95 protein-coding genes, 1 tRNA gene and 6 pseudogenes (1 of these 102 running past the window's edge) are annotated in these 115343 nt (G+C 54.3%); 56 read left to right on the top strand and 46 right to left on the bottom strand.

Annotated elements, in window-relative coordinates; genetic code table 11:
- A protein-coding gene (locus NR201_RS11235; RefSeq protein WP_256849784.1) for a beta-N-acetylhexosaminidase crosses the window boundary here: on the top strand, positions 1-1072 show its final stretch. The gene continues 1301 nt to the left of window position 1, outside the view; the window shows 1072 of its 2373 coding nt (coding positions 1302-2373); the start codon falls outside the window, past its left edge; its stop codon occupies positions 1070-1072.
- Positions 1073-1104: 32 nt separating this feature from the next.
- Here NR201_RS11235 and galR read toward each other — a convergent pair whose 3' ends face one another.
- Complete coding sequence (galR, locus tag NR201_RS11230; protein ID WP_010251726.1) at positions 1105-2106, bottom strand: HTH-type transcriptional regulator GalR; 1002 nt, start codon at positions 2104-2106, stop codon at positions 1105-1107.
- 190 nt (positions 2107-2296) lie between these two features.
- On the opposite strand from galR, the gene NR201_RS11225 reads away from it, so the two are divergent.
- The 8 genes from NR201_RS11225 (at position 2297) to lplT (ending at position 19362) form a co-directional block, all read left to right on the top strand.
- On the top strand, positions 2297-4570 hold the full coding sequence (locus NR201_RS11225; protein WP_033769514.1) for a molybdopterin guanine dinucleotide-containing S/N-oxide reductase: 2274 nt from the start codon (positions 2297-2299) through the stop codon (positions 4568-4570).
- 279 nt (positions 4571-4849) lie between these two features.
- Entirely contained in the window at positions 4850-6589 is a 1740-nt protein-coding gene (locus NR201_RS11220; protein WP_010251720.1) for a penicillin-binding transpeptidase domain-containing protein, read from the top strand.
- A gap of 419 nt (positions 6590-7008) precedes the next feature.
- Positions 7009-8220 (top strand): efflux RND transporter periplasmic adaptor subunit, encoded by a 1212-nt coding sequence (locus NR201_RS11215; protein ID WP_256849783.1) that lies wholly within the window; start codon positions 7009-7011, stop codon positions 8218-8220.
- Positions 8217-11444: an efflux RND transporter permease subunit gene (locus NR201_RS11210; RefSeq protein WP_182504628.1), complete on the top strand. Its 3228-nt coding sequence runs from the start codon at positions 8217-8219 to the stop codon at positions 11442-11444. The genes NR201_RS11215 and NR201_RS11210 overlap by 4 nt, the downstream gene beginning before the upstream one ends.
- Entirely contained in the window at positions 11441-14542 is a 3102-nt protein-coding gene (locus NR201_RS11205) for a multidrug efflux RND transporter permease subunit (protein WP_256849782.1), read from the top strand. The genes NR201_RS11210 and NR201_RS11205 overlap by 4 nt, the downstream gene beginning before the upstream one ends.
- A 3-nt stretch (positions 14543-14545) precedes the next feature.
- Positions 14546-15934 carry an efflux transporter outer membrane subunit gene (locus NR201_RS11200; RefSeq protein WP_256849781.1) on the top strand — a complete coding sequence of 463 codons (1389 nt, stop codon included), beginning with the start codon at positions 14546-14548 and terminating at the stop codon, positions 15932-15934.
- A 90-nt stretch (positions 15935-16024) separates the two neighbouring features.
- Entirely contained in the window at positions 16025-18175 is a 2151-nt protein-coding gene (gene aas, locus NR201_RS11195) for a bifunctional acyl-ACP--phospholipid O-acyltransferase/long-chain-fatty-acid--ACP ligase (RefSeq protein WP_256849780.1), read from the top strand.
- Positions 18172-19362, top strand: coding sequence for a lysophospholipid transporter LplT (lplT, locus tag NR201_RS11190; protein WP_163850493.1), 1191 nt, complete (start codon positions 18172-18174; stop codon positions 19360-19362). The genes aas and lplT overlap by 4 nt, the downstream gene beginning before the upstream one ends.
- Positions 19363-19438: 76 nt before the next feature.
- On the opposite strand, the gene ridA is transcribed toward lplT, so the two are convergent.
- The 4 genes from ridA to argF all read right to left on the bottom strand — a co-directional run bounded on the left by ridA (position 19439) and on the right by argF (position 22634).
- The gene (ridA, locus tag NR201_RS11185; RefSeq protein WP_010251687.1) at positions 19439-19825 is read right to left on the bottom strand and encodes a 2-iminobutanoate/2-iminopropanoate deaminase; all 387 of its coding nucleotides are present in this window, start codon (positions 19823-19825) and stop codon (positions 19439-19441) included.
- A 72-nt stretch (positions 19826-19897) separates the two neighbouring features.
- A complete protein-coding gene (gene pyrI / locus NR201_RS11180; RefSeq protein WP_010251684.1) occupies positions 19898-20362 on the bottom strand; it encodes an aspartate carbamoyltransferase regulatory subunit in 465 nt (154 codons plus the stop codon).
- Between the two features lie 12 nt (positions 20363-20374).
- Positions 20375-21310 carry an aspartate carbamoyltransferase gene (pyrB, locus tag NR201_RS11175; RefSeq protein ID WP_010251681.1) on the bottom strand — a complete coding sequence of 312 codons (936 nt, stop codon included), beginning with the start codon at positions 21308-21310 and terminating at the stop codon, positions 20375-20377.
- Between the two features lie 316 nt (positions 21311-21626).
- Complete coding sequence (argF, locus tag NR201_RS11170) at positions 21627-22634, bottom strand: ornithine carbamoyltransferase (protein ID WP_061901816.1); 1008 nt, start codon at positions 22632-22634, stop codon at positions 21627-21629.
- Positions 22635-22794: 160 nt separating this feature from the next.
- Here argF and rraB point away from each other — a divergent pair, with 160 nt between their 5' ends.
- From rraB to NR201_RS11150, 4 genes are all read left to right on the top strand, one after another.
- Positions 22795-23211 carry a ribonuclease E inhibitor RraB gene (gene rraB, locus NR201_RS11165; protein WP_010251675.1) on the top strand — a complete coding sequence of 139 codons (417 nt, stop codon included), beginning with the start codon at positions 22795-22797 and terminating at the stop codon, positions 23209-23211.
- A gap of 54 nt (positions 23212-23265) precedes the next feature.
- Positions 23266-24027 (top strand): tRNA-(ms[2]io[6]A)-hydroxylase, encoded by a 762-nt coding sequence (locus tag NR201_RS11160; RefSeq protein ID WP_033769520.1) that lies wholly within the window; start codon positions 23266-23268, stop codon positions 24025-24027.
- A gap of 370 nt (positions 24028-24397) precedes the next feature.
- Positions 24398-25726, top strand: a complete 1329-nt coding sequence (locus NR201_RS11155) for an OprD family outer membrane porin (protein ID WP_256844406.1) — start codon at positions 24398-24400, stop codon at positions 25724-25726.
- A 10-nt stretch (positions 25727-25736) separates the two neighbouring features.
- Positions 25737-26522 (top strand): histidine phosphatase family protein, encoded by a 786-nt coding sequence (locus NR201_RS11150; RefSeq protein WP_256849779.1) that lies wholly within the window; start codon positions 25737-25739, stop codon positions 26520-26522.
- On the opposite strand, the gene NR201_RS11145 is transcribed toward NR201_RS11150, so the two are convergent.
- A complete protein-coding gene (locus NR201_RS11145) occupies positions 26517-27017 on the bottom strand; it encodes a GNAT family N-acetyltransferase (RefSeq protein ID WP_256849778.1) in 501 nt (166 codons plus the stop codon). The two genes, NR201_RS11150 and NR201_RS11145, sit on opposite strands and share 6 nt — an antisense overlap.
- Positions 27018-27322: 305 nt before the next feature.
- Here NR201_RS11145 and NR201_RS11140 point away from each other — a divergent pair, with 305 nt between their 5' ends.
- The 3 genes from NR201_RS11140 to NR201_RS11130 are packed head-to-tail and all read left to right on the top strand — an operon-like array spanning position 27323 to position 28733.
- Positions 27323-27802, top strand: a complete 480-nt coding sequence (locus NR201_RS11140) for an Hcp family type VI secretion system effector (RefSeq protein ID WP_010671785.1) — start codon at positions 27323-27325, stop codon at positions 27800-27802.
- Between the two features lie 50 nt (positions 27803-27852).
- A complete protein-coding gene (locus NR201_RS11135; protein WP_010671784.1) occupies positions 27853-28215 on the top strand; it encodes a tlde1 domain-containing protein in 363 nt (120 codons plus the stop codon).
- A complete protein-coding gene (locus NR201_RS11130; protein ID WP_052061771.1) occupies positions 28212-28733 on the top strand; it encodes a hypothetical protein in 522 nt (173 codons plus the stop codon). Before NR201_RS11135 ends, NR201_RS11130 begins: the two co-directional genes overlap by 4 nt.
- 52 nt (positions 28734-28785) lie before the next feature.
- Here NR201_RS11130 and NR201_RS11125 read toward each other — a convergent pair whose 3' ends face one another.
- From NR201_RS11125 to pepA, 3 genes are all read right to left on the bottom strand, one after another.
- A complete protein-coding gene (locus NR201_RS11125; protein ID WP_010671782.1) occupies positions 28786-31641 on the bottom strand; it encodes a valine--tRNA ligase in 2856 nt (951 codons plus the stop codon).
- Positions 31642-31646: 5 nt separating this feature from the next.
- Complete coding sequence (locus NR201_RS11120) at positions 31647-32105, bottom strand: DNA polymerase III subunit chi (protein ID WP_010251657.1); 459 nt, start codon at positions 32103-32105, stop codon at positions 31647-31649.
- A 65-nt stretch (positions 32106-32170) separates the two neighbouring features.
- Positions 32171-33682 carry a leucyl aminopeptidase gene (pepA, locus tag NR201_RS11115; RefSeq protein WP_010251654.1) on the bottom strand — a complete coding sequence of 504 codons (1512 nt, stop codon included), beginning with the start codon at positions 33680-33682 and terminating at the stop codon, positions 32171-32173.
- 268 nt (positions 33683-33950) lie between these two features.
- Between pepA and lptF the strand changes: the two genes are divergently transcribed.
- On the top strand, positions 33951-35051 hold the full coding sequence (lptF, locus tag NR201_RS11110; protein ID WP_256849777.1) for an LPS export ABC transporter permease LptF: 1101 nt from the start codon (positions 33951-33953) through the stop codon (positions 35049-35051).
- On the top strand, positions 35051-36127 hold the full coding sequence (lptG, locus tag NR201_RS11105; protein ID WP_010251648.1) for an LPS export ABC transporter permease LptG: 1077 nt from the start codon (positions 35051-35053) through the stop codon (positions 36125-36127). Before lptF ends, lptG begins: the two co-directional genes overlap by 1 nt.
- Before the next feature lie 158 nt (positions 36128-36285).
- On the opposite strand, the gene NR201_RS11100 is transcribed toward lptG, so the two are convergent.
- Entirely contained in the window at positions 36286-36921 is a 636-nt protein-coding gene (locus NR201_RS11100) for an NADPH-dependent F420 reductase (protein WP_250488930.1), read from the bottom strand.
- 101 nt (positions 36922-37022) lie between these two features.
- Here NR201_RS11100 and NR201_RS11095 point away from each other — a divergent pair, with 101 nt between their 5' ends.
- Positions 37023-37931 (top strand): LysR family transcriptional regulator, encoded by a 909-nt coding sequence (locus NR201_RS11095; RefSeq protein WP_256849776.1) that lies wholly within the window; start codon positions 37023-37025, stop codon positions 37929-37931.
- Positions 37932-37939: 8 nt separating this feature from the next.
- Here the strand turns inward: NR201_RS11095 and NR201_RS11090 are convergent, their stop codons facing one another.
- The 3 genes from NR201_RS11090 to NR201_RS11080 form a co-directional block, all read right to left on the bottom strand.
- Positions 37940-39220: a DUF445 domain-containing protein gene (locus NR201_RS11090; protein WP_163637735.1), complete on the bottom strand. Its 1281-nt coding sequence runs from the start codon at positions 39218-39220 to the stop codon at positions 37940-37942.
- A 26-nt stretch (positions 39221-39246) separates the two neighbouring features.
- A complete protein-coding gene (locus NR201_RS11085) occupies positions 39247-40749 on the bottom strand; it encodes a helicase HerA-like C-terminal domain-containing protein (protein WP_256849775.1) in 1503 nt (500 codons plus the stop codon).
- 120 nt (positions 40750-40869) lie between these two features.
- Complete coding sequence (locus NR201_RS11080; RefSeq protein ID WP_010251632.1) at positions 40870-42441, bottom strand: ABC transporter substrate-binding protein; 1572 nt, start codon at positions 42439-42441, stop codon at positions 40870-40872.
- 689 nt (positions 42442-43130) lie between these two features.
- Between NR201_RS11080 and NR201_RS11075 the strand changes: the two genes are divergently transcribed.
- Genes NR201_RS11075 through NR201_RS11065 form a run of 3 tightly spaced genes read left to right on the top strand, consistent with a single transcriptional unit; the run spans position 43131 to position 46932 of the window.
- Complete coding sequence (locus NR201_RS11075; protein ID WP_010251628.1) at positions 43131-43859, top strand: gluconate 2-dehydrogenase subunit 3 family protein; 729 nt, start codon at positions 43131-43133, stop codon at positions 43857-43859.
- A gap of 36 nt (positions 43860-43895) precedes the next feature.
- Positions 43896-45665: a GMC family oxidoreductase gene (locus NR201_RS11070; RefSeq protein WP_010251625.1), complete on the top strand. Its 1770-nt coding sequence runs from the start codon at positions 43896-43898 to the stop codon at positions 45663-45665.
- Between the two features lie 4 nt (positions 45666-45669).
- Positions 45670-46932: a cytochrome c gene (locus tag NR201_RS11065; protein ID WP_256849774.1), complete on the top strand. Its 1263-nt coding sequence runs from the start codon at positions 45670-45672 to the stop codon at positions 46930-46932.
- Positions 46933-46975: 43 nt separating this feature from the next.
- Here NR201_RS11065 and NR201_RS11060 read toward each other — a convergent pair whose 3' ends face one another.
- From NR201_RS11060 to NR201_RS11050, 3 genes are all read right to left on the bottom strand, one after another.
- Positions 46976-47644 (bottom strand): MarC family NAAT transporter, encoded by a 669-nt coding sequence (locus NR201_RS11060; RefSeq protein WP_256849773.1) that lies wholly within the window; start codon positions 47642-47644, stop codon positions 46976-46978.
- Between the two features lie 24 nt (positions 47645-47668).
- The gene (locus NR201_RS11055) at positions 47669-48304 is read right to left on the bottom strand and encodes a hypothetical protein (RefSeq protein ID WP_010251615.1); all 636 of its coding nucleotides are present in this window, start codon (positions 48302-48304) and stop codon (positions 47669-47671) included.
- Between the two features lie 129 nt (positions 48305-48433).
- Complete coding sequence (locus tag NR201_RS11050; protein WP_010251612.1) at positions 48434-48943, bottom strand: DUF2501 domain-containing protein; 510 nt, start codon at positions 48941-48943, stop codon at positions 48434-48436.
- A gap of 544 nt (positions 48944-49487) precedes the next feature.
- Here NR201_RS11050 and NR201_RS11045 point away from each other — a divergent pair.
- Both NR201_RS11045 and NR201_RS11040 read left to right on the top strand, forming a co-directional pair.
- The gene (locus NR201_RS11045; protein WP_010251609.1) at positions 49488-49889 is read left to right on the top strand and encodes a DUF2382 domain-containing protein; all 402 of its coding nucleotides are present in this window, start codon (positions 49488-49490) and stop codon (positions 49887-49889) included.
- Positions 49890-49905: 16 nt separating this feature from the next.
- Positions 49906-50901 carry a YsnF/AvaK domain-containing protein gene (locus NR201_RS11040; protein WP_256849772.1) on the top strand — a complete coding sequence of 332 codons (996 nt, stop codon included), beginning with the start codon at positions 49906-49908 and terminating at the stop codon, positions 50899-50901.
- A 104-nt stretch (positions 50902-51005) separates the two neighbouring features.
- On the opposite strand, the gene NR201_RS11035 is transcribed toward NR201_RS11040, so the two are convergent.
- Together NR201_RS11035 and NR201_RS11030 are read right to left on the bottom strand one after the other, a co-directional pair.
- Entirely contained in the window at positions 51006-51674 is a 669-nt protein-coding gene (locus NR201_RS11035; protein ID WP_256849771.1) for a bifunctional 2-polyprenyl-6-hydroxyphenol methylase/3-demethylubiquinol 3-O-methyltransferase UbiG, read from the bottom strand.
- Entirely contained in the window at positions 51671-52684 is a 1014-nt protein-coding gene (locus tag NR201_RS11030) for an HNH endonuclease domain-containing protein (protein ID WP_163799088.1), read from the bottom strand. The genes NR201_RS11035 and NR201_RS11030 overlap by 4 nt, the downstream gene beginning before the upstream one ends.
- Positions 52685-53062: 378 nt before the next feature.
- Here NR201_RS11030 and NR201_RS11025 point away from each other — a divergent pair, with 378 nt between their 5' ends.
- From NR201_RS11025 to NR201_RS10980, 10 genes and pseudogenes are all read left to right on the top strand, one after another.
- Positions 53063-53524 carry a hypothetical protein gene (locus NR201_RS11025; RefSeq protein WP_256849770.1) on the top strand — a complete coding sequence of 154 codons (462 nt, stop codon included), beginning with the start codon at positions 53063-53065 and terminating at the stop codon, positions 53522-53524.
- Positions 53525-53565: 41 nt separating this feature from the next.
- Positions 53566-53940 carry a hypothetical protein gene (locus tag NR201_RS11020; RefSeq protein ID WP_069025766.1) on the top strand — a complete coding sequence of 125 codons (375 nt, stop codon included), beginning with the start codon at positions 53566-53568 and terminating at the stop codon, positions 53938-53940.
- Positions 53941-54089: 149 nt separating this feature from the next.
- A complete protein-coding gene (locus NR201_RS11015; RefSeq protein WP_256849816.1) occupies positions 54090-55121 on the top strand; it encodes a DUF1176 domain-containing protein in 1032 nt (343 codons plus the stop codon).
- 211 nt (positions 55122-55332) lie between these two features.
- Positions 55333-55417: transfer RNA gene (locus tag NR201_RS11010), tRNA-Leu, on the top strand.
- A gap of 256 nt (positions 55418-55673) precedes the next feature.
- A pseudogene (locus NR201_RS11005) lies at positions 55674-56876 on the top strand (tyrosine-type recombinase/integrase).
- Positions 56877-57430: 554 nt separating this feature from the next.
- Positions 57431-60664: a helicase-related protein gene (locus tag NR201_RS11000; RefSeq protein ID WP_033759695.1), complete on the top strand. Its 3234-nt coding sequence runs from the start codon at positions 57431-57433 to the stop codon at positions 60662-60664.
- Positions 60661-61467 carry a DUF4391 domain-containing protein gene (locus NR201_RS10995; protein ID WP_033759697.1) on the top strand — a complete coding sequence of 269 codons (807 nt, stop codon included), beginning with the start codon at positions 60661-60663 and terminating at the stop codon, positions 61465-61467. Before NR201_RS11000 ends, NR201_RS10995 begins: the two co-directional genes overlap by 4 nt.
- Before the next feature lie 10 nt (positions 61468-61477).
- Positions 61478-63601: a DUF262 domain-containing protein gene (locus NR201_RS10990; protein WP_033759699.1), complete on the top strand. Its 2124-nt coding sequence runs from the start codon at positions 61478-61480 to the stop codon at positions 63599-63601.
- Positions 63594-65645 carry a site-specific DNA-methyltransferase gene (locus tag NR201_RS10985; RefSeq protein WP_306281336.1) on the top strand — a complete coding sequence of 684 codons (2052 nt, stop codon included), beginning with the start codon at positions 63594-63596 and terminating at the stop codon, positions 65643-65645. The genes NR201_RS10990 and NR201_RS10985 overlap by 8 nt, the downstream gene beginning before the upstream one ends.
- A 10-nt stretch (positions 65646-65655) precedes the next feature.
- Positions 65656-68703: a type III restriction-modification system endonuclease gene (locus tag NR201_RS10980; RefSeq protein WP_256849769.1), complete on the top strand. Its 3048-nt coding sequence runs from the start codon at positions 65656-65658 to the stop codon at positions 68701-68703.
- A 311-nt stretch (positions 68704-69014) separates the two neighbouring features.
- Here NR201_RS10980 and NR201_RS10975 read toward each other — a convergent pair whose 3' ends face one another.
- Positions 69015-69974 (bottom strand): toll/interleukin-1 receptor domain-containing protein, encoded by a 960-nt coding sequence (locus NR201_RS10975; RefSeq protein ID WP_033759703.1) that lies wholly within the window; start codon positions 69972-69974, stop codon positions 69015-69017.
- Between the two features lie 154 nt (positions 69975-70128).
- On the opposite strand from NR201_RS10975, the pseudogene NR201_RS10970 reads away from it, so the two are divergent.
- A pseudogene (locus NR201_RS10970) lies at positions 70129-71096 on the top strand (IS3 family transposase).
- 84 nt (positions 71097-71180) lie between these two features.
- On the opposite strand, the gene NR201_RS10965 reads toward NR201_RS10970, so the two are convergent.
- From NR201_RS10965 to NR201_RS10955, 3 genes are all read right to left on the bottom strand, one after another.
- Positions 71181-71414 (bottom strand): MarR family transcriptional regulator, encoded by a 234-nt coding sequence (locus tag NR201_RS10965; RefSeq protein ID WP_191921611.1) that lies wholly within the window; start codon positions 71412-71414, stop codon positions 71181-71183.
- Positions 71415-71598: 184 nt separating this feature from the next.
- Positions 71599-71874, bottom strand: a complete 276-nt coding sequence (locus NR201_RS10960; RefSeq protein WP_033759756.1) for a hypothetical protein — start codon at positions 71872-71874, stop codon at positions 71599-71601.
- Positions 71868-72920, bottom strand: coding sequence for a hypothetical protein (locus NR201_RS10955; RefSeq protein WP_256849768.1), 1053 nt, complete (start codon positions 72918-72920; stop codon positions 71868-71870). Before NR201_RS10955 ends, NR201_RS10960 begins: the two co-directional genes overlap by 7 nt.
- A 203-nt stretch (positions 72921-73123) precedes the next feature.
- Between NR201_RS10955 and NR201_RS10950 the strand changes: the two are divergent.
- The 5 genes and pseudogenes from NR201_RS10950 to NR201_RS10935 form a co-directional block, all read left to right on the top strand.
- A pseudogene (locus NR201_RS10950) lies at positions 73124-73368 on the top strand (type II toxin-antitoxin system RelE/ParE family toxin); the annotation flags it as partial.
- Positions 73352-73675, top strand: a complete 324-nt coding sequence (locus NR201_RS10945) for a DNA-binding transcriptional regulator (protein WP_033759758.1) — start codon at positions 73352-73354, stop codon at positions 73673-73675. The pseudogene NR201_RS10950 and the gene NR201_RS10945, both read left to right, overlap by 17 nt.
- 522 nt (positions 73676-74197) lie before the next feature.
- Complete coding sequence (symE, locus tag NR201_RS10940; protein WP_031593698.1) at positions 74198-74527, top strand: endoribonuclease SymE; 330 nt, start codon at positions 74198-74200, stop codon at positions 74525-74527.
- Positions 74528-74636: 109 nt separating this feature from the next.
- Positions 74637-74729: pseudogene (locus NR201_RS22730) on the top strand (HNH endonuclease); the annotation flags it as partial.
- 402 nt (positions 74730-75131) lie between these two features.
- Positions 75132-75770 carry an acyl-homoserine-lactone synthase gene (locus NR201_RS10935; protein WP_129062757.1) on the top strand — a complete coding sequence of 213 codons (639 nt, stop codon included), beginning with the start codon at positions 75132-75134 and terminating at the stop codon, positions 75768-75770.
- A 14-nt stretch (positions 75771-75784) separates the two neighbouring features.
- Here NR201_RS10935 and NR201_RS10930 read toward each other — a convergent pair whose 3' ends face one another.
- A complete protein-coding gene (locus tag NR201_RS10930; protein WP_033780519.1) occupies positions 75785-76477 on the bottom strand; it encodes a LuxR family transcriptional regulator in 693 nt (230 codons plus the stop codon).
- 754 nt (positions 76478-77231) lie between these two features.
- Here NR201_RS10930 and NR201_RS10925 point away from each other — a divergent pair.
- The 3 genes from NR201_RS10925 (at position 77232) to NR201_RS10915 (ending at position 78941) form a co-directional block, all read left to right on the top strand.
- Positions 77232-77588, top strand: coding sequence for a putative T6SS immunity periplasmic lipoprotein (locus tag NR201_RS10925; RefSeq protein ID WP_250488918.1), 357 nt, complete (start codon positions 77232-77234; stop codon positions 77586-77588).
- A gap of 130 nt (positions 77589-77718) precedes the next feature.
- The gene (locus tag NR201_RS10920) at positions 77719-78144 is read left to right on the top strand and encodes a hypothetical protein (RefSeq protein ID WP_256849767.1); all 426 of its coding nucleotides are present in this window, start codon (positions 77719-77721) and stop codon (positions 78142-78144) included.
- Positions 78145-78164: 20 nt separating this feature from the next.
- Positions 78165-78941, top strand: coding sequence for a CDP-diacylglycerol diphosphatase (locus NR201_RS10915; RefSeq protein ID WP_256849766.1), 777 nt, complete (start codon positions 78165-78167; stop codon positions 78939-78941).
- Here the strand turns inward: NR201_RS10915 and NR201_RS10910 are convergent.
- A pseudogene (locus tag NR201_RS10910) lies at positions 78942-79226 on the bottom strand (class II fructose-bisphosphate aldolase); the annotation flags it as partial.
- A 241-nt stretch (positions 79227-79467) separates the two neighbouring features.
- Between NR201_RS10910 and NR201_RS10905 the strand changes: the two are divergent.
- From NR201_RS10905 to NR201_RS10895, 3 genes are read left to right on the top strand one after another with little or no spacing between them, the layout of a single operon-like run.
- Positions 79468-79983, top strand: a complete 516-nt coding sequence (locus tag NR201_RS10905) for a DUF2778 domain-containing protein (RefSeq protein ID WP_010671743.1) — start codon at positions 79468-79470, stop codon at positions 79981-79983.
- Positions 79964-80485 (top strand): hypothetical protein, encoded by a 522-nt coding sequence (locus NR201_RS10900; protein ID WP_256849765.1) that lies wholly within the window; start codon positions 79964-79966, stop codon positions 80483-80485. The genes NR201_RS10905 and NR201_RS10900 overlap by 20 nt, the downstream gene beginning before the upstream one ends.
- 1 nt (position 80486) lies before the next feature.
- Entirely contained in the window at positions 80487-80972 is a 486-nt protein-coding gene (locus tag NR201_RS10895) for an Hcp family type VI secretion system effector (RefSeq protein WP_010671741.1), read from the top strand.
- A 231-nt stretch (positions 80973-81203) separates the two neighbouring features.
- Here the strand turns inward: NR201_RS10895 and NR201_RS10890 are convergent, their stop codons facing one another.
- From NR201_RS10890 to NR201_RS10845, 10 genes and pseudogenes are all read right to left on the bottom strand, one after another.
- Positions 81204-82064 (bottom strand): ketose-bisphosphate aldolase, encoded by an 861-nt coding sequence (locus NR201_RS10890; RefSeq protein ID WP_033787443.1) that lies wholly within the window; start codon positions 82062-82064, stop codon positions 81204-81206.
- Between the two features lie 5 nt (positions 82065-82069).
- Positions 82070-83494, bottom strand: coding sequence for a PTS fructose transporter subunit IIC (locus tag NR201_RS10885; RefSeq protein WP_111534557.1), 1425 nt, complete (start codon positions 83492-83494; stop codon positions 82070-82072).
- A gap of 107 nt (positions 83495-83601) precedes the next feature.
- Positions 83602-84075 (bottom strand): PTS sugar transporter subunit IIA, encoded by a 474-nt coding sequence (locus NR201_RS10880; protein WP_050498581.1) that lies wholly within the window; start codon positions 84073-84075, stop codon positions 83602-83604.
- A gap of 18 nt (positions 84076-84093) precedes the next feature.
- The gene (locus tag NR201_RS10875; RefSeq protein WP_256849814.1) at positions 84094-85299 is read right to left on the bottom strand and encodes a PRD domain-containing protein; all 1206 of its coding nucleotides are present in this window, start codon (positions 85297-85299) and stop codon (positions 84094-84096) included.
- Positions 85300-85425: 126 nt separating this feature from the next.
- Positions 85426-85605 (bottom strand): annotated as a pseudogene (locus NR201_RS10870) (HTH domain-containing protein); the annotation flags it as partial.
- 282 nt (positions 85606-85887) lie between these two features.
- Positions 85888-87279 carry a hexose-6-phosphate:phosphate antiporter gene (gene uhpT, locus NR201_RS10865; protein WP_010251526.1) on the bottom strand — a complete coding sequence of 464 codons (1392 nt, stop codon included), beginning with the start codon at positions 87277-87279 and terminating at the stop codon, positions 85888-85890.
- A gap of 152 nt (positions 87280-87431) precedes the next feature.
- Positions 87432-88760 (bottom strand): MFS transporter, encoded by a 1329-nt coding sequence (locus NR201_RS10860; protein WP_010671736.1) that lies wholly within the window; start codon positions 88758-88760, stop codon positions 87432-87434.
- 9 nt (positions 88761-88769) lie between these two features.
- Positions 88770-90269 carry a signal transduction histidine-protein kinase/phosphatase UhpB gene (gene uhpB / locus NR201_RS10855; RefSeq protein WP_256849764.1) on the bottom strand — a complete coding sequence of 500 codons (1500 nt, stop codon included), beginning with the start codon at positions 90267-90269 and terminating at the stop codon, positions 88770-88772.
- Positions 90266-90859: a transcriptional regulator UhpA gene (uhpA, locus tag NR201_RS10850; RefSeq protein WP_033787435.1), complete on the bottom strand. Its 594-nt coding sequence runs from the start codon at positions 90857-90859 to the stop codon at positions 90266-90268. The genes uhpB and uhpA overlap by 4 nt, the downstream gene beginning before the upstream one ends.
- A gap of 181 nt (positions 90860-91040) precedes the next feature.
- On the bottom strand, positions 91041-91709 hold the full coding sequence (locus NR201_RS10845; RefSeq protein WP_033769584.1) for a YecA family protein: 669 nt from the start codon (positions 91707-91709) through the stop codon (positions 91041-91043).
- A gap of 240 nt (positions 91710-91949) precedes the next feature.
- Here NR201_RS10845 and NR201_RS10840 point away from each other — a divergent pair, with 240 nt between their 5' ends.
- Complete coding sequence (locus tag NR201_RS10840; protein ID WP_256849763.1) at positions 91950-93203, top strand: serine hydrolase; 1254 nt, start codon at positions 91950-91952, stop codon at positions 93201-93203.
- 132 nt (positions 93204-93335) lie between these two features.
- Positions 93336-93842, top strand: a complete 507-nt coding sequence (locus NR201_RS10835; protein ID WP_022625353.1) for an RcnB family protein — start codon at positions 93336-93338, stop codon at positions 93840-93842.
- A gap of 42 nt (positions 93843-93884) precedes the next feature.
- Here the strand turns inward: NR201_RS10835 and NR201_RS10830 are convergent, their stop codons facing one another.
- The 4 genes from NR201_RS10830 to NR201_RS10815 form a co-directional block, all read right to left on the bottom strand.
- Positions 93885-94997, bottom strand: coding sequence for an FAD-binding oxidoreductase (locus NR201_RS10830; RefSeq protein ID WP_031593263.1), 1113 nt, complete (start codon positions 94995-94997; stop codon positions 93885-93887).
- 19 nt (positions 94998-95016) lie between these two features.
- Positions 95017-95778 (bottom strand): amino acid ABC transporter ATP-binding protein, encoded by a 762-nt coding sequence (locus NR201_RS10825; RefSeq protein ID WP_010671731.1) that lies wholly within the window; start codon positions 95776-95778, stop codon positions 95017-95019.
- On the bottom strand, positions 95771-96577 hold the full coding sequence (locus NR201_RS10820; protein ID WP_129062768.1) for an amino acid ABC transporter permease: 807 nt from the start codon (positions 96575-96577) through the stop codon (positions 95771-95773). Before NR201_RS10820 ends, NR201_RS10825 begins: the two co-directional genes overlap by 8 nt.
- A 61-nt stretch (positions 96578-96638) precedes the next feature.
- Positions 96639-97451, bottom strand: coding sequence for an ABC transporter substrate-binding protein (locus tag NR201_RS10815; RefSeq protein ID WP_022625355.1), 813 nt, complete (start codon positions 97449-97451; stop codon positions 96639-96641).
- A 193-nt stretch (positions 97452-97644) separates the two neighbouring features.
- Here NR201_RS10815 and NR201_RS10810 point away from each other — a divergent pair, with 193 nt between their 5' ends.
- Entirely contained in the window at positions 97645-98730 is a 1086-nt protein-coding gene (locus NR201_RS10810; protein WP_256849762.1) for a LacI family DNA-binding transcriptional regulator, read from the top strand.
- Between the two features lie 149 nt (positions 98731-98879).
- Positions 98880-99593, top strand: a complete 714-nt coding sequence (locus NR201_RS10805; RefSeq protein ID WP_256849761.1) for a GNAT family N-acetyltransferase — start codon at positions 98880-98882, stop codon at positions 99591-99593.
- A 16-nt stretch (positions 99594-99609) separates the two neighbouring features.
- Here the strand turns inward: NR201_RS10805 and NR201_RS10800 are convergent, their stop codons facing one another.
- The 3 genes from NR201_RS10800 to NR201_RS10790 all read right to left on the bottom strand — a co-directional run bounded on the left by NR201_RS10800 (position 99610) and on the right by NR201_RS10790 (position 103697).
- Positions 99610-100575 (bottom strand): tropomyosin, encoded by a 966-nt coding sequence (locus tag NR201_RS10800; protein ID WP_256849760.1) that lies wholly within the window; start codon positions 100573-100575, stop codon positions 99610-99612.
- A gap of 219 nt (positions 100576-100794) precedes the next feature.
- On the bottom strand, positions 100795-103086 hold the full coding sequence (gene opgB / locus NR201_RS10795) for a phosphatidylglycerol--membrane-oligosaccharide glycerophosphotransferase (RefSeq protein WP_256849759.1): 2292 nt from the start codon (positions 103084-103086) through the stop codon (positions 100795-100797).
- A gap of 221 nt (positions 103087-103307) precedes the next feature.
- Complete coding sequence (locus NR201_RS10790; RefSeq protein WP_256849758.1) at positions 103308-103697, bottom strand: tautomerase family protein; 390 nt, start codon at positions 103695-103697, stop codon at positions 103308-103310.
- A 102-nt stretch (positions 103698-103799) separates the two neighbouring features.
- On the opposite strand from NR201_RS10790, the gene NR201_RS10785 reads away from it, so the two are divergent.
- Positions 103800-104717, top strand: a complete 918-nt coding sequence (locus tag NR201_RS10785; RefSeq protein WP_256849757.1) for a LysR family transcriptional regulator — start codon at positions 103800-103802, stop codon at positions 104715-104717.
- On the opposite strand, the gene NR201_RS10780 is transcribed toward NR201_RS10785, so the two are convergent.
- Positions 104694-105707 carry a glycosyltransferase family 32 protein gene (locus NR201_RS10780; RefSeq protein ID WP_033769592.1) on the bottom strand — a complete coding sequence of 338 codons (1014 nt, stop codon included), beginning with the start codon at positions 105705-105707 and terminating at the stop codon, positions 104694-104696. The genes NR201_RS10785 and NR201_RS10780 overlap by 24 nt on opposite strands.
- A gap of 504 nt (positions 105708-106211) precedes the next feature.
- Here NR201_RS10780 and NR201_RS10775 point away from each other — a divergent pair.
- Positions 106212-107177 carry a hypothetical protein gene (locus tag NR201_RS10775; protein ID WP_033759801.1) on the top strand — a complete coding sequence of 322 codons (966 nt, stop codon included), beginning with the start codon at positions 106212-106214 and terminating at the stop codon, positions 107175-107177.
- Here the strand turns inward: NR201_RS10775 and NR201_RS10770 are convergent.
- Positions 107159-107713 carry a histidine phosphatase family protein gene (locus NR201_RS10770; RefSeq protein ID WP_010671720.1) on the bottom strand — a complete coding sequence of 185 codons (555 nt, stop codon included), beginning with the start codon at positions 107711-107713 and terminating at the stop codon, positions 107159-107161. The genes NR201_RS10775 and NR201_RS10770 overlap by 19 nt on opposite strands.
- 580 nt (positions 107714-108293) lie before the next feature.
- Between NR201_RS10770 and NR201_RS10765 the strand changes: the two genes are divergently transcribed.
- The 3 genes from NR201_RS10765 to NR201_RS10755 all read left to right on the top strand — a co-directional run bounded on the left by NR201_RS10765 (position 108294) and on the right by NR201_RS10755 (position 111789).
- Complete coding sequence (locus NR201_RS10765) at positions 108294-109682, top strand: MFS transporter (protein ID WP_031593277.1); 1389 nt, start codon at positions 108294-108296, stop codon at positions 109680-109682.
- A gap of 86 nt (positions 109683-109768) precedes the next feature.
- Positions 109769-110791, top strand: a complete 1023-nt coding sequence (locus tag NR201_RS10760; RefSeq protein ID WP_029519642.1) for a LacI family DNA-binding transcriptional regulator — start codon at positions 109769-109771, stop codon at positions 110789-110791.
- 11 nt (positions 110792-110802) lie between these two features.
- Positions 110803-111789, top strand: coding sequence for a nucleoside hydrolase (locus NR201_RS10755; protein WP_010671717.1), 987 nt, complete (start codon positions 110803-110805; stop codon positions 111787-111789).
- A gap of 155 nt (positions 111790-111944) precedes the next feature.
- Here NR201_RS10755 and NR201_RS10750 read toward each other — a convergent pair whose 3' ends face one another.
- The 3 genes from NR201_RS10750 to NR201_RS10740 form a co-directional block, all read right to left on the bottom strand.
- Positions 111945-112409, bottom strand: a complete 465-nt coding sequence (locus NR201_RS10750; protein WP_256849756.1) for a YbaK/EbsC family protein — start codon at positions 112407-112409, stop codon at positions 111945-111947.
- A 94-nt stretch (positions 112410-112503) separates the two neighbouring features.
- The gene (fhuF, locus tag NR201_RS10745; protein ID WP_010251473.1) at positions 112504-113298 is read right to left on the bottom strand and encodes a siderophore-iron reductase FhuF; all 795 of its coding nucleotides are present in this window, start codon (positions 113296-113298) and stop codon (positions 112504-112506) included.
- A 193-nt stretch (positions 113299-113491) separates the two neighbouring features.
- Positions 113492-114589: a diguanylate cyclase gene (locus NR201_RS10740; protein ID WP_086905137.1), complete on the bottom strand. Its 1098-nt coding sequence runs from the start codon at positions 114587-114589 to the stop codon at positions 113492-113494.
- A 231-nt stretch (positions 114590-114820) separates the two neighbouring features.
- Here NR201_RS10740 and NR201_RS10735 point away from each other — a divergent pair, with 231 nt between their 5' ends.
- A complete protein-coding gene (locus NR201_RS10735; RefSeq protein ID WP_010251467.1) occupies positions 114821-115105 on the top strand; it encodes a DUF1435 domain-containing protein in 285 nt (94 codons plus the stop codon).
- Positions 115106-115343 lie beyond the last annotated feature (238 nt).

The following is a 115343-nucleotide window of genomic DNA, read 5'->3' as shown; positions in this document are numbered from 1 at the left end:
GAGCTGGTCATTCACCATGCCGCGGCTGAAAGGCAGCCCGGTGAAGGGCAGCTTTACGCTGATACAGGGAGAACCAGGCTGGCGCGGTTTTATCGACTTCGATGGCAAAGCCCGCCGGATGGTCGGTCAGATCAACTGGCTCTCGACTCAGCAGGTGCGGTTTAGCGTGGATAGCTGGATGGGGCCGTTCCAGCCGGTGTTCACGCTGCAACAGAACGCCCTCAAAGGTTATGCAGAGGTAGGCAACGTGCGTTATCCTACCACCGGCCAACGGCTGGCGCAGACGCCTGCGGGCATCGCGCCCGCGCTGCCCACACCTGCGCAGGTGCAGCAAAATCTGCTGGGTGGCGAGGCGGCGCTGTGGGCGGAAAACATCAACAGCCAGATTATTGATACCAAACTGTGGCCGCGCGCCTTTGTGGTGGCCGAGCGGTTATGGTCGGCACAGGATGTCACCAATACCGACTCGATGTATTCGCGGCTGGCGGCGATGGATCGCTGGAGCAGCGTGTCGGTCGGAACGCTGCAACACGCGCAGACGGAGCAGCAGATGATGCGGCTGGCCAGTGGGCATGACATCGCCCCACTGCGGGTACTGGCCGAGGTGCTGGAACCGGCGCAATACTACACGCGCCAGCATCTCAAGTTTCAGGCGGGCCATTACGACTACCATGAACCCCTGAACCGGCTGGCAGATGTACTGCCCGCTGAGAGTGAGGCGGTACGTCAGCTGGAGCAGCAGGTCGCCGTGTTAATCGCCAATCGTAATAATCCGGCTGCCGCCTCTGCGGTTCGCGCGCCGCTGCAGCGCTGGCAGGCTAACACCAGCGCGGTGCTGCCGATCATTAACGCCAGTGCAACGCTGAAGCCGCTGGCACAGAGCGTGCAGCAGATCGAGGCGCTGAGCGCCATGGGCCTCGCGCTGGTTAATGCTTACGTTCGCAATCAGGCGTTTGGTGCCAGTGAAGTGGCGGAGATGCGTGCGACACTGGATGCCGCCGCAGAGGTACAGGATGAAACAGTGATTGCGCTGGTCAGGCCGCTGGAGACGCTGCTGCGCGCCTTTCAGTAAACGCTGCGGCCGGATAAACCGGCCATAGCGTCTCAGGCCGGGCCGCTGACCGAGTGGCGGCGCACCAGGGTCGGACTGAACATGTGGGTCACTTCCGGCAGCGGCTGATTGTTGGCCAGCGCCAGCGCCAGCTGGGCCGCCTGCTGCGCCATGGTGACAATCGGATAGCGGATGGTGGTGAGGCGCGGTCGCACATAGCGCGAAACCAGCACATCATCGAAGCCGATCAGCGACATCTCTTCCGGCACCCGAACGCCGTTATCGCTCAGCACCGCCAGCGCGCCGGCGGCCATTGAGTCGTTGTAGCAGGCGACGGCGGTGAAATTCTTGCCGCGACCCAGCAGTTCCGTCATCGCCTGCTCACCGCCCACTTCATCCGGTTCACCCCAGGTGACCAGCCGATCGCTGCACGGCAGGCCATGTTCTTTCAGCGCATCGTAGTAACCCTGCAGGCGATCTTCTGCATCGGAGATAGTGTGGGTCGAGCAGATAAAGGCGATATTCTGGTGGCCAAGCTGGATCAGATGACGGGTTGCCAGCCAGGCGCCGTAGCGGTCGTCGAGCGCGATACAGCGCTTTTCAAAGCCTTTTATCAGCCGGTTCAGCAGCACCATGCCAGGCACCTGCTTCATCAGCACTTCCAGTTCTGCATCGGGGATTTTCTTGGCGTGAACCACCAGCGCCGCGCAGCGGTGACGCATCAGTTGTTCAATCGCCTGCCGCTCTTTTTGCTCATTATGGTAACCGTTACCAATCAGCAAAAAGTTACCGGTGTCACCTGCAACCTCATCCACGGCTTTAACCATTGCGCCAAAAAAGGGATCGGAGACGTCACCGACAATCAGGCCGAGCGTTTCGGTCGATTGCTGCGCCAGCGCACGTGCGTTGGCATTCGGGTGATACTGAAGCTGCTCCATCGCCTGACCTACGGCCTGTCGGGAGCTGTCGCTGGCTTTGGGAGAATTATTGATTACACGGGAGACTGTGGCGACAGAAACGCCAGCCAGTCGCGCAACATCCTTTATGGTAGCCATGCGTTGACCTGCTTTGGGGAAAACGTTTACACATCGCATCAGTGTTACGGAAAAGGGCGGACACATCAACCCGACAGAATGCCAGCGTCGTCGCAAAAAGGGGTAAAAACGGTCACTGCTGCACGTCTTCTGCTGAGGCGTCGCACCATGCTATGCTCAATCTCCCACCTGGCTACCGTGAAAAACAACGATGAAAACCAAAGTGCCACATCTGGCGCACTGGGGCGCCTTTACCGCCGTTACTGAAAACGATCGCCTGATTGGCTGCGAACCTTTCTTCGCCGATGCCGATCCGTCACCGATGATCCACACCATTCCTGAACTGGTCTATTCCGACAAACGCATTCGTCAGCCGATGGTGCGGCGCTCGTGGCTGAAGTCACGCGAAAAGAGCGACCGTACGCTGCGTGGCCGGGAGGATTTTGTTGCCGTCGACTGGGAAACCGCGCTGGATCTGGTGGCGGAGGAGAATCGCCGCATTCGCGAGCGCTATGGCGCATCGGGCATTTTCAACGGCTCCTACGGCTGGTCATCGGCCGGACGTGTTAACCACGCCCGCACCCTGGTTCGTCGCTTCTACTTTCAGGGCGGCGGCGGCGTTGATCAGCAGGGTAACTACAGCTGGGGCGCCGCGCAGTTCTTCCTGCCCTATGTGATTGGCACCTACATGCCGCTGACCGGGCGCGTCACCGAATGGCCGCAGGTGGTGGAACATGCCGAAATTTTTGTCGCCTTTGGTGGGCTGGCGCTGAAAAACGCTCAGGTCGCCTCGGGGGGCGCAGGGCAGCACAGCCTGAAACCGGCGCTGATGCAGCTGGCCGCCAAAGGCACGCCGGTGATCAACATCAGCCCGATGCGCGATGACTGCCCGGAATTTGTTAACGCCGAGTGGATTCCGATTCGCCCCAACACCGACGTGGCGCTGATGCTGGCGCTGGGTCATGAGATCACCCAGCGCGGCGCGGTTGACGAAGCGTTTCTCGCCAGCCACTGCACCGGCTGGCCGCAGCTGCGCGCCTATCTGCTGGGCGAAACCGACGGCGTGGCGAAAACCGCCGGCTGGGCCAGCCGTATCACCGGCATCCCGGCCGATCGCATTGTGCAGCTGGCGCAGCAGCTCACCGGCAAGCGCAGCTTTATTACCTGCTCCTATTCCGTTCAGCGCGCCCATCGCGGCGAGCAGCCTTACTGGATGATGATTGCGCTGTCGTCGATGCTCGGCCAGCCAGGCCTGCCGGGCGCCGGTTTCTCTTTTGGTCACGGTTCGATGAACAGCGTCGGCAACCCGCGCCAGGAAGGTCCGGCTCCGATGATGAGCACCGGCCCCAATCCTTCCGGGCTGTCGATTCCGGTGGCGCGGATCAGCGATATGCTGCTCAATCCCGGCCAGCCTTACCGCTTTCAGGGCGAAACCCTGCACTATCCCGACATTCACATGGTGCACTGGGCGGGCGGCAATCCTTTCCATCATCACCAGCAGCTCAACCGGCTGGTGGAGGGCTGGCAGCGGCCCGATACGGTCGTGGTGCAGGATATCGTCTGGACACCCGCCGCGCAGATGGCGGACATTGTGCTGCCTGCGACCACCACGCTGGAGCGCAATGACATCGGCGGCTCCTCACGCGACCGCTTTGTGCTGGCGATGCATCAGGCGATTAAACCGCAGCATCAGGCGCGCAACGACTTCGATATTTTTGCTGACCTGGCGGAGCGCCTCGGCTACCGCGATACCTTCACCGAAGGGCGCAACGAGATGCAGTGGATCGCCCATCTTTATCAGCAGTGTGCGACCGCGCATCAGCGTAAAGGCATCGATTTCCCATCGTTTGAGGAGTTCTGGCAGCGCGGCTTTGTGGAGATCCCCGAAGGGGGCAAACCCTATCAGTTTATGGATGATTTCCGTGCCGATCCGCAGGCCAATCCGATTAAAACCGCCAGCGGCAAAATCGAGCTCTTCAGCCAGACCATTGCAGACTACCAGCTGGACGATTTCGCCGGCCATCCGGAATGGCGTGAACCGCAGGAGTGGCTCGGTTCGCCGGTCAGCCGCGACTATCCGCTGCACATGATCTCGATTCAGCCTTCCGACCGGTTACACAGTCAGCTGGATGCGACAGAAACGGTGCAGGGCAATAAAACCGCCGGACACGAAACGCTCTACATGCATCCGCAGGATGCGGCCGCGCGCGGGCTGGTGGAGGGCGACGAGATAGAGGTGAGCAACGCACGCGGCGTGATGCTGGCGGGCGTGCGGATCACCGATGGCGTGACGCAGGGCGTAGTGATTATCGCCACCGGCGCCTGGTTTGATCCCGGCTTTGGCAAGGCGTGGCAGCCGCACGATCGCGCGGGTAACCCCAACGTGCTGACGCTCGACATCGGCACCTCGTCGCTGACGCAGGGGCCAAACGCCATGAGCTGCCTGGTGGAAATCAAAAAACATCAGGATTGCACAATAGCGTAAGGATCTCATGGCTGGTTACATTTTGCCGGTAACTGTTGCGTTTGAGAGATGGCAGCCGATCGATCCCTCTTGCTACATTCAGGGTCCCAGAGGTATTGATGGGTGAACATCAATAGATTTTCTTGATTACACCAACCTGCGCAGATGCGCAGGTTTTTTTTTGCCAGAAATCGGCTGCCGATAACGAACTGATACACAGTTTTCCTGTTATACGGCCAGCGCTTTCTTTATAACTGCTGGCACCAGCCCCTTTCTCTTTATTTTGCGCAGCGGAATGCCATGCCCCGGATTAAAAAACTACTGGGAAAAGACCAGATAAAAGCGCCGTTTAACCCTTTTCGTTTCCGACTGATCTGCCTGGGTGTCACGACCTGTCTGGTGGTGCTGCTGGCGCGCGTCGCGGACCTGCAGTTCCTGAATCAGCCGATGCTGGAGCACGAAGCGGATCAGCGATCGCTGCGTACCGTGACGCTGCCGACCAGTCGCGGCACGCTGCTGGATCGTAACGGTGAAGCGCTGGCGCTCAGCGTCCCGTCGCGCGACGTGATTGCCGATCCGCAGCGCGTGCTGGAGAGCAACCCCGATTTTACCAGTGCCAAATGGGCCTATCTGGCGGCGGCGCTTAACACCCGTCCCGAAGAGCTGGCGGCGCAGATCACCGCCAACCCGAAACGTCGCTTCCTCTATCTGGGGCGTAAAGTCGAGCTGGGCATCGCCAAAGATATTAAAGAGCTGAAGCTGAAAGGCATCAGCGAAGTCTATGACGACAGCCGTTTCTATCCGATGAGCGAAGCCTCTGCGCCGCTGATCGGCATCGTCGGGGCGGATAACGTCGGCCTGAATGGACTGGAAAAGGGCTTTGATAAAGTATTGCAGGGCGAGCCGGGCAAAGAGGTCTATCGGCAGGATGCCGCGGGCAATATCATCGCGATGATCAACTATCAGCCGCCGACCCAGCCGCCGACGGTACAGCTCAGCATCGACAAATATGACCAGTACACGCTCTACAGCAAACTGCGCGACGGCGTACTGATCAACAAGGCGGACTCCGGTGCGGCCGTGCTGGTGAAAATCGACACCGGCGAGATTCTGGCGATGGCCTCCTATCCGTCGTTCAACCCCAACAACTATGAAGGGGCAACGCCCGCGCAGATGCGTAACTCTGCCATCAATGACAGCTACGAACCGGGATCGACCGTCAAGCCGTTAGTGGTGATGGAAGCGCTGGAGCGCCACCTGGTGCGCCCGGATTCGGTGATCGACACCACGCCTTACAGCGTTAACGGCCACCTGATCCGCGACGTCGGCCACTGGCCGCGCCTGACCATGACCGGCATTCTGCAAAAATCGAGCGACATTGGCGTGTCACACCTCGCGCTGGCGATGCCCGCCGAAGCGCTGGTCAACACCTATCATGCGTTCGGCCTTGGCAAACCAACCGGCTTAGGGCTGACCGGCGAAAGCGTCGGCTACTTTCCGTTGCACCGCACCCGCTGGGCAGATATCGAGCGGGCCACCTTCTCCTTTGGCTATGGCCTGCGTGTGACGCCGCTGCAGATTGCCCGCGAATACGCCACGCTCGGCTCCTATGGCATTTACCGTCCGCTGTCGATCACCCGCGTTACGCCACCGGTCATGGGACGCCAGGTCGCCAACCCGGAAACGGTGAAAGAGGTGGTGCACATGCTGGAGAGTGACGTCCTGCCGGGCGGAACCGGGCTGAAAGCTGCGGTGCCGGGCTACCGTCTGGCAACCAAAACCGGTACGGCGGAAAAAATGGGCACCAGCGGCAAGTATGATGGCGGCTACGTCAACTACACCGCCGGTCTCGCTCCCGCCAGCCATCCTGAAGTGGCGCTGGTGGTGATGATCAACCATCCGACGGCGGGCGATCACTTCGGTGGCTCGGTTGCTGCGCCGGTGTTCGGCAATATCATGGGACCGGTACTGAAACACATGAATATTGCACCGGATGCCATCTACACCAAACCGGCGGCCACTCCTTCAGATAAATCTTAGACAAATCAGAGTGTAAGCGAGGCGTGAAGGATATTCACACCTCGTTGCACTTCCCCGAATTCGGTTGCGTTTTCCTGCTGTCTCCGCGCGGTCAATCAGTGCGAGGATAGCAGTCCCAGAGGTATTGATGGGTGTGAAAACAACACCGCTTCGGCAGTGAGACCCTGTTATTACACCGACCCACGCAGATGCGTGGGTTTTTTTTGCCTGCTCGCCTGAGCCTGCCGTTACCGCTGTAAAAACCCCCGCTAAATCAACATCGTTCTTAACGAAACCCTGACAGTTTGCCAATAGAAAGGCGCGTCGCCTTTCACTGATAATGGCCGCCGTGAAGCCTGGCGGTTTTTGCGCGCCGCCGCTCACTGCCGCATTCCGCACGTTCCGGGATTTCTTTTTTTGCTTATCTGAAGAGTTCGACGATGACTCACCTTTCTCGCCCCACGCGTTCCTTTGGGCTTAAATGGCTGCTCCTGTTGCTGGTGGCGGCGATTGTCGCTGGGGTTATCTGGCGTCTGCTGGCGGCGGATCACGGGCCTGGCGAGGGGATGCCGTCGGGCAGACCGGGTGCGCATGGCATGATGGGCGGAGGGGCGACGCTGGTTCACAGCGGTGTCGCCAGCACGGCGGATGTGCCGGTGTGGCTGAATGCACTCGGCACGGTCATCCCCAACGCCAGCGTCACGGTGACCAGCCGCGTTGACGGCCAGCTGGAGCAGGTTTTCTTTACTGAGGGGCAGAAAGTCAGCGTCGGGCAGCTGCTGGCGCAGATCGATCCGCGCAGCTTTCAGGCCACGCTGAACCAGTATCAGGGCGAACTCAGCGAAAACCAGGCGCTGCTGAAAAGTGCGGAGCTGACGCTGGCGCGCTACCGCAAACTGGCGGCGCAGGATGCACTGGCGCGTCAGGATCTGGACAGCCAGATTGCCACCGTCGGGCAGTATCGCGGTGCCGTCGCCGCCGATCAGGCGCAGATCGCCAGTGCGAAACTCAGCATTGAATATGCCCGGATCACCGCCCCGATCAGCGGGCGCGTCGGCCTGCGTCAGGTCGATCCCGGCAACATGGTTCAGAGTGCCAGCAGCACCGGCCTGGTGACTATTACCCAGATGCAGCCCGCCGCCGTGACCTTTAGCGTGCCACAAAGCGAAATCCCGACGCTGGTCAGCGTGCTGCATCAGGGGCAGAGCCTGCCCGCCACGCTGTATGATCAGGACAACCAGCATCAGCTCGGCAGCGGCGAGGTGAAGTTCATCAGCAACCAGATCGACACCGCCACCGGCACCGTGGCGCTGAAAGCGGTGTTCGCCAACCAGGATGAGTCGCTGTTTGCCAATCAGTTTGTGAATCTGCGGCTGCAGACCCGGGTGCTGAAAGGCGCGACGGTGATCCCGGCCCAGGCGCTGCAGCTGAGCAGTGACGGCAGTTTTGTCTTTGTGATCAATCAGGATCACAGCGTTACGCGCAAAGCGGTCACCACCGGTCCCGCTTTCGGAGACGATCAGCAGGCGATCCTCAGCGGCGTTTCGCCGGGCGATCGGCTGGTGACGGAAGGGATCGATCGTCTGACCAGCGGCAGCAAAGTGTCGCTGGCCGATGAGACGCCCGCCGCTGCGGGTGCTGTGTCGAAATGAACCCGTCGCGCCTGTTTATTCTGCGTCCGGTCGCCACCATTCTGCTGATGGTCGGCGTGCTGATCGCCGGCATTTTTGCCTGGAAATTCCTCTCAACCTCGGCACTGCCGCAGGTCGACTATCCGATCATTCAGGTCACCACGCTCTATCCGGGTGCCAGCCCGGATGTGATGGCGTCGTCGGTCACCTCACCGCTGGAGCGCCAGTTAGGGCAGATGGCGGGGCTGAGCCAGATGAGCTCCACCAGCGCCAGCGGCTCGTCGATCATTACCCTGAAGTTCAGCCTCGATCTGTCGCTGGATGTCGCCGAGCAGGAGGTGCAGGCAGCGATCAATGCGGCGAATAACCTGCTGCCCGACGACCTGCCCAATCCGCCGACCTACAAAAAGGTCAATCCGGCGGACAGCGCGGTGGTGACGCTGGCGGCGAGCTCCAGCACGCTGCCGCTGACCGCGGTGCAGGATCTGGTCAACACCCGGGTGGCACTGAAGCTGTCGCAGATCTCCGGCGTCGGGATGGTGACGCTGGCGGGCGGCCACCAGCCGGCGATTCGGGTGCAGATGAATCCTCAGGCGCTGGCGGCGCATCATCTGACGCTGGAGGCGGTAAATACGCTGATTGGTAACAGCAACGTCAATGGCTCCAAAGGTGGCTTTGACGGGAAATATCATTCGGTGACCATCGACGCCAACGACCAGCTGCGCACCGCAACCGAGTACGGGAACCTGATCCTCAGCTATGAGAATGGCGCGGCGCTGCGCCTGAAAGATATCGCCCACATTGAACAGGGTCCGGAAAACAGCTTCCAGTCGGCGTGGGCCAACAACCAGCCCGCAATTGTGATCAGCGTGCAGCGCCAGCCGGGCGCGAACGTGATCCAGGTGGTGGACAATATCAAGGCGCAGCTCCCCGCGCTGCAGGCGGCGCTGCCGGAGGGGGTGAAGATGACGATTCTCTCCGATCGCACCCAGACCATTCGCGCCTCGATCAGCGACGTTCAGTTTGAACTGATGCTGTCGATTGCGCTGGTGGTGATGGTGACTTTCCTGTTCCTGCGCAACGTGGCCGCCACGCTGATCCCGAGCGTGGCGGTGCCGCTGTCGCTGGTCGGCACCTTTGGTGTGATGTATCTGGCGGGCTTCAGCCTGAATAATCTGTCGCTGATGGCGCTGACCATCGCCACCGGTTTTGTCATTGATGACGCTATTGTGGTGGTCGAGAACATCTCCCGGCGGCTGGAGCAGGGCGAGTCACCGATGGAAGCCGCGCTGAAAGGCTCACAGCAGATTGGCTTCACCATCATCTCGCTGACCTTTTCGCTGATTGCGGTGCTGATCCCGCTGCTGTTTATGGGCGATGTGGTCGGGCGACTGTTCCGGGAGTTCGCGATTACGCTGGCGGTGGCGATTCTGGTGTCAATGCTGGTGTCGCTGACCCTGACACCGATGCTGTGTGCATATCTGCTGCGCCATATTCCGCCAGAACAGCAGTCGACGTTTGCCCGCAAGGGCGGCGAACTGTTTGATGCCCTGGTGCGCGGCTATGACCGGCTGCTGACCGTGGTACTGAACCATCAGAAACTGACGCTGCTGGTGGCGCTGGCCACCTTCGGGCTGACGGCGCTGCTCTACATGATGGTGCCGAAAGGCTTCTTCCCGACCCAGGATACCGGGCTGATTCAGGGCATTACCGTCGCCTCACAGGACGTCTCGTTTAACGCCATGGCAACGCGGCAGCAGGCGTTGTCGGCGCGGATCCTGAAAAACCCGGCGGTGGAGAGCGTCTCATCGACGATCGGCATCGACGGCACCAACACCAGCCTTAACAGCGGGCGGTTACAGATCAACCTGAAGCCGTTTGGCTCGCGTGATCTCAGCGCCAGCGAGGTGATCAGCCAGCTGAAACAGGCCACTGCCGATGTGGCGGGCATCCGGCTCTATCTGCAACCGGCGCAGGATCTCACCGTCAACGATCAGGTCTCGCCGAGTCAGTATCAGTTCACCCTCGATGATGCCGACAGTGAAAATCTGGTCAGCGAGTCGCCGAAACTGGTGGCGGCATTGCAGCAGCGGCCCGAGTTTAATGGCGTGGTGAGTAACCTGCAGGATCAGGGGCGCGTCTCTTACGTTGAGCTGAACCGCGATAAAGCGGCGCGCTTCGGCATTACTGCCTCGGACGTGGACACCGCGCTCTATAACGCCTTTGGTCAGCGGCTGGTCTCGACCATCTTCACCCAGTCGAATCAGTATCGGGTGGTGCTGGAAGTGGCTCCGGCATACCAGCAGGGTCCGGCGTCGTTTGATGATGTCTGGCTGCAATCGTCCGGCAGCAGCAGTTCGGCGTCGTCATCCACCAGCACGGCTTCATCAGCGTCAACGTCTTCGTCAACATCTTCGTCTTCGTCGACGTCCACTTCAGCCTCTGACACCAGCGCCAGCTCGACCAGCAGCGGCATGGTAAAACTCACTTCTATCGCCACCATCCACCAGCGCACCGGTTCGCTGATGCATATGCGGCTGAATCAGTTCCCGGCGGTGATGATCTCCTTCAACCTTAATCCGGGCTATTCGCTGGAGGATGGACAGCGGGCGATCGCGGACGTGCGGGAGCAGCTGCATCTGCCGGAGAGCACCACGCTGCGTTATCAGGGGGAAACCTCGGCGTTTCAGAGCGCTACCGGCAACACGCTGTGGCTGATTCTGGCGGCGCTGATCACCATGTATGTGGTGCTCGGCATCCTCTACGAAAGCTTTATCCATCCGGTGACCATCCTCTCTACGCTGCCGTCGGCGGCGGTGGGCGCGTTGCTGACGCTGCTGCTGGCGGGCACCGAATTCAGCCTGATTGCGCTGATTGGGGTGATACTGCTGATCGGCATCGTGAAAAAGAACGCCATCATGATGATCGACTTCGCGCTGGAGGCGGAACACCATCAGCAACTCAGCGCGCGCGACGCGATTCATCAGGCCTGCCTGCTGCGCTTCCGCCCGATTCTGATGACGACGATGGCGGCGCTGCTGGGTGCGCTGCCACTGATGCTGGCCTCCGGCTCCGGGGCGGAGCTGCGTCAGCCGCTGGGGCTGGTGATTGTCGGCGGGCTAATTGTCAGTCAGGTGCTGACACTCTTCTCCACGCCGGTCATTTACCTCCTGTTTGATGGGCTGGCGCAGCGCGGTAACGCCTGGGTGAAACGCCGTCAGCAGCGGGCGCGGAGCGGGCAATGAATCTGACGCGGCTGTTTATCTTTCGTCCGGTGGCGACGCTGCTGCTGACGCTGGCGATCCTGCTGCTGGGCGCGCTGGGCTACCGGCTGCTGCCGGTGGCACCGCTGCCGCAGGTCGATTTTCCTACCATCATGGTCAGCGCCAGCCTGGCAGGCGCCAGCCCGGAAACCATGGCGGCGACGGTCGCTACGCCGCTGGAACGTTCGCTGGGGCAGATTGCCGGTATCAGTGAGATGACCTCCAGCAGCTCGCAGGGCTCCAGCAGCATCATCCTGCAGTTTGAACTGGACCGCGATATCAATGGCGCGGCGCGCGACGTGCAGGCGGCAATCAACGCGGCGCGCAGCCTGCTGCCCAGCGCAATGGCCTCGCTGCCGACCTATCGCAAAGCCAACCCGTCAGACGCGCCAATAGTGATGCTGGCGCTGACCTCTGCCACCCGCACGCCAGGCGAACTCTACGATCTGGCGGAGAGCAAAATCGAACAGGTGATGGGGCAGGTACAGGGCGTCGGCGAAGTCTCGCTGATGGGCAGCGCCTTACCGGCGGTGCGGATTGATCTGCAGCCGCTGAAGCTGACCCATTACGGCATCTCGCTGGAGACGGTGCGTGCCGCCGTCGCCAACAGCACCACTAATCTGCCTAAAGGGATCTTACAGAGCAGTGACCAGTCGTGGCTGGTGGACAGCAACGGCCAGCTGGAGAAGGCGGCCAGCTACCGCGATCTGATCATCACTTATCAGCAGGGCAACGCGGTGCGACTGCGTGACGTCGCCACGGTCTATGACTCGGTGGAAGATCGCTATCAGGCGGGGTTTCTGAATGCCACACCGGCGGTGATGATCGGTATCAAACGTCAGGCGGGTGCCAACATGCTGGAAACCATCGACGCGATAAAAGCGCAGTTGCCACAGCTGGAAAAGAGTCTGCCTGCTGACAGCCAGCTGAACGTGGTGGTTGACCGTTCGCCTGGCGTGCGCGCCTCGCTGTATGACACCGAAGAGACGCTGCTGATCGCGGTGCTGCTGGTGATTGCGGTGGTGTTTATTTTTCTGCGCAATCTGCAGGCGGTGATCATTCCGGCGCTGGCACTGCCGGTGTCGCTGATCGGCACCTGCGCGGTGATGTATCTGCTGGGATACAGCCTGGATAACCTGTCGCTGATGGCGTTGATTATCGCCACCGGCTTCGTGGTGGATGATGCGATTGTGGTGCTGGAGAACATCACCCGTCACATTGAGCGCGGGCTGAGCCCGCTGCGGGCGGCGCTGCGCGGGGCGCAGGAGGTGAGCTTTACCGTGCTGTCGATGACAGTGTCGCTGATCGCGGTGTTCATCCCGATCCTGCTGATGGGCAGCATTGTCGGGCGGCTGTTCCGCGAATTCGCCGTGACGCTCACCGTGTCGCTGCTGATCTCGCTGTTTGTCTCGCTGAGCCTGACGCCGATGCTCTGCGCCCGCCTGCTGAAACCAAAGCCGCCCGTCAGTCAGCGGCCGCATCCGCTCTGGCAGTTTATTGAAAATCAGCTGAATCGCCTGCTGGCCGCCTACGGGCGCGGGCTGGCCTGGGTGATGCGCCATCAGAAACTGACGCTGCTCAGCCTGCTGCTGACCGTACTACTGAATGTTTTTCTCTTCGTCGTGGTGCAGAAGGGCTTCTTCCCCAATCAGGATACCGGGCTGCTGATGGGTGCGCTGCGCGCCGATCAGAACATCTCATTCCAGGCGATGAAGCCGAAAATGCTGATGTTCACGCAGATCATTCAGGAAGACCCGGCGGTAGAGAGTGTGATGTCGTCGATGGGCAGCGGGATGTTTGGCTCCCGTAACAGCGCCAACTTCTTTGTGCGGCTTAAAGATTTTGATCAGCGCGATGCGACCGCCACCGAGGTGGCCAACCGGCTGACGCGCAAAACCAGTCACATCGCCGGGGCGCAGATGTTCCTGATGGCAGCGCAGGACCTGCACATTGGCGGACGCAGCGCCAACGCCACGTATCAGTACAGTCTGCAGGCGGACGATCTCGATCTGCTGCGCACCTGGACGCCGAAAGTGCAGGCGGCGCTGGCGGCGATCCCCGAGCTTAACAGCGTGGACTCCGATTCGCAGACCGGCGGCCAGGAGGTGGAGCTGAACATCGATCGTGATCGCGCCACCCGGCTGGGCGTCAACGTGAACATGCTGGATACGCTGCTGAACAATGCGTTCAGCCAGCGGCAGATCGCCACGCTCTATCACACCCTGAATCAGTATCACGTGGTGATGTCACTGCAGGATAGCGACACCGCCAATCCTGAGACGCTGCAGCAGCTTTATGTGATTAACGACAGCGGTGACCGCGTGCCGCTCTCCGCCTTTGCCCGCTTCAGCGGCGGCAACGCGCCGCTGTCGGTGGCGCATCAGGGCCAGTCCGCGACCAGCACCCTGGCGTTTAATCTCAACGAGGGTGTGTCACTGGAACAGGCGCAGGAACTGATAAAACAGGCGATGGCGAAGCTGGGCCTGCCGTCGACCCTTCACGCCGGTTTTGCCGGCACCGCCGCCGCCTTTTCTCAGCTGACCGCGACCATGCCGTGGCTGATTCTGGCGGCGCTGGCGGCGGTCTATCTCGTGCTCGGCGTGCTCTATGAGAGCTACATCCATCCGCTGACCATTCTTTCGACCCTGCCGTCAGCGGGCGTCGGCGCGCTGTTACTGCTGCTGCTGACCGGCACGCAGCTCACAGTGATAGCGCTGATTGGCATCATCCTGCTGATCGGCATCGTGAAAAAGAACGCCATCATGATGATCGATTTCGCCATCGACGCGGAGCGGCGGCAGGGCATGTCGCCACAGCAGGCGATCACCCAGGCGTGCCTGATGCGCTTCCGGCCCATCATGATGACCACGCTGGCCGCCTTTTTCGGCGCGTTGCCGCTGGCGCTGGGCAGCGGCGGTGATGCCGATCTGCGCAGCCCGCTGGGCATCGCTATCGCGGGCGGACTGGCGCTCAGCCAGCTGCTGACGCTGTTTACCACGCCGGTTGTTTATCTTTGGCTCGATCGTCTGGGCCGTGCCACTCAACGTCAATGGCGTCGTCTGCGCCCTACGGAATCCTGATCCATGAAACCGCTTATTCCCTTTGTTGTGATGCTGCTGCTGGGCGGCTGTAGCGTCGGTCCCGACTATCAGCGCCCCGCGGTGTCTGTGCCGGTCCACTATAAAGAGGCCAGAGGATGGCAGCAGGCGACGCCGCTTGATGCGCAAAGCAAAGGCGAATGGTGGGCGGTTTATCACGACGCCACCCTGAGCGGCCTGCTGAACCAGGTGAGCATCTCGAACCAGAACGTGGCGAATTATGCCGCGCAGTACCGGCAGGCACAGGCGCTGGCGAGTGAGTCACGCGCGGCGCTGTTTCCCTCGCTGGGCTATGACGGCAGCGCGACGCGCAGCGGCAGCCACGCGACTGACAGCAGCGTTCGCACCACCAGCAGCAGCCATCAGGCGGAGCTGAGTGCCAGCTGGGAGCTGGATCTGTGGGGCAAACTGCGACGCACGCTGGAGGAGAACCGCGCCAGCGCCTCGGCCAGCGCGGCGGAACTGGCCAATATCACCCTGAGCGCCCAGTCTGAGCTGGCGCAGGACTATTTCCAGCTGCGCATCATGGATCAGAAAATCGCGCTCTATCAGCAGAGCGTTGATGCTTATCAGCGCTATCTGAAAGTGATTACCAGCCAGTATCAGGCGGGCACCGCGTCGCGTGCCACCCTGGCTCAGGCGCAGCTGCAGCTGGAGAGCGCCAGCGCCTCGGCGCAGGATTATCAGTGGCAGCGTGCACAGATGGAGCACGCCATTGCGCTGCTGGTCGGCAAAGCACCCGCTGAATTCAGCCTGACCGCCGCGCCGCTGACGGCCACGCTGCCCGCGATTCCGGCAGCCCTGCCGGGCGAGCTGTTGCAGCGCCGTCCCGACATTGCTTACGCCGAACGTAACATGGCCGCGGCCAATGCCGCGGTGGGCGTGGCGGTGGCCGGTTACTATCCCGACCTGACCCTGAGCGCCAGCGGTGGCGTCAGTTCTTCCGTGCTGCATTCGCTCTTCTCGCTGCCGAACCGCGTCTGGTCGCTGGGGCCGGAGCTGAGCGGCACGCTGCTGGATTTTGGTGCGACCGCAGCACAGGTCGATCAGGCACGAGCGAGCTGGGATGCCAGCGTTGCGACCTATCGTCAGACGGTGCTGACCGCAATGCAGGAGGTGGAAGATAAGCTGGTGGAGCTGAACACGTTGCAGGGTGAGATCGCCGCGCAGCAGCGCGCCACCGACGCGGCGCAGACCTCGGCGCGGGTGACGCGTTTGCAGTATGAGGCGGGCATGATTACGTATCTGGATGTGGCGACCACCGAAAACAGCCGCCTGAGTGCGCAGCAGAGTTTGCTGACGCTGCAGAGCACGCAGTGGGTCAGCAGTGTGGCGCTGATTGCGGCACTCGGCGGTGGCTGGCAGGCACCCTGAAGGCGGCGTCAGGTTACCGATAATTCTGTTGTCGAACCGCGTCAAATCCTGCATCGTGAGGGGCTATTTTCACGATGCTAAGGAGCCGGCATGGTTTTCACACTATTGCGCCTGATATTTCGCCTGTTATGGCGGGTCGAACTGCGTGGCGACGTCACCGAACTGCATAAGCAGAAGGTATTGATCACGCCGAACCATATGTCGTTTCTCGACGGCATATTGCTGGCGCTATTTTTGCCGATTAAGCCGGTCTATGCGGTCTATTCGACCATCAGCGAAAGCTGGTTTATGCGGCTGGTTAAACCCTTTATCGACTATGTGCCGCTCGATCCCACCAAACCCATGGCGCTCAAACAGCTGGTCAGGCTGATCGACAGTGGCCGTCCGGTGGTGATCTTCCCGGAAGGACGCATTACCGTCACCGGATCGCTGATGAAGATCTACAGCGGGGCGGGTTTTGTCGCGGCGCGTTCGGGCGCGAATGTGGTGCCGATGCGCATTGAAGGCGCAGAGTACACGCCGTTTGGTCGTCTGGCGGGCGTGTTTAAACGTCGCCTGTTCCCGCGCATCACCCTGACGATTTTGCCCGCCACCCGCATTCCGATGCCGGAGGCGAAACGGGCGCGCGATCGGCGCGTGCTGGCCGGTGAGCATCTGCATCATGTGATGATGGAAGCGCGCATGGCGGTGCGTCCGCGTGAAACCCTGTTTGAGGCGTTTCTGGCGGCGCGTACGCGTTATGGCGCGTTTAAGCGCTGCATCGAAGATGTCAATTTCAAACCCGACAGCTACAACGGACTGCTGAAGAAGGCGCTGGGCGTGGGCCGTATCCTGGAGCGCTACAGCCAGCCGCGCGAAGTGGTAGGACTGCTGCTGCCCAATACCACCGTCACGGCGGCGGCGATTTTCGGGGCATCCCTGCGCGGACGCGTTCCGGCGATGCTCAACTACACGGCGGGCGTAAACGGCATGCGGGCGGCACTGACCGCCGCGCAGATCAAAACGGTCTTCACGTCGCGCCAGTTCCTGGACAAAGGCAACCTGTGGCATCTGCCGCAGGGGCTCGATGATGTGCAGTGGATCTATCTGGAAGATCTGAAAGATACCGTGACCAGTAAGGACAAACTGTGGATCGTCGCCCATCTGCTGATGCCGCATCGCGCACAGCTGCCCCAGCAGCCGGAAGACGCCGCGATGGTGCTGTTTACCTCCGGCTCGGAAGGCAACCCCAAAGGGGTGGTGCATTCGCATAAAAGCCTGCTGGCGAACGTCGAACAGATCCGTACCATCGCCGACTTCACGCCGCGTGACCGCTTTATGTCGGCGCTGCCGCTGTTCCATGCGTTTGGTCTGACCGTCGGGCTGTTTACGCCGCTGATGACCGGCGCGCAGGTGTTCCTCTATCCCAGCCCGCTGCACTATCGCATCGTGCCGGAGCTGGTCTATGACCGCAACTGCACCGTGCTGTTTGGCACCTCGACCTTCCTCGGCAACTACGCGCGCTTTGCCGCGCCCTATGATTTTGCCCGCCTGCGCTATGTGGTGGCGGGGGCGGAGAAGCTGCAGGAGAACACCCGTCAGCTCTACATGGAGAAGTATGGCATTCGCATTCTTGAAGGCTACGGCGTAACCGAATGCGCGCCAGTGGTCGCGATTAACGTGCCGATGGCGGCGAAGGCGCATACCGTCGGACGCATTCTGCCGGGTATGGATTCGCGGCTGATGTCGGTGCCGGGCATTGAGCAGGGCGGACGGCTGCAGCTGCGCGGACCGAACGTGATGAAGGGCTATCTGCGCGTCGAGAATCCAGGCGTGCTGGAAGTGCCGGTCGCCGACGATGGCGAAGGCAATCAGGAAGCGGGCTGGTATGACACGGGTGATATCGTCAGCTTTGATGACGGCGGTTTCTGCCAGATTCAGGGGCGCGCCAAACGCTTCGCGAAGATTGCCGGTGAGATGGTGTCGCTGGAGATCGTCGAGCAGATCGCTCTGAAAGCGTCGCCGGACAAACAACATGCCGCCTCGCTGCGCCCGGATGGTCAGCGTGGTGAGGCGCTGGTGCTGTTCACCACCGACGCTGAACTGGCGCGCGACAGCCTGCAGAAAGCGGCCCGCGAGCTGGGGGCGCCAGAACTGGCGCTGCCGCGTGATATCCGGGTGATGAAGCAGTTGCCGCAGCTGGGCAGCGGTAAACCCGATTACGTCACGCTGAAAAAAATGGCGGAAGAGGAGCAGGCATGAGCCTTGATCGTAATGCGCCGCTGATGTCACGCGGCATGATCGCCGTGATTATCGCCCAGTTCTTTTCGGCCTTCGGCGATAACGCGCTGCTGTTTGCCACGCTGGCCGTGCTGAAAAGCCAGTTCTATCCCGACTGGAGTCAGCCGGTGCTGCAGATGCTCTTTGTCGCAGCCTACATTCTGCTGGCACCCTTTGTCGGTCAGGTCGCGGACAGCATGGCAAAAGGGCGGGTGATGATGCTCGCCAACAGCCTGAAGCTGCTGGGCGCGCTGGTGATCTGCTTCGGCTTCAACCCCTTCCTCGGATATACCCTGGTGGGCGCGGGCGCAGCCGCTTACTCTCCGGCTAAATATGGCATCCTCGGTGAGATCACTCACGGCGAGAAGCTGGTGAAAGCCAACGGGCTGATGGAGGGATCGACCATCGCCGCCATTCTGCTCGGCTCAGTGGCGGGTGGGATGCTGGCTGACTGGCATCTGCTGGCGGCGCTGGGGATCTGTGCGCTGACCTACGGCATTGCCGTGGTGGCCAACCTGTTTATCCCGAAACTGCAGGCGGCGCGTCCTGGTCAGAGCTGGCAGCTGGGTATGATGGTACGCAGTTTTTTCAGTGCTGCCGCGCTGCTATGGCGTGATGCGGAGACGCGCTTCTCGCTGCTCGGCACCAGCCTGTTCTGGGGTGCAGGCGTGACGCTGCGTTTCCTGCTGGTGCTGTGGGTGCCGGTGGCGCTGGGCATCAATGACAACACCACGCCGACCACGCTGAATGCCATGGTAGCGATTGGCATCGTGATTGGGGCGGCGGCGGCGGCGAAGCTGGTGACGCTTGAAACGGTGCGTCGCTGTATGCCAGCCGGTGTGCTGATTGGTGTGATGGTCGTCGTCTTCGCGCTGCAGCATTCTCTGCTGAATGCGTACTTAGTGCTGATGCTGATTGGTGCGCTGGGCGGTTTCTTTGTGGTGCCGCTGAATGCGCTGTTGCAGGCGCGGGGCAAAGAGAGCGTCGGTTCAGGTAATGCGATTGCGGTGCAGAATCTGGGTGAGAACAGCGCCATGCTGATCATGCTGGGGCTCTATACGCTGGCGATCAAGGCGGGTGCACCTGCGGTGGCGACGGGCGTCGGTTTTGGCGTGCTGTTTGCGCTGGCGATAGCGCTGCTGTGGCTGTGGCGTCCGGCTAAGCGTTAAGCGATTCACCGCCTCTCTCCGGGATAGCCGGAGAGAGGCGGGCGCCCTCGTTAACAATAGATGTTAACAACGTAGATTAGCGACGAAGGGCAATCGCTTCGATTTCGATCTTCACATCTTTTGGCAGACGCGCCACTTCGACACAGGAACGCGCCGGGAAGTGCGCTTCATGCTCGGTGAAAAACGCCTCATAAGCCGCATTGACCGTGGCGAAGTCATTTAAATCCTTTACGAACACCGTGGTCTTCACGATGTCGCCGACCTTCAGACCCGCTGCTTCAACAATCGCCTTCACATTTTCCAGTGACTGACGCGCCTGTGCGGCAACGTCATCCGCCACCTGGCCGGTCGCCGGATCCACCGGGATCTGGCCAGAGGTGATGATCATGCTGCCCAGATCGACACCCTGAACATAGGGGCCGATAGCGGCAGGGGCTTTTTCAGTACTGATTTCACGAGACATCATTGCTCCTTTGATTACGTCGTCAGGCGGCGATGCCGCCGGTGTTGCCCATTATAAGGTCGGGCAGGGCGATTACCAGTGACCCAGCACCACATGGCGGGCGAACTCTTTTTCGCAATATTTGCACTTCAGATGCACATCGTCGGCGCGCTGCTTCACGGCAAAGCTGGAGAAGACCGGCTCGCTGCGGCTGATGCAGTTGCTGTTGGGGCAGGTCAGCACCCGTTCAACGTGGTCCGGCAGCGTCGGGGCGATCTTCGCGACCACTTCATAGTCGTCGATGCGGTTGACCGTAGCATGGGGCGCATAGACCGCCAGCTGATTGACCTGATCGTCGGTGAGAAAGGTATTCTCAATCTTGATCAGATCTTTGCGGCCCATCTCGCCTGAGGGCAGATTCAGGCCAATAGTAATGCGCTGATCGGTTTCGGTCAGCCGGAACAGAGAGAGCAATTTAAAGCCGATCTGCGCCGGAATATGGTCGATGACCGTGCCGCGTTTGATCGCTTCGACCTGCAGTTTGTTGTCCTGCGTCATGGGGGTATCTCCTTACAGGGCGAGTTCGCTGTTTAAAACCAGTGCCAGCAGAGCCTGGCGCGCATAGATGCCGTTACCCGCCTGCTGGAAATACCAGGCATACGGGGTTTTATCGACATCGGTGGTGATTTCGTCGATGCGCGGCAGCGGGTGCAGTACCTTCATATTGTCGCGCGCCGTAGCGAGATCGGCGGCGCGCAGAATAAACTGCGCTTTGACGTTGGCATATTCTGACGGATCGAGCCGCTCTTTCTGCACCCGCGTCATATAGAGGATATCGAGCTGCGGCATCACCTCTTCAAAGCTGTCGTGACGTGACCAGCTGATATTCTTCTCATCCAGCATATCGGTGATATAGGCCGGCATCGCCAGCGCATCGGGCGCGATAAAGAAGAAGCGGTTGCCGTCAAACTTCGCCAGCGCCTGGGTCAGGGAGTGCACGGTGCGGCCATACTTCAGGTCGCCGACCATCGCCACATTCAGCTGATTAAGACGGCTCTGCGTCTCCTGAATGGTGAAGAGATCAAGCAGCGTCTGGGTCGGATGCTGGTTCGCGCCGTCACCGGCGTTGAGAATCGGGATGCCACCGGAGAATTCGGTCGCCAGCCGCGCCGCGCCTTCCTGCGGGTGACGCATCACGATCGCATCGACGTAGGTGCTAATCACTGAAATGGTGTCGGCCAGGGTTTCGCCTTTTTTGCCCAGCGACGTATTACTGCCGTCAGCAAAGCCCACCGCTGACGCGCCGAGGCGATGAATGGCGGTTTCAAACGACAGGCGGGTACGGGTCGACGCCTCAAAGAAGCAGCTGGCGATAACCTTGTGCTTCAGCAGTTCCGGCTGCGGGTGGGCTTTCAGCTTTGCGGCGGTGTGCAACGCCAGTTCCAGCTCTTCACGACTGAGGTCGTTGATTGAAATAATGTGCTTGCGATATAGCGGGTTAGCCATAGCTGTCTCCTCTGCGCGGCCGGATTGCGGACAAAAAAAAGCCCCTGCTTAAGGGGCTTTTTTAAGATCGGGTCGATGACCGAAAGAAACAGTAGCACCGCCTGCGGTCAGGCGTGATTGAGCGTCAAGTTGTCCGCTGTGCTGTAGCATATTTCCTCCGGCAAATTGGGCCGCATTATACCCGTTCGCGGTGGGGCAGCAAGAGGAAAACGTTTGCGCCTGCCTGGCCGATCGGTGTCGAGGCCAGATCAGGCGGATGAATAGGCCGGTATGAGCAGACGCAACTCAGCGTCCTCAGCCGCACGATGCTGGTCGGTCAGCGCTGGCCCAGCGTGGCCACCATTACCGCTTTAATCGTGTGCATCCGGTTCTCGGCCTGGTCGAACACAATGCTGTGTGGTGACTCAAATACCTCGTTACTCACTTCCATACCGTTGGGCAGATCGTACTGCTCTGCCATCTGCTGGCCCAGCGTGGTCTGATCGTCGTGGAAGGCGGGCAGACAGTGCAGGAATTTAACCTGCGGGTTGCCGGTCAGATCGAGCATCGCGCGGTTCACCTGATAGTCACGCAGCAGCGCGATACGCTCGGCCCACACCGCTTTGGCTTCGCCCATCGACACCCAGACATCGGTGTAGATAAAGTCAGCGCCTTTCACGCCGTCGGCAATATGTTCGGTGAGAGTAATTTTCCCGCCGGTCTGCTGCGCGGCTTCACGGCACTGCGCCACCAGTTGCTCCTCTGGCCAGCAGCTCTTCGGTGCCACCAGACGCAGATCCAGCCCCACCTGTGCGGCGGCTTCCAGCATGGTGTTGCCCATGTTGTTGCGCGCATCACCTACATAAACCAGCGTCATCTCGCTGAGTTTTTTGCCCGGCAGATGCTCCTGCATGGTCAGCAGGTCGGCCAGCAGCTGGGTCGGATGAAACTCGGTGGTCAGGCCGTTCCACACCGGCACACCGGCATGTTCCGCCAGTGTTTCCACCAGTTCCTGTCCGTAACCGCGATACTGAATGCCATCGTACATCCGGCCCAGCACCCGCGCGGTGTCGCGCATCGACTCTTTATGGCCGATCTGGCTGCCACTCGGGCCAAGATAGGTGACGTTTGCACCCTGATCGTAAGCGGCAACTTCGAAAGAGCATCGGGTACGGGTCGAGTCTTTTTCGAAGATGAGCGCGATGTTTTTACCTTTCAGATGCTGCACTTCCTGGGCACTTTTTTTCGCCCGTTTCAATTCAGCGGAAAGGGTAAGCAGGTGATCAATCTCGGCGGGCGTAAAATCCAGAAGTCTGAGGAAATGGCGCTGATACAGCTGACTCATACAACACTCCGGTAATCATTAAAGTGAATTAAAATTCAATCTAACCGTATGAATATGCATTTTCAAGTGCGGGGCTAATAAACTTTTCGTTTTGTGTAGTGGCGCGACGGGCAGTATGGGAAAATAATTGATTATTGCCGAACTCAGAGAGGATATCGTCATGGCATATGAAGCATTACTGGAAGAGCAGCAGGAAGAGACGCGGCAGATTATTGAAGAGCTGCTGGAGGATGGCAGCGATCCTGATGCGCTCTATACCATCGAGCACCATCTCTCATGCAATAATTTTGATTCGCTGGAAAAAGCGGCCGTTGATGCGTTCAAGCTGGGTTATGAAGTGACCGAGCCGGAAGAGCTGGAGCTGGAAGATGGCACCACCGTGATGTGCGTCGACATCATCAGCGAATCCGCCCTGAAGCCTGAACTGATCGATGTGCAGGTTGAGCAGCTGGTGAACCTGATTGGTAAGTACAACGTCGATTACGACGGCTGGGGCACCTATTTTGAAGATCCCGATGCCGAAGATGAAGATGACGACGCCATCGAAGATGAAGATGATGATGGTATTCGCCACTAAGTAGCCGGGGCGGAGAGTTCTCCGCCTGTCACCCCTGCCACCTGTTTTAACATCATGAACTACGCACCCTTACTTGAACCGATCTATCAGTTTCTGCACTGCCGCACGCCACAGGCCTGGATTGATGAGGCGCGCAAGCCGGAAAATCTGACCCTGCTGTTAACCGACCATCTGGTGTGCGAACTGAAAGCCGCGCAGACCGCGGTGTGGTTGATCCGCAAATATGTTGCCGACAAACCCAGCGGCGACGCCATTCTGGCGTGGCTGAAACCTTATGAAGATTTTATCTTCCGCGAAGATGGCGACAGCGACTTTATCAACGCCCATAAGAACCTGACAAAACGTATCATCGTGCGCAATGCGCTGCCGTGGGCGGATGAGCTGGTGGAGAAGATGGTGCTGCTGATTAAAGAGGAGCTGCATCACTTCTATCAGGTGTGGGAAATTATGCAGTCGCGCGGGCTGGTCTATCAGAAGATCACCTCCAGCCGCTATGCCAAATCGCTGCTGCGCGAAGTCACCACCCATGAACCGGAAACGCTGGTGGATAAGCTGATATGCGGCGCTTACATCGAGGCGCGCTCCTGCGAACGTTTCGCCAGTCTGGCACCTTATCTTGATGACGAACTGGCGAAGTTCTATCTGTCGCTGCTGCGCTCAGAGGCGCGACATTATCAGGACTATTTAACCCTGGCGGCGCAGATTGCCACCAGAGACATCACGCCGCGGGTGCAGGCGATTGGGGCAACAGAAGGGCGGTTAATTAGCGAACCCGACAACGAATTACGCTTTCACAGCGGCGTACCGGCGTTCTGATTAGAGTAAACGGCGCTCTTACGATGGCCGTTTATTTTTTATATTGAACCGGGTTGATTTTATTAATAATAAAAAGATAAGTATTAACTGTTAATCTAATATGAACGCGTTACCTCCGAAAAATATAATTTGAGTGACCCCTCACAAAATATTTTATCTCTTCTGTTTTTTCTTTGCGGAATAACTATAGTGCTCTTGCCGGATTAGGATTGTTATTTTTCAAGCAAAACCTGATTCATAACGCCTCTTTGCCAGAGAGGGTTGTGAATCAGGTTTTTTTTTGCACCGGCTATAGCCGGGGAAAAGAATCAGCGACTTTTTTCGCCCGGCCAGTTTTGCTAATAAGCATTTAATGGAAGGAGTCATTAACATGAGGGGAAAGCGCGGTATTCCGTTATTTATTTTACTGTTTTTGCAGCCATCTGGCGCATGGGCTGACTTTTCCGACGCATTATCGTTCTCTGACAATGCTTTCCTGCGTGATTCGCAACTCGATCTCAGACTGCGTAATCACTGGAAGTATCTCAAGGAAAATGAAGCGCAGCCTACCGCTGTTCATAATGCCTGGGGACAGGCGGCAAGCCTGAATTTTCGTTCCGGCTATCAGTGGGACTGGCTGGGTTTCGATGCAACTTATACCCGAACGATCAGGCTGGGAGCCAGCGACTACTTTGCCACGCGCGGCCTGCTTTACGACAGCGGCGGTCATCAGCAAAAAGCTGACGCGCACGGCTTCAGCAAGTTTGGTGAACGCTATCTGAAAGTGAAGCTGGGGGACGCGAATGCGGGATTTAAAGGAAAAGCGGGCTGGCAGGAGTTAAAAAACATCGGCGTGCTGACCACCACGGACCGCTTGTCACGCAACAGTTACTCAGGCTATAGCGGCGCGCTGAACGTGCAGAAGATTCGGCTGGATTTGGCTTACGTGACCAAAACGCTTCGCCACGACTCGCCGGAGAGTCTTGCCCTGCAAACCCAGGACCGACGAAAAATTAATGCGATCTATACCGGCGCACTGAGCTATACCGGTGATCGCGGACGTCTCGCCTACGCATTTGGCGAAGCGGAAGCCTACCAGCGGCGTCATGTTATCGAAGCGAATTACTCGCTCTCGCCGGACTGGCGCTTGTCCTCTCAAATTTATGGCAGTCAGGGGCTGGAAAATTATAAAAGCATGGCGGCCAGCAAAAGATCGTTCGATAACCACGCGTGGCACTATGTCGGTGAAGCAGACTGGATTAACGACAGATGGACACAGAAATTCGCTGCCGCCTGGACTTCGGCGCCCAAACATAATGCGGTGGGATATTATGTGCGCCCGCTGACAAAAAATACCCGTGGGCGTTTCAACGCCCTGACCTCTGCCGGAAAAGATTATACCCGTGATAAAGAACTGGCGCTGGTGTCGCAGACGGAATTTGAAATTTCAAAAGGCATTTTTAGCGGGTTTCAGATTAACTATGGACAGTTTAATTACCGTAATACGCGTATACGTTCGGGGGAAGTCGCGCTCATAAATCGCTTTATCGAACCCCATCCGGCCCTGAAGGATTTATCGGTCTTTACGCTATTCGGTTATGGCTGGTCATATAAGAATAATAAAGAAACGCCGGTTTTTAATGCGCAAGGAAAATATATGCGTTCTCCCAGCCTTTCTGCAGAGATCGCGGTTGAGTATAAATTAAACCTGTTCAGATAAGGAAAATACGATGAAAAGAATTTTTAAAGCGTTGCTGATTCTTATTGTGGTTGGGGCTGTCGCAGGCGAAGCCTTTGCCGCCGATGTCACTCTCTACGTTACGCGGCATGGTAAAACGATGTTCAACACGGTGCATCGCGCGCAGGGATGGGCAGATACTCCGCTAACGCCAGCGGGGGTAGAGGTGGCGCAAAAGCTGGGACGCGGTCTGCAGACTATCCCGTTTATCGCCGTCTGGTCCAGCGATGCTGGCAGAGCGAGAGAAACCGCACAGGTTGTAATGCAGGCATGGAAAACACCGCTGCCGCTGAACGAACGCCGGGAATTGCGGGAAGTGGGCTTTGGCCTGTATGAGGGCGATCTGAATAATAATATGTTGAACGATGCTGCTCATCAGTTGGGATTTGCATCCGATACGGTGCTAATGGAGGCCTATGGCAAAGGCAAGGTTCATGTCGACAGGATCATAGACGCTATCCGGCAGGCGGAAGCGTCAGGCACGCCGGCACTGAGAGGCATTAAATCAGCAGGCATGGCCGAAAGCTATCAGCAGGTTGCGAAGCGAATGGTCGATAGCCTGACTGAGATAGCGCAGCAGGCCCGGCAGCAGGGCGGCGGTAACGTTCTGGTGGTCACGCATGGCCTGGCGATTACAGCGCTACTGCAGGCGCTTGGCGATACATCGTTAAACCAGACGCTGGACAATGCGAGCGTGACCCGGCTGCGCTATACCGACAGCGGAGAGTTCGTGATTGAATCCATCAACGATATGAGTTACGTAGAGCGCGGCTTATAACTTCCGCAACATACGCACTTCGCAGTCGACATGGCCGGTGCAGCCCATCGCGCTGTCGATATGCTCAAAGCCGAGTGACTCATAAAGTTTAATGGCCCGCGTCAGGCTGGCGGTGGTTTCCAGATAGCAGCCACGGAAACCGTGGCTGCGTGCATGTTCTATCGCCCGCAGCGCCAGTTCGCGTGCCAGACCCTGACCGCGCACCTCTGGCAGAAAGTACATCTTTTGCAGTTCGCAGATATCGGGTGCGCTGCAGGCGAGCGGCGCAACACCGCCGCCGCCGACCACCTTGCCCTGATACTCAACAATCCAGTAGGCGCTCTGTTCGGCACTGTAGAGCTCAAACAGCTGGTCGAGCTGCGGATCGGAAACGGTGTAGCCCTTGTCAGCCGTCAGGCCGAACTCCGCGGAAACATCGCGGATCACCTGGGCGATATGCGGATTATCGGCGGCAGTAATCGGCCGCACCTGAAGGTGCTGAGAGTCAGAAATCATGTGGGAGTTGAGCTATGTAAATCGGTTAGACATTTACCAGAAGTAACATTATCGTCATGTAAAAGCAATATTCCTGACAATGCAGGGAGGCTTTAAAAGCGTCATGTTTTTTAATGTCACTTGAAAATCTGTTTTATCATTTACACCTTACTATGTTCAGTAATAAGGAATTGTTTCTATCTTCTGGTCTTAATAGTGCTGATTACTTCACAATCAATTTGTTTGTCTTAATTGATGTAAATCAAAAATGCTGACTGCTACTCCTGTAAGTTAATATCTTTAACGCTAATTAAAGGATTAATTTCATGGCAATTCCAGCTTACCTATGGCTGAAAGATGATGGTGGCGCAGATATCAAAGGATCAGTTGACGTCCAACATCGAGAAGGAAGTATTGAAGTACTTAGTTTCATGCATGGTTTGAGCATACCGGTCGATCCTCACACCGGTAAACTCACAGGGACGCGTGTTCATAGTGCATTAGAATTCGAAAAAGAATTCGACTCATCCAGCCCTTATCTCTATAAAGCAGTCTCCTCCGGGCAAACACTCAGGTCAGCTGAAATAAAATGGTACCGTATTAATCACGCTGGCCAGGAAGAGGAGTACTTCAATATGTTCATTGAAGGAGTGAAAGTGGTGTCGGTTAATCCACTCATGCATAACATCAAATCCATTGAAAATATGAACCATCTTGAGTCAGTAACGCTGCGCTATGAAAAAATCACCTGGAAGTACTGTGATGGCAATATTCAGCACTCCGATTCATGGAAGGAACGCACATAATTCAACTATCAATGGCGCAGCAATTCTGTGAGTCATTTTAAGGAGCGTGTATGACATGGGTCTATGACGTCAGAAAGCGATCTTTTACACGAGATGGTGTCTATAAATTCGATGCGTTATATGCCGGGGCTGAAGGATATAAAGACGATCCTGCATTAGCATGTGAGGTGAACAAAGGTCCTTTGCCAGCAGGAAAGTATAAGATTGCCAGTCCTATGGCAAAGCATCCTACAGCCGGACGATTTGTTCTCCGTCTGATACCTTATGCGGGTAACAATATGTGTGGTCGCGCCGGATTTCTTATTCATGGAGATAACGGCTTTGGTACCGCTTCGAATGGCTGTATTGTCGCGTCTTTCAATGTAAGAAAAAGTATTGCGGATAGCGGCGACAGGGAGTTAATAGTGAAATGAAATGGCTCATTATTTTGCTATTAGCATTGTTTTCCGTCTCCTGTTCATCAGGAAGGTTCAATTCTGCAGAACATGTTTTGTCAGATAAAGTGATTACGGCATCCCGCAATAATGACAGCAGTTCACTTTCAGATGCTGATTATGACAAGATAACAGAATATCTTTCTCAGGGCCGGACACGCTGGATTGAACTTTACCCCATTCTTAATCGATCGCCATTCTTAGGCGCAACCTCTTTTCAGGAAGGTCTGGACATCGCGATGGCCTATGCCTTACCTGAAAATCCTGGCGCGGTAATGAAATACGTTAATCAAGGCAATGTTAATAAGCTATGCGGCATGCCATTTATTGAGCTGACTCCGGATGAAACAGATGCGTACTTTTTAAAAGCCCGCACGGCGCTTACTCAGTTAACGTCAGAAAGTGACCGGGAAAAAAGATGCCTGTCTGTATTAGAAAAGAGTCATGATCATCTTGCTGCTGAAACAAGGACGAGAAGGGTGTCATCGAAAAAATGATATAAAAAACCCCGCGCCAGAGCGCGGGGTTTTTTTCAGAGCGAGGAATCAATCAGAGCGCCGCAATGACCGCCTGCTGTTCAATCAGTTTTGCTTTTGATTGTTGCAGGTCCGCTACGCGTTCGCGCTCTTTCGCCACCACCGCTTCCGGGGCACGCGAAACAAAGCCTTCGTTCGCCAGCTTGGTCTCGATCTTCTCGATTTCTACATCCAGCTTAACCAGCTCTTTCGCCAGACGCTCCAGCTCGGCGGTTTTATCCACCAGATCCGCCATCGGGATCAACAGCTCTGCGCCTTCGACCAGTTTGGTCACCGACACCGGACCTTTCTCGCCCGCAGGCAGAATGGTCAGGCTTTCCAGACGCGCCAGGCGCGACAGGAAGTTGCGGTTGGCTTCAACGCGACGCAGTGCCGCAGGCGAGCAGTCACGCAGCAGCACATCCAGCGGCTTGCTCAGTGCGATGTTCATCTCGGCACGGATATTACGCACCGCCACGATCGCCTGCTTCATCCACTCGATGTCCGCTTTCGCTTCGGCATCTTCTTTCGCCGCATCGTACTGCGGGAAAGGCTGCAGCATGATGGTGTCGTCGCTGATATTTTTCAGCCCCTTCACGCGCTGCCAGATGGTTTCAGTGATAAACGGAATGATCGGATGCGCCAGACGCAGCAGCGCTTCCAGTACGTGAACCAGCGTATGACGGGTGCCACGCAGTTCAGATTCACTGCCGCTGTTCATGACCGGCTTGGTCAGCTCCAGATACCAGTCGCAGAACTGGTTCCAGGTGAAGTCATACAGCAGGTTAGCTGCGATATCGAAACGGTAGCTATCCAGCGCTTCACGGTACGCTTTCACCGTGTTGTTGAACTCGGTCAGGATCCAGCGATCTGCCAGCGACAGCGTCATTTCGCCGCCATTCTGTCCGCAATCCTGCTCTTCGGTGTTCATCAGCACAAAGCGGCTGGCGTTCCACAGCTTGTTACAGAAGTTGCGATAGCCTTCCAGGCGCTTCATGTCCCAGTTAATGTCGCGACCGGTAGAGGCCAGCGCCGCCAGGGTGAAACGCAGCGCATCGGTGCCTGATGGCTCGATGCCGTCCGGGAACTGCTTCTCGGTACGTTTGCGGATTTTCTCCGCCAGCTGTGGCTGCATCATGTTGCCGGTGCGTTTTTCCAGCAGCGCTTCCAGTGAAATGCCGTCGACCATATCCAGCGGGTCAATCACGTTGCCCTTGGATTTCGACATCTTCTGACCTTCTTCATCACGGATCAGACCGGTCATGTAGACGGTTTTAAACGGTACCTGTGGTTTGCCGTTTTCATCTTTGATGAAGTGCATGGTCAGCATGATCATGCGGGCAATCCAGAAGAAGATGATGTCGAAGCCGCTGACCAGCACGCTGGTCGGATGGAAAGTACGCAGCGCTTCGGTGTTTTCCGGCCAGCCCAGGGTGGAGAAGGTCCACAGACCTGAGGAGAACCAGGTATCCAGCACGTCATCATCCTGACGCAGCGCGACGTCGGCGGCCAGGTTGTTCTCAGCCCGCACTTCGTCTTCGGTGCGGCCGACGTAGACGTTACCGTTGTCGTCATACCACGCCGGGATGCGGTGACCCCACCAGAGCTGACGGGAGATACACCAGTCCTGAATATCGCGCATCCAGGAGAAGTACATGTTTTCGTACTGCTTCGGTACAAACTGGATGTCGCCGTTTTCAACGGCTTCAACCGCGACTTTCGCCAACGGTGCGGTACGCACATACCACTGATCAGTCAGCATCGGCTCGATAACCACGCCGCCACGGTCGCCGTAAGGCACGGTCAGATCGTGAGGTTTGATCTCTTCAAGCAGGCCGAGTTCATCGACAGCGGCAACAATCGCTTTACGCGCCGCAAAGCGTTCCATGTTCTGGAAAGCCGCCGGGATCTCATCGGAACAGGCATCGCTGGCTTCGCCATTGGTGTCATACACCTGAGCACGGTCGCGGATATCGCCGTCGAAGGTCAGGATGTTGATCATCGGCAGTTTGTGACGACGGCCGACTTCATAGTCGTTGAAGTCATGCGCCGGGGTGATCTTGACGCAGCCGGTGCCTTTTTCCATGTCGGCATGTTCGTCGCCAACGATAGGGATAAGACGGCCAACCAGCGGCAGCATCACAAATTTGCCGATCAGATCTTTGTAACGTGGATCTTCCGGGTTAACGGCGACGCCGGTATCGCCCAACAGGGTTTCCGGACGGGTGGTGGCGACCACCAGATAATCTTTACCGTCGGCGGTTTTTGCGCCGTCAGCCAGTGGATAGCGGATATGCCACATCGAGCCTTTGCTCTCGCGGTTTTCCACTTCCAGGTCGGAGATTGCGGTACGCAGTTTTGGATCCCAGTTCACCAGGCGTTTGCCACGGTAGATCAGGTTCTCTTTATAGAGGCGAACAAACACCTCTTTCACGGCGTTGGAAAGGCCATCGTCCATGGTGAAGCGCTCGCGCTCCCAGTCGACGGAGTTGCCCAGACGGCGCATCTGGCGGGTGATGGTGCCGCCGGACTCTGCTTTCCACTGCCAGATTTTGTCGATGAACGCATCACGGCCATAGTCCTGGCGCGTCTTGCCCTCTTCAGCCGCAATTTTGCGCTCAACTACCATCTGCGTGGCGATGCCCGCGTGGTCAGTACCCGCCTGCCACAGGGTATTTTTCCCCTGCATGCGCTGGTAACGGATCATGGTGTCCATGATGGTTTGCTGGAAGGCGTGACCCATGTGCAAGCTACCGGTGACGTTCGGCGGCGGGATCATGATGCAAAAGCTTTCCTGGCTGGTATCGCCATTCGGTTTGAAGTAGCCCTGCTTTTCCCAATGCTCGTAAAGCGGCTGCTCGATATCTTGCGGGTTATATGTCTTTTCCATTTCTGCTATGTCGTTTGCGGCTGTGGTGGCGCTGCCGTATTCAATTGGAATCCAACGCTGCGATACGCTTTATAGCGGTCGCGCGCCAGTTGTTTGAGCGTGTCTTCGTAAGGAACGAAGTCTATCACTTCATGGAAAGCAGTAGCAAAATCTGCGAAGTGGGGCAGCAGGCTAATCAGCAGGTCACGCGGTGAACTGCCGCGACGCTGTGGCCAGGCCAGCTCAACCGGCGCACCGTAGCGCGGGCCTTCACCCGCCAGGTTGTGTGGCACGAAGGCGTTTGCCGGTCGTTGCCACAGCGCTTCGTCAAGTCGAATGGCTTGCTGTTCATCTTCGCAGGCGATCAACACCCGCTTTCCGGCCCGCCAGCGTGTTTCCGCCAGATTGCACACCAGCGCTTCAACGGCGCTAAGGCCATCGCTCGTTGCATCGGTTTCCAGCACGTAGAAGGTTGCGTTTTTCATCGGTTTGCTCATCAGAAGATCAAGGGCGGAATGATATCCGCCCTTGCTGTCAGAAAAGAGGGCGCTTAATCGTCGCCGTTCAATCCTGCCCGATTCAACAGAAATTGCGACAGCATCGGCACCGGACGTCCGGTGGCGCCTTTGGCCTTGCCGGAGCGCCAGGCGGTACCGGCGATATCCAGGTGTGCCCAGTTATATTTGCGGGCAAAGCGTGCCAGGAAGCAGGCGGCGGTAATCGCGCCGCCGGGACGGCCACCAATGTTCGCCATATCGGCAAAGTTGGACTCCAGCTGCTCCTGGAACTCATCCGCCATCGGCAGACGCCAGGCGCGATCGCCTGACTGCTCCGAGGCGCTGATCAGCTCATGCGCCAGCGGATTGTGGTTCGACAGCAGGCCGCTGATGTGATGACCCAGCGCAATCACGCAGGCACCGGTCAGCGTCGCCACGTCAATCACCACTTCCGGATCGAAACGTTCAACATAGGTCAGCGCATCGCACAGGACCAGGCGGCCTTCGGCGTCAGTGTTCAGCACTTCAACCGTCTGGCCAGACATGGTGGTCAGCACGTCGCCCGGACGCATCGACCGGCCATCCGGCATGTTTTCACAGCCCGCCAGCACGCCAACCACGTTCAGCGGCAGATTCAGCTCTGCCACCATACGCATTACGCCATAGACGGCGGCCGCGCCGCACATGTCATACTTCATTTCATCCATGCTGTCGGCAGGCTTGATGGAAATACCGCCGGAGTCAAAGGTCAGCCCTTTACCCACCAGCACAATCGGGCGCGCTTCCGCATCCGGATTGCCTTTGTACTCAATTACCGACATCAGCGATTCGTTTTGCGAACCGGCCCCGACAGCGAGATAGGCGTTCATGCCCAGCTCTTTCATCTGCTGTTCGCCGATGACGCGGGTGGTGACATTTTTGCTGAAGGCATCCGCCAGCTGACGCGCCTGTGACGCCAGATAGGCGGCGTTACAGATATTAGGTGGCATGTTGCCGAGATCTTTAGCCGCTTTCATACCGGCCGCGACCGCTAATCCATGCTGGATAGCCCGTTCGCCGCTGGTCAGTTCACGGCGGGTCGGCACGTTAAAGACCAGCTTGCGCAGCGGACGACGTGGCTCCGCTTTGTTACTTTTCAGCTGGTCAAAGTTGTAGAGCGCCTCTTTGGAGGTCTCTACTGCCTGACGCACTTTCCAGTAGGTGTTGCGGCCTTTGACATGCAGTTCGGTCAGGAAGCAGACCGCTTCCATTGAGCCGGTGTCGTTGAGCGTGTTAATGGTTTTCTGAATGACCTGCTTGTACTGGCGTTCATCCAGCTCACGCTCTTTACCGCAGCCAATCAGCAGAATACGCTCGGACAGGATATTTGGCACATGATGCAGCAGCAGTGTCTGGCCCACTTTTCCTTCCAGCTCGCCGCGGCGCAGCAGGGCGCTGATGTAGCCGTCGCTGATTTTATCCAGCTGCTCGGCAATCGGTGACAGACGACGCGGTTCGAAAACGCCAACGACAATGCAGGCACTGCGCTGTTTTTCCGGGCTTCCGCTTTTTACACTGAACTCCATGCACTCTCCTGAATCTTAAAGACAACGGCCGCTGCTGCCGCTAGAATGTAGCGCGCTCATGACCCATTTATTCATCGTCGCAGCATGACATTCTGCTGCTGGAGGTCATAATGAATCAGGGTGACAAGATGTTGTTTTTTCACCACCCGGACGCGTTTTTCATACAAATTTAGCTACGGCGACGGCCATTGATGAAGAAAAATGGCTGATAAGCGTTGAAACTAGCGATTTTCCTGCAAAAAGACAAGTTTTCACAGGCGTACTAAGCGTGATCATCATTAGATATCTGGTTCGGGAAACGCTCAAAAGCCAGCTGGCTATCCTGTTTATCCTGCTACTCATCTTCTTTTGTCAGAAGTTAGTCAGGATCCTGGGTGCCGCGGTGGATGGCGAAGTGCCGACAAACCTCGTTCTGACCTTGTTAGGACTCGGTGTGCCTCAAATGGCACAACTTATACTGCCCTTAAGTCTGTTTCTGGCGATCCTGATGACGCTGGGGCGGCTCTACACGGAAAGTGAAATTACCGTGATGCACGCCTGCGGCCTGAGTAAGGCCGTCCTGGTGAAAGCGGCGATGGTGCTGATGCTGTTTACCTCGATAGTGGCGGCCGTGAACGTCATCTGGCTGGGGCCGTGGTCATCCCGCTATCAGGATGAGGTGACGCAGAATGCCAAAGCGAACCCGGGTGCGGCAGCAATGGCCGCCGGACAGTTCCAGACCTCCAGCGACGGCAGCGCCGTGCTGTTTGTCGAGGATGTGAAGGGCAACAACTTTGGTAACGTGTTCCTGGCGCAGTTACGGCCAAAGGGTAACGCGCGTCCTTCAGTGGTGCTGGCTGACAGCGGTCACATGGAGCAGTATAAAGATGGCTCGCAGGTGGTGACGCTGGATAAAGGCACCCGTTTTGAGGGCACCGCTCTGCTGCGTGATTTCCGGATCACCGACTTCACCAATTATCAGGCCATCGTGGGCTATAAAGCGGCAACGCTCGATCCTAACGATGCAGAACAGGCGAGTCTGACTGACCTGTTCGCGAATAAGACACCTGAGTTTCAGGCCGAGCTGCACTGGCGTCTGACGCTGGTGTTTGCGGTGCTGGTGATGGCGCTGATGGTGGTGCCGCTCAGCGTGGTGAACCCACGTCAGGGGCGCGTGCTGTCGATGCTGCCCGCCATGATGCTCTATCTGATTTTCTTCCTGTTGCAGAGCTCGCTGAAGTCGAGCGGCGCGAAAGGGCGGCTCGATCCGGCGCTCTGGATGTGGGTGGTGAATATCAGCTATCTGGTGCTGGCGGTGCTCCTTAACCTGTGGGATACGGTGCCGATGCGTCGGATTCGCGCCCGCTTTACCCGCGGAGGGTCGGTCTGATGTTTCGCGTACTTGACCGCTATATCGGTAAAACCATTTTCAATACCATTATGCTGACGCTGTTCATGCTGGTGTCGCTTTCCGGCATCATCAAGTTCGTCGATCAGCTGCGCAAGACCGGCCAGGGCAGCTACAACGCGCTGAGTGCCGGTTACTACACCCTGCTGAGCGTACCCAAAGATATTGAGATCTTTTTCCCGATGGCGGCTCTGTTGGGTGCACTGCTGGGACTGGGCGCGCTGGCGCAGCGCAGTGAACTGGTGGTGATGCAGGCGGCGGGCTTTACCCGCATGCAGGTTGCGCTGTCAGTGATGAAAACGGCGATTCCGCTGGTGTTGCTGACCATGGCGATAGGTGAGTTTGTTGCGCCGTCGGGCGAGCAGATGGCGCGTAATTACCGGGCGCAGCAGCTTTACGGTGGCGCACTGGTCTCGACGCAGAACGGTCTGTGGGCGAAAGATGGCAATAGCTTTATCTTTATCGAGCGCATTAAAGGCGACAACGAAATTGATGGCGTGAGCATCTACAGCTTTAACGATCAGCGTCGTCTGCAGAGCGTGCGTTACGCGGCGACGGCGACCTGGGATGCGGCTAAGAAGCGCTGGATACTGTCGCAGGTTGATGAGTCTAACCTGACCGATCCTAAACAGATTACCGGTTCACAGAGCCTGAGTGGCGAGTGGAAAACCAATCTGACGCCGGACAAGCTGGGTGTGGTTGCGCTGGATCCGGACGCGTTATCGATTCGCGGTCTGCATAGCTACAGTAAATATCTGAAGCAGAGCGGCCAGGAGTCGGGACGTTATCAGCTGAATATGTGGAGCAAAATCTTCCAGCCGCTGTCGGTGGCGGTGATGATGCTGATGGCGCTGTCGTTTATCTTCGGACCGCTGCGTAGCGTGTCGATGGGTGTGCGTGTCGTAACCGGTATCAGTTTTGGCTTCCTGTTCTACGTGCTGGACCAGATTTTTGGCCCGCTGAGTCTGGTTTACGGTCTGCCGCCGATTCTGGGAGCGATTCTGCCGAGTTTTGCGTTCTTCGCTATCAGTATGTTTATGTTGATTAAGCGGCGCTAAGCGCAGTAAATGCAGTAAAAGAAAAGGCCGCGCAAGCGGCCTTTTTTGTGACCGGTGTTCAGGCTCAGGGCAGGCTCCCATCGCTTTACGTTTAGCAGTCGTGTGTAAGAGGCGGTTCCAGCGACTGGGAGCGGCTTTATTCTGCGCTGATGCCCTGTTTATGCGGAGTGCCGGGTCGTCTCTTTCAGTGCCCTGATAAGTTGCTCTCTGTTCAGGGCTACGCAATAGGCGGGCGTCGCACGCTCGAAACGCCAGCCTTCCGCTAACGAGCCCGCATCTACCGCATCAAATCCAAAGGCTTCATATAATGCCGTGGCGGTCGCTTTCCCTTCGCTATCATCTCCCGCCAGCGGTAACGCCTGCCGGTTGGCATCGCCCGGCGGCAGGCCCTGCGTTTCAAGATCGGTCATGCGGATGGCATTGAATGCCTTGGTGACGCGGCTGTCAGGAAGCAGGCGGGCAAGCCGTTCACTGGTGCTGATGCGGCCATTGAGCAGCTCTTCAATTTCGCCATCGCGGTCGGGATAGTAATTGACCGCATCAAGCACGATTTTTCCCCTTAATTCTGTGGCCGGAAGTTGTTCCGTTGCCGTGAGCGGCACGGCAATCACCACCACGTCGCCAAACTCTGCGGCCTCGGTGGCGGTACCGGTTTCACAGCCAATCATCGGTTTCAGGCTGAACAGCGTTCGTGGATCACGCGAGTTGCTGAGCATCACCTGATGTCCTGCCTGAATCGCCAGTTTTGCAATCGCCCGGCCAACAAAGCCTGCGCCAATAATGCCTATTTTCATACGTTTCTCCTCGATGAGTTTCACGCACTGACCTTAATTAAAAACAGGAGGTGAATAAATCGACAAACAGACGCAATATAAACAACCAACAGGAGGGAATCATGGATCGGCTTACCAGCATGAACGTGTTCGTTACCGTCGCGGAATCGGGCTCGTTTGCCGCAGCCGCCGGGCATTTGCAAATCTCACCGCAGATGGTGGCGAAGCATATCGCCATGCTGGAGAAGCATCTCGGTACGCTGCTTCTGCATCGCACCACCCGACGACAAAGTCTGACGGATGTGGGCCGCAACTATTTCGAACGCTGCAAAATCGTGCTGGCCGAGGTGCAGGAAGCGGATGCGATCGCGCTGGATATGCAGCAGCGGCCGTCCGGTACGCTGAAGGTCAGCGCCCCGGTCACGTTTGGTTCTTTTAGCCTGGCGCCGTTTGTGACCCGCTATCTTGACCGGTTTCCGCAAACGCAGGTTGATCTTGAACTCAGCGATCGGCTGGTCGATCCGTTTGAAGAGGGTTATGAGGTGGTGATCCGGATTGGTGCGCTGGCGGACAGTTCGATCATCGCCCATCCACTGCAGCCCTACCGGCTGATAGCCTGCGCGTCGCCAGCCTATCTGGCGCGGCACGGTGTGCCCGCCGCGCCAGCGGAGCTGGTGAACCACGCCTGTCTCGTTTATGGCATCTGGTCGCCCTCAAAACCCTGCCGCTGGGTATTCAGTCAGGCCGGTAAGGTTGAAGAGGTGCATCCGCAGGGGCGCATGCGATCGAATGACTGGAAAGCGCTGCTGCATGCGGCGCTGGAGGGTTATGGCATTACCCTGGGGCCGGCCTCCATTCTCTCTGAAGAGATCAGACAGGGCCGGCTGGTCCAGGTGCTGCCCGATTATGCCGGGCCAGCACGACCCATGCATGTGCTGATCCCGGCGGGCCGCCGCCAGACGGTGAAAATCCGCAGCTTTGTTAGCGCCATTATCACCGAGTTTGGCCTCTATCCACCCCAATCCGGCTAACCAGGCGGTTATCCGCTCAGCAGCGGGAGTAACTGGGGCAGCTGCGACAACAGGTAGAGGATCAGCCCGATGGTGCCGCCAACCAGCGTGCCGTTGATGCGGATAAACTGCAGGTCTTTGCCGATATTAAGTTCGATCTGCTGCGACATGTCGCGTGCATCCCAGCTCTTCACGGTGTCGCTGATGTGACGCGTCAGGAAGCCAGCAAACTCTGGTGCAACGCTGCGTGCGGCCTGTTCCAGATGCTGATTCATCGAGTCACGCAATGCCGGGTCGGCCGCCAGGGTTTCGCCCAGCCATAAGGCTGCACCGCGCACTTTCTCCTGCACCCGTGAGTCATCGCTGCTGAGATCCGCTTTGAGCCAGTTGCGCATATCATTCCACAGCTCGCCGATGTAGCGGTTAAACGAGGCATCTTCTTTCAGCCAGCCTTTGATCTCCTCGGCACGTTCAGCCATCTCCGGGTCGTTCTGCAGTTTAACGATCAGCTTGTCGACCGCCCGATTGAAGCCGAGGCGTAGCTCATGGCCCTGATCCAGCGCCACATCATCCAGCAGTGAATCGACCGCGTTTGCCACCAGCTCGGCGCTGTGTTCCCCCAGCCATTCGGTCGGCAACATTTTGGCTTTGATCGGATGCTCGCGTTTCAGCCAGCGCACCAGCTGCATGGCAATAAACTCGCGGGTACTGGGCTTATGCAGCAGCTTCAGCAGCTGTTCGATTGCCGCGTCCAGCAGCGCCTGATGACGGTTGTTTTTCGTCAGGCTCTCCAGCAGCAGGGCGCTGGTCTGGCTGAGATCGACCTTGTCGATGGCGCGATGTACTGCGCGGCGCATGAAATTCTGGATCCGTGTGTCATCGGTCAGATCAAGGAAGCCGCGCATGACCTGCAGCAGATGGCGGCCAATGCGGTCAGCATTGCCCGGCGCATTCAGCCATTGCGCCAGCAGGTTGGAAGGATCGTGACGGCGAATCAGATTCAGCAGCGAGTCGGTATCAAGAAACTTCTCCTGCACAAAGCGACCGAGGTTTTCACCGATACGATCTTTGTTGCGCGGAATGATGGCGGTATGACGCGAGATAAAGGGCACCGGCACGCGCCGGAACAGTGCGACCACCGCGAACCAGTCCGCCAGCGCGCCGACCATCGCAGCTTCCGCAATCGCTTTTACGCCGCTGACCCAGAAGCCGGGTGGCAGAAAAAGCGTAACGATAAAGGTAATTGCAGCCAGCAGTAACAGCAGCAGCGCCAGACGTTTCGTCCGTTTCAGTTCGTGTTGTTTATCCATATCCTGATCTTAGCAGAGAGCCGGTTTCATCGGCGACGACCACCCAGCAGGCTGCCGAGTACGCCACGGATGATCTGATTGGTAATCTGGCGCGTAGCGCTTTTCGCCATGGTCTGCACCACGCCATCGTGCTTGCCGCCGCGCGGGCCGGTTCGGCCAAACAGGATCTCTTTCAGCCCGCCGAGAATGCCGTTATCTACCGCGACATCGTCGCCTTTCGCCGGAGGCGCGCTGGCCTGATCGCTGGCGGCCTGAAACCCTTTTTGCAGCTTCTCAAATGCCGATTCGCGATCAACTTCGCTGTCATATTTGCCATAGAGCGGTGAATGGTTGATCAGGCCGTTGCGTTCATCGCCTGTGACCGGACCCATACGTGAGCCAGGTGCGATCACCATGGCGCGTTCTACCACCGACGGGCTGCCTTTGGTATCCAGGAAGGAGATCAGCGCTTCGCCGGTGCCCAGCGCCTGAATCGCCTCGACGCTGTCAAACGCCGGATTGGCGCGCAGGGTATCGGCGGCGGTTTTTACCGCTTTCTGATCTTTGGGGGTGAAGGCGCGCAGGGCGTGCTGGACGCGGTTGCCGAGCTGGCCCAGCACCCGATCGGGAATATCCGCCGGGTTCTGGGTGACGAACCAGACGCCGACCCCTTTGGAGCGGATCAGCCGCATGACCTGTTCTATTTTCTCCAGCAGCACCGGCGGCGCGTCGGTAAACAGCAGGTGCGCCTCATCAAAGAAGAACACCAGCTTTGGCTGATCGAGATCGCCCGCTTCCGGCAGATGTTCATAAAGCTCCGACAGCAGCCACAGCAGGCTGGTGGCGTAGAGTTTTGGCATCTGGTAGAGCTTCTCAGCAGAGAGGATGTTGATGACGCCTTTGCCGTTGCTGTCGACGCGCATCCAGTCGGCGATATCCAGCATCGGTTCACCAAAGAAGTGCTCCGCACCCTGTTGCTCCAGCGTCAGTAACCCGCGCTGGATGGCGCCGACCGAGGCGCTGTTGATGTTGCCGTAGTGGGTCTGGAAGCTTTTGGCGTTGTCACCGATGTATTGGGTCATGGCGCGCAGATCTTTGAAGTCCAGCAGCAGCAAACCCTGGTCATCGGCGATGCGGAAAATAATCTGCAATACGCCGCTCTGCACCTCATTCAGGTTCAGCAGTCGCGCCAGCAGCAGCGGCCCGAGATCGGAGACGGTGGCGCGAACCGGATGGCCTTTCTCGCCGAAGATATCCCACAGCACCACCGGATTGCTCTGCGGCTGCCAGTCGGTGACGCCGATTTTCGCCAGCCTCTCCTGCAGCTTTTCGCTGGGCTGGCCAGCCATCGCCACGCCGGTCAAATCGCCTTTAACGTCAGCCATAAAGACCGGCACGCCGCTGGCGGAGAACGATTCAGCCAGTTTCTGCAGCGTAACGGTTTTACCGGTGCCGGTCGCGCCGGTGATCAGGCCGTGGCGGTTGGCCATTTGCGGCAACAGATGAAGTTCGACGTCTGGCGTACGGGCAATCAGTAGCGGGGAAGTCATGATTTTCCACTCTCAGGCATTGGATTATGCCTGAAGGATAGCAAGCCGGAGCGGCACAGGAGGAGAACTATTCACCAAAAAAAGGCCGCTGCCCGGGGAACAGCGGCCTGCAACAGTGGTTTACTTCTGAACCTCTTCAAAATTGAGCAGGCTGACCCCGATGCCCTGCTGCAGATGACTGAGGTTGCTGCGCACCGCCACCTGGGTTGCGCCCTGTAACAGCATGACAAACGGAGAATCCTGCTGGATGCGGGTTTGCAGCCCGGTGTAGAGGTTGCGACGTTTCACCGCATCGCTCTCTCCGGCGGCGGCACGGGTCTGTGCACTCAGCTCCGGAATCGTCCAGCCGACGCGCCACGCCAGGGTTTTGCCGCCGCCCGGCACGTTATAGGCAAAGGTGCTGGCATTGGTGTTGGGATCGATGTAGTCCGCGCCCCAGTAAGTAAAGATGGCCTGGAAGTCCCGGCTGCGCATTTTGCTCCACAGCTCCGATTCCGCCACCGGCTGGATATCAAGCTGCACATCCGCTTTGGCAAAGCTGGCCTGCAGTGCCTGCGCCACATCAATGTAAGGCGGCTGGTTCACCACCGTCAGCGCGATATGGGTGCCAGGTTTGATGCCGCCTTTTTGCAGTATCGCCTGTGCCTTTTTCAGATCGTAATGGAACGGTGTCGTGTTCAGTGCACCATCGAAGCCGTCCGGCAGGAAGCTCTGATGAATGCGGTACTGACCTTTCAGCAGCTGGTTCGCCAGGCTGTCATAGTCAACCAGCCAGCGTGCCGCCTGCCACAGCGCCGGATTCCCCAGCGCCGGTTGCTGCGGGCTTTGGGTGTTAAAGCCGATGTAATAAACCAGGCTGGACGGGAAAGCATCAATACGCACATTGGCGGTGTTCTTCAGCGCGGTAATCTGATCCGGACCGAGCTGATAGGCGACATCCACATCGCCCTGCTGGATCAGCAGACGGCGGCTGCCCGGATCGGCCACACCTTTCAGCAATACCCGCTTCAGATGCGGCTTCCGGATGCTATTGGGATTGGCTTCCAGCACCAGCGCCTGCAGCGGCACAAACTGTTTTATGGCATAGGCGGCGCTACCGGCGGAGTGCACCTTCAGCCAGCTATTGCCGTAATCGTTGTTGCTGGCGTGCTCTTGTGCCAGTTTGCTGTCGACGATGGAGGAGACTGGCGCGGTCAGCAGGCGCAGCGCCAGATCGCTGCCGATCTCCGCTGGCCAGCGCAGTTCAAGCTGGTGGTCATTAATTACCGTGAACTGCTGATCGATGTTTTCTGGCGTCCAGCCAAATTCACCCAGAATAAAAGAGGGCGCTTTATTGAGTTTTACTGCACGGGTTAATGAGAAGACCACATCCTGTGCGGTCACGGGATGACCACTGGCGAAGCGGGCCTGCGGATTAAGATCAAACACCAGGCTGTGAGGCGTTTTGCCTGCCTGCCAGCGCGTGGCCGCCAGCGGCGAGAGCTGCTGCGGATTCTGATGATCCGGCTCCAGCAGCGTCTGGTAAATATTGCGCAGGCTACTGTTGCTGACGGTCTCAAAACTTTCAGCCGGGTCGAAACTGATGATGCCATCAAGCGGAACGGCAATCACCAGGGTGTCGCCAGGCGTGGCGGCGTGTGCCGGGTGAACCAGTGCCAGAGCCGTAAAAAGGGACAAGAGTGTTTTTCGCATGGAGAGTTATCCTGAGTCGTTGATAGCTCTACTCTATCGGGCGTCGGATAATCTCCAAATGCGGGTTTCTTATGAGCTTTGCACAATTATTAGCGTAGTCATTCAGGCAAAGAGACAAAATAAGATAATGACGGTCAGTAATTATTTTATTGTCATCTTACAGCGGGCGGAATAAAGCCTGTTTTACTCAGCCGATCACAAATTGCGCACAGTCTGATTGTATGACTATCAAAGTCACTATAGTGTTAACGATGAGAATCATTCTCTTGTATGGAAGTATGATATTTTTTTATCGGTTATCTGGCGTGATGATGTCAGGGCGAAAATAATAACCCTCATTCCTGCGTTAAAAGAGTTAAATACCCGATGTTTATGCGGTTTTACCCCCGATTTCCGCGCTGTAAATCTTTTACCTCTCCGCAACCCTTTCGCAACACCATGATAAACTTTCACTAAGACACATCTTAAATTCAATTTTTACATTCAGACATATCTATATCCCTAAGATTGCCAGGTTATTAACCGATAAGTTCCGTTAGTCACCGAACCATAATTCTACCTGCCCTTGTCTGTTCTGCCGTCGTCTGTGCCGCGTGCGTTGATCTCTGCGGGGAGTTTTCCGCCTGCACTCAGCCTTTCAGCTTCATAACAAATAAAGCGGGTATTTAGCAGATGAGAGTCGTGCGGATATGCTTTTAGAAAAACCCACCACCAGGCGTAAATTTTTGCTCGGTTCACTGCTGGCGTTGCCATTAAGTGAACTGGTCTTCAAAGGCATTACTGCGGCACAGGCGGCAGAGATGGCCGCACCGGAGTTAGCCGATTACAAACCGATCTTTTTTAGTGCCGATGAGTGGCAGTTTATCCTGGCCGCCACTGACCGTTTGATTCCGGCAGGCGGCAAAGGCAAAGCGCCGGGCGCGCTGGAAACTAACGTGCCGATCTTTATCGATCAGCAGCTGCACAGCGAAGCGTTTGGCAGCGAAATCTACATGCAGGGGCCGTTCAATACGCAGGCGCCCGCAACCATGGGTTACCAGATCCCGTTCCGCCCACAGCAGATGTATCAGACCGGTATCCGGCTGATTAATCAGTGGTCGCAGAACACCCATCAGAAAGCGTTTCATGCACTGACGCTGGAAGAGAAAGATGCGGTACTGACCCAGGTAAACAAAAACGAGATCGACTTTGCCGCACTGGGCGAAGCCGATCTTAAGCCTGCGCATTTCTTCAGCCAGCTGCTTTCCGATACCAAGCATGGCTACCTTGCTGACCCGATGTACGGCGGTAATAAAGGCATGAAAGCCTGGATCGCCATCGGCTTCCCCGGCGCGCGTGCCAGCTTCACCGAATGGGTGAAACAGCACAACGTTCCTTATCCGCTGGGTCCGGTCAGTGTGAAGGGCGAACGCGCGTAGGGCGCGTCCACATCAGGTATTTGAAACAGGATTATCATGGCACAGGTTACTAAAAAAGAAGTCGACGTCGTGGTCTGCGGCCTCGGCTGGGCAGGCTCGCTGATGAGCATCGAGCTGGCACTGGCAGGTCTGGACGTGCGCGCCCTTGAGCGCGGCGGCGATCGCGATTATGACGAGTTCGCCTACCCGAAACCGGCGGATGAATACGCCTATGCGGTGCGCAACAAAGTGTTTGCCACCCCCGCCGAAGTGGCGGTCACCGTCCGCTACAACAGCAGCCAGACGGCATTGCCAACCCGTAAATGGGGTGCGTTTGCACCGGGCACCGGCGTAGGCGGTTCCGGCCTGCACTGGACGGCGGTACTGATCCGTCCGACACCGACCGATATCAAACTGAAGACCTATGTCGACGAGGCTTACAAGCCGGGCATTCTGCAGGATGATATGCGGGTGATGGACTTCCCGTTCAGCTGGGAAGAGATCGAACCCTACTACTACAAATTCGAACTGATTTGCGGCCAGTCGGGCAACACCGGCAACCTGCGCGGCAAAATTCTGGAAGGTGGCGATCCGTTTGAAGGCCCGCGTTCTGAGCCTTATCCGCTGCCTGCGCTGGATGACACGCTGAACAACGTGATGTTCAAAGAGGTGGCGACCAAACTCGGTTACCATCCGTTCCCGAACCCGTCGGCCTGTGTGTCGCGTGCGTGGAAAAACCCGTACGGCAACCAGATCGCGCCGTGCAACTACTGCGGCTACTGCAGTAAATATCCCTGCCTGAACTATTCCAAAGCGTCGCCGCAGACCGCCGTAATGGATTCACTGAAGCGTATGCCGAACTTCTCCTATGAAGTGAATGCGGAAGTGATCAAGGTCGTGCTGAACGATGATAAAAAAACCGCGAAAGGCGTGATCTACATCGATGCACAGGGCAACGAGTGCTTCCAGCCAGCGAAAATCGTGGTGCTGAGCAGCTTCCAGCTCTACAACGTGCGTCTGATGCTGCTCTCCGGCATCGGCAAGCCTTACAACCCGATTACCGAAGAAGGTGTGGTAGGGCGTAACTACGCGTTCCTGTCCAACGGCGGCGCGACGCTGTTCTTCAAAGATAAAAACTTCAATCCGTACGCTACGGCGGGCGCGACCGGCCAGATGTTTAACGATATCTCGCCAGGCAACTTCGACGGCCCATCCCTCGGCTTCCTGGGTGGCGCGAAGATCCACAGCTCACAGGCGACCGGTACGCCGATCAGCACCGCGCTGCCAAAAGGCACGCCGACCTGGGGCATGGGATACAAGGAAGGTCTGGAGGAGTGGTACGGTCATTCGATGAAGATCAGCATCACCACCACCTGTCAGTCTTACCGCGATATCTATCTGGATCTCGATCCGAACTACAACGATCACCGTGGCCTGCCACTGCTGCGCATGACCTTCAACTGGAAAGAGAATGAGCTGAAGCTGCAGCAGCACCTGAAAGGCATCGTCGGCAATATCGCGAAAGAGCTGAACCCTGACAGCATGAGCATGAGCTTCCTGCCAATGGGCGCGGATTTCGATCTGACCAAATATGTCTCTACCCACAACGTGGGCGGGGCCGTGATGGGCGATAACCCGAAAACCTCGGCGCTGAACAAGTATCTGCAGAGCTGGGACGTGCATAACGTCTTTGTGCCGGGCGGCAACGCTTTCCCGCAGAACTTCCAGGCGAACCCGACCGATACCATCGGTGCGATCACCCTGATGGCGGCACAGGCGATCAAAGATCAGTATCTGAAAAATCCCGGCCCACTGGTACAGGCATAACCGCATGAATAAGCTGAAACTGAAGTCTTTTATCTTTGCCAACGCGGTGCTGTTAGCCAGCGGATTTACGCTGCCGGCTCACGCCGAAGATGAAGCGCAACTGATTAAGCAGGGCGAATATCTCTCGCGGCTGGGCGACTGCATGGCCTGCCACTCCCTGCCTGGCAAGCCTGACTATTCGGGTGGGCTGGCGATTGAGTCGAACCTTGGCACCATCTTCTCCACTAACATCACGCCCGATAAGCAGCACGGTATTGGCAACTACAGCGAGCAGCAGTTCTCTGACGCAGTGCGCAAAGGGGTATTACCGGACGGTTCGCATCTCTATCCGGCGATGCCTTATCCTGATTACGCCAAAATCAGTGATGCCGACATCCACGCGCTTTACGTCTACTTCATGAAAGGCGTGCAGCCAAGCGCAGAACAGCCGCCGGAAACCGATCTGAGCTTCCCGTTCAGCCAGCGCTGGGGCATGCGTTTCTGGAACTGGGCGTTCGCCTCGGATAAGCCGTTCCAGCCGATTGGTGGAGCTTCTGAAGAGGTCAACCGCGGTGCCTATATCGTAGAGAGTCTGGGTCACTGCGGCAGCTGCCATACACCGCGCGGTCTGGGCATGAATGAGAAAGCGCTGGATAGCGGTGACGATAAATTCCTGGCAGGCGGCAGCCTGAACAACTGGGATGTGCCGTCACTGCGTGGCCTGCCACGCTGGAGCGAGCAGGAAGTGGTGGACTACCTGCAGACCGGCCGTAACGATAAAGCGGCGGTGGGCGGCGAGATGACCTCGGTGATTGAGCACAGCAGCTCACACATGACCGACGCCGATCTGAAAGCCATCGCGGCCTACCTGAAGTTCCTGGGCGGCAACCCGCCATTGCAGGCGTACAACGTGCAGGCGCAGCAGGCAACGGAAGCGAAACTCACTGCCGCGAAGAACCTGAGCGAAGGCGAGCGTCTTTATCTGGATAACTGCGGTGCCTGTCACTTCGTGACCGGCAAAGGCGCGCCGGGGATCTTCCCGGAGCTGGATCAGGCGACGATCGTCAATGCCAAAGATCCAACCGGTCTGATCCACACCATCCTGGCCGGCGCACAGCAGCCTTCCACCGCTAAGGCCCCGTCGAAACTGGCGATGCCAGGCTTTGGCCAGCGTCTGAGTGATGAAGAGGTGGCGCAGCTGGCGACCTTTATTCGCCAGGGCTGGAGCAACACCGCGCCAGCGGTGAGCAAAGATCAGGTTGCTGAAGTGCGTAAAACGCTGAAGTAATCGAGCTTTCCCCTCTGCCCGTCCGGAGAGGGGAAATCCCGGATTAGTGAAAGGTGCGCACCACTTCCAGCACGCCGTTAATGATAAACTGCACGCCCATACAGACCAGTAAAAATCCCATCAGGCGCGATATCGCCTCAATGCCGCTTTTACCCACCAGCTTCATGATGGCACCCGAACTGCGCAGTGAAATCCACAGGATCAGACTCACCAGCAGGAAGATCAGCACTGGCGCGACGGTGATGACCCAGGCCGGAAAGTCGACGCCGCTTCTTACCGTCGAGGCAGAGGAGATGATCATCGCAATGGTACCCGGCCCCGCCGTACTCGGCATCGCCAGCGGCACAAAGGCGATATTTACCGGCTCTTTGGCCCCATCCAGCTCATCCAGTTTCTGCTTTGCTTCGACAGAATGGCCGGCAGGTTTAGCCGGGAACAGCATCCGAAAACCGATAAAAGCGACGATCAGGCCGCCCGCCATGCGCAGGCCAGGAATGGAGATGCCGAAGGTATTCAGCACCGCGCTGCCCGCATACCATGCAACCATCATGATGGCGAACACATAGATAGAAGCCTGGCGCGCCTGTCGGTTGCGCTCCTGGAAATTCATCTCACCCGCCAGCCCCAGGAACAGCGCCACGGTGGTGAGTGGATTGGCGAGCGGCAATATCACCACCAGCCCCAGACTGACTGCTTTAATTAACTCCAGCATGACAAATCGCCTTTTCCGTGGTGATTAGTGTTTTGGGCGCTCCAGCGCCTCAAGCAGTTCCGGGAAGAAGTCCTGCAGGATTTCAGGGGTCATCAGTTCGGGATACTGCATCAGATGTTCGCGGATACGCTCGTTGATGTCCGGCAGCAGACGCTGGGCCGCGGCGCTGGCGGTGATTTTGTGCTTCTTCATAGCGCGCAGCAGATCGCCTGGCAGCGCGTCTTCGTCGTCGGCGTCATCCACCATCTCCAGTGCGTCCAGCTCGTCGAACATCTCCATCAGCGCTTCGGTCTGCGGCGTGCGCGACTCATATTCACGCGGATGTTCATCTTCCAGGAAACGCAGCATAGCGCGCATCGGCGTGCCGTCTGGCGTGGAAGGCGGCTCGGTAGCGAACCAGCTCAGCAACTGATGCATGGTGACCTGATGGACGCGAAAACCGCTGTCGACCAGTTCATCGGCCAGCAGCTCGGCAGTTTCGTTTTCAATCACGCAGATGTGGGTACGTTTGGGTTCGTACTGCTCCAGCCACTGGTAGATCTCTTCAATCACGCCATCGTCATACTCGAATTTTTTGGTGACATAGCTGTCGTCCTGTTCGTGAACGCAGGCCTGAATCTGATCGGGGTCGAAGTAAAGTGCGATGTTGATGCCTTTCATGCGTGCTGTCCTGTAGAAATCAAAACAACACTATAGCGCTCAACCCCAGGTTAAGGGAATGTCAGGCATCACAGCATGGGGGCGTTTAACGCTCCCCTCAGAGCAGAGAGGGGAGGGAAGGGAAGGAGATTACGAGATAAAGTTTTTGCCCTGCTTCAGCACTACGTCACAGGCTTTGGTTTTCAGCTTCTCACCCATCGGCGAGTTGCTCAGGCTTTGCAGATTCAACTGCTGGCCATTACCGGTATTCAGCAGACCGGCCACGCCCTGGGTGTAATCGGTTTTCTGTTCCTGCGCGGTGGTGGTGTTCAGACCGAGCTTGCTCAGCACCTGATCTTTGACCGACTGCACATTGTTTTTCACCACGTTGTGTTCGACGCAGTACTGCATCACACCGGCGGCATTGGTCATGCTGTTGGCGCTGACCGCTTTATCGCCGCCGCCCAGCATGCTGGTAATGGTAGAAAGCGACATGCCGCCATTCTGCTGCGTGGTGCCGGTGGTGCTGCCGTTGTTCTGCTGGCTGAGCTGCGATGCTGCACTGCTCAGCTGATCCTGCCAGCTTGCCGCTGATGCACTGCCTGCAACCAGAAGTGCCGCCAGTCCCCATCCCCACGCACTACGTTGTGCTTGCTTCATTTCAACCTCGGTATGTGCTTATTCAGTTTTCCTAAGAAAGGCTGAAGAGCAGAAAGTTCCTGACTTCCTTTTATAAATAGCGTCTTAAATAGCACTTTGGGAATCTTCTGTAACAGGAGCGATAAAATATTCAGATGCCTGTGGGTGTTATTATTTTGTGAAGTGATTAACTGAGGGCGGTAATAAGCACATTCCGCGGAAACATTATTTAATATCCTCACGCTGTTTATCAGGAATCGTCCTGGTTTAAATTAAAGTTACCGCTTTGCTTATAGCGTGTTTTCTAAGCGCTTGCGTCTGGCTTGGTAATATTTACCTGCGAAATCATATTAACATAACTTCATGTATTTTAATTGTTTCTTATTTTTAGCGTAGCGGTGATTTAAGCCGTGCCGCTGGTTTTTGATGCGATTTTCTGTGCCGTAATTAAATTGAGTTAGCGGAGTTTTTTATTATTCCGGCTTGCGAAATCAGCGAGAGTGTTCATGCTTAATCACTGTGTCAGGCAGTTGTGGCAGATATTTAATTTAACGGGAGCGATATTATGGCTGGACAGCCAGAGCACAATAATAATGCAGAGGTCACGCTTAAACTCGCTGAAGAGCAAATAGCCCTGACGAAGCAAAAGATTGTGGATGGACATGTCCGTGTTACCCGTTCCACAACTGAGCATGACGAGGTCATCAGTACACTGCTTAACCGGGAGAAGGTTGAGGTTGAGCATGTAGCGAAAGCGCAACCCGTTGAAACGATGCCCGAAATCAGGGAAGAGAACGGTGTACTGATTGTCCCGGTAGTAGAGGAAGAAATCCAAATCGTCAGAAAGCTGGTGCTTAAAGAGGAGATCCACATCCGAAAAGTGCAGGAGAATGTTCCTTTTCAGGAAGTGGTGACCCGACGTGAGCAGCAGGTGAACGTTGAAAGAGATGACGATCAAATTAGCTAACAGAGAGGAACCTATCATGGCACATGAAAAAATCGTAACACTGTTCGATTCTGCAATTCAGGCAGAGGCCGCGAAAAGAAATCTCGTGAAAGCAGGCTTTTCTGATCGGGACATCAGTCTTATCAGTGGAGAACGTTTGCAGGAGGAAGGACACTCTATCCGCCATCCGAGCATCTGGCAGCGTCTGTTTGGTCACTCCGTTGATAAAGAGCAGGCCGATGTTTACACCAGAGCGATGGACAAGGGCGGTGTAGTGCTGACCATCCGCACCGAGGAGGAGAAGCTGGCTCGCGCCATGACCATTCTCCATTCTCATGACTCGGTGGACGTTCCGTCACGTATGCAAAGCTCGGTTGAGAATGGCACCACCGCGCCGGGCATCAACCCGACGACGGCCGGTAAGCAGTTTGCCGGTGAGACCAACGACCGCCAGGTTGAACCGCGACGCACCTCACTGACCGGTGATGAGAGCGAAGCTGACATTCTGCGTCTGGCCGAAGAGCAGGTAGAAGTGGGTAAACGTCTGGTGAGCGAAGGCTCCACTCGTGTTCGGCGCTATACCGTGACCGATACCGTATCTGAAGATATCTCGTTGCATGAGCAGCACGCTGACATCTTCCGCCGTTCGGTGAATGAACCCGCGCTGGCTGGTGAAGTGGACTGGTCCGAGAAAACCGTCGAGGTCGCTGAGACCCATGAGCAGCCGGTGATCAACAAAACGACCCACGTGAAAGAAGAAGTGGTGGTGCGTACCGACGGCAGCGATCGTACCGAGACGATTAATGACACGGTACGTCGTCAGGAAGTGGATATCGACCATGCACGAGGTGGTCTGGAGCGCGAACTTCCGGGTACGACCGCAGGGGTAAAACCTGCGACCGCCGCCACAGGCACGCAGTCACCAGGTGCACATAACCGTGACTACAAAGAGAGCCTGACTGAGAAGGTGATTGAGAAAGCCAGCGACGTGAAGGATAAGGTCGGGAACAAACTGCACGATCACTCGCATTGAGGCGCTTATCCTGACAACAACAGGCGCTAATGGGCACCGCTGATGCCCGATGCTGAGCATGCAAGATACAAGAAGGGGCCAACCGTGAGGTTGGCTCTTTTGCGTTATTTTTTCCTGATAATCGCATTCAGCCAGACTTCGTCGCCACGTCCCACACGTACATCACCGGTCTGCCAGGTTTTTTCTGTTTCAATAGCGAACCTGTTCCTCATTATGCCCTCAGAGTCAGCCTCTCTTTTTATCCCTATCTTATTTGTAGTCAGAATCTCACCGCCGAGTGTATTAACCTCATCTACCAGTTTCTGTAAGCCAGCCACATCCATATCTGTAAATCTGCGTCCGTCCTTTTCCCGTTCGCCGCGGCCATATTTAAAAGAGAGATACTCTACGCCGCCAGGCTTCAGCGCTATGGCCAGTTTTGTCATGACGCCGGGTAGTTCAGCTTGAGAGACATGCAGTAGCGAGGCGCAGCACCAGATACCGTCATATCTTTCAACCGCATCCACATCCTGAAAGCGCATCTGTTCTACAGGCTTCCCGGATAACTGGCGGGCCAGCGCAACCAGCTCCGCCGAGGCATCAAAGGCTTCGACGATAAAACCCATTTCGCTGAAGGCTTTAACGTCACGACCTGAACCGCAGCCTGCATCGAGAATGCGAGCGCCCGGCGGCAGGCAGTCAATAAAAGGCGGGTAAAGCGCAGACATATCCACGCTTGCCGTATCGGTAAAAAACCGCTGAGCGTTCTGCCGGTAATAATCTTCGTTGTTCAAAACAGGCTGTCTCCCTGTGCCGCTGGCTGCCATTCGTGGAGCAGAGAAAATTTTGCCGTATCCCAGCTGTTTTGCAGGAAGCTGTGCCGCAGCATCGGCGTTGCGCCGGTCTGGCGGATTAACGTCTCCCGCAGTGGCAGATGACTGTTAATAAAGTATTCGTTTCGATCATGCAGTCGCTGCAAAAGTGTTATCGAAGGGATACGCGCAAACTTACCCTGTGCGCCGCGATTACAGGTCTGGCAGGCCAGCACCAGATTCCAGACGCCGTTGAGGTTGCCGATTTGCTCGCTGAGCATCAGCGGCAGAAAGTGATCGACATCCGCCAGGTTCTCTTCGCCACCCGTCACGCCAATGGCGCGAAAGCAGTAAAAGCACCGGCCTTTCTGGTAGCCGTTCAGGCTGCTGCGGCAGCTGGTAATGGTGACGCGGCGACCGCTCTGGCGGCTGAAAAGCATCTTGTCATTATCGTCATAATCAACCGCAATCAGGTTACGTGAAACGTTCATCGCCCAGGCTTCTTCTACCAGCCGCCATCTGGCATCCGTTTCCGCTTTCAGACTGGCAAACTGTTCGTTTTCCGTCAGCTGATAAAAGTTCTCCGTAAGCCGGATGCCTTTATGGCTTCGCCGTTCATCCAGGAAAAAGCGTTTGTCGATCTCGGCGTGATTCACATTATGAAAAGCATCGATGACGTTTGCGAACCCGCGCTTAACGGTAATGGCAATTAACTGTTCTTCGCTGATTTCGCCTGCGTTGAATTGTCTGCATGCCTCCAGAAACTCGCTGCTTTTACTGGTGATCTGCTTTGGCGCATGACGCAGGTGGGCACATAAATGCCGCACAAAAGGCACGGCCAGCGCTTCCAGCGTAATCAAATCGTTGTCCGGCTGCTTCAGGTCGTACAGCGCATGGGCAAGAGCAAACTTATAGGAGGCGACGTTTTTGCCAAAAAGGATAACGCCGCGCCAGTAGTTTTCAAGGCGGGGATCGGCCTGGTAAAAGCGCATGCAGGATCCTGTTTTGCGAGACAGCTCGAAGAATTCACGTAACAGGATCACATAACAAATGCAGGTAAATGTAAACCGTAAAGGTGGGGAGGCGTTTGGGGCGTTTCTAAGGGCGAACAGGCGCTGTAAGACAATCAAGACAACATCAGCTTGAGAGGTAAGTAGAGGGAAAATGCACAGGCTAAAACGTTGGGCCATAGCCGGATTTATTCAGGTAATTCAGTTGTGGGGCAGGTGCGCAGCAATTTCTGTCGCTGGTACGCGTCAGACAGATCGTACTGCACTGAAAGATGATCGGGCAGGGCAGTAAAAACGGATAACGGCGTCATACCTTCTTCGATATAATCAGGAGCTATCCGAACAGGTCGGGTCATTTAAATGCATCAGATTTTTTCGTTTATTATTTCACTGCTGTCGTTAGTGTTCATCATTTTGCTCATCTGGTCTTTCTTCAGGCCTTTGCCCCTTAAAAAATGGCCTCCTCCTTCTCCAGGGGAGATGAAAAAGATATCGGCTAACACTCCGATATTGAAAAAATTGGGAATGAACACGGAAGATTATTACTATGACAGCGACTTCCTGTATCAGCAGCGTGACGGCGAAACGCTTTGCAAAGTTCCGCTGGAAAATATTATCAGGATAAAAGTTTCCGGAACTGAAGTCAGCAGTCGCCGGGTATGGCTGGTTCGTTATGTCACCGGGTCTTATAGCACCGAAAGGGAGTTCAGAGTCCTGAACAACTACACCCTTTTTAATCGGGATTTTGCCGGTTTTCTTGCCGCCGTGAAAGAGGCCAATCCAGCGGCTGAGGTGCAGGAAATGACCTTAGGACGACTGTAAATTGGCAGGATAGTGCGGAGCGCTTTAGCAGGAGCAAAGATATGGAACCCCCATTAGCTGACGTTATCGCTTTTGTCCGAGATTTTGCAGGATGCAGACGTGAAATAATCGATGAAAATACCTGGCTGGAAAAGGATCTGGGGATTACCGGCGATGATGGTGTTGAATTGCTGGAGGAGGCCGAAAAAGTTTTCGGCGTGAGCTTTTCTGCAGAAGAAGGTGGTTTCAGGAAGGCGTTCTCTCTGAAAGAAAACGAATATCTTTTCCATAGTGAAGGCATCGATTTTTTTGGCATTGTTTATCTTTGCAGACGACTGCGCGGTATTCCTGCGCCTGTCATCCGCGATCTCTCTGTCGGCCAGTTGCACAGCGTGCTGGTTGAAGCGCTTAACAAAAAAGAGAGAGTTACCCGATAGGCGCATCGCCCAGGACGGGGCGTAGCCTTTTTTCAAAGCCCGTCGGCGATTAACAATGGCTTTGGGTTCCCTCACACCGATGGTGAAAGAGTGATACCTGTGCTGATATCAGAAATACAACCTGAGGGAATAAAGTGAACTATAAACCGATGCTTTTCGTGCTGGCGATGCTCTCCCTGTCGGCTCAGGCCGCCCAGAGCGGAAAAACGCTTGAGCACAAAGACTGGGAAGTTGTGTGTGATAACACCCTGACCTGCCGCATTGCGGGTTATGGCAAAGAAGAGGATCCCTCCGGCTCAATCCTGCTCACCCGTGCCGCAGGACCGGGAACGGAGACAGTGGGAGAGGTGACGCTGGGCGACACCGAAGATGATAGCAAACCGGCGGAAAAGCTAACGCTGTGGATCAACGGAAAATCAGTCGGCGATCTGGTGGCGGCTGACGATAACTGGCGGCTTTCGGCAAGTCAGACCGCTGCGGTAATCAACGCTGTCAAAGGCAGCGGTAAAGTCGAATTTAAAGGCGGCACAAAGCCTTTCCTGCTTTCCGGCGAGGGCGCTTATGCCGTGCTGCTGAAAGCGGACGACGTGCAGGGCCGTATCGGCACACCAGGCGCGCTCACTAAAAAAGGCAATAAGCCGGAGAGCAGCGTGGCTAAGGCCGTGCCCGCACCGGTTATTCAGGCGGCAAAAACCCTCAGCGGCGAACCCCGTCTGCTGACCGCACCAGAAATCAACGCGCTGAAAACCCGACTCCTTTCAACGGTTAATCACAATGACGATGACACGTGCGATAGCCTGTATTCACCTGCAGAAAACAGCGACCCGGAAACCGACGGACTCACGCTTACGCCACTGGATGACACACACGCTTTGCTTTCGGCGCTCTGCTGGCGGGCCGCTTATAACGAAGGATATGGCTACTGGGTCATTGATAACCAACTCAAAGGCACGCCGGTGCTGGTGACCATCTCCGGGTCGGATTACGACAAGGGCGAGATTACCAATGTGCAGAAAGGTCGCGGTATTGGTGACTGCATGAGTCAGGAAAGCTGGGTATGGGACGGCCAGGCTTTCCGCAAAAGCTATGATGGCGGGACCGGTATGTGCCGTTATATCCATGCGGGCGGCACCTGGGATCTGCCTACGCTGGTAACTGACGTGAAGCCTGTTTCGGGTTAGAGCTTTTGATATGCCAGTGAAACATGGTGGCTGACGCGAGTGCTTTACAGCGGGCGAGAGGGAATGAAGAATTTCTGACAAGCAAGTCACGCAGTGTCCCGGAGAACCCAAAAGACGGTTTTTTCAGCAGTTGCACCACTGCCTGCGGATAAGGGTTGCGGAAACAGGGGGTAACGGTATAATCCTCAACGTTTTCCGCATACCCTTCAGTGCCGAAGTGGCGAAATCGGTAGACGCAGTTGATTCAAAATCAACCGCCGCGAGGCGTGCCGGTTCGATTCCGGCCTTCGGCACCAATAGTATGTAAATGGACCTCAACTGAGGTCTTTTTTTATGCCTAAAATCCAGTACCCTCAAGGCTTTGCCCCGCTTTTCAGTCAACCGACGTCAATCTGAGTTACCTCACATCAACATGCTTGTGAGTATAGAACCGAGTATATATGCTGGTTCGATAATGCTTATATACTCACGGCAGCATATAGAAGGAATACCATCATGGCCCTGACTGATGCCAAAATGCGTTCGGCAAAACCTGAAGCAAATGAATACTAGATAGTAGACGGCGAGGGCATGTTTTTGTTGATACACCCTAACGGCTCCAAATACTAGCGCTTTCGTTTCCGCTTTAGCGGTAAACAACACCTGATGGCTTTTGGCGTTTACCCAGAGACATCACTGGCTGATGCCAGACATAAAAGAGAAGCTGCCAGAAAACTCGTTGCCGCTGGGATTGATCCTCGCGAACAAAAGCGAGCAGTAAAAGAAGAGTTGGCGAAAGAAGTCTTCACCTTTGAAGTGGTTGCCAGAGAATGGCATGCGACTAATAAGAAGTGGTCAAAAGCTCACAGCGCTCGAGTTTTGAAAACCTTGGAAGATTTTCTTTTCCCGGCCCTTGGTAAACACAATATCACCGAACTTAAAACTCGAGATTTACTGGCACCTATCAAAGCCGTGGAGAAGTCTGGACGTCTTGAGGTGGCTTCGCGTCTGCAACAGCGCACAACAGCAATCATGCGCTATGCCGTACAAAGCGGTTTGACTGATTACAATCCCGCGCAGGAGATGGTCGGAGCTGTTGCTCCAGGTAACCGGCAACATAGACCAGCGCTTGAATTGAAACTGACTACCGAGCTGCTTCAGCGTATAGGCAGCTATACCGGTAGGCCGCTGACTCGCCTTGCCGTTGAGCTAACACTTCTTGTCTTCATCCGTTCCAGTAAATTGCGTTTTGCTCGCTGGTCTGAGATCGATTTCGAAACATCAATGCGGACGATTCCTGCCGAGCGAGAAGCTATTGAGGGAGTAAAGCACTCACAACGTTGCTCAAAAATGCGTACACCTCATCTGGTACCACTTTCCCGACAAGCTCTGGCGATTCTCGAGCAGATAAAAACGTTCAGCGGTAATCATGAACTGATCTTTATTGGCGATCATAACCCGCGCAAACCGATGAGTGAAAACACAGTTAACAAGTCATTGCGAGTAATGGGATATGACACACAGGTTGAAGTGTGCAGTCACGCTTTTAGAACCATGGCATGTAGTTCGTTAATCGAGTCAGGAATGTGGTCTAAGGATGCTGTAGAGCGGCAGATGAGTCATCAGGAACGTAACTCTGTGCGTGCTTCTTACATTCATAAGGCAGAGCACCTGGATGAACGCAGGCTAATGCTGCAGTGGTGGGCTGATTTTCTGGATGCGAATCGGGAGAAGGGGATTAGTGCGTTTGATTTTGGAAAATTAAATTTAGCTTAAAAAATATATTGTTGTTTGAGATTTATGCATGCCATGGGCTTTACAGATTTGTACCTAATTCCAAACGGACCACAGTTTGCTCTTTTAGATAAAAATGGTATTTGTGGCAACTAAAAGCAAGAGAAGTCTATACATAGAAGGCGTGGGATACTGCAGTTGATGAACTGAGCAGTAAGGCTTGGGACTTTATGAGCATTTAGGGGGGGTAACTTAATGCTGATTTTCTGAAGTAGGCCAACCGCGCTAAGGGTTATACTGGCGCGGTTGGTTTCTAAAGTTTCTTTTTTTTATGGTTATTGCTGATAAAATAGAAGGTCTTATCTAGTTTTATTGGCCCCCCAAATATATGCAATGCAGTCGTTCGTGAGAGGCGTAATCAGGACATTTAATGGGCTTCATTCAGTCGATTTGAAATTTTCATATCCTCTTAAAATACAAGAAATATGGGTATAGATGCCAATTTTGGTCGAAATCTAGCGTTTTGCAGTATCATTTGGTACTGATTATTACAACCTAATGCCGAAATATTTTTCGATAATTGAACGAGAGCGACCATGAAGCTGATTCATAACTCAGGTAAAGATCGTGTTATAGACCTAATCCGACCTCATATTAAGCGTGGCAATCAACTAGGTTGCGTAACTCCTTCGTTCTCTTTATATGCTTTTGCTGAAATGCGTGATGCGTTGTCTGTTCTTGAACGGGTCCAATTTATCTTATCACCTGACGATAAGGCACTCGACTTCCTCGGAGAGGAAGGTGATCGTGGTGCGCGGAATTGCCTACAGACACGTTGGCTAGCCAATCAATGTGCGAAATGGATAAGTGAAAATGTAGAGCTTCGCCGCGCACATGGGCTGGTGCCACAGGGTACTATAGTAATGCGTAAACCTGATGCTACCCCTCAGCAAGTGGTCTTGGGTTCATTCGCATTTACTACGGCTGGCCTTGGACTGACACCAGGGAACCCCCTTAGCTTGATTCAGGCTTCAGAATCTTCCAGTGAAGCTGCCATGTTATCCCAGTGGTTCGATCAACAATGGCTGAGTTTGCAAGATGCGTTAAATAGTGATCTAGTAGATGGTGAAAGTGATCGCGATGCAATGGTTGCAGCTTTACGTTCCATCGGTGAACACCGTGATCCATCGACCATTTATTCTCTCATATTGCACAACCTATTTCGTGATAGCGATGATGGAATGGACGAAGAGCGCATCGTCAAATCTGCAACCGGCATCCGAAATACGGTGGTCTGGAAAAAGCTATTCAAGTTCCAGCGCGACGGCGTAGTAGGTGCTATCGATAAGCTCAATCGTTTTGGCGGCTGTATCATTGCTGATAGTGTTGGTCTAGGTAAAACCTTCGAAGCACTGGCGATTATTAAATATCACGAGCTGCGTAATGATCGTGTTCTGGTATTAGCACCTAAGCGATTGCGTGATAACTGGACTCTCTACCAAACTAATGACAAACGTAACATTCTTGCTGCTGATCGCTTCAATTATGATGTGCTGAATCATACCGATCTGTCACGCGATAGGGGGAGCTCGGGCGATATAGACCTGTCACATATTAACTGGGGTAACTACGATCTGGTGGTGATTGATGAATCGCACAATTTCCGTAATAAGGTGACGCATAAAGGTAAAGAATCGCGATATGATCGTTTGATGCGGCGTATCATCAAGGAAGGGGTCAAAACCAGAGTCCTCATGTTGTCAGCGACACCAGTCAATAATCGTCTTTCTGATTTGCGTAATCAGATTGCATTCGTTACAGAAGGTGATGACGCGGCCCTACAGGAAAACGGAATAACCAGTGTTGAGACAACTACTCGAAAGGCCCAGGCTCAGTTCAACCGTTGGTTGGCAATGGACGAGTCTGAAAAAAAACCTTCTAAGCTTGTTGAAATGCTAGGTTTTGATTACTTTACACTTCTAGACCATCTAACTATCGCCCGTTCGCGAAGGCATGTGGAGAAATACTACGGCACTAGTGAGACAGGTCGCTTCCCTGATCGCTTACCGCCGATCAACATCAAGGCTGATGTTGATCTTGCTGGTGAGTTCCGAGCTATTCGCGAGATTAATCATGAAATCCGCCGCCTCACGCTGGCCAGTTATGCCCCGCTTCGCTATGTTTTGCCGCATAAGCAGGCGGCCTACGATGCTAAGTACAGTACGCAGATTCGCGGTGGGGAAAGTTTTTTCCATCAAGCAGACCGGGAAGAAAGCCTAATTAACCTACTGCGGGTAAATGTGCTAAAGCGTATGGAAAGTTCGGTAACGTCATTCGCGCTGACGGTGCAACGGCAACTCAGGGATGTTGAAGCAACTTTGGCCCATATTGAATCGCATACGGGCGAGCTTGAAGAAATCGACATTACTGATGTCGACATCGACGATCCTTCCTTTGAAGCTCTACTAGTTGGTCGCAAAGTTAAGGTATTGCTCGGTGATGTTGACTTGATTCGCTGGAGGCAAGACTTAATCGAGGACCGTAATCGTTTGGCTACTCTGTTGTCAGCAGCCAAACAGGTTGATGCTGACCGTGACGCTAAATTGGCAGCCCTGCGTCAGATGATTGAACACAAATGTCTCTATCCCATCAATAGCGGTAACCAAAAAATTATCGTATTCACTGCATTTTCTGACACTGCAAGCTACCTTTATGCGCAACTCGGCCCATGGGCCAAGGCCAAGTTGGGGATCGATGCCGCATTGGTCACTGGGAGTGCTGGCATACAGACTACATTGCCGGGCTTACGTAAGAACATGAGCGAAGTATTGTCTGCGTTTGCCCCGAGAGCCAAGGAGCGCCCGGAGGATCTCACTAGTGAAGGTGAAATCGATTTACTGATAGCTACTGATTGTATTTCTGAGGGCCAGAACCTGCAGGACTGCGACTGGCTAATCAACTACGACATTCACTGGAATCCGGTGCGTATTATTCAGCGTTTTGGTCGTATTGATCGTATTGGCTCACCGAACAAATGTATCCAGCTTGTAAACTTCTGGCCTAACATGGAGTTGGAGGAATATATAAACCTGGAACAGCGGGTCAGTGGCCGTATGGTGCTGCTTGATATCTCTGCCACAGGCGAAGAGAATCTTATCGAGCAGCAGTCAGGTAACCCTATGAACGATTTAGAGTATCGGCGCAAACAGCTACTCAAATTGCAGGACACGGTTATCGATATGGAAGACCTTTCTAACGGTGTATCGATTACCGACCTAACCCTAACCGATTTCCGCATCGATTTGGCAGAGTATATGAAAGCTCATCCAGGCAAGTTGGAGAGCCAACCTCTCGGTGTATATGCTGTTACCACCACCTTGGACTCTGAAATTCCACCCGGCGTGATTTTCTGTTTGCAAGTCTGTAAATCTGTAGGGCAGAAGGTACAAACTGACCGAGTAACATCAGATTACCCACTCGCGCCACACTACTTAGTCCACGTTGGCGATGATGGTGCCGTTTTACTTCCTTACCTACAGGCTAAACGCATCCTTGACAGCTTAAAGCGTCTAGCGCTTGGGCGTGAACTTCCCGACGAGACGGCCTATGCACGCTTTGACAAAAAAACCAGGCAAGGCGAAGAAATGAGCCATGCCCAAAAACTACTCGCCGCAGCGGTTGCCTCAATAGCGGGTAAAAATGAAGAACGCGCAGTCGCCAGCCTGTTCACTCCAGGTGGGACTCACGCCATCAAAGGAGAGTTTGCTGGGATCAATGATTTTGAGGTAATAGCGTTTATGGTGATCTTGCCAGAGAGTGAGTCAGCATGACAGTCATTGACGTGGGAGCCTTTATCCAGGCATTAGGCCTTCCCGACAGTTGTCGAGTGGGTCAGCGTGTTCCCAAGAAATTGCTGCTTGAAAACAGTGCCGCTACGGTAGCGGACAAGCGTTTGATCATTGATAATATCGCAGAAATCCAGTGGATTGCAGCACTTAAACCCAATACCATCGGGGTGCCAAGCTATCGGGATACTCGGCGCGAATATCTCGAGGTCGCGGTACTGGCTGTGACCTTAAAGGGGGCCGTAAAAGCTACACACCGGTCCCGTTTGGCTGAGTTAGTGCATCGTGCAGTGCCTTATCCGGTGCTGCTGCAACTGATTGACGGGCAGACGCAGACCCTTTTTCTTGCGCATAAACGCTGGGCGCAAAACGAGTTCAGCAAAGTAGTGCTTGAAGGCGGCTTGGTATCTGTCGCGCTATTCCACGCTATGCCGGAAACTACGGTAGCTACTCATTTAACATATTCGGAAGTCGAGCAAGCTTTCATGCAGTCTCTATCACTTACACGTCAACCACAGATCACGCTGTACACACTTTACCAGGGCTGGATAGATTGCGTACTGGCACTTCTGGCAGCTCGGTTGACGGGAAGCTACCGAACGACAACAACTCCGGAACAGGCTGCGGCACGTCGGCAAGCTTTAGCCGATTACGAACGGCTCGATGGCGAAATTAGCCGTCTGCGGGGGCAGGCCGTAAAAGAAAAACAAATGGCACGCCAAGTTGAAGTGAATCTACGGTTGCAAGCACTGCAGGCTGAGCGTCAACGGATCGCACAATATCTCTAAGGAATAAGAAGTGAAAGCCTCAGAAACTAATCTGCTTAAGTTCTTACGCAAGTCTCCACAGTTCGTTATCCCTATCTACCAGCGTAACTATTCGTGGACGGAAGCTCAGTGTCAACAGCTCTGGTCTGACTTAACGCGCGCTGGCCGTGACAAGTATATCGACGGCCATTTCATTGGATCTATCGTCTATGTGGAGCGAGGTCTATCCACTGTGACGACTCAGGAAGCGCTGTTGGTCATCGATGGGCAGCAACGCTTGACCACCAGTACTTTACTGATTGCAGCGTTAGCTAATCATTTTGAAACCAATCAACTTCCCGAACTCCTCGACAGTTTTTCCGCTCGAAAATTACGCAATTACTACTTGCTTAATCCAGATGAAGACGGCGAACGCCACTATAAGCTTATGCTGTCGGAAACAGACAAAGAAACTCTGCTGGCAATCCTTAAGTCAGCCCCGATGCCTATGGAAGTGAGTTCTCGCATTGAGCAGAATTACAAGCTCTTCCAGGCGCTGATCGAAAAGCATCAGGGCGAGCTCGAAGCTATCTGCCAAGGCCTTGCCAAATTACTCATTGTAGAAGTGTCGCTTGATCGTACTCGGGATAACCCGCAATTAATCTTCGAAAGCATGAACTCCACCGGTCTTGAGTTGAGTCAGGCTGATCTGATTCGCAATTACATCTTAATGGGGCTAGAGCCAAAGCTTCAGACGGAGCTCTATCAGAGTTACTGGCGGCCAATGGAAAAGGCGTTTGGTCAGGCGGCCTATGTGACGCATTTTGATCCTTTTATGCGTCACTACCTCACTGCTAAGACGGGAGATATTCCGAATGTGCGTGATGTATACATTGCCTTTAAGGCCTTCGCTCGCTCTAGCCAAGTCGATACCACCGCACTTGTCGCCGATATACACGCTTTTGCAAGTTACTACTGTGCTATGGCTCTTGGAGCAGAAACTGCGCCACCATTAAAACAAGCCTTCCATGACCTGCGTGAGCTCAAGGTAGATGTGGCTTATCCTTTCTTGCTCGATGCTTATCATGACTACAAGATGGCTCGGCTGACAGTCGACGAATTGGTGAGCATTGTTCGTTTGGTGGAAAGTTATGTGTTTCGACGCGCTATTTGCGCTATCCCCACTAACTCGCTCAACAAAACTTTTGCCAGCCTGAGTCGCTCGTTGAAGAAAGATCGCTACCTGGAGAGCGTCCAGGCCGCGTTTTTGCTACTGCCATCTTACCGTCGCTTCCCTAATGATGAAGAATTCCAACACAAGATCAAACAACGAGATCTGTATAATTTTCGTAGTCGTAGCTATTGGTTACGACGCCTGGAAAATCACGGACGTAAGGAGCGAATTGTGCTGGAGGATTACACCATCGAGCACATCCTGCCGCAAAATAAAGTGTTGTCACCGGAGTGGCAAGCAGAACTCGGTCCAGATTGGCAAACGATCCAGCAGACATGGTTACATACCTTGGGCAATCTCACTTTAACGGGCTACAACAGCGAATACAGCGATTATTCATTCGCCTATAAGCGTGACCAGATCACCAATAGCGAAGGTAATAAGATTGGCTACAAATACAGTGCCCTCAATATTAATGAGGGGCTGGGTGAACTGAGTCGGTGGGACGAGAATACAATCAAGGCGCGTGCTGAGCGACTTGCCAAAGTCGCAACCCAAGTATGGGGGCTACCATTGCTGGATAGTAGCGTCCTTAATGCCTATAGCCCCACGGTAACTAACACAGGGCAGCAATACGGCATTGTTGACCATCCATACCTTGCCAAGGGCTCTGTAAGCGCCTTATTTGATGCCTTGCGCAAAGCGATTTTAGATTTAGATCCATGCATTTACGAAGAATATCTCAAGCTCTACGTTGCCTACAAAGCAGAGACCAACTTTGTAGATGTTGTTCCCCAGGCCAAGCGTTTACGCTTGTCGCTTAACATGCCGTTCAGCGAGATAGATGACCCTAAAGGGCTATGTACCGATGTTACAAATCTTGGCCGTTGGGGCAATGGCGATGTGGAAATCGGATTGTCCAGCTTTGAGCAACTTCCCTATGTCATGGGCCTGATTCGGCAGTCCTTTGATCGCCAGATGGGTGGCCCACAGGATGTTTGATCCTAAAAATACTAAATTACCTGAGAATCACGCTATGACCATGAAGAAAGTCGACATCAACAACCCAGAGGCTCAGTCTGCTGATTTGGTGGCTGGCAATATTGCACAGCTTAAAGTCCTGTTCCCTGAACTGATTACCGAAGGGCCTGATGGTGTTGCTGTGAATGTAGATGTGCTGAAAGCATTAGTGGGTGATAAAAGTGTCACTGACGCTGACGAGAAATATGGCCTTAACTGGCATGGCAAACGCCGTGCACGCCAACTGGCGTTGACGCCTAGCACTGGCACTCTGCGCCCATGCCCCGAAGAGAGCGTGGACTGGGCTACCACTCAGAACCTGATGATCGAGGGAGATAACCTCGAAGTTCTTAAGCTCATGCAAAAGAGCTATGCCGGTAAGGTCAAGCTAATCTACATCGACCCGCCTTATAACACTGGTAAGGATTTCGTGTACCCGGATAACTTCCAGGACAACATAAAAAACTATCTGGAACTTACTGGACAGGTAGACGGTGGACAGAAGATCAGCAGCAACACTGAAGCTAGCGGGCGGTTTCATACTGATTGGCTGAATATGATGTATCCAAGGCTGAAGCTTGCTAGAGGGCTTCTAAAGGATAACGGGGTCATTTTCATATCGATTGATGAACGAGAATATTCAGCATTGCGCATCATGTGCAGTGACATTTTTGGTGAGGAGAATATTGTTGGCACCATTGTGTGGAAGAATGCAACCGACAACAACCCTACCAATGTGGCAACTGAGCATGAGTACTTGCTAGTGGTTGCAAAGAAGAAAGATTCAATTGAGACAGAATGGAAATCCTCTATTTCAGATATCAAGGATGTCCTCATTAATATTGGAAGTGAGTTAACGGCTAAACTGAAAGGAAAGGAACTACGTAACACATATAACGAATGGTTCAGACAGCATAAATCAGAATTGTGGCCACTGGATCGCTATAAGTACATTGATGAAGACGGAGTATATACAGGAAGCCAGAGCGTTCATAACCCAGGCAGAGAAGGTTATAGGTATGATGTGCTCCATCCAGTAACACAGCTTCCTTGTAAACAGCCATTAATGGGGTATAGATTCCCTAAGCAAACAATGGATGGGCTGCTTGCTGCCGATCGAATACTGTTTGGAGATGATGAATCGAAGATCATCGAACTCAAAGTATACGCTTCTGAATTCAAAGAGAAATTATCTAGCCTTTTGGAGTTAGATGGTCGGCTAGGAGCTTATGATCTAAAGGAAGACTTTCCTAAAGAAGGAAAAGTTTTTACTAACCCAAAACCAGTACGCTTGTATGAAGCATTCCTGCCGTTTCTTCTTAAGGACGATGGTGATCTGATCGTAGATTTTTTTGCAGGCTCAGGTGCAACCGCTAAGGCCGTGTGGAAGTTAAACCTAAAAGATTCAATTAGGCGAAAGTTTTGTCTCGTCCAGCTTCCAGAGGCTTTGAGTTCGAGCGATAAAGATCAGAAGGCTGCGGTTCTACTCTGCGATGCGCTTAAGGTTCCTCGCAACATTTCAGAAATTACAAAAGAACGACTACGCAGAGTCTCCACCACAATCAAAGCAGATAACCTGGAGTGGCAAGGGGATAGCGGTTTCCGTGTCTTCAAACTTGATCGCTCCAATATCCGTGGCTGGAATCCTAGTCCAGAAAACCTGGAAGCTACATTGCTCGATTATGAGGATCATCTACTGGAAGGTCGTAGCGAAGCCGATGTTCTATACGAGTTACTACTCAAGCTTGGTCTTGATCTTTGTGTTCCCATTGAACAACGTATTATTGCCGATCGAGAAGTTTACTCCGTTGGGGGCGGCGTGCTAATAGCCTGCCTGGCTGAGCAAATCAACCGGGAGCAAGTGGAAGCTCTTGCTCAAGGTATCATCGGTTGGTATCAGGAGTCGGCACCAGTTGGTGATACCACTTGCGTATTCCGCGATAGCGCTTTTGCCGATGATGTAGTGAAAACTAACCTCGCCGCCATTTTGGAGCAGCATGGCATCCAGAACGTGCGCAGTTTGTGAGGGGAAATATATGAAACTTCATTTCGAGCCTAACCTCGATTATCAGATGCAGGCTATTGAAGCAGTATGCGATTTGTTTCGTGGCCAGGAAATCTGTCGTACCGAGTTCACTGTGACGATGAAGGTCCCACAGTCGGGCGCAGGCTTGCTAACTGGAATGCAGCCAGAGCAATTGACATTGGGTATGGCCGAGTCTGATCTGGGCGTTGGTAACCGCCTGACCCTGCTTGACGATGAGCTACACAAAAATTTGGCTGATATCCAGTTTCGAGGTGGTCTGCCGCCATCTGAAACATTAGCCTCTGGCGACTTCACCGTGGAAATGGAGACAGGTACCGGTAAGACCTATGTTTATCTGCGTACCATCTTTGAGCTAAACAAGCGCTACGGTTTTAGCAAGTTCGTGATTGTGGTGCCTTCGGTGGCGATCAAAGAAGGTGTCTACAAGACCCTACAAATCACCGAGGATCATATTAAGGGGCTCTATGCCGGTGTCCCTTTTGACTATTTTCTGTATGACTCTAGCAAGCTTGGGCCAGTGCGCAATTTTGCCACCAGTTCGAACATCCAGATCATGGTGGTGACGGTAGGCGCTATCAATAAAAAGGATGTGAACAACCTCTATAAAGAAAGTGAAAAGACTGGCGGTGAGAAACCGATTGATCTGATTAAGGCAACACGGCCTGTTGTCATTGTTGACGAACCACAAAGTGTAGATGGTGGTCTCGAAGGGCGTGGAAAAGAAGCGCTGGATGCGATGAACCCGCTGTGCACGTTGCGTTATTCAGCGACTCATGTGAATAAGCATCACATGGTGTTTCGCCTTGATGCCGTAGATGCCTACGAACGCAAGCTGGTCAAACAGATCGAGGTAGCCTCTGCTACAGTGGAAGACGCGCATAATAAAGCGTTTGTACGGTTAGTGGCGGTTGCCAACAAGCGCGGGGCCATTAGTGCCAGGATCGAACTGGACGTTACCACCGCCAGTGGCGTGAAGAGACAAGAGTTGACCGTTTCAGATGGTGACGATCTGGAGCAACTTGCCAAACGTTCCATTTATGCGGATTTTCGCGTCGGTGAGATCAACACGGCTAAGGGGAGCGAATATATAGAACTACGCTACCCTGGCGGTGAAGTGTTTTTGAAACAGGGGCAAGCTTATGGTGATGTGGATGCAATGGCCGTGCAGCGTGAAATGATCCGACGTACGATCCGCGAGCATCTGGATAAGGAAAAACGTTTGCGTCCGTTGGGTATCAAGGTATTGAGCCTGTTCTTCGTTGACGCTGTTGACAAGTATCGACAGTACGACACGGACGGCAATACAGTCAAAGGTGACTATGCTCGTATCTTCGAAGAAGAATACCGCCGGGCTGCCAGATTACCGGCCTATCAGAGTTTGTTTGCCGAGATCGACTTGAACTCTGCCGCTGAAGAAGTACATAACGGATATTTTTCTAGGGACAAGAAAGGGCGCTGGACGGACACTGCCGAGAATAATGCAGGCAACCGGGAGAATGCTGAGCGTGCTTATAACCTGATCATGAAGGAAAAGGAAAAACTGCTTTCCTTTGATACGCCGCTCAAATTCATCTTTTCTCACTCAGCCCTCAAGGAAGGCTGGGATAACCCCAATGTATTTCAGATCTGCACGTTGCGTGACATCCAGAGTGAACGTGAGCGTCGCCAGACCATTGGGCGTGGACTGCGTTTGTGTGTTAACCAACATGGAGAGCGGGTGCGTGGTTTCGAGGTTAACACCTTAACCGTGGTGGCCACTGAAAACTACGAGCAGTTTGCTGAGAACTTGCAGAAAGAAATAGAGGCAGAAACAGGTATACGTTTTGGCATTGTCGAGCAGCACCAGTTTGCTGTTATTGCTGTGGTGGCTGGCGATGGGCAGACCGTTCCCTTAGGTATCGAGCAATCCAAGGTTCTATGGGAGCACTTGAAAGCGGCTGGCCATATTGACGCCAAGGGGAAAGTTCAGGACTCTTTGAAAAAGGCTCTGAAAGAGGGCAATTTGGTACTACCGGCAGAGTTTGAGGCACAAAAAGGCCAAATTGCCGAGGTGTTGCGTAAGGTGTCCGGTCGTCTTGAGATCAAAAACGCCGACGAACGCAAGCCAGTGCCGCTGCGCAAGGGCATGGATGGCAAAGCCATCTATCTCAGCGACGAGTTCAAGGCGTTATGGGACCGCATCAAGCATCAAACCACCTATCGCGTGCAGTTTGATAATACCAAGTTGATCGCCGACTGTATTAGCCTCCTACAAAAGGCCCCCACGATTGTCAAAGCACGCCTGCAATGGCGTAAGGCCGATATCGCTATTGGTAAGGCCGGTGTTCAAGCGACAGAGAAAGCTGGAGCTTCAACGGTAGTGCTGGATGAAACAGATCTTGAGCTTCCGGATATTCTGACGGACTTGCAGGATCGTACCCAACTGACCCGCCGTACTATCATTAGTATCTTGACCGGAAGCGGACGTCTGGATGACTTCAAACGTAACCCGCAGCAATTTATCGAATTGGCCGCCGAAACTATAAACCGCTGCAAACGGCTAGCCTTGGTCGATGGCATCAAGTATCAGATGTTAGGTGATCAGCACGTCTATGCGCAGGAGTTGTTCGAGAAAGAAGAACTTACTGGTTATCTCCAGAACATGTTAATGGATACCCAAAAGTCGATATACGAACATGTGGTGTACGACTCGACCACGGAACGAGACTTTGCTGACGCGCTGGAGAAAAACGACGCGATCAAACTCTATGCCAAATTACCGGGCTGGTTCAAGGTCCCCACTCCACTGGGTAGCTACAATCCGGACTGGGCTGTGCTGGTAGAGGAAGATGATGCGCAGCGTCTGTATTTTGTGGTGGAAACCAAAAGTAGTCTGTTTGCCGATGATCTGCGAGATAAAGAGAGCGCTAAGATCGTATGTGGCAAGGCGCATTTCCATGCCCTCGCAGTAGGGGGAGGAGCACTTGGCGAGAATCCAGCACGCTATGTGGTCGCGAATTCCATTGATGGTCTTTTGGCAGAGGCAAGTAATAAATAACGGGTTACGGTAAATATTCGTTAAACTAAATGAAGCTGACTGCCAGTGCAATTACGGCGCTGGCAGTCAGCAATGTTTGATTCGAGGAACTCTGATTAGTGTTTACTGTAGCCAAACTGCAATTATCGTTAGAGCTGGTAAAACTATTGGCTGTTGACAACAGCTAAAGGTACCTTTAATTACATTATAGTGTTTTAAAATCCATACTTGGTGCAATAGATATTTCGGTGGTGTCAAGCCTTAAGAATTCGAAAAGTACCACTTCGAGGACTGGAAATGTCTTATGGGACGAAAGGCACTCAAGTCTTGTTTTAATGATTTTCATTATGCTGTTGATTTAATAAGTATTCAAATGCTTTATACCCATCGTCATCATTAATTAATAATCCTATTATATCCTCTGAGTTGAGAATAAAAGGCTCGTGCTTATATATCATGGCAAAAAATCGTTGAGCTAAAACGTTTCCCGCCCGATGAAATGCAGCCTGGTCGCCAGAAGTTGTTTGTCCGGGAAAAAATACCGACATAGCGGCTGTGCCTAGAGCTCTCATGCCCCTTGATGGTGTGGAATAATCCCAGTGCCAGCGCCCTTTTGTTGGACAAAACGTTTCATTTTCGTCAGTAAGCATATAACCCCACTCTTTGCTGTCCAACATCCACTGTGGAGCAAGCAGGGGGTGTTGCGGGCTCAGTGTGACTTCATGTGTGCGGCCATTGCCATAGAGTTCAATATCCAACCCCTGAAAATGATGCTTTGCCAGTTTTACTAGGTCATTCGAGGCTATTTTTTTCTTAATCAAGATACTCATTTCGGCTTGAGAGATCCCCTCTGCCAAAGCATACATTTCATTACCAATAAATAAATTACGTTTATGTAATTCAGCTAGGTCTAGGTAAGCCCTGCCTGCAAGTGGGGCCGGGAGGTCTCGAATGCAATCAGACTCGAATATCAGAGGAATAATTTTCACTTGATCTTCGTGAGCAATTTTTTCAAGAATCTGCAATTCCCGGTGTAAGCCGGAACCAACCTTTTTTGCTGAGTGTAAATAATCAGCATCACATATGCAGAACACTTTAATAGGACGATGTGTGAGTGCTTTATGAATACACGCATCAATGGACTCACCGAAGCCAATCGTATCTCGGTCCCAGAATACTGAATATTTTCCATTAAGGCTGTTGACTATCTGTTGCCGGACCCATTCTTTTTTTTCCAGAGAACCACCCCAAGCATACGATATAAAGATGGCTACATTACTCTTGTCATCCATAACTGCACTACCTCGCTATTCACAAAAATTATTGATCCCATGTTAGCACTTAGGGCGATTGAGTCGACTTCAAATGGCTATCTTGACCTGCTCTCCGTTGATTAGTACACACCAATGTTAGTAATGTCTTCATCAGTCACATGAGGACATCCTCATGAAGACGCGTTTTTCCGACGAACAGATCATCAGTATTCTCCACGAGGCCGAAGCGGGTTTTGGCCCGGGAACTCTGCCGCAAGCATGCTATGTCAGAGGCTACCTTCTACACCTGGCGCAAGAAGTTTGGCGGCATGGAAGTCCCTGAGGTAAAGCGGCTTAAGTCACCTGAAGAGGAGAATGCCCGCCTTAAGATGCTGGTCGCCGAAGCCATGCTGGATAAGGAGGCGCTTCAGGTGGGGCTGGGCCGAAAGTTCTGACGACAGACCAGAAGCGGGAAGCCGCCGCTTTGGTTACCGGCGCATCTGGCAGTTATTGCGCCGGGAGGGCCTTCACGTCAACCACAAGCGGGTATACCGCATCTGTCACCTTAACGGCCTGGGTGTAAAGCGCAGGCGACGCCGTAAGGGGCCGGCGACTGAGCGGCTTCCGCTTCTTCGCCCGGATGCGCCCAATCTGACCTGGTCAATGGATTTCGTCATGGCTGCACTGGCCGCCGGTCGCAGGATCAAGTGCCTTACCTGCGTCGATGACTTCACAAAGGAATGCCTGACAGTCACTGTTGCCTTTGGGATTTCAGGCGTTTAGGTCGCTTGTATTCTGGACAGCATCGCGCTTTTTCATGGCTATCCGGCAACGATAAGAACCGATCAGGGCCCGGAATTTACCTGCCGCGCACTCGATCAATGGGCTTTTGAGCATGGTGTAAAGCTGCGACTTATCCAGCCGGGTAAGCCAACGCAGAATAGATTTATTGAGAGTTTCAATGGCCGCTTTCGGGATGAATGTCTGAATGAGCACTGGTTCAGCGATGTTCTTCATGCCCGGAAAATTATTAATGACTGGCGGCAGGACTATAACGAGTCCAGACCTCATTCATCGTTGAATTACCAGACTCCAGCTGAATTTGCAGCAGGCTGGAGAAATGGAAAATTAGAAGGTAAACAAACCGACATTACTAACTGATCGTTGTATCTAATACTGGGGGCAGGTCAGAAGGCCCGTACAGCAAAGTCTGAGTGTCTCATACCCATGATAATTAGCCACAAATCATGGGATATCGGATGGATTTATAGCCTTGCTGATTTGTCCCAGTAACTGGTGTCCTTGCTCTGATACGCGATACCTTGGCTTTGATGAGTTTTCGTTATAAACAGTATCTACCATTCCATCGTTCATCAGGTTGGTTACTATCGTCGCAACATTGCTAAATCCGGGAATACCCCGTGTAGCAAGGGTGCGATCCAGTATCATCCATGTCCAGTCTATGTCTTTTTCTGCCATGACTTTCAGGACGTTGAGCTTTGTAGTGGTTAACACGTATTTCTTTGATATCATGAGAAATTATGTCAAGTGTGAATGACGCCTTGCCGGAATGTTTTAAGGCGAGATACTTCATCAAGCCATTAACCAAAAATGAATGGCTGAACCGCCAACAGAGCTTCTGAGGCGGTTCCTGAAACGACTGTTATGATAAATCGGTCTGGATTAAATCTTGATGATCAAGTTCTTCCAGAAGTCGAGAGCCTTGCTCTGATATCTGATAGTGATCCATACCTGCTGGGGTTCTTGGTATTATGTCAACTAATCCCGCTTCGGATAAGCCCCTAATAAGCCGTGCAACATTACCCACTCCATCCATTTTTCGCTTTGACATAGCGCGATCAAGATTATACCAATTCCAATTTACGTCATTTCTTGAAGCTAACAGCTTAAGAATGTTTAGTTCAGTGTTGTTTACCATGATGGGGCATCCGGATGATAAAGGTCATCGCCAGTTATTCTATAATCTTCGAGAGTTGCAGTGTGCGTGTTGTTCCATAAATCATAAGATTCAATGTCATCGGCTGGCCTGCCTGTTTCCCAACCTAAATTACAGTAACGCTGATATTCTCGACACTCATGAGTATAGTAATTCAAGTCTACTTTTTCAGGAGGTATTTCACCGTTTGCAATTTTTTTCAATCTGGAAACCATAAAGTCGTTGCCAGGATCGGGATCAAACCGTGATATGTGTTTTTCTACGATTTGGATCCCTTCATGAGTGATTTTTATTCCGTCTGTTGTCAGGTGCTCTATTGCCCCACCTGCTTTTTCTGGGTCAAATGTTCTTGACGTAAATGTGCCTTTAGCCCCGAATGCTTCTGGTTTCTCTAACTCAGGAAATCGCATTCTTCCCATTGTCAGCCCGGCAGCAACAGATGCACCGGTGATAAGTAACCCCATGTTATCCATGACCTGTTCGTAACCCGCTGGTGCATCCCCGCCGAGTTGCTCTGCGGTCTTCCTGAATCCCTCAATATTGCCGTTGTAAACACCCCCAGCGGCCAGAAGCCGACCCGCTGCTTTACTGTTGATGGTTTTTGTAGACTGAGCATGTTGAATGGGTGCTGACCGAAGAACGCAGTATACCGGGCGTTTTAGTTGATGTGAGATCAAGTAGCTAAGCCGGGAGTGTAGGAACAAAGGCAGGTCATTCCGGAGGTTGCCAGAGGATGTTTGCACCCCCGTAATGACATGACCAATTGCGTCATTTCCCAGTAAAACAACCTTCCCGGATCGAATGTCATCCAGCACGTCCCGGTACGCCATCCAGGGCTGCTGAAAGTGGAACTGACGATATCGGCTGACAAAAAGACCATAGTTGCCCGGTAAATCCCACTCCCGGATGATTCTATTTGGCCGAGCGGTTTCCTCAAGGTAACGCGCTGCCGTATTCGGGTGGATGATGTAGGGAAAGTCATCAAGGTAGATATCATCCACTGATTTTGCCTGATAGTGATGAAGCATAATGTCCCTATTAACGCTACCATTGCACACAGCTTACAAAACGACCGATGTTGAGTGAGGTTTAAGACTATCCCTTCATTTAAGAAGAGTGAAGTGTCTGGCGATATTCAGGCGACTAATCAAAAGGTATTTTGGGACTACATGTAAATTATTGTCTGGCACCTCTGACAGAGGGGTTATAGAGGAAAAATACCAATCATCCTGGTGGTGGTGTTTACAAGAAGCGCTGAACCAGAATCGCGATCGCGCCATTATCCTGGTGAAAAGTGGGGAGCACTGGTTTTACACGTTCCTTTATGCCAAACAGGATATGGCAAATATTGATAATCGCGAGCTGGCCGGATTTCGCGAGTTAGCAAAGCACTATGCTGCTCTTAGCGATGAAAAGATCACGGCACTGATTAAGAGTAAAGAACTGGTGGAGATTTGCCGTGACTGTAAAAAGTAAATTTAACAGTCCTGCATTTGAGGCCATCCACAGCGCGGCTTCTGGATTATTAAGCGTCGATGCTATCCCGCAGGAAACGATGCGCAACTTTGATAAAGCGTGCCTCAACAATGTGGATGAGCTGCAACCCATCGAGATTAAGGCGTTGCGTGAGAAGCTGAACGTCAGCCAGCCCGTTTTTGCCAGCTATCTGAACACCAGTGTGTCAACGGTGCAGAAATGGGAAAGTGGGGTAAAGCGTCCAGGTGGATTATCGCTGAAATTGCTTACCGTAGTGCAGAAGCATGGGTTGAAGGTATTGGTTTGAGTGAGTTGTACTGGCTGCAGCATTAAATGGAAACCTGACTGAATCACGGCGCAGAAAGAACAATTTTAACCTCGATAATTGAGAGAAATCAGCTTTAAGCCATACACTGAAAAATTGAGGTCGGGAAAATTCTTGAAGGTATTGAAGCACCATTTCATGAGCAACAATATGAGACTGTAAGGATTAGTGCAGTAACCTGGGGAGAATACAATGAGGAGGAAAGTTAAACTCTCCCTGATAACTCTCTATTTATTGAGTCAGGAAGAATAGCTGTTGGTGATTTTCTGATATCCGGGACTAATGTTATTGATGTTTTTTCCTGGTGCGCTTCTTATTATTTCCTGCCAAATTAAACTTACGCTTTATATTAAAATGATTTTATAACTTACTTATTTCACTCTGTTTTTAGCTGGATTTTTCTTCTCTTTCCTGATGATATATACAGGTATTTAGCGCGGCGCGGATGTGCGCCAACACACCCGCGCCGCTAATCACAATCACTATTTAGAAGGAATAGTAATCATGACTGACGCCCATTCTATTGCACAACTGTCTGAACCAGAAGTCTCTCCTGCAGATAACCGGCAATTAACGGTTAGCTATGCAAGCCGCTATCCGGATTACAGCCGGATACCCGCCATCACCATGAAAGGACAATGGCTGGAAGCTGCCGGTTTTGCCACGGGCACAGCAGTAGATGTAAAGGTAATGGAAGGTTGTATTGTGCTCACCGCCCGGCAGGAGAGCGAACTGATGCAGTCTCTGCGCCAGGTATGCAAGCTGTCGGCGCGGAAACAAAAGCAGGTGCAGGAGTTTATTCAGGTCATTGCCGGTAAACAGAAAGTCGTCTGAATGAAAAGCCGCTCCCGACATCGCATCGGGAACGGTTAACTATCAGGATGCGTAAAGTAGAACGATGGAATTTCAGACTACATCCTCGCGAGCCTCTTTAACCTACGGAACGCTTAACATCAAAGGCGTCGGCCGGTTACTCGCTGCTGGCGGTATCTGTAACGATAATAGTGAGGGGTTTCGTATAACGCTGAACAGTTTGGTGGCGATGTCTTCAGCAACTGATTAGTGTCAGGCGGGGAAACCCCCGGTTAACCTGTATCACAGATTAGATAATAGTTGCTTTAGTCAATTCAACAGGAAAGCTTGCCCCTTAAAATTATAAAGGGCAATAATTAAACTATAGTTAATTGATGTTTTTCGTATTTTAATATAATTATCGTTTGAGCGCTTATTGCACTCTGTACCCGGTACCTGAAATATCAGATAATCGCGGGTGGGTTTTCCCTGGTGTTGACTTGGTCTTTGACCTCCTGACCGCTAAGCATGGTGAGTGCCCGGTGGTCAGGTACTTTTTTAAGTATAGGGTCTGCGCAGGTGTAATAAAAGCTGTCTTAAAAGACAGGGGTAATGGTTCCCATGTGTGATTATCAGGAATGAATGAATGAATTCTGCTATTGAGTTTTTTTTGCGTGATTACAATGAATTTCCGCCAGAATTAGCAACCGAACTCTACCGGCTCAGAAGAAAAACATTTCGTGACAGGCTCGACTGGAAAGTCGAATGCATTGACGGCATGGAAAAGGATCAATTTGACAACGAAAATACGACTTACCTGCTGGGCATGCATAACGGGAAGTTGCTATGTGGTGCACGGTTTATAGATTCGACGCAGCCGACGATGATGAGCGAAATTTTTCATGAATATTTCGAGGGTATAAGTGGTCTCCCCACAGATATCCCCTGTTGTGAGATTAGCCGGCTGTTTTTAGATAAACAAAGACGTGACTCTGCAGGCCTTCATGGCTTGCCCGCCAGTAAAGTGTTATTCCTTGCAATGATTTTTTATTGCATGAAGAGAAACTATCGGGGGATGTACGCTGTGGCAAGTCGCGGCATGTATGCAATATTTCGCCATGCGAACTGGAAAATAGAAGTTATTCAGAAAGGCCTTTCTGAAAAAGGGGAAGTTATCTACTACATTTTCATGCCTGCCAGCATGAGCATCGTGGAAGATATTATCACCAGGGACAAAGCCAGTGGCTGGCTTCGTGAGATGTCCCGGCATTTACGCCATCTTTAACCCGTAACGCTGGCTCAGTTGTCCAGCAGCCGGAGCTCCGTCCCAAGTTTTACCGCATGTGTGGCGTTATTCACTCCGAGCTTTTTCATGACGTTGCCCATATGAAATTTTACGGTGCGTTCCGCAATAGATAAAATGACCGCAACTTCGGCGTATGTTTTCCCGGCGCCGACCCACTTAAGTATCTGCCGCTCACGCGGTGACAAAAAAACGTTCTTTTTCTGATTGTGTTGACTGTATAAGTTAAGCGTCTTCTGATGCAAATTAATAAGAAAGCTAACTATTTTTGAACGATTTTTTTCCATGTCGATACCAGAATCTTTCTGACTGATAATGGATAGCAAAGCCAGGTTGTTCAGGTAGTCATGCAGAGGGAATGTCTGTCCCTGGAAAATATTATATTGAAAGCTTTCATTAAAAATTCGCGTGAGATTGTAGCCGCCTGACAGAATGACGTTGTTTTCCCAAAAAAAATCTTCAACACAACGTAAACTCTGAATAATGACAGGATCAATAAACTGATATTTTCTTTCAAGGTATATATCGAACCACTCAGGGTTGTTATTAATAATACGCATCTGTGAAGGGTCTTTCTTGTTCATAATGGCGTAGGCATAGATAATACCCTTGTAATCCTCAAAGAACGCATTCAGTTCACTCTGGATTAACAAATTGATTCTTGTATCGTTGTAGTATGTATCCTTCACGTCAGTATCTACCTCCGGGATGAGTGGATAAACCAGTATAATCCGCTTCGTTAGCTGTTGCTAATCGTATTTTAATCCAGTTAAAGGACAGTGCAAACGACATCTGCCAGAAATATCCTGAATATTTTTGCTTTACAAAACGGATGGAAAGAGCAGTTTACAAGATTACAGATGAATTATCGGGATTCACAAAAATCTGCGGGGACAGCAGGAACATTCGTATAATGATTCGCGATTTTAAGTTATTGCTGACTGGAGTGAACCGACATCAGCATTTTTCATAACAAAACTCATGCTGGCAGGCGTAATTAAACAGACACCGAGTCAGTATCTGACTGCAGATGGTTTTTAAATCCTGATGCTCATGCTCCCCTTCGGCTACCCAGCGTTACCGGGTCGTCAGTTCTGCTGCGCTAACCCCTGTGGGTTTCGGACATAAGGCCTGATGGCAAACGTTCAGGTCAACCCTGCAGCCGGCTTAACGCCTGCGCTTTCACTGGCCATATAGATGATGACAAGCGAGTGTTAATCAGCATGAGGCACATCAGGTCGTGTAAGTAGGCCAGTAATCTGATTACTCTCCTGAACAGCAAGCCTCTATTTTAGCTCACTATTGGTTACTACTGGTTTATGGGATTGATAAGTGGTTTTTCTATCAGAGGCCAGGGCGCATGGGGATGTACAGGGGCAATGATATGTTGCAGGATGTCCCCACGCTTTCTCAGAAAATCGTAACAGGGAAGGGGCGTTAATCATGAAAAACATGATGATGCTGGGTGTCGTATTTCTCTTAACGGGATGCCCCGGGCCTGGCGACCGAATGGTGGAGCGCGAATCTACAACGGCATTTATCAAATACAAGCAAGTTTGTGTAGTGTCGCCACTGGAGCCACAAGAAAGGATTACTGCCATTCAAATCAACAGCGATAAAAGCAACTCTCTTCACAAAATTTTTGATGACAAACCTGTTTATGTTCCAAAAGGTGAGTGCCTTCCTGTGTTTGGATTTAAGTTCACAACTGGAGAACGTTACTATTTCGCCTGTGATGTTCAATCTGATAAATCAATGTCGCATTTAGTCACTGCTGATTTTTCTTATCCAAAAGAATAGGGGGCATAACGGCCCTTTGATTTTCATAAGCGCACGCATGGCATCAGGCCAGGCTTAACGACTTCACATCTGCGGTAGTTAAGGTAGTTACCAATGATGGGACATCACTCTTATTCATGGGGGCGAGGCAATGAAAAACATGTTTAAGTGGTCCGCACTTGTGGCTGCCGCCGTCCTCATTCTCATTGGCTTGTTTGTCTGGCTTGTTGCATCGGGCTCTGATGAAACGACTGTCTATAAAGAAAATGACTTCTTCAGCTATCACACACTGACAGACAAGGACATTGAAAACGCGCCGCGTACAACGGACAACTACTATTTTGAAGCGCACCCTGGCGACGGTTACTCACCTTCAAATAGCATCATATTTAAGGGAGCTACAGATACTGCATCGCTGCAGGCTTATCTCGAAAAGCTGGGATACGTGAAGCAAAATCGCAGTCTGGGCGAGAAGGAAATATGGGCAAGGCCTGATCAATTGGATGGGGATCAGTTCTATCTGTACTTTAATCCCACAACCCATGAGGTTGAGCTGACCTGGGTTCTGAATAATTGAGTAGCCTGAACGGGAAATTGTTGTGGCGATGCCGTTCTCTGCCGCTGGTCATCGCGCTGCTACTGGTGGGATGCGCCCGCTCTGACGCGCTGTGGACGGTCACGCATGATCTCTGCATGAATAACTATCACTACCGTCGCGATCCGGCACCCTGCCAGCAAATCTATCTGCCGCAGGACAGCACACAGGGCTACAGCATCATCCAGAATCCTCGCCACAAGCTGCACTTTATTCTGGTGCCGACGGTGGCGATGTCCGGCATTGAGAGCATCGCGCTGACGCACCCCGGACGTCCTGACTATTTCGGCTACGCCTGGTTAATGCGCTATCGTCTGATGGCGGCCTATGGTGCTGAAGTGCCTGAGGATCGGCTCGGCATGGCGCTGAATTCCGCTTATGGCCGCAGCCAGAATCAACTACATATTCATCTGACCTGCCTGCGGGAAGATGTCTATCGCCAGCTTCAGGCCGAGCGCCCCTATATTAATAATGACTGGCGACCCTTGCCCGACCGTTTGCTGAATCACACCTACTATGCCCGTCGTGTTATGCAGCCGACGGCGATGGGGATCTATCCTGTCTCCTCCGTGGCACGCCATTTCCGGCTATCGCCGCCGCAGCTGGCGGAGTCTGGTGTGGCGCTCATTCCGGCGACGTTTTCGGGAGAGAAAGGGTTTATCCTGCTAACTACCCGGCGCGGCTGGGATAAGGGCAATCGGGCGTCCGTTGAGTCGCTACTCGATAAACGCTGCGCAATTCTTTCAACACCGCCAGCTGACGTTTCAGTCGCGAAGTAACTAAACCTTATCACCCTTAATCCTCCACCGACCCAGCCACTCTGCTGTAATCAAACGCTCTGCCAGCAAGAACCTGGCTGACGAGGACGATCGCCCGTGCATCGGTTTCGTAAACATTGAATCAGGTTCGTGTCCGCCCTGTTTCAGTTCCTGCTCCAATGCCACGAAAAATGCCTTCTTCATATCACTGGAAATATTGATTTTACCGACGCCATAACGAATTGATTCCGCCACCTCGCTGTCTTTGTTGCCCGAACCGCCATGCAGTACACGTGGAATATTAATTAATAGTAAGCTTGTTACAAGCTTGTGATTTATACATGGTTGTTGAGCTATAACATCTCTGTTACTCTCAGGTTAAATAACAAGCCATAAACGCATATTAATTACATCTGTTAAGTGACTTATTGCTAACATAATCATCCTATTTATTAAAGTCAGACTTTTTCCAGGAAAAATTATTGCTCATATTCTTTTCACCAGCGTAGGATAAGCGCACAAAGGATTATAGATGCAAGGATTATCAATGGCTCTACATGGAAAGTTTGTTATTAATGATGCTGACTACTCACCGTTATCCTTTCCGGGGGTGGGAACGTTTTTAGCGTTCTCTGGCAATGGTGCTTATCGTAATCGTGGTGCCTGTGGAATGATTCCTAAAGAGGGGCCTGTACCAGCGGGTAAATACTGGATTGTTGACCGTCCTGAGGGAGGCCTCCGATCACAACTAAATGCCGGTGTAAGGGATATTTATAATCATTTTGCCAGCGGTGCTACGTTCAGGCATTCCGAATGGTTTGCAATATGGCGGGATGATTGGGCAATTGATGATTACACCTGGGTTGATAGCGTTAAGCGTGGTAACTTTCGTTTGCACCCCGGCGTTCTTTCTGAGGGTTGTATCACACTTCCGCATGATTCTGATTTTTCCCTGTTACGCAATGCATTATTAAGGACCCAGAAAATAGAGGTTCCTTGTATGAGGAAGTTAAAGGCCTATGGAACGATTGAGGTAATTGCCAATGGCAAAACATGTCCTTAGTCTCTTTATAAAATTAGCGCTCTTTACTGTGATTATGCTGTTCGTTGCTAAAGAAGTTCCCTATGATGGATTAGTTGACTCTATAACAGCCTTATTTGATTTCCAAAGCGCTCTGAACGTTACCCATTTCATTCTGGGTGAACCTGACTTAGAGGCCTGGGAGTCGTTGCGATATTACTTTTCTATTTTAATTAATACTCTAATCAGCATTCCGGTTATGAGTGCGATTATCACCCTTTTTAACGGCCTTACTCACAAAGTGAACCCATCTTGCCTCCCTAAAGAGTGGGCTTTCTCTACCGTGCGACGATTGATAAAAATAATCATTTTTGTAATGCTGCTTTGGTTATTCGTCCGCTTTGTACCTTACCAGGCTGTTTTTCCGGACATAGAAAAATTTTCAGATGTTGCTATGGCTGCACTTATGGCTTTCAACCTGATTTTAGCCATTTTCTGCTATTACTTTATTATGAAGAAATGCACATTCAAAAGGAGTTTGTAAAATGCCTATTCCAGCTTACATGTGGCTTAAAGATGACGGCGGTGCAGATATTAAGGGATCTGTAGACGTTCAGGATCGTGATGGTTCTATCGAAATTGTTGGCTTCAGTCACGGTTTAAATATTCCAGTGGATAGTGCCAACGGTAAAATCACCGGCAAGCGATCACACTCTCCCATTATGATTGAAAAAGAGTTTGATAGCGCCAGCCCATACTTATACAAAGCCGTTGCTACTGGTCAGACGCTGAAAAGTGCGGAGATTCGCTGGTATCGCATTAACCATGCCGGGCAAGAGGAATGCTATTTTGTTATGACTATCGAAGGGGTGAAGGTGACTGGCATTAATCCGGGGATGCCAAATGCTAAAATGGCAGGAAACTCGCAGATCAACCATATGGAAAGCCTTTCCCTGATGTACGACAAAATCACCTGGCGTTACGTTGATGGTAATGTGCAGTATACGGATGACTGGAATGTTCGGTCCTGAGATTAAAATCCTATTTCCTGTGGTATAGCTAAGTTCTCCCTGGCAGTGAAGCACTAATTAAAACGTTACCGGGGTGTAATGGGGGATTTAGTGACGACCTCCATGCATGCTCGAAAAACGTTACGACCGCGTTATCCGGTTGTACAACATCTAAAAAAGGCACCTATTCATCGGTGCCTTTTCCCAGCCTCCCTGGCAGTCTTCAAGCCACCATCCACGCCACACAACCCCTTACCGATACAACGCCGCTTTCCCCACCGAACTAAACAGCGCCATCTTCGCCGCGACCACTTCACTCGCCGCCTGCATCGGTTTAACAAAGAGGGAATTAGGCTCGTGACCCCCAAGCTTCAGTTCCTGCTCCAGCGCCACGAAGAACGCCTTCTTCATATCACTGGAGATATTGATTTTACCGACGCCATAACGGATCGATTCCGCGACCTCGCTGTCTTTGTTGCCCGAACCGCCATGCAGCACCAGCGGGATATCAACCAACTTACGGATCTGCTGCAGGCGCTCGATATCCAGCTTCGGCTGCTTCCCTTTGGGGTAGAGGCCATGCGAGGTACCGATGGCGACCGCCAGCGTGTCGGTGCCGGTCTCGCGCACAAAGGTCTCTGCCTGCTGCGGATCGGTATAGAGAATCTCGTTACTGCCACCTTCGCCGCTGCCTTCCGCCACGCCGATGGTGCCCAGCTCCGCTTCCACAGAGACATTAATCGTGTGCGCTATCTCGACAATCTTCTTCGTCAGCGCAATGTTCTGTTCGAAAGGGTGAGACGAGGCGTCAATCATCACCGAGGTAAAACCGGCGTAGATCGCCTTCATCACCTCTTCCAGCGAGCGGCCATGGTCCAGATGGATCACCACCGGCACGCGCGCCTGAATCGCCAGCGTCCGCAGATAGCCGATAAATTCCGGGCCGGTGAAGGCCATCTCTTCAGGATGGATCTCCAGAATCAGCGGTGAATCCAGTCGCTCGGCAGTCTCAACCGCCACCCGTCCAAACTCCGCGCTGGCGATGTTAAACGCACCAACGCCAAACTGATGCTGTCGGGCAACGCTGAGCAGATCTTTCATGTTGTAAAGCATAGGTTTTATCCTTGTTTTGCAGGAACGGAGATATCTTTTTTCAGGAACAGCAGGATCAGCGCCGTCAGCAGACTGCCTGCGGCAATCGCAAACAGATAACCCATGACATTGCTGATCACGTTAGGAATGAAGATGACGAAAATGCCGCCGTGCGGAGCGCGGGAAGCGCAGCCCAGCATCATTGAGAGTGCGCCCGCTAACCCGGAGCCCGCCACGATGGCCGGGATGACGCGCAGCGGATCGGCGACCGCGTAAGGGATGGCGCCTTCGGTAATGAATGACAGGCCGAGGATGTAGGTGACCTTGCCGGTCTCGCGCTCCTGCTCGGTAAACTTGCGGCGGAAGAGGGTGGTCGCCAGCGCGATGCCCAGTGGTGGCACCATGCCCGCCGCCATACAGGCGGCAATCGGTCCGTAAACCCCGCTCGACATCAGGCCAATCGCAAACATACAGACGGTCTTATTCAGCGGGCCGCCCATATCAAAGGCCACCATCATGCCGAACAGCAGGCCGAGAATGGCCGCATTGGTGTTGCCCAGCGAACTGAGGAAGTCGGTCAGCCAGCCGAGCAGCATTTTGATCGGCTCACCAATCAGCAGCGCCATCAGTGCGCCGGTCAGCAGCACGCTCAGCAGAGGCACGATTAAAATAGGTTTCAGCCCGGCGACCGCTTTGGGCAGATGGATATGGTTATTGATCAGCAGCGTGATGTATCCGGCCAGGAAGCCGGCAATCAGCGCGCCGAGAAAGCCGGAGCCGGTGTGGATCGCCATCATCCCGCCCACGGCGCCCGCCACGATGCCCGCTTTGCCGCTGACAGACTGGCTGATGCCCAGCGCCAGAATCGGCAGCATCAGGGCAAAAGCGGAACCGCCACCGATGTCAGAGAGCATCTTCGCTATCGGGCTGAAGTTCGCGTCCCCTGGTGTGGCCGCCGTAATCCCGAATGAAAAACTCAGCGCGATCAGAATGCCGCCCGCCACCACAAACGGGATCATCAGGTTCACGCCGGTGATCAGGTGCACATAAATCTCTGAAATCCAGGAGCGGGAACCGGACGCCTCACGGGCACTGTTAGCCGGTTCAGATGCACTGGCCTGCGGGGCGGAGTCGGCAAGTCTCGGAGCCAGTTCGCCGTTAACAATGGCATTTAACAGGCCTTCAGCATCCTTCGCGGCACGGGTAACGGGCACCTCAATCACGTTTTTATGCTGGAAGCGTGCCATCTCAACTTTTTTATCTGCGGCGATTAACACGACGTCCGCCCGATGAATATCGTCTTCGCTGAAAATATATTCGCTTTCAATCGCGCCCTGGGTTTCAACTAATACATTCAGGCCCAGTTTTTTAGCCGCTTTTTTTAAATTACTTTCGGCAAGGTAGGTGTGGGCGACACCTGTAGGACAGGCGGTAATGGCAATAATGTTCATAAATGTTCTCCAGTGAAAATTTTATATTTATGTTTTTCGGTCTGAAGGGATGGCTACAACCTGGAATACCTCCTTTATTTTTTAATTCATGCTGCTCTCCGGTTTATTCAGGCTCCCGATCGGGATAACAGTAAATGAAACATCTCTTCGCGATGCGGGACATTAAGTAATTGCTCGACAACATCCTCATCGCCTAACGCAATGGATATTTTGGCGAGCATTTTGATATGGCCCACATCTTTATCGGACTCTTTTACCGCGAACAGAATCACCAGCCGGACTTTAGTGCCGTCGATGGTCTCCCACGGAATATCCTTGCGTAAACGACCCACGGCAATGCGGGTTTTGGCGACGGCGGCAGATTTGCCGTGCGGAATAGCAATATGATTTTCAAATCCGGTAGAGCCTAATTCCTCACGCAGATAGACATCTTTCAGAAAAGCGGCTTTATCGGTGACGGCACCGGTCTGGCAGAGCAGATCGGTCAGCTGAGAAATAATCTGCTCTTTGGTCTGGCAATCGACATCGAGAATAATGCACTCTTCTTTTAATACTTCGTTAATAGCCACGGCTGTCGTCATTTTGCTTCTCCATTATCATTAATTAATTGAATTCGATACCAGACACTCCGTTACCCGAGCGATATCTTTCGCCGAGAACAGGGCAGAGACATACACCACCGGTTTTTCCAGCGGTTCCAGCCGGATGGTGGAAATCACCACGTCACACTCATGTCGTTTCAGGGAGTCAGCAATATTTTTCCCTGGAATGATGTCGATAATTTTCCAGTCGGGAAAGGCGCGGATAATCCGTCCGTAAAGCAGCTGCGAGGTGCCCAGACCGCTGGAGCAGACCAGCAATACCCGTTTTACCTTGATGCTGTTTTCGATAGCCGCCTGAATATGCACCGTCAGATAAGCCACCTCATCGTCACTGATTTCATCCAGGCTGTACTCCTGTGTTAGCTGGCTGATTACCGCTTTAACGGCGGCGAACACCGTACCCAGCTCGGTCTGGATATCATGCAGCAGCGGATTTTTAATCCGAATGTGATATCTGAGGCGGTTCAGCATCGGCTTGATATGCGAGGACAATGACGCCTGCAGGTTCTGGTCGGTGGTGATTTCAATGTTGATGCGCTGCGCCACCCGGGCGATCAGCGCCTCAGCAAAGCGGGTTTCACGCTCTGAAATCAGGGAGTCATCGTGCTGTGGTGACTCACCGCCCGCCTTACCGGAAGAGACCAGATACTGATAGATGGAGTGAGACTCCTCGGCCACCAGTACCGTGTTGTAGGCGGTCTCAATGCGCTCTATCACCGCCAGTGACACCTGCCAGGCGTGATGGTCGCTGACCCGGTTCATCGACACCGCGCGGGCGTCGGTCCTGTGCATCGGCGAGTGACTGCGGTGGATCAGCACCAGAATATGCGTAAATAAATTGATGTAGTAAGGATCGCTTATCGTATATTGCAGTTGCTGTTCAATAAAATTAATTAATTGCAGGGTAAAATGGACAGCCTGCTGACCAAACTTCTCTGAAAGCTCCTGCAGCGTGCTTTCATCCAGACGGCTTTCCATCATGTCCTGACGGTTATAAATCGATTTTAACACCAGCGCTTTCATCGCCATGCGAATATTATGGTCGCTGCCTTTTATGCTGGTCCCGACCCGACTTTTTAACAAGGTTAAATCAAACTGATGTAACCATGCTTCTAATGTTTTTAAATCATTCACTATCGAGGCGCGACTGATAAAATATTTATCCGCCAGTTCGCTGATGGATGAACTTTTTGGTGACAGCATTAATAAATCCGACGCTATTTTCAGCATCCTGAAGTTGCTGCTGAAATCATCCACTTCGGTTGAGAAAATCCGGCGCGCGGCTATTTCCGACTGCGCATCAGCGAATTTAATTGTGATCCCTCTCCCACTTTTTCCGCTGAGATTGATTCCCTGGCCAGAAAGTTTTTCGTTAATGTCTGCAATATCGCGGCGTAGAGTTCTGGGTGTAATAGACGTTTTTTCTGAAATAGCGTGCAGGCTCACATAACTGTTATGAGAAATAAGCTGTCGCATAATCGTCAGTTGCCGTTCAGTCAGCGCCTTCATCATCATCAGGTTCCGCTTAATCCGTTATTCGCCTTGTCAGTTATCATCTAAACAAAGGCACTATGCCATGTAAATATTAAAACATGGCCACAACCTGGTGGTCAGGCTGACCACCTGACAGTGAATTTCTTAAATAATCGGGGACGAGATGAAAGAATAAGTGAAAGGGGATGGGAGGGTTTGGCGGGCTGACTGGCAGTGATCCGATTGGTGGGGCTACATCAATGGCTGAGGGCGGAACCTGGCGGGAAAGCCCGGCTTACGCCGGGCCTGATTCTATCTTTACGCCATCTTTAAACGCTGCAATCGTTTCTCGCGGCGAATCTTACGCTCTTCCATCACCGCAACCAGCGCCATCAGGCAGATACAGGCGATAGCAGCGGCATCCAGTGCGGCAAAGGTGCCCGCCCAGCCGGTCAGGCCAAATATCGGCGTGCCGTCGGCAATCATGCCCAGGCCCAGTTTGGCGAAGCTGTCACCAATCAGATAGGCGAAAGTGCCTTTGATGCCATCCGCTGCGCCGATTGCCTTTTTCGGTACAAAGCCGACCGCGGCGACGCCGATTAACAGTTGCGGGCCAAACACCAGGAAGCCCAGTGCGAACAGCGACGCCAGATAGACATACTGGTTGCTGGCATGCTGATAGATCCCGAGCGTGGCAATAATCAGCGCTAACGCGACGCAGGCCACCAGCGCACGGCGGCCATTGGCCAGATCGGATAACCAGCCCCACATCAGCGTGCCCACCAGTGCGCCCACTTCAAACAGGGTAAAGCCCTGAATCGCCACCTCTTTAGAGAGCTTCAGCTCCTGGAAGGCGTAAACCGTTGACCACTGATCGATCCCGATGCGCACCACATAGAGGAAGATGTTGGCGAAGCAGAGCAGCCAGATCACCTTGTTCTTCAGTACGTACTCAACAAAGATCTGCCATTTGGTCATCGACTCATCTTCGGCTTCTTTGTCCTCATCGCTCAGCTCTTCGTCAAACAACTCTTCGGCCTTGCCCAGGCCATAAGACTCCGGGGAGTCGCTGCCGTAGCGCAGGCCGATAAAACCAACAATCAGCGCGATAATAGACGGAAAGATAAACATCCCAATCACGTGGCCGTTGAACAGCACATTGGCGCCAAACAGCGCAACGCCTGCCGCACCGGCACCGCCGAGGTTATGCGAGATATTCCACATGCCAAGATAAGTACCCCGTTTGCGGCGCGGCGTCCACTTAGTGATGGTGGAGTAGCTACAGGAGCCGCCGGTACTCTGGAAGAATCCGCTTAAGGCATAGAAGGCGATCATCAGGAACAGGCTGACGGATCCGGTGCCCATGCTGGCGCTGAAACCCAGCATACAGATGGCCGAGAGGATCAGCATAAACGGCAGGAACTGCTTGGTGTTTTTGCCGTCAGCATAATAGGAGACCAGGGTTTTCCCGACGCCATAGGTGATGGAGAAGCCCAGACCGATCATCCCCAGCTGCGTCATGCTCAGTCCGTAGGTGGTGATCATATCGTTCTGCGCGATATTGAAGTTTTTGCGGATCAGATACATGGTCAGGTAGCCGATAAAGACCACCAGATAGGACTGCATAAACGGCTTGAACCACATCTTGCGCCGCAGTTCGATGGGCAGATCCAGCGTCGGTCTGCGCACCTGTTTGAGGAATGCCAGCATGGAAGGGGATTCTCCTGGTTGGAATAGCTGCAATGGGCAGCGAATGGCTGGCATTGTAAAAACCTGCCGCCAGACTGGCCTGAGACAGCATCCAGGCGAAACCAGGAAAATTTCTTAGTTTTGCCCCACTCGGGGCAAAAAGGAGAGGCGTATCACGCTTCAGGCAGGGGGCGCGGTGCCTGAGCATTTAAAAACGGCAGCAGCAGCAGGGCGGAGATCCCCGCCGCCGTGGCAATGACCGCAAAGAAGCCGCTCCAGTGCCAGACGTCGATAACCCACGCCAGCGGCCAGCCGGAGAGTGACGCACCAAGATAGGCGAAAAGGCCAACGAAGCCGGTTGCCGCGCCCGCCGCATCTTTATGGGAACATTCGGCTGCCGCCATACCAATCAGCATCTGCGGGCCAAAGACAAAGAAACCGGTAGTAAAAAAGCAGGCTGCCTGCATCACGTAACTGGTAAAGGGCATCAGCCATAGTGAGCCGACGGAAAGCAAAATCCCGGCTGCAAAAATCAGGTTCATCGGCCCACGGTTGCCGTTAAACAGCTTGTCCGAGCCCCAGCCCGCGACCAGTGCGCCTATCACACCGCCCAGCTCAAACAGGGTGACTACCGAGTTGGCCGTCACCAGATCCACCCCCAGCGTGTCGGAGATGTAGAGATTTCCCCAGTCATTGAGCGCCGCGCGAACCACATAGACCAGCACGTAACAGAGTGACAGCAGCCAGATGTAGGGGTTGAATAGCACATAGCGGGTCAGGATCGCTTTGCGACTCAGACCTGCGCCTTCCTGCTGCTGCGCCATCTCCATCTCATCCTGTCGCCAGTCGCCTACCGCGGGCAGGCCGACAGTCTGAGGCCGGTCGCGCAGACGCCAGCAGAGAAACAGTCCGGCGAGTATCGCTAAACTGCCCGCAATCATCATCCCGATTCGCCAGCCATAGTGCAGCGCCACTGCGCCGATAACGATCGGGATGACCGCACCGCCAACGTTGTGCGCGGTGTTCCATAGTGCCCACCAGCCGCCGCGCTCGTTACGTGAATACCAGCTGGTCAGCAGGCGCGCGCAGACCGGCGCGCCCCAGCCCTGGAAAAAGGCGTTGATGGTCCACAGCAGCGCAAAGGCCCACAGTGAGGTGGAGAAGCCAAACAGGATATTGACCACGCCGGTAGCGATCAGCCCCAGCCCCATAAAGTAACGGGCGTTGGAGCGGTCACTGACGATGCCGGAGAAGAACTTCGACAGGCCGTAGGTGATGTAAAATAGCGTCGCCAGCAGGCCAATATCGGTGCGCATCATCACGCCGCTGGCGATCACTTCCGGCGCTGCCGCATTGAAGCTTTTGCGGGTAAAGTAGAACAGGGCATAGCCGATCCAGATGGTCGACATGATGTGCCGTCGCCAGTAGCGATAGCGGCTGTCAATCTCACTTTTGTCCTGCAGCGGAGCGGCGTTAGCGGGCGTTTTCAGAAAGTTAAACACGGTGGTTCCTCAGGCCATACGCAGCGGCAGATGCACGCTGACGCGGGTTCCATGGGTGCAGGAGATAGTCAGCGATCCGCCCAGCGCACTCACGCGTTCGCGCATCCCGACCAGACCAAAGCTCTGCTGACCGGAACCTGGCGGCAGACCGCAGCCATCATCTTCAATCACCAGCAAAACGCGACCATCCTGTTGCCAGCCTTTGAGCATCACGGCGCTGGCGCTGGCGTGTTTCACAATGTTGTTCAGCCCCTCCTGACAGACGCGAAACAGCGTGACGCGCTGCGCTTCGCTCAGCAGCGTCTCATCAATACGCCACTCAAGGTGACTGACGATGCCGCAATCCTCCAGCTCCATCTCACGCATCAGGGAGCGAACTGCCTGTTCAAGTGACAGGTCATCTAACTGGCGGGGTCGCAGGCGTCCCAGCAGTCGCCGCACTGAATCGTAGACGCCAAGAGAGAGCTGCTCAATATGGACGCCGCTCTGGATCACCCGGCCATTATCCGGCGCAAGGCGCTGCACAATGCCCGCCTGAGTGCGGATTGCCGTAATCGTCTGACCGATATCATCGTGCAGTTCGCGTGCCACCTCCTGGCGCACGTTCTCTTCTGTCTCGACCAGCCGTTCCGCCAGGCGCCGGTTGCGTGACAGCTCACTCTGCAGCGACTGATTCAGCTCGCGCAGCCGCTGGATACCGGCACCCAGCAGCAGTCCGGTCAGGCTTTGCGCCAGCAGCGAGAGCAGAAGATCGACCGGATGATCGTGCCAGGTCTGGCTGGCGATCAGCGCGATTGCGTTCATCAGCGTCGCGATCAGCGCACCCTGCCAGCCGTAGTGCCAGGCCAGCGCAATAATCGGCAGCGCCAGACAGAATGGCGTAAAGCGCGACAGTTCAGCGGGCAGGCCAAGCTGCAACCACAGACTGATGACAAACAGCAGCAGATACCAGATAAGATGCCGGGCGCGCCAGTTGACCGGTTGCGAGACCAGCGCCGGTCCCAGCGGCTGCCAGCGGGTGCTGGTGAGGTAGTGCCAGATGACCAGGCAGGTCGGGGCCAGCGTCAGACCACCGGTGAGCGTCAGCAGCAGGGCGTTCAGCATCTCCTGCTGTCCCGCCCACGCCAGGGACTGCAGCAGCGCCGCGGCGATCAGAGCCGCGCCCTGGCTCAGCAGCGTGCGCCAGTCACGCTGATGGCGGTAATGGGAGATCAGCGCCACCGGCAGCAGCGTCAGTACACTGCCCGCCATTAACAGCGGCAAATGCGCCAGCGCGACCACCTTCGCCAGCCAGATCAGCATGATCCACTCAGCTACCAGCAACACCGGCCAGTAAGCGCGTGGACATTGCAGCATCAGCCCCAGACGCAGGCCAAACGGAAATAGCAGCACCGCCAGCTCCGGGCGTTCCACCAGGTGCAAGCTGATACTCCACAGGCAGAACCAGGCCGACGAGAAGATGAAAAAGCTGGCGACAACGGAGATCAGCCGCGAAACACAGGGGCTCATTGCCAGCCATCAAACATGCGGCGCGCCAGCTCCACATCATTGCTGACGCCGAGCTTCTCCATCAGATTCGCGCGATGGACATGTACGGTTTTCGGTGACAGCGCCAGCTCAACGGCAATTTCCTTTACCGCCATGCCCTGTGACAGTTTTTCCGCCACCTGACGTTCGCGTCGGGTCAGCGGGTCCTGCCGACCAGCGGCCAGCTTGATCGCAATCTCTGGCGTCAGATAACAGCCGCCTGTGGAGACCGTGCGCACCGCCGCGATCAGTTCATCGGGACGACAGCGTTTAGAGAGGAATCCGCGCGCACCGGCATTAAGCGCCTGCTCCACCAGGGCCGGACTGTCATGGACTGACAGCATGATGGTGGCCAGGCCCGCCGGCAGCTTGCTCAGCAGCTCCAGCCCGGAGAGATCCGGCATCGAAATATCGCAGATACAGACCTGAACGCCCCGGCCCGGTAAACCTGCCAGCGCCTCACGGCCAGAACCAAATTCCGCTACGACCTGGAAATCCGATTCCAGGCCCAGCAACTGGGCAAAGCCGGAGCGGACGATAAGGTGATCGTCAATAAGCGCGATGGTGATCATGTTTATTCCTGGCGGGTAAAATCGCGCTTACCTTAGCGATAAGCACGAAGCTGTTCAAGTCGTGAGCAGTCTATTCAGGTAAGGGAGTGGGTAGAATGATGCAGGTCAAACTGTCGTGGATCGTGAGAAAAGCATGCCGGGCTGAATCGCCGCCCGGCAGATCGTGAGGCTAAGCAGCCGATCAGTGCAGACAGCACTGCTTATATTTTTTGCCGCTGCCGCACGGGCAGGGATCGTTGCGGCCGGGCAGTTTCTCTGCCGCGACAGGCTTCTGGGGAACGGGAATCGCTTCTGGCTGGGAGATCCAGTGATCGTGCAGCGCCAGCGCAGCAGGACGGATAGCTTCAATGCTGGCTTCCATCTCGTCCGGCGTCATGGCATCGATCTTTTCAAGATTCTCTTCCACGCCGTGCAGAGCGATGGCGTCCAGCGCGGGTTGCAGGTCCTGCGGCAGGGCAGACCAGTCGGTCAGCGCGACACCGCGCATATAGCCGAAGCACCACTCTTCCACCACGGTAAATTCCAGACCTTCCATTTCACGGATGCCAAACAGCGGTTCGAACTGCTCAGGGAATTCAGATAAGCGGTCAGCCACATCATTCATATGCTGGAAGCAAAGCGACATAAAGCGCGTCATTTCACGCTCGTTGCTCCATTTTGGGATCTGCTTCTCGCCACCCCACAGTGCCACCAGCCACTGGCTTGGCTCGACGGTGACGGGACCGGAGAGAACGGCAGTCAGCAGGCCGTCGAGCTCGGAGACATCAATAATCGATGCTTCGCTGCCATATTTTTCCAGCATATCTTCCAGCCATTGCAGCTCTTTTTCGGACAGTGGGCCTTCTTTCATGCGGTTGCCTCCCGGGCATTTCAAAAATTTCAGCGGCGTTGAGCCTTAAAACCGCAGCAGTGTACACCCTTGTGGACTGCAACACAGCTAACCCTGTTCGGGCGTGCTGCGGTGATTAAACCGCGTTTAGCACCACTTTCATCCCGTTGTGCAGGCGATAGCCCACAGCACTTTATGGTACATTTTTGCGCTCCGGCCAGACAGTTGCGTGTTAAATAATAATAAGTTAATGATTAATATATGAAAAATGGATTTACTGGCAGGCCGGCTGTTGCAGTCTCCCTTGCACGGCTGACCCCTGGCGGCCAGTGGATCAGCAGATTAATGACGCGATTCATGCCAGCCTTTATCTTCCTGCTGGCGGGATGTGGAACCCTGTCGCAAACCTCCGCCCCGGTGGGCGATCGCGTTTATCTGACACACGCCACCTTTCATGAAAATGTCGATGACATCGTGCAGCATTACATGCAACAGAAGCAGGTTCCCGGCATCAGCATTGCGGTCATTCATCGCGGTGGCCCGACCCGCTATTACGCTTTTGGCGTCACCGATCGTGTGCATCGCTATCCGATCACGCCCGATACCCTGTTTGCGCTGGGATCGCTGAGTAAAGGCGTGACGGCAGAAGTGATTATCCAGCTGGTTGATCAGGGTAAGCTGCGCTGGAGCGATACACTGGCCGATCTTCTGCCGGAAGGCGTTCGCCTCAGCGCTGGCGCGCAGCGCATCACGCTGCTGCAGCTGGTGACGCACACCTCGGGTCTGCCGCGACAGGATATGGATCTGACGATGCTGCAGCAGTTCGTTCGTTATCTGGATACCGGCGAGAACTTCTATGACAATCTTGATAGCGACAAGCTGCTGAGTTATCTGGCGGACTTCTCTGCACCCGCGGTACGCATGCCACACTACTCCAACCTCGGCTATGCGCTGCTCGGTTATATCCTGCGCACGCGTTTTCATCAGGATATTCAGACGCTGGCGTCACAGCTTATCTTCACACCGTTAAAGATGAATCAAAGCAGTTTTGTACCGGAAACGCTGACGGGCTATCCGCTGCGTGCGCTGGGCCATGCAGGCGATCAGCCGAAATTAATCCGCCGCGGCACGCTGACGCCTGACTGGCATTTTCACGGCAACATGGTGGCCGCGGCCAGTCTCTACAGTAACGCGCGCGATCTGAGTGCTTATTTGCGCGCACATCTCAGCGCTACCGGTGATGCTGCGCGGGACCGGGCTTTCACGGCGGTAGACCAGGCGTGGTATCAGCAGGGCGCGCAGGCGCAGAATATCGCCTGGGTAACCGACACTTTCGAAGAGCAGCAGATCACCTATCAGGTGGGCTATATCGGCGGCTATGCCAGTTTTATCGGCTACGATAAACGTAACGGCAATGCGATTGTGGTGCTGCAGAACGGCTTTAACTGGAGTAACTATTTAGGCATTGCGTTGTTGGTCGATCTGGCAACTCAGGATAAAGTGGTCGGACAGTGATCCGCTACCTGGCCTGTGTGCAGTAAAGTGAATAGCGCTGTTTTTCCTTACACATAGCGTCAGTGCGCCGGAACTGAAGTGCGATAAACATTGTCTTTAGCCTGACTGTCAAAATTCAACGTGGAAATCATTATGCGCAGGACTCAACGTGTACTTTTATCAATGGGATTACTGGTTGGCTCGCTGAGCCTGATCCCCGCTGTACAAGCCGCTGGCGAAGCAACGGATACCGTTCCGCCACCGCCGCAGATTCAGCCTGCTAATCCGGATGCGCAGCCCGCTACGCCTGATACGGGCAGCGTTCAGCCGGATGCCGGTGCCGCGCAAAGCCAGGCGCCGACCAGCTCACAATCTAATGATGGTATTACGCCGACCACGCCAGCACCTTCCAACGGCGCGCACCCTAATTACGACCTCAGCACCATCATCATCGACTACAAACAGTACCAAATCGGTGACACAGTGCCAGAGAAGTACACCGATAAAACGTACACCATCAATGAGTGGCAAAAGCGTAATCTGCCCGCTCCACAGGAAAATACCCACTGGGCCTATATCAACGCCAACTACATTCTTATTACCAATGACACCGGCAAAATCGTCATGGGTAAATCGGGCGATATCTTCTTCCGCGGTTAAAATAAGCGATAAAAATCAGCCGGTCGTGATGACCGGCTTTTTTTAGCTGAAACGCTCAGCACCAAAGCTTGCCAGCATCGGATGCTTTTCACCGCTTACAATCTCCTCCGCCAGTAATTCACCGACAATCAGCGCCAGGGTTGCGCCCGAATGCGTGAACGCCACATAACAGCCCGGCACCTTCTGCAGTTGCCCCAGTACCGGATCGCCATCGCCCGGAATCGGCTTCAGGCCAATTTTCCAGCTCTGGACGCTGAGCGGCTCGTCACCCCGTAACAGCTGACTCGCTTCCTCGGCCAGCTTTGCTACAACCTGCTTATCAATATGGTAATCGCCTCCGGCCAGCTTCTGGATATCAGCCTCGTACCAGTCGTGATCCAGGGCGTAACGGTTGCCGGGGTTTGGCCGAATGGCGGCGCGGGGCGTGTTCAGCACCGCCTTGAGTTCATGTTTGCCCGGCTCAGTGATCACCAGCATGGAGACGGGCGATCCGTTGGGAATCGTCACGCCCAGTGGCGCAATCACATCCGGTGTCCAGGGCCCGCAGGCGACTACCACCGCATCTGCCCGCAGTTCACCCAGCTCACTGCGAATGCCGCAGGCCCGGCCATTCACTGTGATTACACTGGCTTTACCGGCGTGTTCAATCACTTCACCACCCCGCGCCCGGAACTGATTCACCAGATACTCTGACAGGTGCGGCAGGCTGACCCAGCCTTCACCGGGGTTAAATATCGCCTGCGACGGCAGCGCGTCGGGATCGATCGTCGCATCCGCCTGCGCCACGTTATCAGGGGTCATGAGTTGTGAGTCGTAGCCGTGTGCTTTCTCATAGGCGTGCCGCGCCTGCGTTCCGGCTGCATCATTGCTGAACCAGCAGACCCCGCCATCAAAACGCAGCCAGTCGAGGGTAGGTTGTTGAGCAAACAGGGTGCGATAGCGATCAATGCCCGCCATGCGCAGCGCGTGATAGGGGCGGGAGCGTTCACCCGCCGAGTTGAGCCAGGAGAGTGAACGTCCCGATGCGCCAGAACAGAGCGCGGCTTCGGTCACCAGCGTCACCGCCGCTCCCCGTTTTGTCAGCTCCAGCGCCGTCGAGACACCTATTACGCCACCGCCCAGAACAACCACTTTCATTTCAGTTTTTACCGCCATTATCAGGTTCCTTGCTCAGTTACAGCACTTCAGAGAGAAAACGTTGCAGTCGCGGCGACTGTGGCGTATCAAAAATGGCGCCCGGCGGCCCGGCTTCAACAATCTCGCCTTCGTCCATAAACACCACCTGATCCGCCACTTTGCGCGCAAAGCCCATTTCATGTGTCACCACAACCATCGTCATGCCGCGACGACAGAGATCCGCCATCAGCGTCAGGACACCCTTCACCAGTTCGGGATCGAGCGCGGAGGTCGCCTCATCAAACAGCATGACCTCGGGATCCATCGCCAGCGCGCGGGCAATCGCGACACGCTGCTGCTGGCCGCCGGAGAGATCGCGTGGCCGGTGATCGGCGCGCTGACCCAGACCCACTTCTTCCAGCCGCTGACGCGCAATCGCCATCGCCTGCGCTTTGGGCAGGCCTTTAACCCGCCACGGTGCCAGCGCCACGTTCTCCAGCGCGCTGTGATCGGGGAAGAGATTGAAATGCTGAAACACCATGCCAATCCGTAACCGCAGCGCATCTGGCTTGTCGCGCAACACTGACCGATCAGCCAGAAGTACATCCCCCGATTGCGGTTCATGCAGCCGGTTGATGCCGCGCAGCAGCGTCGACTTACCCGAGCCAGATGGCCCGATAATGCAGGTGGTACTGCCGGGCGCGACCCGTAGCGAGACGTTACGCAACACCTCAATCGGGCCATAAGCCAGAGTCAGATCGCGCAGCTCCAGGCTGGCACCGTGCCAGCTCGCGGCAGTGGTGCTGTTCAGGTTATTCATGGTTGCCTCCGATCCGGGGATGAGTGACCAGTGCGCCGCCGGGCGCTCTGACTTCATCCACCTCTTTTAAGCCACTTTGCGGGGCAGTCAGGCGACGTCGGCCGGTGCGATAACGCACATCGACATAGTTGACCATGTGCGTCAGCGGCACAGTGATAATCAGATAGAACAGCCCTGCCAGCATCAGGGGCGAGAGGTTGCCGGTGAGCACCGCCGCGTCCTGGCCCACGCGAAACAGTTCCCGTTGTTGTGTCATCAGGCCCAGCAGGTAAACCAGCGAGGAATCTTTAATGATGGCGATGAACTGGTTAACGATGGCGGGCAGTACGCGGCGGATCCCCTGCGGGATCACCACCAGTCGCATTGCCCGGCCATAACTCATCCCCAGCGCACGGCAGGCTTCCATCTGGCCGCGTTCAACACTCTGAATACCGGCGCGGAAAATCTCGCCCATGTAGGCGCTGGCGATCAGGCTGAGGGCGAAGATCCCCAGCGGATAGGGCGTAGGACCGAACAGCTGATAGCTGAAGCGCGCCAGGCCCTGACCAATCAGCAGAATGGTCAGAATCGATGGCAGACCGCGGAACAGATCGGTATAGAGCCGGGCAGGCAGACGCAGCCAGCGTGAGGGCGAGATGCCCATCAGCGCCAGCAGAAGGCCGAATAGCGTGCCGAGCAGCGTTGCCGCCAGCGAGATAATCACCGTGTTGACCAGCCCGGTGGTCAGCATTTGCGGCAGTACTTCCATCATTGATGGAAAATCAAAGAAGGTGCGGGAAAGAATCGTGAGCAAGTCCATCGCCGTCTCCATGCAGGGTGGGGGATCCCCCGGTTAACTCAGGACGCGAACGTCCGCATCTTTACTGCCCGCCAGGCAGATACTGTTTTGGCATCGGCGATCCGGGGAACCACTTCTGATAGAGCCGTTGCCAGGTGCCATCCTGCATGGCTGCTTTAATGGCGCGGTCCAGCGCGGCCTTGAAGGCGGGTTTGCCTTTGGCAATGGCAATGCCGGCCGGTGCATCAAACGAGGGGATGTCGGCGGCAGAGACCAGCTTAAAGCGGTCGGCGTAGCTTTTTGCCGCCTCGTAGTCGAGGAAGATCGCGTCGAGCGTACCGTTGTTGAGCGCAGAGACTGCGCTGTTGTTATCCGGGAAGCGTACGAGATCGGTCTGGGTGAAGTGTTCGACGGCATAGCTCTCCTGCAGCGTGCCCTGAACCACCCCGAGCCGGTGTTTTGCCAGGCTGGCGACATTCTTCACGCCGCTGTCGTGGCGGGTCAGCACGGTGAGAAATCCCGCCAGATAGCCGGTTGAAAAATCCACCGTCTTTTCACGCGCAGGGGTGATGCCGATGGCCGCCACCGCCGCGTCATACTGACCGTTGGCCACCGCTGGCATGATGGCCGAGAAGTCCTGTCCAATAAAATCGACCTTATCGATCCCGATACGATGGGCGACATCTTTGAAGAATTCGACATCAAAGCCGGTGAACTGACCGCTGGCATCCGTGAAAGTGTAAGGTTTTGAGTCGCCGACGCTGGCGATGCGTAGCTGACCCGGTTCGATCAGCCCATAGGGATTGTTATCGCTGGCAGCCAGCGTACAGAAAGACAGTGAACAGAGTGCGAGCGTGGTGCCGAGCAGTTTGCCCAGGGTGGTTTGCGATTTCATAGCTCATCCGTTTTTGCAGGTTTAAACATCAGAGACTGTTGAGCCAGCGATTATTATTGAGACCGGTCTCAACACAGGTGGCACCTTAAGACGCTGGTGTTGTGAGACCGGTCTCAAGGGGTTACAATGAGTTTAAGCACACCCTTTTTTCGGCGTCAATATTCCTGTCATCAACCTGTGATTCAAAATAATTATGACCAGCCAGAAACGACAATCTAAAGCGCCCACCGTGGCGGATGTGGCGCGCGCAGCAAAAGTATCCAAAGCCCAGGCGGCGCGTGCGCTGGGTGGCTACGGGGCGGTCAGTGATGAGGTGCAGGAGCGGGTCAACAGCGCGGCCTCCGCGCTGGGCTACCGTCTGAATGCCCTGGCCCGCAGTATGAACACCGGACGTTCCAATACCATTGGTGTGATTGTCGGCGACATCGAAAATCCCCATTTCGGTCTTGCGCTGCGCGGCATGGCGGATGTGGCGCGCACTGCCGGTTACCATCTGCTGCTCAGTAACAGCGATGAGAAGCGGCAGGCTGAGCAGGATGCGGTGCGGGTGATGCTGGAAAAGCGGGTCGACGGCATTATCGTTGCGCCCTGCTGTTCAGAACACCGTCACAACAGTCACCTGACTCAGGTTCTGGAAGAGGGCAGAGCGCTGAAATTATTTGATCGCGCAGTGACTGACCTTGATGTGGAGGCGATCTGCTGCGAATTTATCGAAGTCGCTGCAGAAGCAACCTCGCTGTTACTGGAAGCGGGCCATCGCCACATCGCCTATATCACCAGCATGGCACTGGCAACCGACTACAGCACGCCAGGCGATTTTGGCCTGACGCCGGTCGCCCAGCGCGTGGGCGGCATGATGCAGGCATTTGCTGCCGCGGGCGTGGAATTTGATCCGACGATGGTGAAAGTGAATGCGCTGGACGAAGCGGAGATTGCCCGTATCGTGGCCGAGCTGTGGCAGCGTCCGCAGCCGCCCACTGCGCTGGTGGCTTCTGACAGCGTAGTCGCGATGTGGCTGCTGCGCGAAGTGACGCAGCGCGGACTGCGAATCCCTGCCGATCTCTCATTCGTGATGTATGACAATTTTCCGTGGAGTGAGATTGTCACGCCACCGCTGACGGTGGTGGCGCAACCGGTGTATGAGATGGGCCGTGAAGCGGCACGACGCCTGATCGCGGAGATACGCGGCGAAGCCGTCGGACCGATGCCGCGCTTTGATGCCCGTCTGATGATTCGCCAGTCCATTGCCGCACCGGCCAGCCTCATCAGTGGGAAATAATAGGGTTAACCCGGCCAGCCCGGTAACCGGTATATCGCCTGGCTGATGCGTTCGCAGGCAATGGGTCTATCATTTTCGCCAGTTTTGGTCCTTTTTAATCAATTATGATCGTGGCAATCTGCAGAGATAATCTGCAGCCAGGAGACAACATGCCACAACATACCAATCAGTACGGACAGCCGGTCGGTGAGCCAATGCCAGACTGGCAGCCCCGACCTCTGCCCCAGCATCAGGTTTTTACTGGCGAAGTTTGTCGGCTGGAGCCGTTCAGTGTGGCGCGTCATGCTGAGGCACTGTTTGAGGCATGGGCGCTGGCTGAAGATGGGCGTGACTGGACTTACCTGCCTGCCGGTCCTTTTACCGATCACCCGGCATGGCAGGCGTATGCCGCACAGCTTGAAGTGAGTCGCGATCCGCTGCATTTTGCCGTGATCGATCTGGCCACCGACCAGGCAGTAGGCAGCCTGTCGTTAATGCGCATCCAGCCTGAACATGGCGTGATGGAAGTCGGGCATGTCATGTTTTCGGCCCGGCTGAAGCAGACCCGCATGGCAACGGAGGCGCATTTCCTGCTGATGCGTTACGCCTTTGAGACGCTGGGTTATCGCCGTTATGAATGGAAATGCGATAGCTGTAACGCCCCTTCCCGTAAGGCAGCGGCACGTCTCGGTTTTCGTTATGAAGGCGATTTCCGTCAGGCAATCGTCTACAAAGGGCGTTCACGTGACACCAGCTGGTTCTCGCTTATCGATAGCGAATGGCCGCAGGTGAAAAAGGGCCTGCAGCGCTGGCTGGCGGAGGATAACTTTACCGCCGACGGTCAGCAGCGCGAAAAGCTGGAGGCGCTGCGCGACAGACCCTGACCGGGTGATAACGCGATCACATTACAATATCTTTCAGGACCGCCGCCAGCAGGGTGGTGGTCATGAGAATAGATAACCGTTTGATCCAGCGCATATCGGTGGTCAGGGTAACAACGTCATTTCTGAGGCTGTCCACAGCCGAAGTTAATCGGAAATTCATTTCACTGAGAGCGACATCCAGCTTATCCACTTTGGCTTCTAACTGATTAAAACGGATGGCCAGTTTGTCTGTTTTTCTTTCAACATGGCCAAGCCGCTCGTCTATCTGATGTACTTTTGTTGTGAGCTGACCAAGCCGCTCATCTATCTGATCGACTTTGGTTGTAAGCTGGCCGAGCCGAATGTCTATCTGATCAACTTTTATTGTAAGCTGGCCGAGCCGGTTGTCTATTTGATCAACTTTTATTGAAAGCTGGCTGACCCGACTGTCTGTCTGGTCGACTTTCAATGTAAGTTTGCCGAGTCGATCATCCATCTGCTCGACTTTGGTCGTAAGGTGGCTGACCCGATCGTTTGTTTCGTCGATTTTGGTCGTAAGGTGGCTGACCCGATCGTTTGTTTCGTCGATTTTGGTCGTAAGGTGACTGACCCGATCGTTTGTCTCGTCGACTTTGGTTGTAAGGTGGCTGACCCGATCGTTTGTTTCGTCGACTTTGGTCGTAAGGTGACTGACCCGATCGTTTGTTTCGTCGACTTTTGTTGTAAGGTGTCTGACCCGATCGTTTGTTTCGTCGACGTTGGTCCTGAGCTGACTGACCCGATCGTCTGTCTGGTCGGCTTTTGCCTGAAGCTGACCAAGCCGAATGTCTATATGGTTGGCTTTGGTCTGAATCTGACCGAGTTGCTTTCCAACCTGTCCGCCTGGCTGCCTCTGCTGCATATCAGTAAACACCTCCACCATCGCCTCCGCTTGCTGATCGTCGATCCCTGCCTGTTGCAGCGCTTTAAAGGCTTTGTGGGTACTCATCATTGTGCTTGTCATCACGACACCTCCCTGTGCACTTCAGCGATAACGGCATCATGACAGGCAAAAGACGTATCGCCACTAAGCCGGTTATATTTTGCGCGTCTCGCCGAAAAATATCAATTAGTACAACAAGTAACGTGCAGCAGAGTGCGGGCTGTCTCGCAACATTTAGCTGATGGCAGGATGAGGCGACTCTGCGGAAATCCGCAGAGTCGGAAAGAGAAAAAGCGGGCGTCAGGGCTGTGGCACGATTTTAATTTCAACCATGCCGATGCCCAGTTTGCGCGGATCCTGACCGGTGATATTGCCGGTGTTACTCAGCTGCGGTTCAGGTGGTGCAATCACCAGACGATGGCTGGCGCCTGGGTTATCAAAATGCAGGGTATGGGTCGATATCTCTTCACTCAGCGACAGCAGTTGCTGCTGATCGCCCACCCGAACCGGAATCGCCCGGTGCGCATTGGGGCCATACGCACGCGCGGTGATCACCAGATCGAACTTCGCGGGCAGCGCATCGATATAGTCGATATGAACCTCGGGGGCGAGATTAGCGTTAGACCAGCGTCCCCAGCTCTCTGGCCGTGAGATGCCGCTGAAGCTTTTAACACTCTCCGGTGCGCCAGGCACGTCAAGCCGGAAGCTGTCAGCGCTGTAGCGAATGTTGTTATCTTCAATACGGATCTGCGCGAGGTTCTGCTGGTAACGCGCATCACTGATAGCGCCCTCCGGGAAACGGACTTTGCCTTTCCACTGCGGTTTGTCGACATGCGTCACCGACGGCGTGCCGCCGAGCTGTCCCATCGCCACACAGAGATCGCCGGAAAGTGCCAGCGAAGGCTGCCAGAGTCGCGCCATCTTAAAACAGCGATCCACCCAGAGGAATTTATCGGCTGAGGCGAAATCCGCCAGCTGATAGCGCAGCGGTGCCGAATATTCCCCCTCCGGCATCGGCTCGACATGCTTATCACTGATGCGGAACAGAATCGGCAATTTGAAGGTGGTCCCCGAGAAGCTGAAGATATTCTTCGCCTGATCCACCGTGAAGTTGTCTATCTTCTTCGGGAAGTTCCACAGCTGGATAATGTCGGGCTTCCAGCTCGTCACCTTACTCTTCATATCGTCGAACTGGGTGGAGAGTGAAAGCGATGAGAGGCTGCTGCGGCCCAGGCCAATCGCGTTATCGCCGCCGAGAATATCGAGCAGCGTGGCGCCGTTATCCAGCGTGCTGCGCTTCGCCTCCATCAATTCCGCCTGCGGCTTGTCACCACGGATCACCATGAAAAGATTGCGACGGGGCTGTTTGACCAGCCACGGATGCGCAGTGTTGTTCATCGCCAGATGATCCGAGCTCACCACAATCACGGTGTTTTTGAACCACGGCGACGCTTTAATGCGCGCAATCAGGCGCGCCACGTGTTCCTGCGAGCAGGCGACCGCACTGAATGACTGATTCGGTTTGCCCTCAATGCTGTAGCTCCTGCGATCGCAGCTGCGTGAGATAAATCCGTCAGGATGATGGGTGTCGACGGTCAGCGTAAACAGCGCAAAAGGTTTACCGGCCTGAGAGAGTTCCTGATACTTCTCAAACACCTCATCCATTACCGTATCATCGTAATAACCCCAGTTATTACGGTAGGTGGGATCGGCGACGCGGCTTTTCAGCTCCTGCGAACCATAAAGGTTAGCGGGATCAAAACCGTGTGATTTCAGGAAGACATCTTTCCCGGCGAAACGCAGATCGGCACCCTGAATAAACCAGTTCTGGTAGCCGGAGTTTTTCAGGATGTCGCCCAGACAGACGTTCTGTGGATAGAAGCTGGAGAGCGATGCTGACGCATTGCCATCAAAGGGGGCAAACAGCGGAATGCCACACTGTGAGGCGACCATGCCCGCAATGGTGTAATCGGTACCTGGCAGCTGTTCGGTTTCGCTGAAGTCGATGCTCTGCTCTTTCTGCCGGCTCAGCTCCGGCGCTAAGCCGGGAAAGGCGATAGGGTCAAAATAGGTGCGCTCTAAGCTTTCACCATAGATGTAAACCACGTTGAGGTGCGGCTGTTCAATGCGATTACGCGGCACTTTATAGAAGTTGTCGAAGTCAGAATCTGCCAGTTGGGTATGCGACATAATCAGGGTCGCGACCTGGCGAAAGGCCGGGGTAGTCTGCACCGAGCCGAGTGCACAGGCGGCGGCCAGCAGCGACCAGCCCATGTGATGCGGACGCTTACGCCGCCGCAGAATCCACGACAGCAGGCAGAACAGCAGAAACAGCACGATGATCAGCCCAATAGCCGGCACCACATATTTACTGATACCCGCGCCGGTCAGACTGTTGGTCAGGGTATAAAGCACCGCATCGTTGATGCCGTCACCGGTAAAATAGTTGCTGGCATAGAGGGTGGCGTTCAGCACAACGAAAAGCACCAGCAGAATAAGAACGACAATAAACCAGAATTTGTTACGCCCGGCTTTACAGGAATAGATTGCAATAGCGGCCAGAAACAACGCGACGGACACCAATTCGGACAACGGCAAATCCTCTCTTCAGGGCTACGCGAGGCTTCACGCAACCGGCCACCTTCGGGGGATGGTTTTTCGACAATCTATATTGGCTGTAATCCGGCTGCAACATATCCGGCCCGATTTGTGCGGTGAAGAGCAGATTGGTTTATTGTCATTTCAGAAGTGAGGTTATCAGGCGTGACGGTGGCTGGCGCGCACCGTCAGCAGAGAAGAAGTCAGGGCGATTTTCAGAGTTTGCCGGTGAGATATTGTGCTTCGCCGTCGGCAAAACTCCAGTCACCTTTGTCGTTGGTGATAAAGCTGATCATTAAATCGTTGCCCTGCACACCACAATGCTCACGCAGCTCACGCGCCAGCTCGGCCATGAACAGCTGTTTCTGTTCACTGCTGCGTGGGCTGGTATAGACCCGCACCATCACCAGATTATCGCTCCGGCTGAACCCCAGTCCGGTATCCTGAAACACCATCTGATAGCGCTTGTTTTCCTGAACAATCTGGTAGCGATCGCGTTCCGGTACCTTAAAGGCCGTGAGCACGGCGCGGTGTGCCGCATCCAGCAGTTTACGAAGCTCTGATTCTGAACGACCCTGGATAACATCAAATTGCAGCAGTGGCATAGCGGATTCCTCCCGGTGATTAAGAACCCTATGGTGACCCCTTTATCCGGCGGGAAAAAGCGCGTAGCCTGAAATGATTATTCACTATAGTAAACAATCACGATGAAAGAGATGAAAACGGATACGCTGTGGGATCATCTGCACTGGCTGACCGTACTGGCAGAGCAGGGCAGTTTTACCCGCGCGGCAGAGCGGCTCGACGTCAGCAAGGCGGCGATGAGTCAGAAAATTAAAGAGCTGGAGGAGATGGCCGGTGTGTTGCTGGTACAACGCACTACGCGCAGCGTGCGGCTGACCTCTGCCGGTGAGAAGCTGGTGGAGGAGCTACGCGAGCCTTTTGCCCGCATTGAACAGAGTTTTTTCAGCGTGCGGGACACCGCCGGGCCGGTCCGTGGCCTGGTGCGCATTACCGCACCGGTGGCGTTTGCCCGTCAGCAACTGGTGCCGATTATCGGTGAATTTCTGCGTGATTATCCCCAGGTGCGTCTGCAGCTGGATGTGACTGACCGCATTGTGTCGCTGAGCAGCGAGGGATTTGATCTGGCCATTCGACACAGCGACACCCTGCCGGAAACACACGTGGCACTGCCGCTGTGTGACACGCGGACATTACTGGTGGCATCACCCGCCTATCTCAACGAACAGGGGATACCGCAGTCGCCGCAGGATCTGGCGCAGCATAACTGCCTTTACTACCCACGCGGCGTCGAATCACCGCGCTGGCGGTTTACCACCACCGCGGATAGCGAACAGGTCCAGATACGGATCCAGGGCAGCTTTGCCACTAACAACAGCGAGTCGATACGCGATGCGGCCCTGCAGGGATTAGGGATCGCTATGCTGCCCGATTTCAGCGCCCGGGAGGCGCTGGCAGCGGGATCATTGCAGCAGGTGCTGCCTGCGTGGCAGCCGGTTGAGGCCTTTGCCGCCCGCCTGTGGATCGTACGACCCTGGGCGGCGCAGGTGCCCCGCGCGGTCACCACGTTTACGCACTGGCTACGCGCGCGCTTTGACCGTTGAAGGCAATGCCAGCGCAGGTGGCGTGGTGTGCATCATCTCGCCAATCAGGCTGCTGCGGTTATATAAACCAAGCCGCAGATTGAAGTCGAGATGCAGCCGCTCGTTGCCGGTTAATTTTATAATGGGTGGCGGCGTCTGTGGCCGCTGCTGAAACATCACAGACTGCGCAAAGGCGCTGCTACTGTCGGCATGCAGGCGCTGATAGAACCAGGCGCTGGCTTCACTTTTACGCAGATAGAGATTCGCCCGCCGGTATTCCCGCATCGCAACCTGCTGCGCCAGCGACAGGAGCTGACGAGACGGATTCTCCATATTCTGCACAATCAGCGGAAAATCATCACGCTTCTTCAGCTCATGGAAATAGTTGCGGATACCGACGTTTTTAACCGGCGCCAGCTGTTTCAGCCATTCGCGGATAAACGGATTTTGCGGGGCGGCAGCAAGAAACCAGCTCTCGGTGACCGGCGCAAGCAGATTCAGCGTCGATTGCTCGTTATAGTAACCAATGAGATCCATTGACCGCGCTTCGTGAACGCGATGCACCCAGGCGAGATTCTCAAACAGCAATGTGCTGCAATCAATGCCGATGCCGCCATAACGGTGAATCAGCTCAAGCCGGATGATTTCACTTTTATGTGCCAGCGTCAGATCGGAAGAGATAAAGTTAAGATCGGGCAGCCACTGCGACAGGGTGCGCTGCGTAATCAGATAAACCTGGTGGTCGGGGTTGTCCCGCCGGATTTTACTGATATTCAGCGCCATTGAGGCAGGCAGGTGATCGTTATGCCAGACCATCCAGACGATTTTTGGAATCTCCGGCAGATCTTTCTGCTGCGCGATCAATACGACATTATCTTCCTGACCCGGATCATATTCCGGTGCCCGACAGAGTTTCTGCTGTTTTCTATTCCATAACATCTGGCTACTGAACGATATTCTTTTCCAGTTACGCCAGATTTTATGCGCTGGACGTTGGCGATGTGAAGTCATGGTACACCTGTTATTTTTATTTTCCCGTCATAGTGCAGGCTCTGCCCGTTCCGCCAGCGGCGGGAACGGCCGGAATTACATACTGACTGCAATCCCGATGAGTGCGGGAATTAATGAATAGTTTTCCCTGGTGGCGACGTAGTGCTGGAGCGCGCGATAGTTTCCTCACGGCTGTTTAATTGCACTGCACCTTTTTAATAAAACATTATTTACACATTAGCTATGTCTTTTTTTGACTTTAGGATAATACGGAAATAATCCGGTCACGTTATGAAAATAATAATGTCGTCACTGTTAATCATTTATTTAAATGCGGGAATAAACGCAGTTAAGGAATATCTGAATATTATTCTTAACCTGCGCGTTATCCTGCGGCCCGGGCCACAGGAACAGTGGCTATTGTACTTAACTGGTGGTGTAAGCCCGGCTCATCAATCCGCGGAATCAGACAGCCTGAAGAGGATTGTCTACGCTTAAGAAGAACTTACTGAGAAAGGAGCGCGCATGCAGAGTGAATCTTACGGGTTACTGGCGGTTGATAAGCAGGGTAATCGCGTCCTGTTTCTTAATCCGGAAACCTTCGCGGTCGAGCGGGAACTGAACGCTTTTCCACCGCGGCCGCATGAACTCCTGATGCTGGCCCCCTGGGGTAAAGCCTATGTACCCATTTTTGGCGACGGCGTTCATGGTAATAACCCGCATCCGGGTCACAAAGTGGCGATTATCGATTTACAGCGTCGGGAGATCAGTGGCTTTATCGATCTGTCGCCGCTGCGGGCACCCCACAGCGGGCAGCTGGGCCGCGATGGCAAAGTCTATCTCTGCTGTGAGCAGAGTGCCGCAGTGGCGGTGATCGATCCGCAGAGCGACAAAGTGGAAAAAATCATTCCAGTTCCTTCTCACAACGCGCATCGCCTGACGCTGTCACCCAGCGGCCGCAAGCTGTTCACCGATAACGAAGAGGATGCGACCATCACCGTGGTGGATCTCTGTGAAGCAGAGGGGCGGGTCATCGACACCATCCTGCTGCCCGGGCCGATTGCGGGCATCGCTGCCTCTCCGAAACACCCCTATCTGGTCGCCAGCGCCGCTGATGCACCGTTGCTCTATGTGATCGATCGGCAAAGCCACCGCATTCGCCAGCGCCTGACGCTGCCAGGTCATGAGCGGCCCTGTCAGGTGGTACGCTTCAGTGCCGATGGCGAGCAGCTGGTGGCGATAGGGGATCAGGAACCGCTGGTGACGCTGTTTGACGATCTGCTGAATCCGCTGGGCGACATCCGGGTAGGTAACATGCCGATGGATGGCTGTTTTACGCCAGACAGGCAACAGCTGCTGATTGCCAATCAGGATGATGGCACGCTGAGCGTCATCGATCTGGCGCAGCGTAAAGTGATTGCTACGCCGCGTGTCGGAACGGGCTGTGAGGTGCTGGGTTATTTTCCAATCGGTCAGATAAACGGACGATGATAGATCGCGGAACTCCAGTGGCGGCTGCTGGCGTGCTTCTCCGCCTGCCAGCCGCGTTTACGTAATTCGCGCGCAATCATCTTATTCATGATGCCGTGACCCAGCAGCAGCACCGTGCCATGCCGTGAGTGATCGATCAGCTTCTCTGCCGCCGCGGAGGCGCGGCTGCGCGCATGTTGCAGCGACTCCGCTTCACCCGCATACCCGCAGAACCACAACAGCCGCAACAGGGCCAGCCAGCACAGGGTAGGCAGCTGCACCGCACCGGTTCGCAGCAGTGGCACGGCGACTTCGCTGAATACGGCATCAACCTCATGGGGCTGCAGGCCGAGCTGGCTCAGGGAGGATTGCGCGCGGGGCAGGGGACTGCAGACAATAAACGTAGCCTGACGGGCAATTTCGATGCTGCGCGGCGGCGGTCCGTCACTAACCTGTGACAGATCGTAGGCTTCGCACCAGTCTGCCAGTGCCTGCACGCTCTGGCGACCCGCAGCCTGGTGGTCAGGTTTACCGTGTCGCATCAGGATAATTTTCATAGCATCTCTGTCCGCCCTTTTTGTCAGGGTAACGTATTGTCTGCGCTTACAGCGATTTTTCAGAATAAATACACCTGTCATCTCATGGTCACAGGCGTGTGCGACAACAGAGCCCGATGAAAGGATTTTAGTTAGTCTTATAACGCTTAATCATAAGAGAAAATGGTAACTTATAGTCGATGGTAATTTTTTTCAGGCGATGTGTTGCGGGTAACTGGCTGAATTTGCGCTAAAAATGCGTGATGACGGGATGTGATAGTGAAGTTTTACTAATAATTTTCATCAGGATCTATTGATTTATCTACGCGCGTAGATACACTAGGTCCCCAGTGATTGCTCACGGTGCCCGATGCACAGTAGGCCCATCGATTGTTAAGTTACATTCGCTCAGTTTAAGCGACCGGTGAAAAATACACCGGCGAAATGGGGCGAAGAACAAGATTCCAACACCAGGGAATCCTTTAACCTTTCATCATGGTTAGTCAACTGAACGTCGTCACCGGGGAATTTCCGCTTTTATCAGGGAATCGACCCATGGACGGGCGTTTATCGATCTGCATACTCATTCAGGGATAGGGTTATGACGGCACACAACTCCGTTAATCAGCAGGCATCACTGTCATCCACTTCAGCCGCCGATGAGCGGTTTAACACCCCTTCAGGCCGCAAAGATTTCTGGCGCGCCACTTTCTCATGCTGGCTCGGAACGGCAATGGAGTACGCGGATTTCGCGCTCTATGGCCTGGCGGCCGGTATCATCTTTGGCGACGTCTTCTTTCCGGAATCAACCCCTGCCATGGCACTGCTCTCCAGCTTTGCTACCTGGTCAGTCGGCTTTGTTGCCCGGCCTATCGGCGCACTCTTTTTCGGCTGGCTCGGCGACCGCAAAGGCCGAAAGGTGGTGATGATCTCTACCATCATTCTGATGGGCGCTTCCACGACGTTTATCGGCTTAATCCCGAGCTATGCCTCTATTGGCGTCTGGGCGCCTGCCTGTCTGGTTCTGCTGCGCTTTACGCAGGGTTTCGGCGCTGGCGCGGAGTTATCGGGCGGCACGGTGATGCTGGGTGAATATGCGCCCACAGAGCGTCGCGGACTGATCTCCTCCGTGATCGCGCTGGGTTCTAACAGCGGCACACTGCTGGCTTCGCTGGTCTGGTTGCTGGTGGTACAAATGGATCAGCAGAGCCTGCTGGAGTGGGGCTGGCGTATTCCGTTCCTCAGCAGTGCACTGATTGCGCTGGTTGCCTTGTGGATTCGACGTCATCTGCGCGAAACGCCGGTGTTTGAGCGCAGAAAAGCGGAGATGGAAGCAGAACGCGCAGGCGTGCTTGCCGCTCCGGTGGTGGATCAGCGGCCTTTCTTCCAGCGTACCCGTGCCTTCTGGACCATGGTTGGCCTGCGCATCGGCGAAAATGGCCCCTCCTATCTGGCGCAGGGCTTCATCGTCGGTTACGTCGCAAAGGTGCTGATGGTCGACAAGTCCGTACCAACCACTGCGGTGTTCCTCGCGTCGTTGCTGGGTTTCCTGATCATTCCTTTAGCGGGCTGGCTCTCTGACCGCTTTGGTCGCCGGGTGGTTTATCGCGTGTTCTGTCTGTTACTGATGTTCTACGCCTGGCCCGCCTTTACGCTGCTCGACACGCGTGAACCGATGCTGGTGATCCCGGTTATCGTGGTCGGTATGGCGCTGGCGTCGCTGGGTATTTTTGGTGTGCAGGCGGCATGGGGCGTGGAGATGTTCGGCGTTCATCATCGCTACACCAAAATGGCAGTGGCTAAAGAACTGGGTTCCATTTTGTCCGGTGGAACCGCACCACTTATTGCCGCTGCTATGCTTTCTTATACCGGTCACTGGTGGCCGATTGCGGTTTATTTCTCGGCGATGGCCGCAATTGGGTTCTTTACCACCTTTGTCGCGCCTGAAACGCGAGGGCGGGATCTCAATCTGCCTGAAGATGCCATCTAGCTTTGCCTGAGGATGCCATCTGCCAGGATAGCGCGAAAAGCAGCAGGCCGTGTAAAGCGGCCTGTTTTTTTATGGAGGAACGTGATGTGCCTAAGTCGTTAACGGGAAAAGTGACCCGCAGTGAAGTTGCGAAAGCGGCAGGCACCTCAGTGGCAGTTGTCAGTTATGTCATCAATAACGGGCCTCGCCCGGTTGCCGAGGCGACCCGTCAGCGGGTACTGGAGGCGATTAAAGCCACCGGTTATCGGCCAAATGCGGCAGCACGCGCACTGGCATCCGGCAACACCAAAACCTTCGGACTGGTGGTGCCCAACATCGGCAATCCTTTTGTGGCCTCAATGGCGCACGTGTTGTTGCAGGAGTCGATGAATCACGGCCACGTTATGCTGCTGGGTGATGCAGGTGATGACCGCAAGCGCGAACTGGAGTTAATTCAGGGACTGCTGAATCGGCAGGTCGATGGACTCTTTTACAACAGCGTCGATCGCCATCCTTACATTGACCTGATTAAAGCCAGCGGTACGCCACTGGTCATGCTGGAGCGGGTTGAGCCTCAGCCGGGCGTTAACATGCTGCGGGTCAATGAGCGTCAGGCCGCCTGGCAGGTGACGGCACATCTGTTGAGTCATGGTTATCAGCAGGTCGGCATAATCAGCGGCCCGGTCGATATGCTTAACGCGCAGGATCGTATTCAGGGCTGGCGTGATGCCATGCAGGATCGCGGGCTGCCGATTGATGAATCGCTGATGTTTCCCGCCAGCTACACCCCACAGGGCGGATACGCTGCGGCACAAACCATGATCGCCCGGGGTCGTGTGCCTCGTGCACTGTTTACCAGCAACGAAGGTCAGGCGATTGGCGCGCTTCGCGCCTTTTCCGAACATCAGATCCGTGTGCCACAGGATGTGGCGCTGGTCTGTTTTAACGGTACCAATCACTCCTCGTTTCACGTCCCGACATTAACGACCGTGCGCCAGCCACTGCGTGAGATGGCTCGCTCTGCGATTCATATGCTGAAAGAGGGACAGAGCGAAGCGCAATTAAAGGAGTTTCCACACTACCTTGAAATCGGTGAATCCTGCGGCTGTGAGCCGCAAAGCCAGAGTTAGCCTATAAAAATATGAAAAGAATTATTATTGACTGCGATCCCGGCAACGGTATCGCGGGTGCCAACACCGATGATGGGCTGGCGATTGCGCTGGCCTTAGCTTCACCTGCACTGTCGCTGGAATTGATCACCACCGTGGCCGGTAACACGCCATGTGAAGTTGGCGCGCGCGTCGCCAAAGATCTGATCGTCCGGCTGGGATTATCTATCCCGGTAATCCAGGGGGCGACGCAGGCGCTACAGGAAGATCCTGCGCCGTGGCGCGAGACGCTGGATAACCGGGTCAATCAGCTTGCGCTGGGTAAGATGTGGCAGGGCGTGCGCCAGCCAGCGGATATCGCGGCGGATGCGTTTGATGCTGCTGACGCTATCGGCAAACTGATTTGCGACAATCCGGGCGAAATTACCCTGGTGGCGATTGGCCCGCTGACGAATGTGGCGCTGGCAATGCAGCGCTATCCCGCCATGGCCGACGCTGTGGCGGAAATTGTCATTATGGGCGGCGTATTTACGCTGGATGATTATATCAAAGACACCAATTTTGGACTGGATCCGGAAGCGGCCCATCAGGTGCTGCACAGTGGTGCAGCAGTAACGCTGGTTCCGATGGATGTCACCACGCAGACGCTGCTGACCCAGCAGGATTTGACCCGCCTGACCGCCGTCGATCATCCACTGACCGAATTTGTGCGCGACACGCTGCGTCCGTGGATCGACTATTCGATGGCGACCCGGCATCTGGCGGGATGCTGGATCCACGATGCGCTGGTAGTCGCCTGGTTGCTGAATCAGCGGGTCGCGGCAGGCATCGATTACCGGGTGGATATTGAACTGCGTCCCGGTGCGACGCGCGGCAAAAGCTGGCGTTATCGTCAGCCCCTTCGGCTCACTGTCGGCGTGCCTGAGCAGTGCGGCGCATCGGTGCATGTGCTGCATCGTGTCGATAACACGCTGCTGTTATCGATTATTGAACAGGCATTTAAGCGCCTGAAATCCTGATGTCGTGGGCGATTAACTCGCCCGCGTGCTGGCGGCAGCGGATCGGTTTCCAGAAGGGCGCGGTGGCCATCAAACGCTGACGGTATCTGTCAGTTTGTCAGCCGCATCAGGACGCGGGCAGAAGGTGCAGGGCTTGTGTGAGCTGATACCCGGCATTACATTGCTTCGCACACATCGACCCAGCGGGCGTTAGTCAGTTCAGCCATCAGCTGTGGGGTAATGCGAACGGCGCTGTGGATAGCGCCGGCGGCGGGCAGGACTTCCTCGAAACTGCGCAGTGAAACATCACAGTAAACGGTCAGCGGGTTCTCAAGACCGAAAGGACAGACGCCGCCCACCGGATGGCCGGTCCAGTTAATCACCTCGTCCACGCTCAGCATTCGCGCTTTCGCCCCCAGCGCCGCTTTCAGCTTGCGATTATCCAGCCGGGCATCGCCTCGTGTCACAATCAGCACCACGTCGTTTTTCACTTTCAGTGACAGGGTTTTGGCAATCTCACCTGGCGTCACGCCATGGGCGCGGGCAGCTATCCCGACCGTCGCAGTACTTTCGGCCAGTTCAATAATTTCAATTTCAGGGGCGTGTTCGGCGAAGAACTGGCGCACGGACTCCAGGCTCATCTTTCTCTCCAGGCTGATCGAAGGCGTAAAAATTGCCACAAGCCTCAGTGCCTGTAAACGAGATAAACGGAGAATTCAGCGTAATTAAGTCTGTTTAGCTGCCGCTCAGGGTGCAGTTGCCGCATTGTTCGACATCGGGAATGCGATAACGCTGGCAGCAGCTGCGACGGACCAGTTCGCCGTTGCGCGGGATCATGGTGCGGTAGAGCGGATTTTCGCTGCCATCCAGCAGCCGCTGGTTGAAGAATAGCGCCTGCTCCAGTTGCAGCACCAGCGACTCATCGATCTGGCTTTTCAGTTCACCCAGGAACCACTGGAATGAGTAGCCCATATTGTTCCAGATGAGTCGGGCGTTGATATCACCATGCTGCGTAATACCATTGACCACCGGGATCAGATGCTGCTGAATCAGCCGATCGATACGCTGCTGAGGGTTAAGATAGCGCGCTTCTTCATCCTCCTGCACATCGATCCAGAAAGTGGCCGGATGACCATTCTCATGAAAACCGACGCGGATATGCTCTGGCGAGCAGTCCAGCGCACGCGACTCCTGCAACAGCGCCATGATCAGTGTTGGCAGCAGCAGGCCAAAATACCATTGCGCCCAGAGTGACAGCACCGGTTTCGCTTCACGAACGGCATCAGGATGATCGCGATAGAGATAATCGCTGTAGCGCTGAATAATTGGGGTAAAGGCTTCTGATTGTGACCAGGCGGCGAGGGTCAGCGTGTCGCGCGGCGCAGGCTGGCTGAGCTTCGTCGATTCAAGCAGATAGCTGCGCTGTTGTTGCAGCCGCTCATGCAGACTTTCCGCCAGTGGACGGTCATTCTGCCGGAAGATCATCGACTGAGCGTTAAAACGCTGTTCCTGAGCTGAAACGGTTGCCATGACGACTCGCGAAAAGTGTAGATAAGAAAGCAAATGATAATCGTTATTGATTAACTCTACAAGTCGTGTAAAAAATCGTCGTTGCGGGTGGGAAAACGGCAGGGTTGAGGTCAGTTATCCGATCGGACAGAGCAGCAGAGAGCCGGGCATATCGCGCCGAAGCTTCAGTGATTACCGATGGCGTTACGTTTAATTAGGCATGTTCACTGGCGGCATGATGCTGTTTTCGGGGTAAATCTTCCCAGGCGAGAATGGTATTCCGGCCCTGATTTTTAGCCACATATAATGCGCTGTCAGCATTGGCGACCGCCAGGTCAAATTCATTATCATAAATAGGCGCGATGCCGGCACTGATGGTGACGTGGGTTGAAACGGTTTCATTGAAAAGATGAGGAATTTCTAAATCCAGCACGTACTGACGGATTCGCTCTGCCAGTTTCATGGCGATGGAACTGTTCACATTGGTCATCAATACCAGAAACTCTTCGCCGCCATAGCGGGTGACAACATCGCGTGAACGCACCGCATCACGAATTGCGACAGAGACCCGCGCCAGTGCCTGATCGCCCATCGCATGCCCGTAATTGTCGTTATAGGACTTAAAGTGATCGATATCCAGCAGCAGCACATAGTGGCTGCCAGCATGGTTTTCCAGAATATTATCCAGCCGGTTCTTAAGACCACGACGGTTATAAAGCCCGGTCAGTGGGTCGAGCATGCTGAGGTCGCTGAATGTCTCTTTCTCTTCGTAGAGCTGATGCATCAGGCGCAGAGTAAAGTTGTCGGCACGGCGGCGCATCAGATGCTGTAGTGAGAAACCAATCAGCGGCAGCGTAATGGTTAGCAGGATCAGCGGCAGGTGCTGTGCATTGTCGAGCAGCAATACGGTGAGCACCGGTGGCGTGACATGCAGACAAAAAGCCCCCAGATAATCGCTCAGGGCGATGGCACTGATAAATAACACACTGATCAAACTGATAATAAGAAAGCCACCATCAAAATAGAACACCTGATGAAAGCGATAATTAATATGCCAGGCCCAGAGCATTCCCAGCAGCAGCGCCACAGGATTTAACAGGGGAAGTTTTACTTTAGGCCATATTAAAAGGGAAATTAACATAATGCCGCTAAAGGCCGCGACACTCATTACCGGCAGGGTCGTCTCACTTTTCTCACTGCTCATTATTGGCAGCAGATGAAATAGCGAAACGGCGATATTCAGAAACAGGAAAAGCATCACTGAAAGCCGGTATTTACTCTGCTTCAGCTCTTCATAGGATTGTAATTTCATTATAAGTACTCGTGACGACCCTGAAATACCAAAGCGCACGCCGGCAAAATCAGGTTCTGCCAGACAATGAGCAAATTATTGCTGTTGCTGTTATTAAAGGTGTTATCGGCCGCAATCTAGCATTTTCCAACTGGTCTGTCATCTTCGTTGCCGGGCGTGACAAAAACAGGCTGCAGAGCAGGCAAAACTGTCATATGATAATGGGAATGCTTATCATTTGAGGTTGGTGTCATGGGGATAGCGATTATCGCGGCCTGCGGCCTGTGGGGAGTCAGTTGGGCGCTGGGTAAAAAGCTGGATAGTGCGTGGGGCGTGTTGCTGCCGTGCATTGCGCTGCCGCTGTTCGCCTTATGGGAACCGAGCTTCAGCCAGTGGCGGATGGTGATGACGGTTGCGCTGCTGCTGACAGTCGTGATGCTGTTTAACCAGCGGCTGCGTCACTATCTGCTGCTGCCATCCTGTCTGGCGTTAGCGGGCGGACTGGCGGCTGTCTCTGTGAATTTTCATCTGAATTAACATAAGCGGAGTGGTTAAAACCGGCGAACGGGGTAAAGCGGCTGGAAAAGGTAAAGCGACCGGAAAACAGAACAACTGGAAAAGGTAAAACGAGCAGGGTGTAAAACGAAACTACAGGGGAACAGAAGAGATGAGCGGGAAAGGCCTGAAGATGACAACGTTGGTGCGAAGAGAGGGACTTGAACCCTCACGTCCGTTAAGACACTAACACCTGAAGCTAGCGCGTCTACCAATTCCG

The organism is Pantoea sp. Fr-CA_6 (assembly GCF_024520895.1).
In the GTDB taxonomy this organism is placed as follows: domain Bacteria; phylum Pseudomonadota; class Gammaproteobacteria; order Enterobacterales; family Enterobacteriaceae; genus Pantoea; species Pantoea agglomerans.
Note: the sequence above shows the minus strand (reverse complement) of the source record. Positions and strands in the feature narration are given on the sequence as shown.

What these genes read in the sequence shown, in the direction of transcription:
- NR201_RS10890 (WP_033787443.1), bottom strand. Translation starts at nt 82,064, where the DNA reads ATGCTTTACAACATGAAAGATCTGCTCAGCGTTGCCCGACAGCATCAG.
- NR201_RS10985 (WP_306281336.1), top strand. Translation starts at nt 63,594, where the DNA reads ATGTTTGATCCTAAAAATACTAAATTACCTGAGAATCACGCTATGACC.
- NR201_RS10935 (WP_129062757.1), top strand. Translation starts at nt 75,132, where the DNA reads ATGAATTCTGCTATTGAGTTTTTTTTGCGTGATTACAATGAATTTCCG.
- NR201_RS11085 (WP_256849775.1), bottom strand. Translation starts at nt 40,749, where the DNA reads ATGACTTCCCCGCTACTGATTGCCCGTACGCCAGACGTCGAACTTCAT.
- NR201_RS11055 (WP_010251615.1), bottom strand. Translation starts at nt 48,304, where the DNA reads ATGAAAGGCATCAACATCGCACTTTACTTCGACCCCGATCAGATTCAG.
- NR201_RS11100 (WP_250488930.1), bottom strand. Translation starts at nt 36,921, where the DNA reads ATGAAAATAGGCATTATTGGCGCAGGCTTTGTTGGCCGGGCGATTGCA.
- pyrI (WP_010251684.1), bottom strand. Translation starts at nt 20,362, where the DNA reads ATGACGCAGGACAACAAACTGCAGGTCGAAGCGATCAAACGCGGCACG.
- NR201_RS10955 (WP_256849768.1), bottom strand. Translation starts at nt 72,920, where the DNA reads ATGCTTCATCACTATCAGGCAAAATCAGTGGATGATATCTACCTTGAT.
- NR201_RS10765 (WP_031593277.1), top strand. Translation starts at nt 108,294, where the DNA reads ATGACGGCACACAACTCCGTTAATCAGCAGGCATCACTGTCATCCACT.
- NR201_RS11045 (WP_010251609.1), top strand. Translation starts at nt 49,488, where the DNA reads ATGGCTGGACAGCCAGAGCACAATAATAATGCAGAGGTCACGCTTAAA.
- NR201_RS11065 (WP_256849774.1), top strand. Translation starts at nt 45,670, where the DNA reads ATGAATAAGCTGAAACTGAAGTCTTTTATCTTTGCCAACGCGGTGCTG.
- NR201_RS10965 (WP_191921611.1), bottom strand. Translation starts at nt 71,414, where the DNA reads ATGGCAGAAAAAGACATAGACTGGACATGGATGATACTGGATCGCACC.
- NR201_RS10980 (WP_256849769.1), top strand. Translation starts at nt 65,656, where the DNA reads ATGAAACTTCATTTCGAGCCTAACCTCGATTATCAGATGCAGGCTATT.
- NR201_RS10820 (WP_129062768.1), bottom strand. Translation starts at nt 96,577, where the DNA reads ATGGACTTGCTCACGATTCTTTCCCGCACCTTCTTTGATTTTCCATCA.
- NR201_RS10815 (WP_022625355.1), bottom strand. Translation starts at nt 97,451, where the DNA reads ATGAAATCGCAAACCACCCTGGGCAAACTGCTCGGCACCACGCTCGCA.
- NR201_RS10750 (WP_256849756.1), bottom strand. Translation starts at nt 112,409, where the DNA reads ATGAGCCTGGAGTCCGTGCGCCAGTTCTTCGCCGAACACGCCCCTGAA.
- argF (WP_061901816.1), bottom strand. Translation starts at nt 22,634, where the DNA reads ATGAGTCAGCTGTATCAGCGCCATTTCCTCAGACTTCTGGATTTTACG.
- NR201_RS11155 (WP_256844406.1), top strand. Translation starts at nt 24,398, where the DNA reads ATGAGGGGAAAGCGCGGTATTCCGTTATTTATTTTACTGTTTTTGCAG.
- NR201_RS11075 (WP_010251628.1), top strand. Translation starts at nt 43,131, where the DNA reads ATGCTTTTAGAAAAACCCACCACCAGGCGTAAATTTTTGCTCGGTTCA.
- NR201_RS10920 (WP_256849767.1), top strand. Translation starts at nt 77,719, where the DNA reads ATGAAAAACATGTTTAAGTGGTCCGCACTTGTGGCTGCCGCCGTCCTC.
- NR201_RS11040 (WP_256849772.1), top strand. Translation starts at nt 49,906, where the DNA reads ATGGCACATGAAAAAATCGTAACACTGTTCGATTCTGCAATTCAGGCA.
- NR201_RS11160 (WP_033769520.1), top strand. Translation starts at nt 23,266, where the DNA reads ATGAACTACGCACCCTTACTTGAACCGATCTATCAGTTTCTGCACTGC.
- NR201_RS11135 (WP_010671784.1), top strand. Translation starts at nt 27,853, where the DNA reads ATGACATGGGTCTATGACGTCAGAAAGCGATCTTTTACACGAGATGGT.
- NR201_RS11145 (WP_256849778.1), bottom strand. Translation starts at nt 27,017, where the DNA reads ATGATTTCTGACTCTCAGCACCTTCAGGTGCGGCCGATTACTGCCGCC.
- NR201_RS10975 (WP_033759703.1), bottom strand. Translation starts at nt 69,974, where the DNA reads ATGGATGACAAGAGTAATGTAGCCATCTTTATATCGTATGCTTGGGGT.
- NR201_RS11205 (WP_256849782.1), top strand. Translation starts at nt 11,441, where the DNA reads ATGAATCTGACGCGGCTGTTTATCTTTCGTCCGGTGGCGACGCTGCTG.
- NR201_RS11150 (WP_256849779.1), top strand. Translation starts at nt 25,737, where the DNA reads ATGAAAAGAATTTTTAAAGCGTTGCTGATTCTTATTGTGGTTGGGGCT.
- NR201_RS10785 (WP_256849757.1), top strand. Translation starts at nt 103,800, where the DNA reads ATGAAAGAGATGAAAACGGATACGCTGTGGGATCATCTGCACTGGCTG.
- NR201_RS10780 (WP_033769592.1), bottom strand. Translation starts at nt 105,707, where the DNA reads ATGACTTCACATCGCCAACGTCCAGCGCATAAAATCTGGCGTAACTGG.
- aas (WP_256849780.1), top strand. Translation starts at nt 16,025, where the DNA reads ATGGTTTTCACACTATTGCGCCTGATATTTCGCCTGTTATGGCGGGTC.
- NR201_RS11140 (WP_010671785.1), top strand. Translation starts at nt 27,323, where the DNA reads ATGGCAATTCCAGCTTACCTATGGCTGAAAGATGATGGTGGCGCAGAT.
- NR201_RS10895 (WP_010671741.1), top strand. Translation starts at nt 80,487, where the DNA reads ATGCCTATTCCAGCTTACATGTGGCTTAAAGATGACGGCGGTGCAGAT.
- galR (WP_010251726.1), bottom strand. Translation starts at nt 2,106, where the DNA reads ATGGCTACCATAAAGGATGTTGCGCGACTGGCTGGCGTTTCTGTCGCC.
- NR201_RS11215 (WP_256849783.1), top strand. Translation starts at nt 7,009, where the DNA reads ATGACTCACCTTTCTCGCCCCACGCGTTCCTTTGGGCTTAAATGGCTG.
- fhuF (WP_010251473.1), bottom strand. Translation starts at nt 113,298, where the DNA reads ATGGCAACCGTTTCAGCTCAGGAACAGCGTTTTAACGCTCAGTCGATG.
- rraB (WP_010251675.1), top strand. Translation starts at nt 22,795, where the DNA reads ATGGCATATGAAGCATTACTGGAAGAGCAGCAGGAAGAGACGCGGCAG.
- NR201_RS11210 (WP_182504628.1), top strand. Translation starts at nt 8,217, where the DNA reads ATGAACCCGTCGCGCCTGTTTATTCTGCGTCCGGTCGCCACCATTCTG.
- NR201_RS11130 (WP_052061771.1), top strand. Translation starts at nt 28,212, where the DNA reads ATGAAATGGCTCATTATTTTGCTATTAGCATTGTTTTCCGTCTCCTGT.
- NR201_RS10840 (WP_256849763.1), top strand. Translation starts at nt 91,950, where the DNA reads ATGAAAAATGGATTTACTGGCAGGCCGGCTGTTGCAGTCTCCCTTGCA.
- NR201_RS11125 (WP_010671782.1), bottom strand. Translation starts at nt 31,641, where the DNA reads ATGGAAAAGACATATAACCCGCAAGATATCGAGCAGCCGCTTTACGAG.
- NR201_RS10875 (WP_256849814.1), bottom strand. Translation starts at nt 85,299, where the DNA reads ATGCTGTCACCAAAAAGTTCATCCATCAGCGAACTGGCGGATAAATAT.
- ridA (WP_010251687.1), bottom strand. Translation starts at nt 19,825, where the DNA reads ATGTCTCGTGAAATCAGTACTGAAAAAGCCCCTGCCGCTATCGGCCCC.
- NR201_RS10925 (WP_250488918.1), top strand. Translation starts at nt 77,232, where the DNA reads ATGAAAAACATGATGATGCTGGGTGTCGTATTTCTCTTAACGGGATGC.
- NR201_RS10900 (WP_256849765.1), top strand. Translation starts at nt 79,964, where the DNA reads ATGGCAAAACATGTCCTTAGTCTCTTTATAAAATTAGCGCTCTTTACT.
- NR201_RS10905 (WP_010671743.1), top strand. Translation starts at nt 79,468, where the DNA reads ATGGCTCTACATGGAAAGTTTGTTATTAATGATGCTGACTACTCACCG.
- NR201_RS10775 (WP_033759801.1), top strand. Translation starts at nt 106,212, where the DNA reads ATGCAGAGTGAATCTTACGGGTTACTGGCGGTTGATAAGCAGGGTAAT.
- NR201_RS10740 (WP_086905137.1), bottom strand. Translation starts at nt 114,589, where the DNA reads ATGAAATTACAATCCTATGAAGAGCTGAAGCAGAGTAAATACCGGCTT.
- uhpA (WP_033787435.1), bottom strand. Translation starts at nt 90,859, where the DNA reads ATGATCACCATCGCGCTTATTGACGATCACCTTATCGTCCGCTCCGGC.
- lptG (WP_010251648.1), top strand. Translation starts at nt 35,051, where the DNA reads ATGTTTCGCGTACTTGACCGCTATATCGGTAAAACCATTTTCAATACC.
- NR201_RS10805 (WP_256849761.1), top strand. Translation starts at nt 98,880, where the DNA reads ATGCCACAACATACCAATCAGTACGGACAGCCGGTCGGTGAGCCAATG.
- NR201_RS11025 (WP_256849770.1), top strand. Translation starts at nt 53,063, where the DNA reads ATGCATCAGATTTTTTCGTTTATTATTTCACTGCTGTCGTTAGTGTTC.
- symE (WP_031593698.1), top strand. Translation starts at nt 74,198, where the DNA reads ATGACTGACGCCCATTCTATTGCACAACTGTCTGAACCAGAAGTCTCT.
- NR201_RS11060 (WP_256849773.1), bottom strand. Translation starts at nt 47,644, where the DNA reads ATGCTGGAGTTAATTAAAGCAGTCAGTCTGGGGCTGGTGGTGATATTG.
- pepA (WP_010251654.1), bottom strand. Translation starts at nt 33,682, where the DNA reads ATGGAGTTCAGTGTAAAAAGCGGAAGCCCGGAAAAACAGCGCAGTGCC.
- NR201_RS11080 (WP_010251632.1), bottom strand. Translation starts at nt 42,441, where the DNA reads ATGCGAAAAACACTCTTGTCCCTTTTTACGGCTCTGGCACTGGTTCAC.
- NR201_RS10755 (WP_010671717.1), top strand. Translation starts at nt 110,803, where the DNA reads ATGAAAAGAATTATTATTGACTGCGATCCCGGCAACGGTATCGCGGGT.
- lplT (WP_163850493.1), top strand. Translation starts at nt 18,172, where the DNA reads ATGAGCCTTGATCGTAATGCGCCGCTGATGTCACGCGGCATGATCGCC.
- NR201_RS11120 (WP_010251657.1), bottom strand. Translation starts at nt 32,105, where the DNA reads ATGAAAAACGCAACCTTCTACGTGCTGGAAACCGATGCAACGAGCGAT.
- NR201_RS11020 (WP_069025766.1), top strand. Translation starts at nt 53,566, where the DNA reads ATGGAACCCCCATTAGCTGACGTTATCGCTTTTGTCCGAGATTTTGCA.
- NR201_RS10735 (WP_010251467.1), top strand. Translation starts at nt 114,821, where the DNA reads ATGGGGATAGCGATTATCGCGGCCTGCGGCCTGTGGGGAGTCAGTTGG.
- NR201_RS11200 (WP_256849781.1), top strand. Translation starts at nt 14,546, where the DNA reads ATGAAACCGCTTATTCCCTTTGTTGTGATGCTGCTGCTGGGCGGCTGT.
- uhpB (WP_256849764.1), bottom strand. Translation starts at nt 90,269, where the DNA reads ATGAGCCCCTGTGTTTCGCGGCTGATCTCCGTTGTCGCCAGCTTTTTC.
- NR201_RS10885 (WP_111534557.1), bottom strand. Translation starts at nt 83,494, where the DNA reads ATGAACATTATTGCCATTACCGCCTGTCCTACAGGTGTCGCCCACACC.
- NR201_RS11050 (WP_010251612.1), bottom strand. Translation starts at nt 48,943, where the DNA reads ATGAAGCAAGCACAACGTAGTGCGTGGGGATGGGGACTGGCGGCACTT.
- NR201_RS11095 (WP_256849776.1), top strand. Translation starts at nt 37,023, where the DNA reads ATGGATCGGCTTACCAGCATGAACGTGTTCGTTACCGTCGCGGAATCG.
- NR201_RS10880 (WP_050498581.1), bottom strand. Translation starts at nt 84,075, where the DNA reads ATGACGACAGCCGTGGCTATTAACGAAGTATTAAAAGAAGAGTGCATT.
- NR201_RS10960 (WP_033759756.1), bottom strand. Translation starts at nt 71,874, where the DNA reads ATGGTAAACAACACTGAACTAAACATTCTTAAGCTGTTAGCTTCAAGA.
- NR201_RS10800 (WP_256849760.1), bottom strand. Translation starts at nt 100,575, where the DNA reads ATGACAAGCACAATGATGAGTACCCACAAAGCCTTTAAAGCGCTGCAA.
- NR201_RS11030 (WP_163799088.1), bottom strand. Translation starts at nt 52,684, where the DNA reads ATGCGCTTTTACCAGGCCGATCCCCGCCTTGAAAACTACTGGCGCGGC.
- NR201_RS10825 (WP_010671731.1), bottom strand. Translation starts at nt 95,778, where the DNA reads ATGAATAACCTGAACAGCACCACTGCCGCGAGCTGGCACGGTGCCAGC.
- pyrB (WP_010251681.1), bottom strand. Translation starts at nt 21,310, where the DNA reads ATGGCTAACCCGCTATATCGCAAGCACATTATTTCAATCAACGACCTC.
- NR201_RS10830 (WP_031593263.1), bottom strand. Translation starts at nt 94,997, where the DNA reads ATGGCGGTAAAAACTGAAATGAAAGTGGTTGTTCTGGGCGGTGGCGTA.
- NR201_RS11015 (WP_256849816.1), top strand. Translation starts at nt 54,090, where the DNA reads ATGCTTTTCGTGCTGGCGATGCTCTCCCTGTCGGCTCAGGCCGCCCAG.
- NR201_RS10835 (WP_022625353.1), top strand. Translation starts at nt 93,336, where the DNA reads ATGCGCAGGACTCAACGTGTACTTTTATCAATGGGATTACTGGTTGGC.
- NR201_RS10810 (WP_256849762.1), top strand. Translation starts at nt 97,645, where the DNA reads ATGACCAGCCAGAAACGACAATCTAAAGCGCCCACCGTGGCGGATGTG.
- NR201_RS11070 (WP_010251625.1), top strand. Translation starts at nt 43,896, where the DNA reads ATGGCACAGGTTACTAAAAAAGAAGTCGACGTCGTGGTCTGCGGCCTC.
- NR201_RS10995 (WP_033759697.1), top strand. Translation starts at nt 60,661, where the DNA reads ATGACAGTCATTGACGTGGGAGCCTTTATCCAGGCATTAGGCCTTCCC.
- NR201_RS10845 (WP_033769584.1), bottom strand. Translation starts at nt 91,709, where the DNA reads ATGAAAGAAGGCCCACTGTCCGAAAAAGAGCTGCAATGGCTGGAAGAT.
- NR201_RS10770 (WP_010671720.1), bottom strand. Translation starts at nt 107,713, where the DNA reads ATGAAAATTATCCTGATGCGACACGGTAAACCTGACCACCAGGCTGCG.
- NR201_RS10790 (WP_256849758.1), bottom strand. Translation starts at nt 103,697, where the DNA reads ATGCCACTGCTGCAATTTGATGTTATCCAGGGTCGTTCAGAATCAGAG.
- NR201_RS11220 (WP_010251720.1), top strand. Translation starts at nt 4,850, where the DNA reads ATGCCCCGGATTAAAAAACTACTGGGAAAAGACCAGATAAAAGCGCCG.
- NR201_RS11090 (WP_163637735.1), bottom strand. Translation starts at nt 39,220, where the DNA reads ATGGATAAACAACACGAACTGAAACGGACGAAACGTCTGGCGCTGCTG.
- NR201_RS11225 (WP_033769514.1), top strand. Translation starts at nt 2,297, where the DNA reads ATGAAAACCAAAGTGCCACATCTGGCGCACTGGGGCGCCTTTACCGCC.
- NR201_RS11000 (WP_033759695.1), top strand. Translation starts at nt 57,431, where the DNA reads ATGAAGCTGATTCATAACTCAGGTAAAGATCGTGTTATAGACCTAATC.
- uhpT (WP_010251526.1), bottom strand. Translation starts at nt 87,279, where the DNA reads ATGCTGGCATTCCTCAAACAGGTGCGCAGACCGACGCTGGATCTGCCC.